Origin of the sequence: Sphingomonas spermidinifaciens (assembly GCF_002351485.1) — a bacterium.
Taxonomy (GTDB): domain Bacteria; phylum Pseudomonadota; class Alphaproteobacteria; order Sphingomonadales; family Sphingomonadaceae; genus Sphingomonas; species Sphingomonas spermidinifaciens.
Window position 1 is genome coordinate 957,294 of record NZ_NWMW01000002.1, and the last position, 111,473, is coordinate 1,068,766.

Below are 111,473 nucleotides of genomic sequence, written 5' to 3' on the forward strand. Positions count from 1 at the left end.
CAGCTTGTTCGACAGGATCGAGATGAAGATCAGGTTGTCGATGCCGAGCACCACCTCCATCACCACGAGGGTGACGAGAGCGGCCCATGCGGCGGGGTCGGCAAGAAGAGCGGAGATGTTTTCCATGACCTGTGCTTTCGCCGCGACGAAAGCCCGGCGCAATGCTTGGTTCCGGATAAACGACGTTTCTGCGACGATTTCGTTCGCGGTGGCGGCGTTTATCGGTTATGTCCTGACAAGAAGCGCGCGGTTTCCGGGCGCTGGAACACCTGCGTTATTCGTCCGGCGCTTGGGGTTAAGGGATTGCAACGGGCGAACCGGGAAGACGAACAGGGCATGAGTTTCGATCGAGGGCGCGGCGGTGGCCGCGGTGGCCGCGGCGGCAAGGACAAGCGCGACTTTTTCGGCGGCGATGAGTTCGGCGGCGGCGGTGGCGGCTTCGGCGATCGCGGCGGCTTCGGCGGCGGCGACCGCTTCGGCGGTGGCGGCGGCTATGGCGGCGGCGGCGGCGGTTTCGGCGGCGGTGGCGGCGGTTATCGCGGCGGCGGTGGCGGCTTCGGCGGCGGTGGTTTCGGCGGTGGCGGCGGCGGTGGCCGCGGCATGCCCCCGCAGGTCGTCGGCGAGGGTACGGGCGTCGTCAAGTTCTTCAACGGCCAGAAGGGCTTCGGCTTCATCGTCCGTGACGATGGCGGCGAGGACGTGTTCGTCCACATCTCCGCGGTCGAGCAGGCGGGCCTCACCGGCCTGGCCGAGGGTCAGCCGCTGGGCTTCACGCTCGTCGATCGCGGCGGCCGCATCTCGGCCACCGAACTCAAGATCGAGGGCGAGCCGCTTCCGGTCACCGGCGGCGGTGCGCCGCGCGGCGATCGCGATGCCGGGCCGCGCGGTGGCGCCGGTGGTCCGCAGCGCCAGCTGACCGGCGAGCGTTCGTCGGGCACGGTCAAGTTCTTCAACGCGATGAAGGGCTTCGGCTTCATTCAGCGCGATGACGGCCAGCCCGATGCGTTCGTCCACATCTCGGCCGTCGAGCGCGCAGGTCTACCGACGCTCAACGAGGGTGACCGGCTCGAGTTCGAGCTCGAGGTCGATCGTCGCGGCAAGTACGCCGCGGTGAACCTGAACCCCGTTCAGTAACCGGCCGGTCGAAGGGCACGCCCACGTGCGCGCCGCGACGATCCTGAATATCGCCGCGTCGGTTCTTGCCGGCGCGGCGTTTTCATGCGCGGCGTTCCTGGCCCCGTCACGGGCGCAGGAGGCGGAGCCCGCTGCCACCTGTCCCGTGCCCGCGCTCGAGCCCGTGCGCATCGTCGCGCGGATGCCGCACGACCCGCGCGCGTTTACGCAGGGGCTGATCTTCCACGAGGGAGCACTGCTCGAAACGACCGGGCAATATGGCGAGTCGGAGCTCCGGAGGATCGACCTGCGTACGGGCCGCGTGCTTGCACGGCGCGCGCTGCATCAAAGCCAGTTTGGCGAGGGGCTGGGACGCATCGGCGACGAGCTGGTCGTGCTCACCTGGACGAACGGCTATGCCCCCCGCTTCAACGCGGACACGTTCCGGCCGCTTGGCGGTTTCCGCTATGCGGGCGAGGGTTGGGGGCTGACCACTGACGGCAAACGCTGGATTCGCTCGGACGGCAGCGACAGCCTGATCTTCCACGATCCCACCACCTTCGCGGAGACGGGCCGCGTCCGCGTGACCTTGGCGGGCACGCCGCTGCCGCAGCTCAACGAGCTCGAATGGGTCGACGGGCAGGTCTTCGCCAATGTCTGGCACAGCGACGTTATCGTCGCGATCGACCCGAGGACGGGCTGCGTCGCCCGCCGCTTCGATCTCACCCCGCTGGCGCGCGAGGTCGCCGCGCCCGATCCCGAAGCGGTGCTCAACGGCATTGCATGGGACGAGAAAGGCCGGCGACTCTTCGTCACGGGCAAGGACTGGCCGCGATTGTTCGAGATCGCGCTGCCGGAGCGGAACTAGCCTGACTGCGTTAGGGACGCATGGGCAAGCTGATCGACGGCAAATGGACAAGCGGCGACGCGGTCGCGCCGACCAACGACAAGGGCGAGTTCGAACGCGCGGACAGCGGCTTTCGTGGCTGGCTGACGCGCGATGGCGAACCGGGCCCGGACGGTCAGAAGGGATGGCGGGCCGAGCCCGGCCGCTATCGCCTCTATGTCAGCCTTGCCTGTCCCTGGGCGCATCGAACGCTGGTCGTGCGCGCGCTCAAGCAGCTCGAAGACCTGATCCCCGTCACCGTCGTCGGTCCGGTTATGGGCGAGCACGGCTGGAGCTTCGCCGAAACCTATGGCGGGACCGGCGAGCCGCTCTACGGCCTCGACCATCTCCATCAGCTCTATACCCGCGCGCGACCCGAGATGACGGGCAAGGTGACGGTGCCGGTGCTGTGGGACGAGCACGAGCGGACGATCGTCAGCAACGAGTCCGCCGACATTCTGCGGATGCTCTCGACTGCGTTTGACGATCTGGGCGCGGTAGCGGGCGACTTCTATCCCGCCGAGCTTCGAGGTGAGATCGATGCGGTGAACGAACGCGTCTATCCGGGCCTCAACAACGGCGTCTATCGTGCCGGGTTCGCGACGAAGCAGGCGGCGTATGAGAAAGCTGCGCGAGAGGTCTTCGCAACCCTCGACTGGCTGGAGGCGCGGCTCAACGGGCGCGAATGGCTGGCCGGCGGTCAGTTGACCGAGGCGGATATCCGCACCTTCACGACCCTGGTGCGCTTCGATCCCGTCTATCACGGTCATTTCAAATGCAACTGGCGGCGGCTGGTCGATTATCCGCGCCTTTCAGATTTCGCCGCCCGCATTGCCGCGCTGCCCGGCGTCGCATCGACAATCGACCTCCACCACATCAAGACGCATTATTATCGCAGCCATCCCGACATCAATCCGACGGGCATCGTACCAATTGGTCCGGCCGATGGCCTTGTCGGCGCGGCGGAGGGCGGTTGAACGCGGGCGCCGGCGCCCGCATAAGGCGCGATATGTCGCGTACCGCCCTCCTCGCCGTTCTGCCGCTCCTCGCCATCTCGGGGTGCGTCGCGCCGTCCCGGCCGCTGCCCAGCCCCCCGCCGGCGCCCCGGCCAACCCCTGCGCCCGTCCCCGTGCCCGCCCCGCCGCCACCACCCCCCGCGTCGAGCGACTGGCGCGACTGGCCGCTGACGCCGGGGAACTGGCGCTATGCCGCGGTGCCCGGCGGGTCGGTGGCGCGATTCGGAGCGGGGGTCGCGACTCTCTCCTGCGACCGGACGAGCGCGAGCGTGACCCTCACCTTTCAGGGGAGCGGCACCCGCGCGGTCGTGCGGACCAGCAGCACCGCGCGCACGCTGGCGCTGACGCCGGGAACGGGGGGCGTGTCGGTGCGACTGCCCGCGCGTGATGGCCTGCTCGACGCGATGGGCTTTAGCCGCGGCCGTTTCGTGGTGGAGGGTGTTAGCCCGCGGCCGCTCGTCATTCCCGCCTGGCCGGAGATCCTGCGCGTGGCCGAGGATTGCCGGTAGGGCTTTCCTCCGAGGCCTTCACCCCGCCCGAAAGGTCAGACCCGCCTTCGCCGCCAGCCGGTCGCGCAGCCGCTCGCCCAGCAGCGCCGTCGGCGTCCAGACACCGCCCTCGCTTCCGGTCTCGCCCAGAAGGAGCGCCGTTTCCGCGATCATCTTCGACGTCGAGCCGTAGCCGGGGTCCATGTCGCCGGTCACCACTGCCTCGGCGCGATCGCCGTCACTCATCTCGGCGATGAAGAGAAGGTCGTAGAAGCCTGCCTCTCGCTCCTCGCGGGTCGGCCCTTCGCCGGGCGCCGGCCCCTTGTCGCCGCCGATCGGATTCATCTTGGTGATCGCCTCGGCCGCCGCTTTGCCGAGTTCCCCCAGGCCCGGCGCGATCATCATCTCGTCATAGACGAAGTCGGTGCCATAGGCGTGGCCGGCGAGCGCGTTGGTGCGGTGGACGTTCTTGGTGTTGATCGTCGCCATGACGAACGGCGCGACCCAGGCGCCGACCGCGGCGTCGTATTCGGGGAGCATGCCGGTGGGCTGCGACGGCCCCTCGAACCCCGGCGTCAGCGCGAAGGGGTTGAGCATCAGCTTCAGGATGCTGGGGTCGCGGGCGGCGGCGGCCATCGTCGCCTTGGCGCTGGCGAAGGTGCCGCCCGAGAAGGTGCCCTGCATCTTGCGGATGCGGCCCTTCACGCGAGGGGCGGGGCGGCCGAACTTCGCGCTGGCCGCACGCTGCGCCTCATAGACGCCAAGGTCGAAGGGGATGGAGTCAAAGCCGCAGGAGAAGACGATCCGCGCGCCCGACGCCTTCGCATCGGCATCGTATTTGTCGATCATCGCACGCATCCAGGCCGGTTCGCCGCACAGGTCGACATATCCGGTGCCGGTATGCGCGGCGGCGGCGACGAGTGGCTCGCCGTACAACTGATAGGGGCCGACGGTGGTCAGCACGACCTTCGTCCGCTCGCACATCGCCTTGAGCGCGGAAGGGTCGTCGGCGCCGGCGACGATCAGCGGGGTGTCGGCCGGCGCGCCGACCTCGGCCCGCGCCGCTTCGAGCTTGGTGAGCGAGCGGCCTGCCATTGCCCAGCGGGGAGCGGGATCGCGCTTCGCCAGATATTCGGCCACGAGCTTCCCCGTATAGCCGGTGGCGCCATAGACGATGACGTCGAACTCGCGATCCATGTTCCGCTCCCGATCAGTTTCGTTATGCAACCTCATTGAATTGCAGCGCCGCGAGCCGCGCGTAAAGCCCGCTGTTCGCGGCGAGCGCCGAATGGGTGCCGGTCTCGACGATCCGGCCGTTCTCCATAACGACGATGCGGTCGGCGTTGCGCACGGTGGCGAGGCGGTGAGCGATGACGAGCGTGGTGCGCGTCGCCATCAGCCGCTCGAGCGCGTCCTGCACCAGCCGCTCGCTCTCGGCATCGAGCGCCGAGGTCGCCTCGTCGAGGAGCAGGATCGGCGCGTCGCGCAATAGCGCGCGCGCAATCGCAATCCGCTGGCGCTGCCCGCCCGACAGTCGAGCGCCGCCCTCTCCGAGGAAGGTGTCGAGGCCCTGAGGGAGCGTGCGCAGGAACTCGGCGGCGTTGGCCGCCTCGGCGGCTTCCCAGATCGCTTCGTCGCTCGCGTCCCAGCGGCCGTAGCGCAGGTTGTCGCGGGCCGAGGCGGCAAAGATCACCGTCTCCTGCGGCACCATCGCGATGCGCGCGCGCACGTCGGCGGGATCGGCATGGGCGACGTTGATGCCGTCGATCCGCACCTCGCCCGCTTCCGGGTCGTAAAAGCGCTCGGCAAGCTGAAAGAGCGTCGACTTGCCCGCGCCGGAGGGGCCGACGACGGCGACCGTCTCGCCAGCTGCCACGTCGAGCGTGAAATCGTAGAGCGCGGCATGTTCGGGGCGCGTCGGATAGCGGAAGGTGACGCGATCGAACGACACGCGCCCCTGCGCCGGTTGCGGCAGCGGCTGCGGGTTCGCCGGCGCGGCAATGTCGGGCGTCTCGGCGAGCAGCTCGGCCAGCCGCGCGGCGGCGCCGGAGGCGCGGAGGAGATCGCCGTAGACCTCGATCAGCGCGCCGAACGCGCCGGTGACGAGGCCGGCGGTCAGTACGAACGCGGTAATCGATCCGCCGGTGCTCCGGCCCGACGCGACGTCGGCGACCGCTTCCCAGATGATGAGCGTGACCGCGCCAAAGAGGAGGAGAATAACGAGCGCAGTCATCATCGCGCGCGTGCCGAACCGCGCCTTGGCGGTGGCGAAGCCGCGATCGACCGCGGCGGCGAAGCGGTCGGCCTCGCGCCCTTCCTGCCCGAACGCCTGAACGATCTTCATAGCGCCCAGCGCTTCGTTGGCGGTTGCGCCAATGTCTGCCACCCGGTCCTGGCTCGACCGCGACAGCCGCCGGACGCGCGCGCCCAAGAGGAAGATCGGCAGCACGATCAGCGGCAGGCCGAGGATGAGATAACCGGCGATCTTGGGGCTGAGCGCAAAGAGATAAACGGTGCCACCGACGCCGACGAGGAGGTTGCGAAGCGCGACCGATACGGTCGATCCGACGATCTGCTCGACGATCGCAGTGTCGGCGGTCAGGCGGCTGGCGATCTCCGACGGCCGGTTCTCCTCGAACCAGCGCGGCGCGAGGCGAAGGAGGTTCCGCTGCACTGCCACGCGCATGTCGGCGACCGTCCGTTCGGCCAGCCAGGAAACGAACCAGAAGCGCGCGGCGGTCGCAAAGGCGAGCACCGCCACGACCATCAGCAGCCGGTGGAAATAGGGCGCGATCGCCGCCGCGTCGCCGCCCGCGAAGCCGTTGTCGACGACCAGCTGAAAGGTGCGCGGGATGTAGAGCGTCGCCGTCGCCGCGACCAGCAGCGCGAGAACCGCGCAGGCGAGCTGGAGCGGATAGCGCTGCGTGAAGCGCCAGACGACGAGGAGGTTCGAGAGTTTGCGCGGCGGGGCGGTCGGGGCGGGGGCAGCGGTGGCCATGCGCGGGGCCTAGCGCGAAGCGCGGGGCGGGGGAAGGCGGCCGATCGTCCCGGAAAGCGATGCTTGCTTGGCGGGGCGGGCGGCGGCGCCTATCTCCCGCCCATGCATATCGCCGCAGACACGATCGCGCTCATCGGTAACACTCCGCTCGTCCGGCTGAAGGGGCCGAGCGAGGCCGCGAATGCCGAGATCTTCGCCAAGTGCGAGTTCGCCAATCCGGGCGCGAGCGTGAAGGATCGCGCTGCCCGCTTCATCGTCGAGGATGCCGAGGAGAAGGGGCTGATCCGGCCCGGCGGCACCTTTGTCGAGGGGACGGCGGGGAACACCGGCATCGGCCTCGCGCTGGTCGCCAATGCCAAGGGCTATAAGACGATCATCGTCATGCCCGAGACGCAGAGCCGCGAGAAGATGGACACGCTGCGCGCGCTTGGCGCCGAGCTCGTGCTCGTGCCCGCCGCGCCCTATTCGAACCCCGGCCATTTCGTCCACACCAGCCGCCGCATCGCCGAGGAGACGCCGAACGCGGTCTGGGCCAACCAGTTCGACAATATCGCCAATCGCCGCGCCCACATCGTCGGCACCGCGCCCGAGATCTGGGAGCAGATGGAGGGGCGGGTCGACGGCTTCACCTGCGCGGTGGGGACCGGTGGTACGCTGGCGGGGGTGGGGCTCGGCCTCAAGGAGAAGGACGCGAACATCCGTATCGCGCTCAGTGACCCGCATGGCGCCGCTCTCTACGAATATTACGCGCATGGAGAACTGAAGTCGGAAGGGTCTTCGGTCGCCGAGGGGATCGGGCAGGGGCGGATCACCGCCAATCTGGAAGGCGCGCCGATCGACACACAGTATCGCATCTCCGACGCCGAGGGTTACGAGTGGGTTCGCCGCCTCCTTGACGAGGAGGGGCTGTGCCTCGGCCTGTCGTCAGGGATCAACGTCGCCGGCGCCGTGCGGCTGGCGCGCGACATCGGGCCGGGCGCGCGTGTGGCGACGATCCTGTGCGACACCGGATTCCGGTACCTCTCCACGCTCTACAATGACGAGTGGCTGAAGGCGAAGGGACTCACCTGATCCTCCCCGTCCCGGGGAGGTTTGCTTGACGTACCCTGGCGGAGGCCGGCGTCCAGTTGCGCCCCGCTGATAGGAGCGTGTCGCGCCTTACCTGACGTGCCGCAGTTGAACCCCGGCTTACGCCGGGGGTACGGCGTTGCTAGTGGACCCTCACCTCTGCCTCGCCCACGCTCGCACGAGGCAGGCCGGCCCCCTTGCAGACCGATACGCCCTCGAAGCTGGCGATGCGCCAATGATCGGTGCGGCGCATGAGAATCACGCAGTCCGCAGAGGCCACCGGATCGCCCGTCAGGCAGTCGCGGATGGTCAGGAAGGCGCGGACTTTCATCTCGCGGCCGCTCGCCGCGCGATCGACGATGATGTTGGTAAAATGGTGGCGCCAGTTGCCGTGCCCGCGCGCCTGAATGTCGTCGGGCACGCGCATGATCCCCGCGCGGCCCTCGATCGTGTCCATGCCGCATTTGGCGAAGCGCGCATCTACGGTGAACAGCTGCTCCCATTCACCCGCATCGTGATGATCGAGCGCCCAGCAATAGCGGCTCAGCACCTCGTGCAGTTCGAGCTTGGTGACGGGATCGACGCTCGACAGACCCATGACGACTCTCCAACGCTTATGGTTTGCTGTATCAAACCATGAGCGAGGGAGAGGTTGCAAGACTGGAATCTAGGTTCCGGTTCCGCGACCGGTTTTCGCCTGCAGCGCGTCAATCGCTTTCGACGCGTCGGCCTTGGTCAGCGAGTCGTCAAACGATTCGCCCGCTTCCTCGCTCAGCGTCTTCAGATAGCTCGCCTGGGCGCCGGTCATGGGCTCGTCGCCGGTCGTCCAGTCGTCGGGGTCCTTCTCGGCGTTCGAGAATGGCTCGGTCTTGGGGTTTTGCGGGTCGGCCACGGGAAATCTCCTTCGCCGTGGCCAACGCACGATGTTCTCAATGTGTTCCGGTCATGCGGTCCAGGGCTGATAGGGCAGGTCGAGATCGTCCGCGACTGCCTTGAACGCGATCTTGCCCTGGTAGACGTTGAGCCCGTTGGCGAGGTGCCGGTCAGCCTTCATCGCCGCCTCCGCGCCCAGATTTGCGAGGCGGAGCGCGAAGGGCAGCGTCGCGTTGTTGAGCGCGAAGGCGCTGGTACGCGCAACCGCGCCGGGCATGTTGGCGACGCAATAGTGGATCACGCCATCGACCTCGAACACCGGATCCTCGTGCGTAGTGGCATGGCTCGTCTCGAAGCAGCCGCCCTGGTCGATGGCGATGTCGACCATCACCGAACCGCGCTTCATCGTCTTCACCATCTCGCGCGTGACGAGCTTGGGCGCCGCCGCGCCGGGGACGAGCACCGCGCCGATGACGAGGTGCGCGTTCTTCACCGCCGCCGCGATCGCCGCCTTCGAAGCATAGGCGGTCTTGATCTGGCTGGAGAAGAACATGTCGAGTTCGGCGAGGCGATCGTTGTTGATGTCGTAGATCGTCACGTCGGCGCGCATGCCGACCGCCATCTGCGCGGCGTTCACGCCCGAAACGCCGCCGCCGAGGATCGCGACGCGCGCCGGCGCCACGCCCGGAACGCCGCCGAGCAGCACGCCGCGGCCGCCCTGTTCCTTCTCGAGATAGTGCGCGCCGACCTGCACCGACATGCGGCCCGCGACCTCGCTCATCGGCTTCAAGAGCGGCAGGCTGCGCGAGTCGCTGGTGACGGTTTCATAGGCGATGCAGGTTGCCCCCGACTTCATCAGCCCCTCGGCCTGCGGCTTGTCGGCGGCGAGGTGGAGATAGGTGAAGAGCGTGTGGCGCGGCTCAAGCAGCGCGATCTCCTGCGGCTGAGGCTCCTTGACCTTCACGATCATGTCGCTCTGCGCGAACACCTCGGCCGCGGTCGCGACGATGCGCGCGCCGGCGGCGACATAGTCCTGATCCTCGAAGTCGATGCCCCCGCCCGCCCGGGTCTCGACGGTGACCTCGTGCCCCGCGGCGACAAGCTCGGCAACCGAGGGCGGGGTCAGGCCGACGCGATATTCGTGGTTCTTGATTTCCTTGGGCACGCCAATCCGCATCGCTCATCTCCTGGTCTAGTATCGGCCGATACTAGCATCGGTGCGCAGGCTATGTCCGTGCAAAGGCACCCGTATGACCGTCCGCTTGTGCATGGATCACGCTCGCAAAGTCCTTTAGGGGCGTGATCCATGCAGATCGACCGCATCGACCGCGCCATCCTGCGCGTGCTGGCCGACGATGCTCGCGCCCCGGTGGCGCGCGTCGCCGACCAGTGTGGCCTTTCCCAATCAGCGTGCTCGCGCCGCATCGCGGCGCTCGAGGCGGCGGGCGCGATCCGCGGTTATGGCGCACGGCTAGGAGCACGGCGACTCGGCGTCCATGTGACGGCGCTGGTCGACATCACCCTGTCGACTCAGGTCGAGGAAGACCTTGCCGCCTTCGAGCGCGCGGTAGGCGCGATCCCCGGGGTCGTCGGCTGTGCGCTCGTCTCGGGGCAACAGGACTATCGCTTGACGATCCTTGCGCGCGACCTTGACGATTATGAGCGGCTGCACCGCGAGCATCTGGGTCGACTGCCCGGTGTCACCACGATCAATTCGAGCTTTGTCCTGCGCGAGGTGCCGACGCTGGGCGAGGCGGAGGCGATGCTGGGCGGGTGAAATCCTATCCCCCCCACGGCGAGGGGGAGGGCGGCGCCAGCCGGCGGTGGAGGGGAATGCCAGGGCCGCATCGCTTGCGGCGCCCCCCCCTCCACCAGCCTGCGACTGATCCCTCTTTGGGCGCCGGGGAGAAATGCCCACGTTGCGGGCTGCAGCGCACAATGCTATCGGCGCGCCGATCATGGACCGGACCGTCGCCACTGCGCTGACCTCGCCCCTGCCGGCCGCTCGGAAAGCCGCGCGCCTGTGACCCCTCCAGAAGGCGCGGCCGCCGTCGACGGCGCCCCCGCCCCCGCCCCCGCCGAACCTCTTCCCGAGGCGACCGCCGCGCACCACCACCCCGACCAGCCGATGTGGCGTCTGGTCGTCGGCGCGATCGGCATCGTGTTCGGCGACATCGGCACCAGCCCGCTCTATGCGATGAAGGAAACCTTCATCGGCCACCACCCGCTGCCGGTCGAGCCCTTCTTCATCTACGGCGTCGTCAGCCTCGTCTTCTGGACGATGGTGATGATCGTGACGATCAAATATGTCGGCTTCATCATGCGCGCCGACAATAATGGCGAGGGCGGGAGCATGTCGCTGCTCGCGCTCATCACCCGGCGGAGCGGCGGCGCCGGATGGACCGCCAGCCTCGTCATGCTCGGCGTGTTCGCGACCGCGCTGTTCTACGGCGACAGCGTCATCACCCCCGCCATTTCGGTGCTGTCGGCGGTGGAGGGGCTGACAACGGTCAACCCTGGCTTCGCGCCGTTCGTGCTGCCGATCGCGACCGCGATCCTCGTCTTCCTGTTCGTGCTCCAGGCGCGGGGCACGGAGACAATGGGCAAGCTGTTCGGCCCGATTGTGCTCGTCTATTTCGCGACGCTGGCGGTGCTGGGTGTCATACAGATCGTGACCCGGCCCGAGGTGCTGTTCGCCCTGTCGCCGCATTATGCGTTCGAGTTCTTCGCGACCCGGCCGGGCCTTGCGTTCCTCGCGCTCGGTTCGGTCGTGCTGGCCGTCACGGGAGCCGAGGCGCTTTATGCCGATATGGGGCACTTTGGGCGCAAGCCGATCTCGATCGCCTGGCTGTACCTCGTCTTCCCGGCGCTGATCCTCAATTATCTGGGCCAAGCGGCGCTGCTGCTCAACGATCCCAGCGCGGCGCAGAACCCCTTCTTCCGCATGGCCCCTGACGAATGGCGCCTGCCGCTCGTCATCCTCGCGACGATGGCGACGGTGATTGCCAGCCAGGCGGTGATCTCGGGCGCCTTCTCGATCACGCAGCAGGCGATCCAGCTCGGCTTCATCCCGCGGATGCGCATCACCCACACCAGCGCGACCACCGTCGGCCAGATCTATATCCCGACGGTCAACTGGACGCTTTTGGTCATGGTGCTGCTGCTGGTCTTCACCTTCGGCAACTCGACTGACCTCGCCGCGGCCTATGGCATCGCCGTCACGGGCACGATGTTCATCACCACCTGCATGCTCGGCGTGCTGATGTGGCGCGTGTGGCGGTTCAATCGCTTCGTCGCGGGCGGACTGTTTGCCGCCTTCCTCGTCATCGATGGCGCCTATCTCGCGTCGAACATGCTCAAGGTGACCGACGGCGGCTGGTTCCCGCTGCTGGTCGGCATCGTCATCTTCACGCTGCTGACCACCTGGTCGAAGGGGCGCAAGCTGATGATGGAGCGGCTGCGCGAGAGTGCGATGCCGATCAAGGTGTTCATCCAGTCGGCCGCCAATTCGGCAACGCGCGTACCCGGCACCGCCGTCTTCATGACCTCGACGCCCGAGGGGGTGCCGCATGCGCTGCTCCACAACCTCAAGCACAACAAGGTGCTGCACGAGCGGGTGATCCTGCTGACCGTCAAGGTCATCGACGAGCCCTATGTCGCCGAGGTCCATCGCGTGCGGCTCGAGCATCTGGAGAACGGCTTCCACCGCATGGTGCTCTGCTACGGCTTCATGGAGGAGGTGGACGTCCCCGCTGCCTTGAAGCGCATCCACAATTGCGAGGGCGAGTTCCGGATGATGGAGACGAGCTTCTTCCTCGCCCGCCAGACGCTGCTCCCCTCCGCTCGGCCCGGCATGATGATCTGGCGCGAGAAGCTGTTCGCCTGGATGCTGCGCAACGCCGAAAGCGCGATGGAGTTCTTCCGCCTGCCCACCAACCGCGTCGTCGAGCTGGGCAGCCAGGTGGAGATTTGAGCGGCGCCGACGCGCCCATCCCCCCCGCGGGAGCGCCTATCATCGTGACGGCGCTATTCGGGGCGGAGGATACGGCGTGGCTGACGGGGCTGCGCCGCGCGCACTTCCCGCCCGAGCGCAACCATCTCGACGCCCATCTGACGCTGTTCCACCACATCGCGCCGAGCCTCGCGCCCGAACTCAAGCAGCGGCTGGTGGCCGAGACGCGCGGGATTCCGGCGCCAAAGGCCCGGATCGGCGGCACCATGTCGCTGGGGCGGGGGACCGCCTTCCGGATCGAGAGCCCCGAGCTCGAGGCGATCCGCGCCCGTCTTGCCGATGCGTTCCGCGGCCTGCTGATGCCGCAGGATCAGGCCGGCTGGCGTCCGCACGTCACCATCCAGAACAAGGTCGAACCTGCCGCCGCAAAGGCGCTGAAGGCCGAGCTGGAAGCCGGGTTCAGCCCGCGGCCGCTCGCAATCGCCGGGCTGGCGGCGTGGTGGTATCGCGGCGGCCCTTGGGAAGCGTTGAGCCGCCACATGTTCGCTTGACCGGGGGGCGGGTGGCCGATATGTGGCCCGCCTCGCCGCCATGCGGCAGGCCCGTCGGGGCGGAGTAGCTCAGTTGGTTAGAGCAGCGGAATCATAATCCGCGTGTCGGGGGTTCAAGTCCCTCCTCCGCTACCACGCTTGTTCATCCGGCATCGCCTCAGCCGTGATACTCCCGGAAAACGCCCCTGATCGTCGCGCCCCGACCGCCGCACTCGCGGCAGCGTGAGCGTCGCTCCGCATCGGCGACGTGGGTCAGCGGTCCATAGACCTTCGCGATCATCTTCGGCGGCAGGATGACGGTGCGGCGACAGGTCCGGCAGCGGATCTCGGCGTGCTGACATCTGCGCTCGAAATCGAGCACCACGCGAATCGTCCGGTCGGCCATCCGCGAACGGTGAGCCGAGTTGCAGGCTGTAGGAAAGCGGCGATTAGGCCATCTCGGCTGCCCGCCGCGCCAGCATCAGCGCGCCGAGCAGGCCGGCATCGCCGTCGAGCGCGCTCGGCGCGATCACCGCATCGATCGCTTCGCCCGGCAAGAGGTAGCCGTTGTCGATCGCCCGTGCCTCGCGCCGGATGCGGTCGATCAGGCCAGGGGTGTGCAGCACCCCGCCGCCGAGCGCGATGCGGCGCGGCGACAGGGTCGCGATCAGCGTGACCGACAGGTGCGCCAGCGCCTGGGCGATGATGTCGTGGCCGACATGATCCTCGGGCAGCTCGGACAGCGAGCGGCCCCAGCGGTCGATGATCGCGGGGCCGGACGCGATCCCCTCCAGGCAGTCGCCGTGATAGGGGCAACGGCCCGCGAAGCCGAGATCGGCGGCATGGCGCGGCACGCGGAAATGGCCCATCTCGGCATGGCGCTCGCCGTCCAGCGGCACGCCGTCTACCACCACGCCGCCGCCGATGCCGGTGCCGACCGTCACATAGACGACCACGCCGCCGATGCCGCCGATCGCCGCCTCGGCCATTGCGGCCGCCGCTACGTCGGTGTCGAAGCCGATGGGGACGCGCGCCTCGCCGACGATGCCGGGGACAAGCGGCGTGCCGCTCCAGCCGGGCTTCGGCGTCTGCAGGATCTTACCCCAGCCAGGGGAGCCGCGGTCGCGGTCGATCGGGCCGAAGCTGCCGATGCCGTAAGCGGCGATCGGGCCGTGTGCGGCGGATGCCGCCGCGAAGAAGGCGCGGACCGCCGCCAGCGTCGCCTCGGGCGTCGTCGTCGGGATGCGCGCGCGCTCGCTGATCAGGCCCCAGTCGTTCCCCAGCGAGCAGACGAACTTGGTGCCGCCCGCCTCGACACAGCCATAGATACGCTCACCCATATGCGCCTCCCGGAACTGGCGCGGCTCTAGCGCACGTGGTTCTGGCAAGGTCAAGCGGGCGTGGGCTCAGTCCGGCCGGGACTGGCCGCGGTCGAGCGTGTCGCTGGGGCGGCGGGCATCCCCCTCGGCCTGATGCTCGGTCGACAGATTGGGTGCGGGCTGCGTCTTTGTGCCGCTATCGCCGGCGGTGCTCTTCTCGCCCGGCTCGGTCGAGAGGTTGGGGTCGGGCTGGGTTCGGGTATGTTCGTCGGCCATCGCGAAAGCTCCTTCGCGTTTCCAACGGCTTGGGCGGCGGGGGCGTTCCGCTCAACCCTCTGGCGGCGGGACCGGGGCGTCCGCCGGTTTCTCGAGCTGCAGGCCGTGGCGCAGCAGCATGGGCACGTTGGCGAAGGTGAAGATCAGCGTCGCGGGGATCATGCCCCAAGTTTTGAAAGTTACCCACTGATCCCAGTCGAGTGATGCGCGCGCGACCTCGTTGGCGACCGCTGACACGGCGAAGAACGCCGTCCAGTTGATCGTGAGCTGCCGCCACCCGCGCGCCGACAGGCCCGGATAGGCGCTTTCGAGAAGGCTCTGGAGCAGCGGTCGGCCGGTCGCGAGGCCGTAGGCGAGCAGCACCGCGAACATCGCATAGACGAAGGTCGGCTTGACCTGGATGAACACGCGGTCGTGAAAATAGAGCGTCAGGCTGCCGAACACGAGGACGAGCCCGCCCGACAGCCACAGCATCGGCGAGATGTGGCCCGCCTTCACCCAGGAAAAGATCAGCGCCGCGGCGATCGCGACCATGAACGCCGCCGTCGCGGCAAGGATGCGGCCGATCTCGTTGCCGGGCGCGAGCGCGTTGACCGCGAAGAAGACTGCGAGCGGGCCGTAATCCACCGCCATGCGGAGGGCGGGGGAGAGGGGGGCTTTGCTCACGAGGCTTCTCCGTTCGCTCCGAGCGAAGTCGAGGGGCATTTTCGAGTGCAGCGAGAAGCCTGCCTCGACTGCGCTCGGCGACGGCCCTCGACTTCGCTCGAACCGAACGAATGGGGTTGGGTAGTCCGGCTCACAACAATTCCTCCACCCCGGCGATGATCCGCGACACCTCATTGGCGTCGAAGGGCCGCAGGTCGTCCGCTTTTTCGCCAACCCCGATGGCGTGGATCGGCAGCCCGTATTTCTCCGCCGCCGCGACCAGCACGCCGCCGCGCGCGGTGCCGTCGAGCTTGGTCATGACGAGGCCGGTCACGCCCGCGACCTCCTTGAACACCTCGATCTGGCTGAGCGCGTTCTGCCCCGTCGTCGCGTCGAGCACGAGCACCACGTCATGCGGCGCGGCAGGGTTGAGGCGGCCGAGCACGCGGCGGATCTTGGCGAGCTCATCCATCAGCTCGCGCTTGTTCTGGAGCCGCCCGGCGGTGTCGACGATGAGCACGTCGATGCCGGTCGCGGTCGCCTGCTTCACCGCCTCATAGACGATGCCGGCCGCATCGCCGCCCTCGGCTCCCGAGACGATCGGCACGCCGATCCGCTCGGCCCAGGTACGCAGCTGGCCGATCGCGGCAGCGCGGAAGGTGTCGCCCGCCGCGAGCATGACGCCATAGTCCTGGTCGACCAAAGTCTTGGCGAGCTTGGCGATCGTCGTCGTCTTGCCCGAGCCGTTGACGCCGATGACGAGGATCACCTGCGGCCGGGGAAACGCCTCGATCTCCAGCGGCCGGGCGACCTTTGTCAGCGCCTTCTCCACCTCCTCGGCGACGACCAGGCGGATGCCCAGTTCCTCCATGTTGCGCTCGTACTGCCCCTCGGCCAGCCGCTGGCGCACGCGCGCGGCGGTTTCGGGGCCGAGGTCGGAGGCGATCAGCGCTTCCTCGATCTCGTCGAGCGTCGCGTCGTCCAGCCGCGCGAGCGACAGGCCGGCGAGGTTGCCCATCAGCCGGTCGGAGGTCTTGCGAAAGCCGCCGAGCAGTTTCTCGTGCCAGCTGGGGCCGTTCATTCGGGTTCTCCGATCAGATGGTCGTCGGCCGCGGCGACGATACGCGCGGTGCGAAGCGTGCCGGGCTCAAGGGGCGCCGCGAAGCGCACCTCGGCGAAGTTTTCGGCGTGGCCGATGTCGCCGGGGCGCTCGATCAGCACCGATTGCGTCGTGCCGACAAGGGCCGCCAGCCACGCGCGGCGCACGCGGTCGGCGGTGTCGCGCAGCCGCGCCGCGCGCTCGCGCACCAAGACCGGATCAACCTGCGGCATCCGCGCGGCGGGCGTGCCCTCACGCGGCGAAAAGGGGAAGATGTGGGCGTGGACGATGCGGCACGCCTCGATCAGCGCGCGGCTGTTCTCGAACGCCGTCTCGCTCTCGGTCGGGAAGCCGGCGATCAGGTCCGCGCCGACGGCGATCTCGGGTCGAAGCGCGGTCAGGCGTTCGACCAGCCGCACGGCCTGCTCCCGATTATGGCGGCGCTTCATCCGCTTGAGGATCAGGTCGTCGCCTGCCTGCATCGACAGATGGAGGTGCGGCATCACCCGCGGCTCATGCGCGAGGAGCGCGAAGAGGCGGTCGTCGACCTCGGCCGGGTCGATCGAGGAGAGACGGAGGCGCCGGAGGTCGGGGACGAGGCGGAGGATGCGCTCGACGAGGCGGCCGAGCGTCGGGATGCCGGGCAGGTCGGCGCCGTAACTGGTCAGGTCGACGCCGGTCAGCACGACCTCCTGGTGACCCGCCTCGACGCGCGCCGCGATCCGCTCGATCACGGCGCCCGCGGGCAGCGAGCGGCTGGGGCCGCGGCCGGCTGGGATGATGCAGAAAGTGCAGGCGTGGTCGCAGCCATTCTGCACCTCGACCAGCGCGCGGGCATGCGGCGACGGGGGCAGGGTGGCAGGCGCGTCCGAGCCCCACGCCTCGGGCGCCAGCTTTAGCGGGTTGGCGACGATGCGCGACACGCCGGGGATGGCGGCGAAGCCCGCCGGATCGATCGTCGCCGCACAGCCGGTGACGACGAGCTCGGCGTCGGGGTTTGCACGGGCAAGGCGGCGGACGGCGCGGCGCGAACGGCGCACCGCCTCGCCCGTGACCGCGCAGGAGTTGACCACCGCGACCGGACGGTCGCCCAGCAACGACCGGATCGTTTCGCTTTCGGAGAGGTTGAGGCGGCAGCCAAGCGTGACGATCTCGGCCATGTCAGCCCGGGCGCTTGGCGGCGAACATGGCGGGCACTTAGGAGCGATGGGCCGCGAAGTCCATCGCGGGGGACGAACGATGCACCGGGACGCGGCCACCATTCTCGATTTCTGGTTCACCGAGTGCGTGCCCGAGCAGCATTTCGAGAAGGACGAGGCGCTCGATGCCGAAATCGCCCACCGGTTCGGCGCGCTTCGCGAGGCTGTCGTCGCGACGGGAGCGGCGGGGTGGCAGGACGATGCCGACAGCCTGCTCGCCGCGATCATCCTTATCGACCAGTTCGGCCGCAACATGCATCGCGGGTCGGCCGAGGCGTTCGCCACCGATCCGCTGGCGCTCACGCTCGCGAGGCAAGGGGTTGCGAAGGGTTATGACGCGCAACTACCGCCCGACCGGGCGAAGTTCCTCTACATGCCGTTCATGCACGCCGAGGATGCGGGTGCGCAGGCCGAAAGCGTTCGCCTGTTCGAGGCGCTGGGAAATGCCGAGTCGATCGAGTTCGCAAAAGCGCATCGGGAGGTGATCGGGGCTTATGGCCGCTTCCCCTCGCGCAACGCAGCGTTGGGGCGGGAAAGCACACCGGCCGAACGCGCCTATCTCAGCCGGCCCGACGCCGGCTGGTGATCGGCTCGACGTTGCTCGGCGCGGGCGCGGCGCCGACGATCAGGTGCCGCTCGGCCAGCAGCGTGCGCACCCCGATTGGCGATAGGGGCTTTCCGTAATGCCAGCCCTGCGCCTTGGCGCAGCCCATTGCGGCGAGCCGCGCGGCGATCGCGCCGTCCTCCACCCCCTCGGCGGTGACGGGCAGGTTGAGGCTCTCGCCCAGCCGGATAATCGCGGTGACGATCGCGGCCGAGTCGGGTGCCTCGTTGATCGAGGTGACGAAGGACTTGTCGATCTTGATGCGGTCGAACGGCAGCGCGCGCAGGTGCGCAAGGCTCGAATAGCCGGTTCCGAAATCGTCGAGCGCCAGGCGGACGCCCTGGTTTTTCAGGCTACCCGCGATCGACTGGGCGAGCGCCAGATTGTCGAACAGCGCGCTTTCGGTGATCTCGATCTCGAGCCGGCTGGCGGGGAAGCCCGTTTCGGTCAGCGTCTTGATGATTTTCTGCGCCAGCCACGCATCGCGCAGCTGTGAGGGCGAGATGTTGACCGACAGCGTCAGGCCCGGATCCCAGTCACGCGCCGCCGCGAACGCCTGTCGCATGATCGACAGCGACAGCTCGGCGATCATGCCGGTGTCCTCGGCGATCGGGATAAAGCGGTCGGGGCCGATCAGCCCGCGGACGGGATGCTCCCAGCGCGCCAGGACCTCGAACCCCGTCAACCGGCTGGTGGCGAGGTCGATCTGCTGCTCGAAATAAGGGACGATCTGGCCGTTGGGGATGGCGACGCGCAGCCCCTGCTCAAGATCGTTGCGCGCCTTGAGTTCGCGTTCCATCGACTCGTCGAACCAGGCGAAGCGGTTGCGGCCCGATTTCTTGGCCGCGTACATCGCAATGTCGCCCGCGCGCATCAGCGCCTCGATCGAGCGGGCGCCGAAGTCCGAGCGGGCGAGACCCGCCGAACAGCTGATATGCACCTTCTGCCCCTCCGCATCGAAGGGCTGGGCGAGGCGGGCGACCAGCCGGTCGGCGACGCGCTCGACCACGTCAGGCGCGCTTGGGTCGAACACCATGGCGATCGCGAACTCGTCGCCGCCGAGGCGCGCATGTAGTGCGCTGGTGGGGGTGATCGCCATCACCTCCTGCGCGACGACGTGCAGCAGGGCGTCGCCCGTCGCATGGCCGTGCATGTCGTTGACGCTCTTGAAATGGTCGAGGTCGAGCATCAGCAGCGCCACCGCCTTGCCGCGCCGCTCGGCATCGATGATCATCGCCGCGCCCTCGTCCGCCAGACTGCGGCGATTGTGGAATCCGGTCAGCGGATCGCGCGCGGCGAGCACGCGTGCGCGCGCCTCCGCCTCGGCATGGCTGCGGATCTGGCCCGCCAGCGTCGCATGACGTCGCCAGCCGATCAGGATCAGCGCGGTGTTGAGGATGAGGGCGATGACGAGCGTCTCGTCCGCCGCCTCGCTCGTGCCGAGGAACTGGCCGAGCAACTGGGTCATGACGGTCGAGCCGATGCCGACGAACAGCAGGATCGCCGCGATGCTGATCACGCCCGTCAGCCGCCGGGCGTCGTGGCCTTCGGCGTCGCTCGTCCTCATGGCGCTTCGATCGCTCCCCATCGGACCTCGACTGCCATACTGGCGGTCAAGAAGCGGTTAATCGCCCGCGCGGCGTTGCGCGGCTCCGTATCTTCGGCTATGCGCCGCTGCTGACGTTCCATTGGGAGCGTGACGCGAGCACCCCAAGGGGTACGCCGGCCGACGAGGTTTCGTCCGCCGGCGCATTTTGCGTTACGCGCCCGGCGGCGACGGGCAACGGAGTTTGAAAGCGCATGTTCGACAGTCTCAGCGATCGGCTTGGCGGCGTCTTCGACCGCCTGCGCGGCCGCGGCGCACTGACCGAAGCCGATGTGCGCGGCGCGATGCGCGAGGTGCGGATCGCCCTGCTCGAGGCCGACGTCGCGCTGCCCGTGGCCCGCGCCTTTGTCGACAAGGTGACCGAGGCGGCGGTCGGCCAGAACGTGCTGCGCTCGGTCACGCCGGGGCAGCAGGTCGTCAAGATCGTCAATGACGCCCTTGTCGAGATGCTGGGGTCGGACAGCGCCGACCTGGATATCGACGTGACGCCGCCTGCGGTCGTGATGATGGTCGGCCTGCAGGGCTCGGGCAAGACGACGACGACCGCCAAGCTGTCGCGCCTCGTCAAGAAGCGCGGCAAGAAGGTGCTGATGGCGTCGCTCGACGTCAATCGCCCGGCCGCACAGGAGCAGCTGGCGGTGCTCGGCACCCAGGCCGAGGTCGCGACGCTGCCGATCGTCCAGGGTCAGCAGCCCGTCGACATCGCCCGCCGCGCGCTCCAGTCGGCGAAGCTCCAGGGCTTCGACGTGGTGATGCTCGACACCGCGGGCCGCCTCCACGTCGATCAGGCGCTGATGGACGAGATGAAGGCGGTCGCCGACATCGCGAAGCCCAACGAGATCCTGCTCGTCGTCGACTCGCTGACCGGCCAGGACGCGGTCAACGTCGCCACCAACTTCAGCCAGCAGGTGCCGCTGACCGGTGTGGTGCTGACGCGGATGGACGGCGATGCGCGCGGCGGCGCCGCCCTGTCGATGCGGGCGGTCACCGGCAAGCCGATCAAGTTCGCCGGCGTCGGCGAAAAGCTCGATGCGATCGAGCCCTTCCATCCCTCCCGCGTCGCCGGCCGCATCCTCGGCATGGGCGACGTCGTTTCGCTTGTCGAGCGCGCGGCGGAGGCGATCCAGGCCGACGATGCCGAGAAGATGGCCTCGCGCCTTGCCAAGGGTCAGTTCGACATGAACGACCTGCGCAGCCAGCTGGCGCAGATGCGGCGGATGGGCGGGCTCGGCGCGCTGGCCGGTATGATCCCCGGCATGAAGAAGGCGCAGGCGGCGATGGCCGCGTCGAACATGGACGACCGCATCCTCCTGCGCATGGACGCGATGATCGGGTCGATGACCGTGAAGGAGCGCGCCCGGCCCGAACTCCTCAACGCCAAGCGCAAGATCCGCGTGGCCAAGGGGTCGGGCACGACCGTGCAGGACGTCAACAAGCTCCTGAAGATGCATCAGGAAATGGCGACCGCGATGAAGCGCATCAAGAAGATGGGCGGCATCAAGGGGCTCGCCGCGATGCTCGGCAAGGGCGGTCCCGGCGGCGGCATGGGCGGCATCGGCAACGCGCTGGGCGGCCCGGCGATGGGCGATTTCATGTCGAAGGCGGGCGGGGGGCTCCCCGGCCTCGGTGGCGGGGGCGACGCGCCCAAGCTGCCGCCCGGCTTCGAGAACCTGTTGAAGAAGAAGTAAGGCCCGTCACCCCGGCGCAGGCTGGGGTCGCTGGCCATGAGTGGAACATTAACCGACCGATCCCAGCCTCGGCTGGGATGACGAATGAAGAGAGAAGGTAGGACTTAAATGGCAATCAGCATGCGTCTGTCGCGTGGCGGCTCGAAGAAGCGCCCTTATTACCGGATCGTCGTCGCCGACGCCCGCAGCCCGCGCGACGGCAAGTTCATCGAGAAGATCGGCACTTACAACCCGCTCCTCGCCAAGGATTCGGCCGAGCGCGTCAAGCTCGACACCGATCGCGCCAAGCACTGGCTGAGCGTCGGCGCGCAGCCGACCGACCGCGTCGCTCGCTTCCTCGACGCCGCCGGCGTGCGTGAGCGCGCCGCGCGCAACAACCCCAACAAGGCCAAGCCCGGCGAGAAGGCGACCGAGCGCGCCGAGGAGCGGGCCGAGAAGTTGAAGGCGCGCGAAGAGGCCGCAGCCGAGGCGGCGAATGCGCCAGCCGAGGCGCCCGCCGAAGAAAACGCCGAGGCCTGAGGCACTTGCGCGCCGTCATGCGTTCATGTCGCTCCACAGGCACAGGAGCGCATGATGGCGAGCAATCCGCCCCCCACCGACCCGGAAACCGGCGAGCGTGACGAACCCGGCGAAACCGGCACCAACCCCGCGGGGGTCTCGACCACCGAGCCCGCCGAGGGATCGGACGACACCCCCGGCGGCGGCGTCCAGTCCCCCGGACACAGCGAGCGCGACTTGCCCGCCGACCCCGACTGACCGCCCGACCCTTGCCGATCGGCAGGTCACGCTGGCGGTCGTGACCGGCGCGCACGGTGTGCGCGGCGAGGTGCGGCTGAAGATCTTCGCCGACGGCTTCGCCGCGCACCGCGCCTTCAACGGCGGCGCGCTCAAGCTGGAAAGTTTTCGAAACGGCATCGGCCGCTTTGCCGGCGTGACCGACCGTACCGCGGCCGAGGCGTTGCGCGGCACCGCGCTGACCGTGCCGCGATCAAGCCTGCCGCCGCTCGGCGAGGGCGAATATTATCATGTCGACCTGATCGGCCTGGCCGCGCGAAGCGAAGCGGGCGATGCGTTGGGGTTGACCGTCGCGGTCGAGAACTACGGCGCGAGCGACGTGGTCGAAATCGAGCGCCCCGACGGCCGCCGCTTCCTCGTGCCGCTCACGCCACAGGCGGTGCCGCACTGGGATGAGACGACTCTCACGGTCAACATGGCCTTCGTCGATTAAGCTGGCAGGTTGTTGATGGGTCAGCGGCGGTCTTTGTGCAGATCGATGACCCGCAGGCGATAGCGGCCCGGCGGCAGCATCAGGGCGATGTCTTCGCCCGGGCGTATCGCCACCCGATCGATTGGGATCGAGGCCGTGTTTTGTCCCTCCGGCCGTGCCTCGACAACGCGCCAGCCTTGCCTGGGTCGCAGATTTGCCGGGATAGTGACGGGGCGGTCGCCCGCCGAAAACCGCCACGCCGGCCTGCCGCGAACGAAGCGGGCCTTCGGATGATCGACGACGAGATCGAAAGCGCCCTGCGGCTCGCTGGCGGGGAGTTCGGCCAAGCGCGCCTGTCGACCACCACCGCGGCAGGTCGTCTGTGAGACGGTGAGGGGGTCGATGCCGGTCTTCGCCTTTAGCCTGGCCGCCATCCATCGCCCGCTGTCCAGACGTGGCACCTCTGTCGCGTGGCGATATCCCACATGGACGATGAGTTTCCGACCGGGGTTCGCGCGGAGCCATCCGGCGAGCGAGTTGGCCTGTGCTTCTTCTCTTCGCGCGATCTGTTCCGCCACCGAAAGGTTCACGTCAGAGGGATCGCGTTCTTCATATGGAAGGAACGTGTAACCCAATGCTCTCGCGGCGCGTCCAAGACGGCCGAAGCCTGCCTCGCCGAGATAAAAGCCGTCTCCATCTTCCAGATACGACAATCCCGGGTCGCGCACGAATGATGGTTGGAAGGAGGCCGGTTGGTCCGGCGCGGGATTGGCAAGGGCTTCCATCGCCAGAACCGTGTATCCGGCTTCACGCAGTCCCGGCAGCAGTCGCATGGTGAAACCGCGATGTTCAGAACGCTCGTGGCTCTCGTTGATGATGACGATCGAGGTTGCCCGAGCGCGTCGCAGGATTTCGCTTTCGGGTTGGTCGCCGCCCGGCAACTGACCACACGCGTTCGGAAGATAGTCTCGGCTTGCGCCAGCGATTATGTCTTCACGGCCGAACAGACTCAACGTTTGAGCGTCTACGCCCGCAATCGATGGTTTGACAGGATTCAAGCGCGCCAACGCGGCGAACCGGAGGGCGCTCAGGCTCGCGCCGGAGATCGTCGCGACTTCATACGGCTTGAGGAGCGTGATCGTGGCATCCTCGGCCGCACTCACCGTTGCCGGACCGATCGCAGTTAGAACCAAGAGTATCGCGGGGAGGCGGCGGATCGACATCCGACAAACATGCCGTGTCGCGTTCCCGCTGCATAGAGGCGCCACCGTCCCGCGGCGACGGCACAGCTGGCGAATTAAAGGCTTTGCATCCACAATGGTGCGGGCGGGGGGACTCGAACCCCCACGGGCCGTTCGGCCCACCGGATTTTCGTACCCGCCACGGCTTTCGCCGCCGCCCGGGCCGCGTTGGGCCGGAGCGTTTGGGGTCTGGACTATCCCTTCGCCATGCCCCGCGAAGGAGGGTTAGGCGCCGCCCGTCTAGTCTCTACACCTTCCCGCCGGCGCGGGGGCCGGGGGCTTGGCTCGGGATCGCCATCTGACAGGGTTCCCCGAATTTGAGCGGTTCTACGTCGCCGGTTTCCCGGCGCGCACTCAATCCTTGCGTCAAGTCCGTTGCGTCTACCGATTCCGCCACGCCCGCATGCCGCCCGCCCGCCATAAGGCGCGCGCGGCGCAAGGCAAGCTACTCGGCCATGTTCAGGCGCTGGCGCATTTCCTTGCCGGGCTTGAAATAGGGGACGCGCTTGGCATCGACGGGCACGACCTCGCCGGTGCGGGGATTGCGGCCGGTGCGGGCATCGCGCGCACGGGTCGAAAAGGCGCCGAAGCCGCGAAGCTCGACGCGGCCATCTTCGGAAAGGCGCTTGGTAATCTGGTCGAAGAAGATGTTGACGATACGCTCGACATCACGAACCGCGAGGTCGGGATTGTCGCGGACGAGAAGCTGCACCAGTTCCGAACGTATCATGCGAAATCAAGCCCCTGTGGATCGATCCTCCGTCGGATCGGAATGTCTCCACCGTGGCGGTACCTTAGCGCAACCGACTAATCTCCATCAATCGGAATGCTTGCCCTTATCGTCCAAATCGATGATCCATTGGGGTGAGGCGGCGGGCAAAACATCGCCCGCCGCCCCAAACCTCGTATGGATCAGCCCTTGTCGCCGCGCGCCTTCAGCGCCTCGCCTAGGATGTCGCCGAGCGACGCACCCGAGTCCGACGAGCCGTACTGCGCGACGGCCTGCTTCTCTTCGGCGATTTGCATCGCCTTGATCGAGAAGGTCGGCTTCTTCGAACGGTCGAAGCCGGTCACCATCGCGTCGAACTTCTGGCCGACCTGGAAGCGCTCCGGACGCTGCTCGTCGCGGTCGCGGCCAAGGTCGGTGCGCTTGATGAAGCCGGTGGCGCCGTCGTCGCCGGTCTGGACCTCGAGGCCCGCATCGCGGACTTCGAGCACTGTCACCGTGACGATCTCGTTCTTGCCAACACGGCCCGCGCCGCCGGTGGCGGCCGCGCCGCCTGCGACGGGGGCGCCGCGCTCGAGCTGCTTCATGCCAAGGCTGATGCGCTCCTTGTCGGCCTCGACCGCCAGGACGATCGCCTTGACGACCTCACCCTTGCGATGCAGCGCCAGCGCGTCCTCGCCCGAGATGCCCCAGGCGATGTCCGACATGTGGACCATGCCATCGACGTCGCCGTCCAGGCCGATGAAAAGGCCGAACTCGGTGGCGTTCTTGACTTCGCCCTCGACCTCGGTGCCGACCGGATGCGCCTCTGCGAAGCGCTCCCACGGGTTCTGCTGGGCCTGCTTGAGGCCGAGCGAGATGCGACGCTTGTCCTCGTCGACCTCGAGCACGACGACTTCGACTTCCTGCGAAGTCGAGACGATCTTGCCCGGGTGGACGTTCTTCTTGGTCCACGACATCTCGCTGACGTGGACGAGGCCCTCGATGCCCGGCTCGAGCTCGACGAACGCGCCGTATTCGGTGATGTTCGTGACGCGGCCCGACAGCTTCGCGCCGACCGGGTACTTGGCACCGGCGCCATCCCACGGATCGCTCTCGAGCTGCTTCATGCCGAGGCTGATGCGCTGCGTGTCGCGGTTGATGCGGATGATCTGCACCTTCACCGTGTCGCCGATGTTCAGCATCTCCGACGGATGACCGACGCGCTTGTAGCTGAGGTCGGTGACGTGGAGCAGGCCGTCGATGCCGCCGAGGTCCACGAACGCACCGTAATCGGTGATGTTCTTGACGACGCCGTCGATGATCTGGCCCTCGGCCAGGCTCTGGATCAGGCCCGAACGCTGCTCGGCGCGCGTTTCCTCAAGGACGGCGCGGCGCGACACGACGATGTTGCCGCGCTTGCGGTCCATCTTCAGGATCTGGAAGGGCTGGGGCAGGTCCATCAGCGGGGTCACGTCGCGGACCGGACGGATATCGACCTGCGAACCCGGCAGGAACGCAACGGCGCCCGACAGGTCGACGGTGAAGCCGCCCTTGACGCGGCCGAAGATCACGCCCTCGACGCGGTTGCCCTGGCTGAACTCGAGCTCGAGCTTGTCCCAGGCGGCTTCGCGGCGGGCGCGGTCGCGCGACAGCATCGCTTCGCCATTGGCGTTCTCGACGCGGTCGACATAGACCTCGACCTCGTCACCGACCTTGAGGTCGGCCTTCTGGCCAGGCGCGGCGAACTCGCGCAGCGGCACGCGGCCTTCCGACTTCAGGCCGACGTCGATGACGGCAAGGTCGTTCTCGATCGCAGTCACGGTGCCGTGAACGACACGGCCCTCAAAGCTGTCGGCGCCGCCGAACATGTCGTCGAGCATCGCGGCGAAATCGTCGCGGGTGGGGTTGGTAGCCATGGGTTGGAGTGATTCCTCGATATTGACGTTTTCCGGCCAGCCGGTTGGGTCCGGCGGTCTTTGGGCCAGAATGCCGCGGCGGCCGCATGCCGACACGGCATCCGCGCGAACGCAAAAACGGACAGGCGAAGGGGGCTCGATCGCGCAATGACTTGCGAACGGGGCCGGTCGGACATGCCGCAAGGCCGCTCCGCCGCCGAGCATGCACTCGTCGGACGGTCGCGCGCCTAACGCGAGTAGCCCAAAAAAGCAAGCGCGCGCCGCCGTTGCCGCGGCGAGCCGAGCCGCCTAGAGCCGCAGCCATGGATATCGCGCGTTCCCCCGCATGACCAGCGGCGCTGACTGGCGGACGCGCGTCGGCGATGCATGGGCCGCTGAATGGCGGCGGACCGATCGCAGCTTCGTCGCGCTCGATCCGACCCTGCTGACGGCGGCGCTGTCGGCACTGGGCGAGGGCGCGCGCGTGCTCGACATCGGCTGCGGGGCCGGGGCGACATCTTTGGCCATCGCGGCCGCCCGGCCGGATGTTGAGGTGACGGGCGTCGACCTGTCCGCGGCGCTGGTCGATGCGGCGCGTTCGCGAGCCGAGGGGCGCGCCGATTTTCGGGTCGCGGACGCGGCGGCGCTGTCGGACGATGTGCGCTACGACCGGCTCGTCTCGCGGCACGGCGTCATGTTTTTCGACGATCCGGTCGCGGCTTTCCTGGCTCTGCGCCGGGTAACGATGCCCGGCGGCCGCATCGTGTTCAGCTGCTTTCGCGAGCGCGCGCTGAACGGCTGGGCGACCGAGCCGGCGGCCGCGCTGGGAATCGAGGCGGGCGCCGCCGACGGGCAGGCGGGCGGGCCGGGGCCGTTCGCCTTTGCGCGTCGCGACGAGGTCGAGCGCCTCCTGACTGCCGCGGGATGGGGTGACGTGCGTGCGGGGCCCGTCGACTACGAATATGTCGCAGGCGACGGTCCCGATGCGGTGGGTGAGGCTGTGGCGCTGCTCCGCCGCATCGGCCCGGTCGCGCGCACCATCGCCGATTCGCCGCATGGCGCAAAACGCGACCTGATCGAACGGCTGGCAGCGCTTTGCGCGGCGAGGCGTTTTGAGGGCCGCGTCGTCTTTCCCGCCGCCGCCTGGATCTGGACCGCGCGCAATTCCGAGGAGCCGCAATGACGATCATCGTCCACCATCTCGAAAACTCGCGATCGCAGCGGGTGCTGTGGCTGCTCGAGGAACTGAGGGTGTCCTATGAGGTGAAGCGCTACGAGCGGAACAAGGTGACGATGCTCGCGCCGCCCGAACTCAAGCGCATCCACCCGCTCGGCAAGTCGCCGGTGATCGAGGACGTGGCACCGGCGGGCGGCGACCGCGTCGTCGTGGCGGAGACGGGGGCGATCATCGAATATCTGGTCGAGAAGGCCGACGGCCGGCTCGGGCCGCCGGCGCGGCGCGAGGACGTGCTGCGCTACCGCTTTTTCCTTCATTATGCCGAGGGGTCGGTGATGCCGCCGCTGCTCGTGAACCTGGTGCTGAGCAAGGTGCCGCTGCTCGGCAAGGTGGCGATGAAGCGCATCCAGCCGATGATCGACGTCCATCTCGACTTTGTCGAGGCAGAGCTCAAGAGCCGCGACTGGTTCGCCGGCGACCAGTTCACTGCCGCCGATGTGATGATGAGCTTCCCGCTGGAGGCGGCGCGGAGCCGCGGCGGGTTGGATGGGGGTCGGCCGGCGACGATCGCATGGCTCGATCGCATCCATGCGCGCACCGCTTATCAGGCGGCATTGGCAATGGGCGGTCCCTACGCTTTCGCCTGAGCCGCGAGCCAGGCGCCTCCCGCCGCGGCCGAGTCCACGCGACGCGGGATGTCCTCGGCACCTCGGCGAAGATCAGCATCGACGATGAGCCGTGAGCCGGACCGTTTCCGGCATCGACGGCAATGTTGTTCAATCCCCGTAGCTGCGCTCGACCGAATCGAGAATCCTCGCGCCCGCCATGAACACCGCGAGCGGGCAGACGGCGAACAGGAGCTTGCCGCCGACACCCGGATAATCGTGGAGGTAGTGCAAGCCGCGCTCCACCGCCCCGGTGCCGAGGCCGTAGATCACGACGAACGCCTCGAACTTGGTCTTGATGACGAACAGGCGGGATACGCGGGACCACATGGCAAAGCGCTACGCAAAACGCATACCAGCGCCGGAAAACCGCCATTCCGGCATCACCGAACAGGGTTAACTGTCAAGTAACTCGACAAGATCGAGCGCCTCCAGCAGCGCCCGCCGTGCGCCCTCGATCCGCGCGATCAGGGCCGGGTCGGCGATGTCGTCGGCGCCGATCGTCTCGGGCCAGTGCGCCTCGATCAGCGCGGCGAGGCGGTCGAGCCTGCCCTCATCGACAAGGAATCGCGGATCGATCGTCGCCGGGTCCGCGACGACGCGCAGCCGCAGACAGGCGGGACCGCCGCCATTGGCCATCGACTGTCGGACGTCGACCACCTCGACCCGTCGGATCGCACCGTTGCCGGCGAGATGGTCCTGGAGCCAGCCCCAGACCGCTTCATTGTCGCGCGCCTCGGTCGGGACGATCAGCGTCGGCTGACCGTCGGGCGGCGTCACCAGCTGCGCGTTGAACAGGTAGGAGCCGATCGCGTCTTCAAGGCTGACGCGGTCGGCGGGTACCTCGACGATCTCGACCTCAGGCATCAGGCGGGTAAGGTCGGCGTAGAAGCCCACCTTGTCGGCGAAGGCCTGCTCATGCGCGAACAGCACGCGCTCGTTCGCGACGGCGACGACGTCGTTGTGGAAGGCACCGGCCGCGATCGCCTCCTCCGACTGCTGGACGAACAGCGTGCGTTGCGGATCGAGGCCGTGGGCGCGGGCGACCGCCGCGCTCGCCTCGCGGTGCTGGCGCGCGGGGAAGGGGCCGCCCGAGACGCCGTAGACGAAGACCTCGACGCCGGGCTCGCCGTGGCGCGGGCAGAGGCGCATGTGGTTGGCCGCGCCCTCGTCGCCGAAGGGTGCGGGGACGGGGCCGTGGATGGCGAAGGCGTCGTTCGCGAAGGCAAGGCGCAGCTGCGCAAGCGTGCCCGGCCATTCGTGGCTGCGATGCGGCATCGTCACGAGATTGGCGACCGACAGGTGGCACCGGCCATCCGCCGTGTCGGGCGCGGGCGAGACGGTGGCGGCATTGGCGGCCCACATCGCCGACGCCGACAGAGCCTGTGCGCACAGATGCGGCGCGGCGCCTGCGTAATCCGTCGAGAGGCTCGCCAGCCAGCGATGGTCGGGCCGCGCATGCGGCAGCAGGATGCCCTGAGTGAGGCCGAGTCGGAGGTTGGCGCGCATCTTGGCGATGCCCTGCAGCGCCGCCGCCCGCGGTTCGGACACCGCGCCCGCGTTGCGCGTGGCGGCGAGGTTGCCGGGGCTGAGGCCCGCATAATTGTGGCTGGGGCCGATCAGGCCGTCGAAGTTGATTTCCATGAGCGGCATGTCAGCGCTCCACATGCAGGACGGTCGCGCCCGGCTCGACGCCAAGCAGCCCGGCACAGGCGGGGTCGAGCGTCACGCCGCCCTCGCTCGTCCCCACCCGACCGAAGGCGCAGCGGAACTCGGCGAGGCGGCCGGTCGCGACCAGCCGCGCCTCGCCGCCTTCGGCCAGCGCCGTGACGGAGGCGGCAGTCGCCTCGCGGATGCTCTTCACCGCGTCGGTGCGTGCGGTCATCGTGGGACCCCCGTCGAAGATGTCGACATAGCCGTCATGGCTGAACCCTTCGCCCTCGAGCATCCGCATCGCCGCGCGGCCGCTGGGATGAGGCAGGCCGATGGCCGCGCGCGCGGTTTCGGATAGCATCGCGATGTAGATGGGGTGCTTGGGCATCAGGTCGGCGATGAACTGGTTGCCGTGGGTCGCGTTGAACTCGTCCGCGGCCTGGAAATTCATGCCGAAGAAGCGGCCCGCCACCCCGTCCCAGAAGGGCGAGCCGCCCGCCTCGTCGATCACGCCGCGGAGTTCCGCGAGGATGCGGTCGGCGAACCGCGCGCGGTGCGCGGCGATGAACAGGTAGCGGCTGCGCGCGAGCAGCATGCCGAGCCCGCCCGCCCGCTCGCCGGGGTGGAGGAACAGCCCGCCCACCTCGCTTGCGCCCTCCAGATCGTTGACGAGGTTGAGGATCTCGGATCGAAAGGTGCGGGCGAGCTCCTCGCTTCGCTTGGTAATGGTGCCGATGCGATAGCTGTAGAAGGGCCAGCGCTGGCCGACCTGCGTGAAGATCTGGCAGGTGCCACGCACCTCGCCCGTGTCGGCATTTTCGAGGACGAGGACATAGAGGTCGTCACGCAGGCTATCCTCTGTCCGCGCAAACGCCTCATGGCTGCGCTCGAGCTTGGCGCGAAGCGCCGGCTTGTCGGGGGGCAGGTTGGTGAAGCCGCCGCCGGTGAGTTTCGCCATTTCGTAGAGCGGCTGGAGATCCTCGTCGCGAGCGGCGCGGATGCGGAAGGTCATGGGCGGCCCCGCTCGGCGATGCGCAGGATCGTCAGCGCCGACAGGGCGGCGCGCTCGGGCAGGCTTTCGGGAATGAGGAACTCCTCTGGCGAATGGATCGCGCCGCCGCGGGCGCCCATCGTATCGACGACGGGCACGCCGCAGGCGGCAATGTTGTTGCCGTCGCAGACCCCGCCGGAAAACTGCCAGGCGATGGGCACGCCGAGGTCGGCGCCCACGTCCTTCACCAGGTCGAACAGCCGCGCGGCGCCGGGATCGAGCGGCTTGGGCGGGCGATTGAAGCTGCCGTGAAGGTCGATGCGAACGTCATGCGCCGCTGCGACTTCGGCGATGGCGAGGTCCAGCGCGGCCTGCGCCGCTTCGATCGCGGCAGCATCGCGCGGGCGGAAATTGACGCGGAGGACGGCATGGTCGGGGACGACGTTGTTCGGCCCGCCGCCATCGATCCGCGCCGGGTTGACGCTCAGCCCCTCGCGGCCCGCCTTGGCAAGGCGGAGCGCAAGGTCGGCGGAGGCGACGATGGCATTGCGCCCCTCGTGCGGGTTGCGGCCGGCGTGAGCGCTCATGCCCGTGACGACGAGCGCGAAATTGCCCGTCCCCCCACGCGGCCCCGCCAGCGTCCCATCGGCGAGGGCGGGTTCGTAGGTGAGCGCCGCGACCTTGCCGCGTGCCGCCTGCGCCAGCAACGCGGCAGAGGCGAAGCTGCCCGTCTCCTCGTCGGAGTTGATGACGACTTCATAGCCGATCCTGGAGGCGAGCGGGCTCGCCTCGACCGCCCTGAGCGCGGCGAGCATGAGCGCGAGGCCGCCCTTCATGTCCGCCGCGCCCGGCGCGTTGATCGCGCCGTCGTCGCGAACGGTCAGCGACTGAAACGGATGATCGGCGGGATAGACGGTGTCCATGTGGCCGGTGAACAGCATCTGCACCGGCGCGTCGGGGCGGACGGTCAGGTGCAGGTGCCGGCCGTGATCGATCGCCACCACGCGGCCATCGGGCTCGACCGCCTTGACCGGCGCGGGCTCGATCATCGCGATTTCGCCGGGCAGCGCCGCGAAGGCCTCGGCGAGCACCCCACCCATTGCCGCCACGCCGGCCAGGTTGCGCGTGCCCGAATTGATCGCGCACCACGCCTCGACCTGTTCGCGCATCGGCGCCGCGGCGACATGCTCGACCGCCGCGCGCTCCACCTGGGTTAGACTCTCCATCCTCGGCTGGTAACGCGGGGGCAGCGCGGCGTCACCCCCGCACGGTGTCGCGGCGGCGGGGACGCAGACGCGCGGTGGCGCTCAGCGAAGAGCCGATTTGCAAGGCCAGTTTGTGAAGATCCTCGCTCAAACGGTCGCGATGATCGACCCACTCGCGCCTCAGAAAATCGTCTCGCATCGGCTTTCTCCTGCCAATCGAGTGCCGGATTGCGGGCGGCGGCGCCAATCAAGCCTTGCGCCCGATCAACAAGCAGGGCTTATGATTGGCCATGCGCCACCTGCCGCCCCTGTCCGCCGTCCGCGCCTTCGAGGCGGCCGGGCGCCTCGAGCATTTCACCGCTGCCGCGCGCGAGCTCGGCATGACGCAAGCGGCGGTGAGCTATCAGGTGCGACTGCTCGAAGAGCGGCTGGGCGTCGCGCTGTTCCGGCGCGAGCGGCGGCGCGTCGTCCTCACCGAAGCGGGCCGGCGCGCACTGGCCAAGGTGTCGGCGGGGTTCGACATGATCGATGCGGGCTTTGCGGGCCTGCGCGCCGAGGACGAGAGCGTGCTGACGATCTCCGCGACGCCCACCTTCGCCAGCTGCTGGCTGGCCGCGCGGCTGGGCGGCTTCCAGCTGCTGCACCCCGAGCTTGCCGTGCGGCTCGACACCACCAACCGCCTCGTCGATTTTGCGACGGAGGAGGTCGACTGCGCGTTGCGGGTCGGCCCGGGGGAATGGGCTGGGCTGTCGGCGGATTTCCTGTTCGAGGTCGATTTCACGCCGATGGCGACACCCGCCTTTCGCGAGCGCCACCGCGGCATGGATGCCGCGGCGATGGCGGCGGCGGGAGCGATCAGCCCCTATGATCCCTGGTGGGAGCCGTGGTGCCGCGCCGCCGGGATTGCCGCACTGCCCCAGTTGCCGCAGCGCGGCGGCGTGCGCCTCGATTCGCAGGCGCTGGAGGGAAGTGCGGTCAAGGCGGGGCAGGGCGTCGCGCTGTTGACGCCGATGCTGTGGCAGGAGGAGCTGGGTGACGGGCGGATGGTGCGGTTGTCCCCCATCACCGCCACTGCGGGCGAGCGCTACTGCCTCGTCTGTCCCACCGAGCGGCGGCGCGTGCCAAAGATCGCGCGCTTTCGCGATTGGCTATTGACGGAGATCGCTGCCTCGCGCGCCTCGCTGGCGTCGCTCCCACCCGTTTGCTAGGCACGCAGCCCAATGGCCACCGACCTCGACGATCCGCTCGACAACCCGCCCATCGGCATCCTGGACGCGCCCTTCGACAGTGCCCTGTCCGAGCGCTATCTCGTCTATGCGATGTCGACGATCACCGCGCGGTCGCTGCCCGACGTGCGCGACGGGTTGAAGCCGGTGCATCGCCGCCTGCTCTGGGCGATGCGGCTGCTCAAGCTCGATCCAGCGAGCGGCTACAAGAAGTGCGCGCGCGTCGTGGGCGACGTGATCGGCAAATATCATCCGCACGGCGATCAGTCGGTCTACGACGCGATGGTCCGCCTCGCGCAGACCTTTGCGCTGCGCTATCCGCTGGTCGACGGGCAGGGCAACTTCGGCAATATCGACGGCGATAACGCCGCCGCCTATCGCTATACCGAAGCGCGGCTGACGCAGGTCGCGATCGACCTGATGGCGGGCCTTGACGAGGACGCGGTCGATTATCGCCCGACCTATAATGGCGAGGAGCAGGAGCCCGAGCTGTTTCCGGGGCTGTTCCCCAACCTGCTCGCCAATGGCGCCAGCGGCATCGCCGTCGGCATGGCGACGAGCATCCCGCCGCACAACGCCGCCGAGCTGATCGACGCGGCGGTGATGCTGATCGACCGGCCCGATGCCGACGATGCCGCGATCCTCGAACACGTCACCGGGCCAGACTTTCCAACGGGCGGGATCGTCGTCGACAGCCCCGCCGCGATCGCCGAAAGCTATGCCACTGGCCGCGGTGGCTTCCGCGTGCGGGCGCGCTACACGATCGAGCGCGAGAAGGGCGGGGGGTGGCAGGCGGTCGTCACCGAAATCCCCTACGGCGTCCAGAAGGGCAAGCTGATCGAGGCGATCGCCGCGCTCATCAACGACAAGAAGTTCCCGATCCTCGCCGATGTGCGCGACGAATCGGATGCCGAAATCCGCATCGTCCTCGAACCGCGCGCGCGCACCGTCGATCCGGCGACGCTGATGGACGGGCTTTTCCGCCTGACCGATCTCGAAACGCGCGTGCCGCTCAACCTCAACGTCCTCGATCATCAGCGGACCCCGCGCGTGATGAGCCTGCGCGAGGCGCTGTCGGCATGGGTCGACCACCAGTTCGTCGTGCTCCGCCGCCGCTCGCAGCATCGGCTCGACAAGATCGCCGACCGGATCGAGCTGCTCGACGGCTACATCATCGCCTTCCTCAACCTCGACCGGGTGATCGAGATCATCCGGACTGAGGACGAGCCCAAGCCCGTCATGATGGCCGAGTTCGGCCTGACCGACCGCCAGGCCGAGGCCATCCTCAACATGCGCCTCCGCTCGCTGCGCCGGCTGGAGGAGATGGAGCTTCGGCGGGAGCGCGACACGCTCGACAAGGAGCAGGCCGAGCTGACCGCGTTGCTGGCGAGCGAGGCCAAGCAGCGTACGCGGCTGAAGCGCGACCTCCGGAAGATCGGCGAGCGTTATGGCCGCGAGACGGCGCTCGGCGCGCGCCGCACGACGATCGAGGAAGCGGCGCCCGCGCGCGACATCCCCCTTGAGGCGATGATCGAGCGCGAGCCGGTGACGGTGATCGTCTCGCAGCGAGGCTGGATCCGCGCGATGAAGGGGCATGTCGACCTCGCTTCGACCGAGGCGATGAAGTTCCGCGAGGGCGACGGCGCGCGCTTCGCCTTCCACGCTCAGACCACCGACAAGCTGATCGTCGCGACCGAGAGCGGGCGCTTCTACACATTGGGCGCCGACAAGCTGCCCGGCGGCCGCGGCTTCGGCGAACCGCTGAGCCTGATGATCGACCTCGACGGCGGCGGCGCGATCGTGTCGGTCGCGCGGAGCGGCGGGGCGGACGCGAAGCTGCTGGTGGCGGCGAGCGACGGGCGGGGCTTCGTCGTACGCGAGGGCGATGTGCTCGCCGAGACGCGCAAGGGGAAGCAGGTGGTCAGCCCGCGCGCTGGCGCAAAGCTGAAGGTCGTCCGCCGTGTCGGACCGGGCGACGACTACGTCGCCGCCTCGGGTGACAATCGCAAGCTCTGCGTCTTTCCCTTGAGCGAGGTCGCCGAGATGGCGCGCGGGCAAGGCGTTCAGCTTCAGCGTTTCCGTGAAGGCGGGCTGGCCGATGCCCGCACCTTCCGCTTCGCCGACGGTCTCTCCTGGGCGATGGGTGGCGAGGCGGGGCGGACCCGGACCGAGGCGGACATGTCGCCGTGGCGGGCCGCGCGCGGAGCGGCGGGACGGACGCCGCCGACGGGCTTCCCCCGGAACAACCGCTTCGATTGAGTCCATGCCCGCTTTTCGGCGGGCATCAGAGTTCAACTGGTCTTAACATATCGGCCCTAACGCAGGTCACGATGTACCCGGTCGAAGCCCTGACCGTTTCCGATGCGCTCGGCCGCTGGCTGGGTGTCGTCGACCCGCATGCGCATGGTCCGCAGGCGAGTGCGCTGCTGCTTGAGATGCTGCCCATCCCCGCCGCGATCCTGACGCTAGGCCAGGGGGAACTTGCGTTCGAGGCGGTCAACAGCAGCTTTCGCGACGCGGGCCTCGGCGTCGTCGCGCATCAGTCGCCGCTCGTCCGCCTGCTCGGCGCGCGGATCATCGCCTTTCTAGCCGGCCCCGCCCGCGGCGAGGAGTTCGAGTGGCAGTTCGGCGATTGCGTTGATTGCCGCTATTTCCAGGTGCGCCTCTCGCGCCCACCGGTCGATGGGTCGGACCATCGCTGCCTCGTCACGCTGCTCGACCATACCGGCCAGTTCCGCACCGAGCACAGCCTTCGCCGCGAGATGATGACCGACAGCCTCACCGGGCTGGCCAATCGCGCGGGCTTCACCGACCAGCTCGAGGCGGCGATCGCCGAGCGCTCACGCGGGACCTATGCCGTGCTGGCGGTCAATCTCGACCGGTTCAGCCGGGTCAATGCCTGCATGGGCGGGCTGGCGGGTGACGAACTGCTGATCTCGGTCGCGCGGCGGCTCAAGGGCGCGCTGCGTTCTCGCGACCTGATCGCGCGGACCGGCGGCGACGAGTTCGCGATCCTGATGACGATCGACGACGGGCCGAACGAGGTGCTGCAACTCGCACGTCGGATCGGCGACTCGCTCGCCTCGCCGTTTCGGTTGTCGGACTTCGAGATCCGCGTCGATTGCTCGATCGGCATCGCGCTGACCGACGACGAGAAGCACGACGCCGAGGAACTCGTCCGCCACGCCCAGTTTGCGGTGAAGCGGTCGAAGAAATCGGGTCGCACCGAAATCTACCAGACCCGCGCTTTCGATGCCGCGCGCCGTCAATTTGGGATCGAGACCGAACTGCGCCGCGCGATCGACGCCGGCGGGCTCGACCTCTATCTCCAGCCCATCTGTGATCTCGCGACCGGCCGGATCACGTCGTTCGAGGCGTTGGCACGCTGGACCGACGAGCGGGGGCAGAATATCCCGCCTTCGGACTTCATTCCGGTTGCCGAGGAGGCGGGGCTGATCGTGCCGCTCGGCCGCTGGGCGATCGACGAAGCGGCGCGGACGCTGGCACGCTGGGACGCGGCGCATGGCGGCAATTGCGGCGTCAATGTCGCGGTAAATCTGTCGGCCATCCAGTTGCAGCGCGATACCGTCGCCGGCGTGGTTGAGCAGGCGCTGGTCCGCCACGGTCTCGATGGTCGGCGACTGACGCTGGAGCTGACAGAGAGCGCGATCGTCGCCGACCCCGATGGCGTGTCGCAGACGATACGCGCGCTGAAGGACCTGGGCACGACGCTGGCGATGGACGATTTCGGCACGGGTTATTCGAACCTGGCCTATCTCCAGAGGTTGCCGATCGACGTGCTCAAGATCGACCGCAGCTTCGTCTCGGGCATGCTCGCCGACCGCGACAAGGTGGCGATCGTGCGCGCGATCCTGGGCCTCGCCCAGGCGCTGGGTATGCAGACCACGGCCGAGGGAATCGAGACGCCCGAGCTTGCCCAGACGCTCGCCGCTCTCGGTTGCGGCTACGGCCAGGGCTATCTCTACGCCCAGCCGCTGCCCGCCGATCAGGCGCTGCGGTTATTGTCCTCGCTCAACGCCTGATCGATCGCCTCGGCGGTCAGCGCCTCCAGCCGCATTTCGCCGGGAAAGCCCTCGGCGACCCAGCGATCCTCGATCGCCTTGAGCGTCGCGGCGACGACCGGTCCCTTGCTCAGGCCTTGTGCGATCAGCGCACCGCCCGTCAGCGGAAAGCGCGGCGGCGTCCAGCCGGCAAGCGCATCGACCGGTCGCCCCGCCAGCAGCAGGCGATCGACCGCCTCGTCATGGCCGATGCGATAGGCGAGGGCATGCGCGTCCTCCGCGACCGGAAGCACCGCGCTTTCGAGGCGCTTGCGCTGCACGTTCGAGAGCCGGAGCCGCGCGCCGATGTCGCGCGCGACTGCCGGATCGCTGGGGATCAGCGCGGCAAGGCGGCGGATCGCGTGTGGCGGCGTCTCCGTCTGGCCTTCCGCCTCGGCCAAGGCGGCGAGTCGATCGGCCCCCTCGACGGTAATCTCGGGCAGCACGGGCGCCAGGATTGCGCGCTCGATCATGAGCGCGACCACCTGCACCGCGCCGCGCGCCACCAGCAGCTTCAGCAACTCGTCGGCGATCCGTTCGCGCGAGAGCGCCATCAGGTCGCGCGCGCGCGCCGTGCACGCGGCAAGACCCTCGGCATCGGGCGTGTCGCCGAAGCGCGCGAGGAAGCGGAAGAAGCGCAGGATGCGCAGATGATCCTCGGCGATTCGCGCCAGCGGGTTGCCGATGAAGCGTACCCGGCCCGCGGCCAGGTCGTCGAGGCCGCCGAAATGGTCGTACAGCTCGCCGCTCACCGGATCGGCATAGAGCGCGTTGATCGTGAAGTCGCGGCGGGCTGCGTCCTCGCGCCAATCGTCGCTGAAGGCCACCGTCGCATGGCGGCCATCGGTGGCGACGTCGCGGCGCAGCGTCGTCACCTCGACCGGGCCGCCCGGCAGGACCGCGGTGACGGTGCCGTGCGCGATGCCGGTGGGAACGGCGCGGATATCCGCCGCCTTCAGCCGTCGAACCACTTCCTCGGGCCGATGCCGCGTCGCGACGTCCAGATCGGCGACGGGCAGCCCGAGCAGCGTGTCGCGCACGGCGCCGCCGACCACGCGCATGTCCGCTTCGCCGAGCGCCGCAACCAGCGCGTCGAAGCCCTCGCGCGCCGCCCAGGGCGTCTGGTCGGGACTCAATGCTGCCATGAGGACAGCCGGCGCGAGAGGTTGACGAGCATCGCTGCGGTCGCACCCCAGATTCGGTGCCCCTCCCAGTTGATTTCCATCACCCGCCGCGTCGTCCCCCGCCACGGCATGTCTCGCCACTCGCGGCTGGCCGGGTCGAGAAGAAAGGCGAGCGGCGGCTCGAAGATCGCCGCAACCTCCCCCGGCTGGGGGCGCAGTGGCAGATCGGCGGGAACGACCGCCAGTACGGGCATCACCTGAAATCCGGTGATCGTGCGATAGGAATCGGCCAGGCCGACAATCTCGGCCGCCTGGCGGGGCAGGGCGATTTCCTCCTCTGCCTCGCGCAGGGCCGCCGCCACCGCGTCGGCATCGCCGGTGTCGATCCGGCCGCCGGGAAAAGCGACCTGGCCGGCATGGCGTGAGAGGCTGTCGGTGCGTCGGGTGAGAAGGACGCCGGGCTCGGGCCGGTCGGTGATCGCGATCAGCACCGCGGCAGGCATCGGGTCGCCGGCGTGTTCGAGGATCGGGTCGCCGGGGATTGGCGGCTCGCCGTCGGCGGGCGCGCGGGCCAGCGCCGCCGCCAGCCGCTCGGCAAGCGTCACGCCGCGACCGCGCCGTCGCCGGCACCGACCGCGAAGAACGCGCCATCGCTCCAGACGCCGGGCTCCTGGCCGCCGTTTGCCAGCGCGAGCTCGACCAGCTCATAGTAGACCGCGCGCGCGACCAGCGCCTCCAGCCCGCCGCGCACCAGCAGGTAGGGGCGCGGTCCATCAGGCCCCTCGGTGAAGCGGAGCGGATGGTTGGGTCCGGCGGTGACGAGGTCGCCGGTGTTGAGGCGAAAGGCGATGCGCATCGCCTCGCCCGACCCTTCCGCCTTCATCTCGACGGCGACGAAGGGCGCGTCTTCCACCTCGATATCGAGCTTCTCGACGGGTGTGACGAGGACATAGTTGCCGTCGGGCTCTCGGCGCAGAATGGTCGAGAACAGACGGACCATCTCCTGTCGCCCGATCGGGCTGCCCTGGTGGGTCCAGCTGCCGTCGCGGGCGATCCGCATCTCGCTGTCGCCGCAATGCTCCGGATTCCACTTGTCGACGGGCGGCAGCTTGTCGGCTTCGGCGAGGCGGGCGATGTCCGCCAGCGACAGGCTGGCAAGGTCTGGGGGGGGCGACATTGGCATGGTTCGCAGGGCAATGGGTTCGCCAGCCGCGATTGGCAAGACGGATCGCGCCGCCTCAATCGGTGTATGGTTCGACAAATACACTTGTCTGGCGCTATGCAGGCTGACCGACTCGCGCGAATCCGGGGGGAAGACGCCAAGTGACCGTGCTCAATCTCGACGCATTTCTGCCCTATCGACTGTCGCTCGCTTCGAACACCGTGTCGAGCGCCATCGCCACCGTCTATCAGTCGCTGTTCGGCCTGCGCGTCCCCGAGTGGCGACTTGTCTGCGTATTGGCCGAAGGAAAGGGCATGACGCAGCAGGCGCTCGGCGTGCGTACGCAGATGGACAAGGTGACGGTCAGCCGCGCCGCGATCGCCCTTGCCGAGCGGGGGCTGGTAGAGCGGGTGCCCAATCCGGGGGACCAGCGCTCGCGCGTGCTCAACCTGACCGATTCGGGACGCGAACTCTACGCCGTCGTCGCGCCCAAGGCGCTGGAGATGGAGCGGGCGCTGTTTGCGGGTTTTTCCGAGGCCGAGCGGACGCAGCTTCGCGACATGCTGATCCGCGTCGAGCAGGCGGTGTCGGCGATCGCCCCGGCGGCGATGGACCATCCGGGCGGGCCGACGCCCTGACGGCTTGATCGCGGGCGCGCGACGTGCACAATCGGCGAGCCTCCCCAGGCGTTGATGTTTGACAGCCGAGGAGCCGCCCTTCGTGACCCTGATGACTTCGCGCGCCACCCTTTCCGTGGCCGATCCGCTCGCCCGCTTCATCGAGGACAAGGTGTTGCCCGGCTTGGGCATCGACCCGTCGGCGTTCTGGACCGGCGCGGCGGCGATCTTCGAACGGTTCGTGCCCGAGAACCGCGCGCTGCTCGACACGCGCGACGCGCTTCAGGACCGGCTCGACGCCTGGCACGCCGACCATGCCGGCCAGCCGATCGACCCCGCCGCATATCAGGCGTTCCTGCGCGGGATCGGCTATCTGGTGCCTGAGCCCGGCGACTTCACGATCGGGACGGCGAATGTCGATGCCGAGGTGGCGGTGCTCGCCGGGCCGCAGCTCGTCGTGCCGGTGCTCAATGCGCGTTTCCTCCTCAACGCCGCCAATGCGCGCTGGGGCAGCCTCTATGACGCACTCTACGGCACCGATGCGCTGCCGGGGCCGATCCCGACCGGCGGCTATGATCCGGCGCGGGGTGCCGGGGTCGTCGCGGCGGCGAAGGCGTTTCTCGACCAGGCAGTGCCGCTCGCCGGCAAGCGCTGGGCCGAGCACAGGGACGGCGTGCTGCCGCTCGCCGACCCGGCACAGTTCGTCGGCGCGCGGGGCGACAACCTCGTCTTCTCCCATCACGGTCTGCATATCGAGGTGGTGATCGATCGTAGGCATCCGGTCGGGCGCGACGATCCGGCGGGAATCGCCGATGTGATCCTCGAATCGGCGCTGACAACGATCGTCGACCTCGAGGACTCGGTCGCGGCGGTCGATGCCGAGGACAAGGTGGCGGCCTATGCCAATTGGCTGGGGCTGATGCAGGGCGACCTTGAGGAGACGTTCGACAAGGGCGGGCGGACGGTCACGCGGACGCTGAACCCGGACCGCGAGGTGGTCGTCGGCGACCAGCCGCTCACGCTGCCGGGGCGCAGCCTCTTGTTCGTGCGCAATGTCGGCCATCTGATGACGACGCCCGCCGTCCATCTCGCCGACGGCACCGAGGCGCCGGAAGGTATCCTCGACGCGATCGTCACCAGCCTGATCGGCCTCTACGACCTGAAGGGCCTCGGCCGTTATCGAAACAGCCGCGCGGGCTCGATCTACATCGTCAAGCCGAAGATGCATGGGCCGGACGAAGCCGCCTTCACCAACCGGCTGTTCGATGCGGTCGAGGATCTGCTCGGCCTTGCCCGCCACACGATCAAGGTGGGGGTGATGGACGAGGAGCGGCGGACATCGGCCAATCTCGCCGCGTGCATCCATGCGGTGAAGGACCGCATCGTCTTCATCAACACCGGCTTCCTCGACCGCACCGGCGACGAGATCCACTCGGCGATGGCGGGCGGCGCGGTCATCCCAAAGGGCGAGATGAAGGCGAGCGGCTGGATCCGCGCCTATGAGGATCGCAACGTCCTGATCGGCCTGCGCCACGGCCTGGGCGGGCGGGCACAGATCGGAAAGGGGATGTGGGCGGCGCCCGATCGAATGGCGGACATGCTGCGCGAGAAGGTCGCGCATCCCATGGCCGGCGCCTCCACCGCCTGGGTGCCGAGCCCGACCGCGGCGACGCTGCACGCAATGCATTATCACGAGGTCGATGTGGCGGGCCGGCAGGCGGCGCGGGCCGGGGAAGGGATACCGGGACTGGACGCGCTGCTCGACGTGCCGCTGGCGACTGGGCGCAACTGGTCGCGCGAGGAAGTGGCGCGCGAACTCGACAACAATGCGCAAGGCATCCTCGGCTATGTTGTGCGCTGGGTTGATCAGGGCGTGGGCTGTTCCAAGGTGCCGGACATCCACGACGTGGGGCTGATGGAGGACCGAGCGACGCTGCGCATCTCGTCGCAGATCCTCGCCAACTGGCTACGCCACGGGGTGACGAGCGCCGATGAGGTCGAGGCGGCGCTCCGGCGCATGGCGGCGAAGGTCGATGCGCAAAATGCGGACGATCCGGCCTATCGCCCGATGGCGGGGCGGGAGAACGAGAGCCTTGCCTTTCAGGCCGCGCGCGCGCTGGTGTTCGAGGGGGAACGGCAGCCCAACGGTTATACCGAGCCGCTGCTCCATCGCTTTCGCCGTCAGGTAAAGGCGGGGCGATATTAGCTGATCTTCTTGTCACCCCGGATGGATCAAGTCCGGGGCGACGGGAGGGGCTTCACCAGCGTCACCTGCGCCACGGTGATCCCGCCGCCGCGAAAGCCGCCTTCGCAGTACATCAGATAGTAGCGCCAAAGGTTGCGGAACGCGGCGTCGAGATCGGCGGGCAGGCGCCCCTCCGCATCGGCGCGGTCGAACGCCGCGCGCCAGCGATACAGCGTCTCGGCATAATCGAGACCGAAGGCATGACGGTCGCGCCACTCGAGGCCCGCCCGCTCGGCGATCGCGCGAAAGCGGCGTTCGGAGATCAGCATGCCGCCGGGGAACACATAGCTCTGGATGAAATCGACGTTGCGCGCATACGCCTCGAAGATCGAATCGTCGATCGCGATATACTGGATCGCCGCGCGCCCGCCCGGTTTCAGAAGCCGCGCGATCGCCGCGAGATAGTCGGGCCAGTAGCGGGTCCCCACCGCCTCGACCATTTCGATGCTGGCGATCGCATCATAGGTGCCGACCGCGTCGCGATAGTCGGTCAGCGACACCTCGACGCCGGGCAGGTCGAGCGCGCGGACATGCGCCGCCTGCTCGGTCGAGAGGGTAAGCGCGTGGACGCGGCGGCCGCCCTCGCTCGCCACTCGCGCGAACGAGCCCCAGCCGCAGCCGATTTCAAGGATACGATCGCCGGGTGCCGTCGCGGTGCGGTCGAGGATCGCGGCCAGCTTGCGCCGCTGCGCGACTTCGAGCGGTTCGGACGGATCGTCGAAGATCGCGCTTGAATAGGTCAGCGTCTCGTCGAGCCATGCGGCGTAGAAGTCGTTGCCGAGGTCGTAGTGATAGGCGACGTTCGCCCGCGCGCCCTTGCGGTCGTTGCGCCGCGCGAGATGCGCGAAGCGGCGCAGGAGCCGCGACCAGGGCCTCGCGCGGGCGGTGTCGCCCAGACCCTGGCGGTTGGCGACGAACAGCTCGAACAGCGCGGTCGGATCGGGGCTCGCCCATTCGCCCGCGACCCAAGCCTCGTACCAGCCCGACGAGCCGCCGGTCGCAAGCCGATAGAGTGCGCGCCAGTGGCGCAGATCGACCACCGCCGCCGCGCCGGGCGCACGCCCGCCCAGCCGGCGAAAGCCGCCGCCCGGCAATGTGACGTCGAGCGAACCTGTCGCAAGGCCGCGATCGATCCGGTCGAGCAGCGGCACGAACAGCTGGTCGAGCCCCGCCGGCGCCGTCCGCTTGACCTCGCCCGTTCGGCGCCCTCTGTTCCGAAGCATCCCGCTCATCCGCCGCCCCTTGGGCAGACCAGCGGATTTACGCAATCACTTCGTCTTCTTTGCCGCCTCCAGCGCGCGCTCGCGGGCCTCGCGATGGCCGATCATCTTGGGGGGATAGTCTTCGGGCCGGCAGCCCGCCTCGTCGGGGTCGTGGATTGCTTTGTCGTTCAGCTTGGCAAGCTCGGGCACCCATCGGCGGATGTACCCGGCGGCATCGAACTTCTCCGACTGGGTGAGGGGGGCCATGATTCGGACGAACATGTTCGAATCGACGCCCGACCCGGCGGTCCATTGCCAGTTGACGGCGTTCGACCCGTAATCGGCATCGACCAGGCAGTCCCAGAACCACCGCTCCCCTTCGCGCCAGTCGATCAGCAGATGTTTGATGAGAAAGCTCGCCGTGATCATCCGCACGCGGTTGTGCATCCAGCCGGTCGTCCAGAGCTGGCGCATGCCGGCATCGACGATCGGGTAGCCGGTGCGGCCCTGCTGCCAGGCGGTGAGGTCCGCCTTCGCTGCCTTGCCTGTCCGCCAAGGCAGCCTGTCGAAGTTCTCCCGCGCATTCTCGGTCGCATAAGCCGGGAATTGCAGGATGACGTTCTGCGCATAGTCGCGCCAGCCGAGCTCGGAGAGGAAGGTCTGCACAGACCCGCCGGCGTCCGCCGTCTTGTGCCATGCCTGCGCCGCCGACAGCTCGCCGAAATGAAGGTGTGGGGAAAGGCGCGAGCTGCCCTCGATCGAGGGGAAGTTGCGCTCCTCGTCATAGCGCGCAGCATGGCGGGCGAAGGCGTCGAGCCGCTTGTGCGCGCCCGCCTCGCCCGGCTGCCATTCGCCGAAACCGGTGGCCCAGTCGGGCTTGGTCGGCAGCAGCGACCAGTCGGCGAGCTTGTCGGAGGCGGGCCATTTGGACGGCGCCGGGATCGACCGCGGGCGCGGCAGCGGATCGGCGGGCGGCATATGCTGCTTCAGCGCGCGCCAGAAGGGGGTGTAGATGCGGAACGGCTTGCCGCTGCCCGTCGTGATCGAACCGGGGCGGGCGAGGTAATTGCCGTCGTGGCAGCAGAGTTCGAGCTCTTTCGCCACCGCCCGCTCGGCATTGCCCCACCACGGCTCCCAATGGCGGATGCAGTGGACGCGGGCGGCCCCGGTTTCCTCGGCAAGCTTCGCCAGCACCTCCGCCGACTTGCCGCGGCGCAGGATCAGGCGCGAGCCGTTTTCCTTGAGGTCCGCCGCCAGGCTGTCGAGGCTGTGGTGCAGCCACCAGCGCGAGGCGCCGCCCATCGCGTGGTGCTTCGGCGCATCGTCGTCGAGGATATAGACCGGGATGACCGGCCCGTCCTGACACGCCGCTGCAAGCGCGGGCTGGTCAGCAAGGCGAAGGTCGCGGCGGAACCAGAGGATAACGGGATCGGGCATGCGGGCCTTTCGTAACCTCGGTCAGCGACGCCCCGCCGCCTAAACCGTTCCCGAAGCCTCGCGATCTGGGCCAAGGACGGTATCGCCCAGCATCGCCGCGCCGAGGGTGAGGATCGACGCGACGTGGCGTGCCGCCACCTCCATCCCGTCGCTGCCATAGCCGCCGCCGAGCGCACTCGCGACCGGCAGACGGCGGGCGCGGGCGAGGCGGGCGATCAGCCGCTCGCGCCGCGCGAGGCCGTCCAGCGTCAGCGACAAGCGCCCCAGCCGGTCGCCCGCGAACGGATCGACCCCGGCTTGATAGAGGATCAGGTCAGGCGCGAAACCGTCGATCATCGGCGCGAGCGTCCCCTCCAGCGTTGCGAGATATTCGTCGTCTTCGACGCCGTCGACAAGCGGCACATCAAGTGTCGAACGCGCCTTGCGCGCAGGGAAGTTCTTCTCGGCATGGATCGAATAGGTGGCGATATCCGGCCGCCCAGCGGTCAGGGCCGCCGTCCCGTCACCCTGATGCACGTCGCAATCGACGATCAGCACGCGCCCGACCGTCCCCTCCTCGACCAGCCGGATCGCCGCGATGGCGAGGTCGTTGAACACGCAATAGCCCGCACCCGTATCGGCAAGCGCATGATGGCTGCCGCCCGCGGTGTTCGCCGCATAGCCCCGCTCGAGCGCCAACCGCGCAGCCAGGTACGTGCCGCCCGGCACCGCCTGGGACCGGCGGGCGACCGCGGGCGTGACGGGGAAGCCGATTCGTCGTTCTTTCAGCACCGGCACGCGCGCGGCGATCACTTCGTCGACGTAATCGGGGTCGTGCGCCGCCTCGATCCATCCGCGAGGCATCGGCTCGGGCACATGCCAGTCGAGCGCCGTGCCGCTTTGACCCAACAGGTCGCGGACCAGGCCGTTCTTGTTCCACTGATATCCGCTGCGCACAGGCGCGGGGGCGACATAATCGGGGTGGTGGACAATCGGGATCACGCATCCCTAGTTAGGCACCCGCTGCCCCCCGCGCCAATCCCCGGAGCCCCTATGTCCGAGCATGCAGACCTGCCCTATCGCCCCTGCGCGGGCGTGATGCTGCTCAACGCCAGGGGCGAGGTATTCGTCGGCCAGCGGCTCGATTCGGTGGTAGAAGCCTGGCAGATGCCGCAGGGTGGGATCGACCCCGGCGAGGCACCGCTCGAAGCCGCGATCCGCGAACTGGGCGAGGAGGCGGGGATCGCCCCAGAGCATGTCCAACTGGTGGCCGAAGCGCCGGACGAGCTCTATTACGACCTGCCCGAGGACCTGATCGGCAGGATCTGGAAGGGCAAGTGGCGCGGGCAGCGGCAGCGCTGGTTCCTGTTCCGCTTCCTCGGCACCGACGAGGACGTGAACATCCGCACCGCGGAGCCCGAGTTCCGCGCCTGGCGCTGGGTGGAGCCGTCGCAGCTTCCCGAGCTGATCGTACCCTTCAAGCGGGACCTTTATCGTCAATTGCTCGACATCTTCGGCGAACCGCTCCGCGCTCACGGTGGACCGGTTCGCTGATCGGGTCAGCTTGCCCTAGCGTCATCCTGTCGCCGCTTTTTGTCGGATAATTGACGACGATGCCGCTGCTCCAGTCCTTCCCCCTCGTCGCGGTCGCGATCGTCTCGAGCGACGACCCGATCCAGCAGGCGCAGCCGGTGACGATCCCGGTTGAGCTCAAGGCAATGCTCGACGCCGCGATCGCCAGCGGGAACGAGGGCGAGGTCGACACGCTCGTCAAATACGCCACCGCGGTGAAGATCCCCGCCGCCCCCGCGATGGCGCGCATCGCGCAGGCGTGGAAGAACGACCGCTATGCGAGCGCCCAGCAGCGTCTCCGCGAGGCCGATTTCCTGTCGCTGATCAAGGGCAGGGCCGAGGTCGCGGCGTTCCAGCAGGGCGGCAATTCGAACAATATCGGCGTGTCGGGCAAGCTCGAGGTCACGCGCGAGGGGCTTCGCTGGCGGCATCGTTGGATGGCGCAGGCCGACTATCAGGAAAGCTTCAACGTCGTCACGCGCGAGCGCTACGTCGTCGGCTACGAGCCCAACTACAAGGTCGACGACCGCCTCTATTTCTACGGCGCCGCGCAGTTCGAGAGCGACCGCTTCCTCGGCTATACCAGCCGCTATTCGGCCTCGGTCGGGGCGGGTTACACGCCGATCAAGCGCACGGGCATGTCGCTCGAGGTCGAACTCGGCCCGGCATTCCGGCGCACCGACTTCATCGACCAGACGCTCGAGAACAACATCGCCGCGCGCGGCTCGATCGACTTCGACTGGCAGCTTTCGCCCAGCCTGTCGTTCCGCCAGGACGCGTCGGCCTATCTCCAGTCGGCGAACAGCACGGTGTCGAGCGTGAGCGCGCTCAGCGCCCGCGTGCTGGGGCCGCTGCAGATGCAGCTGTCCTACGTGGTGCAATACGAATCGCAGCCGCCGGTGGGCCGGGTGAGCACGGATACGACGAGCCGGGCGTCGTTGGTTTATGCTTTCTAGGTGAGATTTAAGACATTAACCGAAACCAAGAACGAACCGCGAGATTTAACCGATCCTGTTCAAGCTCGTCCGTTGGATTGCAATGGGCTATTGGACCACGCAATAGGTTCAATTGATTAGACACGTTGCTTACTGCTGACTTCGAGTTAAAAACTGGTTCAAACAGCTCCCAGTTATCGGTTATAATCTGAGACAGTTCTCCGAAGGTGGTGTAATCAATCAGTTGGTCGGATCGAGGTGTAATGCCGCTATCTACCTCTTTTTTTCGCCTTGGTGCAACCTGCTCTCTTATCCGCTTATCGTCGACTCGGGCGCTATTCCACCAATCTGAGCCTTCGGCTTCAAAAAGAATTCCGGATACGAGACCTCGAATCGAGTTTTCAAGGCAATAAAAAAATTCGTAAAACTCGGTCATTCTTGACGCCTCAAGGCGAAGCTGAGATTCAAATTGTTCGTATTCAGCTGCTTTTCGTCCCTTCACGCGCTTTGGTGCCCACCCCAAATCTATGCCGCAGGCATTTTCAATACGACTCATCTCGGAGGCTATTTGCAGCCCGCTCATTCCGAAAGCATGGATCAGTCCGTCTGGACGACTAGGCATCAGCAGCGCTCAGTAAGTGTTCCTTCAAGCTTTTAAATATGGCGTTGAAAACCTCTGGATCCGACGTGGCTGGTAAGTTTAAATTAATAGTATAGCCCAAATTAAGGCCAAAATGATTAGCTTGAGGTGTCGGCTCCGGTTGCTGGTGTGCGGGAAGACTCTGTCCGAGCGGGGGCAATACCTCCTCGGCAGATGGGTCGATCTTCGTCGTAAAATCAGCAAAAGCCTTTAAGTGCTTTAATACAAGCACATATCAATTTGACCGGGTTCGAATCCTGAGCCTGCCCAGTTTCCTGAACGACAAGGCCCAAGAGTGCTTCTTCTGGAAGCTCGTGCATAAATTCGTTATGACGATACAAGGCGTGGTATGCGTTTCATATGGCTGAAGCCACAGCTTTCCCAGACTTTGCCGGGTTTCGAAATTGTTTGTAGATATCGCTTGGCGTACCATCCAGATTTGTAAACCCGATCTTTTTCAAGAACGAAGTCATTTGATCCTCGGAGCCGCCAGGTACTTTCAATATTTTTTGACGAAATCTTGACTAACCCTCTCAGGAACAGGCGCTTGCTTAATTCCAGTAAGCGGTCGGTCGGTGTTACCCGGTGAAGTAACGTAAGGAAGCGAAGCCATGCGATTCCCCGATCGCGTAGATGGGTGTTATTCATAGCATAACGATCACGAAAAACCGGATACAACCATAAAAAAAGCGGCCCGGCTCTCACCGGACCGCCCCTTCTCTACATCAGCACCCCTCAGGCGGCGAGCTTGCGCAGCACGTATTGGAGGATGCCGCCGCTCAGGAAATATTCCAGCTCGTTGGCGGTATCGATGCGGCACTTGGTCAGGAAGGTTTCCTTCGAGCCATCGGCGCGGGTCAGTTCGACCTCGACGTCCTGACGCGGCTTGAGCCCGGCGACGCCGCGGATCGTGAAGGTCTCGTCGCCGGTGAGGCCGAGCGTCTGGCGCGTCACGCCCTCGGCGAAGACCAGCGGCAGCACGCCCATGCCGACGAGGTTCGAGCGGTGGATGCGCTCGAAGCTTTCGGTGATGACCGCGCGGACGCCGAGCAGGTTGGTGCCCTTCGCCGCCCAGTCGCGCGACGAGCCAGTGCCGTATTCCTTGCCGCCGATGACAACGAGCGGGGTGCCGTCGGCCTTGTGCCGCTGCGCCGCGTCGTAGATCGGCATGACCTCCTGGCCATAGCGGGTCATGCCGCCCTCGATGCCGGGGACCATCTCGTTCTTGATACGGATGTTGGCGAAGGTGCCGCGCATCATGACTTCGTGGTGGCCACGGCGTGCGCCGTAGCTGTTGAAGTCACCCTTCGAGACCTGATGCTCCATCAGCCACTTGCCCGCCGGGCTGTCGGCCTTGATCGAGCCTGCCGGGCTGATGTGGTCGGTGGTGATCGAGTCGCCCAGGATCGCCAGCGGCTTTGCCTCGACGATGTCGCCGACCGGCGCGGGCGTCATCTCCATGCCCTCGAAATAGGGCGGGTTGGCGATGTAGGTCGAGGCGGGCGGCCAAGCGTAGGTGTCCGATCCCTCGACGGTGATCCCCGCCCAGTGCCGGTCGCCCGCATAGACGTTGGAGTAGCGCGAGCGGAACATCTCGTCGTCGATGTTCGCCTCGATCACCTCGCGAACCTCTTCGTTCGAAGGCCAGACGTCCTTGAGGAAGACCGGGCCGTCCGTGCCCTCGCCCAGCGGGGTCGAATAGATGTCCTCGGTCACGGTGCCCTTCAGGGCATAGGCGACGACGAGCGGGGGGCTGGCGAGGAAATTGGCGCGCACGTCGGGCGACACTCGCCCCTCGAAGTTGCGGTTGCCCGACAGGACCGACGCGGCGACGATGTCGTTTCCGTTGATCGCCGCCGAAATGGGCTCGGCCAGCGGCCCCGAATTGCCGATGCAGGTGGTGCAGCCATAGCCGACGAGGTTGAAGCCGACCGCGTCGAGGTCCTGGCTCAGCCCTGCCTTGTCCAGATAGTCGGTGACCACCTGGCTGCCCGGCGCGAGCGACGTCTTGACCCACGGCTTGGGCTTGATGCCCAGCGCCCGCGCCTTGCGCGCGACGAGGCCCGCGGCGACGAGGACCGAGGGGTTCGAGGTGTTGGTGCAGCTGGTGATCGCGGCGATCACCACGTCACCGTCGCCGATGTCGTGGCTCTCGCCCTCCACCGCGACGCGGGCGGGGGCGTCCTTCTTGTAGACCTTGGCGAGGTCGCCGTTGAACACGTCGTCCACGTCGGTCAGCGGCACGCGGTCCTGCGGCCGCTTCGGCCCGGCAAGGCTGGGGACGACAGTGCCCATGTCGAGCTCGAGCGTGTCGGTGAAGACAGGATCCTCGGCGTCGTCGTGCCGCCAGAAGCCGTTGGCCTTGGCATAGGCCTCGACCAGGACGACATTCTCCTCCGAGCGGGCGGTGAGGCGCATATAGTCGAGCGTGCGCTCGTCGATGGGGAAGAAGCCACACGTCGCGCCGTACTCGGGCGCCATGTTGGCGATCGTCGCGCGATCGGCGAGGCTCATCGAGGCAAGGCCGGGGCCGTAGAACTCGACGAAGCGGCCGACCACGCCCTTCGCGCGCAGCATCTGCGTGACGGTGAGGACGAGATCGGTGGCGGTGATGCCCTCGGCCAGCTTGCCGGTCAGTTTGAAGCCGACGACCTCGGGAATCAGCATCGACACGGGCTGGCCGAGCATCGCCGCCTCCGCCTCGATCCCGCCGACGCCCCAGCCGAGCACGCCAAGGCCGTTGACCATCGTGGTGTGGCTGTCGGTGCCGACCAGCGTGTCGGGATAGGCGATGGTCGAGCCGTCGGGCGCGGTCGACGACCAGATCGCCTGGCTGACATATTCAAGGTTGACCTGGTGGCAGATGCCGGTGCCCGGCGGCACCACCTTGAAATTGTCGAGCGCCTTCGAGCCCCACTTCAGGAACTCGTACCGCTCGCCGTTGCGCTGATATTCGATCTCGACATTCTGCTCGAATGCCTTGGGCGTGCCGAACTCGTCGACCATCACCGAATGGTCGATGACGAGGTGGACGGGCACCTGCGGATTGATCTTGGCGGCATCGCCGCCGAGACTGGTGATCGCGTCGCGCATCGCGGCAAGGTCGACGACGCAAGGGACGCCGGTGAAATCCTGCATCAGCACGCGCGCGGGGCGGTACTGGATCTCGCGGGTCGAGCGGCGCTCCTGCTGCCAATCGACGATCGCCTGCGCATCGTCGGGCGTAACGGTGACGCCGTCGTCGAAGCGAAGCATGTTCTCGAGCAGCACCTTCATCGAGAAGGGCAGGCGGCTCACGTCACCGAGCTTGGCCGCGGCCTTTTCGAGGCTGTAGTACTGATAGGTCTTGCCGCCGACGGTGAGCGTGTCGCGGGTGCCGAGCGTGTCGTTGCCGATGGCGGTCATTCAATGCCTTCCCGGTCGTGTCCGGTCGCGGCGGGGAGGCGGCCAGGGGACCGCGCGGGCGCAACCGGCGATGTTGCGAATGCGAAGATTCGAGCGGGGCCTTAGCAAGGGGGAGGGGCAGGGGGAAGGGGGACGCTATCGAAGCTTGGGTCGGGCGATAAGCCGTCGGCACGCCATGTTCCCGCGCCGGCGGAGACTCAGTGCCGGGCGCCAACCGCCGACTGGACGCGTGATCGCTGGACCCCGCCTGCGCGGGCGTAGGGCGCGATCAGCCGGCCGGCACCAGCTCCACCACGTCGAGCTGCGATTCGAAGCGCGGCCAGGGAAGGGTGAGGCGCCAGCGCCGCTCGCCCACGCGCTCGATCACGCCGGCCATGTCCCGGTCGGCGTCCTGACCATAATCGAGCGCGCGGCTCTCGTCGCCGAGCACGAGCGTGCCGAGAAAGACCTGCCGGGTCGGCGTGTCGGGGAAGAGGAGTCCGACGGGTCGTTGCGACCCGGTCTCCTTGAAGAGGCTCTTGAGATCACCTTCGTCGCCGACGCGGCAGTCGAAATTCGGATAGGCGACATAGGCGAGGCCCCCCGCCCCCGCCGCGCCCAGCTTGAACACGCGACAGCGATAGCGGCCGGGCGGCGGCGCGGGATCGGCAAGTGCGCGGTCGGGGTCGAACAGCGGCCCCTGTGCCGCCACCCCGGCCGCGTTAGCGCGGCGAGCGGCGGGAAGCGCCGCCATCCACGCATCGCGCCAGCGGCGGATGCGGTCGCGGTCGGTGTCGGTGGCAACGGTGCGCCAGTCGGTTGCGGCGGGCGCGGGGCGGGCGGCATTGCTGCGAACCTCGGTCCGCTCGCCGCCTCCGCCGCACCCGGCGATCAGGAGAGGGAAGCCGCACAGGGCCGCGAACTTCGAAAAGCTGGTACGCACGGTCGCCATCATGACGCCCGCTGCTCGCCCGTCAATCGCGCATTTCGGATGAGCGGTCGGGGTGCACCTAGACCGAGGTCGCGATTGGCCTTTGGAGAGGCTTTCCCGCGCCTTTGCACTTCCTGGGTGGGCAGGCATAGCGGCGAGAAGCTTCGATCGCTAGCAGCCGGTCCGCTACCGGGCCCCGGGCTTCACCGGGATGCGAAGGAGTGGCTCTACGCCGTCCAGCCGCCGTCGATCGACAGGTTCGCGCCAGTGATCTGCGCCGCTTCGTCGCGGCATAGGAAGAGCGCGAGGGCGGCGACCTGTTCGGCGGTGACAAACTCCTTGGTCGGCTGGGCTTCCAGGAGCACGTCATTGATGACCTGTTCGCGGGTCAGGCCGCGCGTCGCCATCGTATCGGGGATCTGCTTTTCGACGAGCGGCGTCCAGACATAGCCGGGCGAGATCGCGTTGACGGTGATGCCGAAGGTCGCGGTTTCGAGCGCCGCGGTCTTGGTGAGGCCCACTATCCCGTGCTTGGCGGCGACATATGCCGCCTTGCCAGGGCTCGCGACCTTGGAATGGGCCGAGGCGGTCGAGATGATCCGGCCCCACTTCCGCTCCTTCATGAACGGCACTGCGGCGCGAATGATGTGGAAGGCGGAGGTCAGATTGATCGCGATGATCGCGTCCCACTTGTCGATCGGGAAATCCTCGATCTTGGAGACATGCTGAATGCCGGCATTGTTGATGACGATGTCGGGCCCGCCGAGCTCATCATGCGCACGCTGGACCATCGCGGCAATCGCGTCCGGCTTTGTCATGTCGGCGGCGTCGTAGAGCGCCTTGGCCCCGCTCGCGGCCTCGAGCGCGGCGCGCTCCTTCTCGATCGCGTCGGCCTCGCCGAAGCCACTGATGACGACGCTCGCCCCTTCGGCCGCCAGCGCCTTGGCATAGGCAAGGCCGATGCCCGAGGTCGAGCCGGTGACGATGGCGGTCTTGCCCTTCAGGAACATGGCGGCGCTTCCTTATGCATGGGGATGGCGGGGCGTGAGGTCGAAGGCCGCGGTGCGGCCATCGACGATGTTCTGGGCGAGGACGCGGCTCTGCGCCATCGTGTCGGCGACGGCATCGCGGCCCGCCTGCCAATGCTCGCGCATCGTCCGCTGCGAGAACTCGTAGTCGCGGCTGCCGCCCTCCCACGCGTTGGCGCGGTGGATCAGCTGGACGAGCGAGAGCGGATGCTCGGTGGCGAGCGCCGCCAGTGCCTCGACATCCGGATCGTCGGCCATCTCGTCGGGCAGCTTGCCCAGAACGCGGCGAATCGCGTCGCGGACGCTGCGGCGACGGACGGCTTCAGCGGACACCCAGCGCGTGCGGCTCGAGTAGCGGATCTCCTTCTCGCGCGCCATCACGTCCATCAGCGTGCGCGGCGCGTCGGCGGTCGAGGAGAAGAGGTCGCACTGGAACACCAGCATCGCCTCTTCCTGATGATCGAGCACGTGCGTGAGCGGCGTATTCGAGACGAGGCCGCCGTCCCAGTAGAGATAGCCGTCGATTTCGACCGGCGCGAACCCTGGCGGCAGTGCGCCCGAGGCCATGATGTGCCGCGCGTCGATCCGGCAGCCGAGGCGGTTGTCGAAATAATGGAAGTTGCCCGACTTGATCTCGACCGCGCCGACCGACACGCGCACCGGCCCGTCGTTCAAGAGATTCCAGTCGACCAGCGCGTCGAGCGTCGCGCGCAGTGGTTCGGTGTCGTAGAAGCTTAGCGCCCCGCAACTGCCAGGCACTGCCAGCGCCGGTGGCCAGGCGCGCGGGCGGAAGAAACCGGGGACGCCGAAGCTCGCCACCGCCAGCGCCGACCATTCGTGCACGGCCTCACGGATGCGCTCGTCCTCATAGATGGGAAAGCTCGGCAATGCGCCCGTGACCGTGTCCCAGAAGGTGCGCAGCCGCTCGACGCGCCGCTCCGGCGGGTTGCCCGCGACGATCGCGGCGTTGATCGCGCCGATCGAGATGCCCGCGACCCAGTCGATCTCGACCTCGCTTGCGGCCAAAGCCTCGATCACCCCGGCCTGGAAGCTGCCCAGTGCACCGCCGCCCTGGAGCACCAGCGCCACGCAATCGGGCAGCGGCATCGCCGCACAGCGATTACGGCGGGACTTTGCGGGCGGGGGCGCTTCGGAGTCGGCCATGATCGAGGTTATGGGTTCGATGCTGCGTCGCGGCAATGGGGGCGGCAGATCAAATATCGGTCATTCGGCTTGCAACGGCGGGGGGCGCTCGAGCATTTGTGAGCGTAACGATCCAAGCAGCAAAGGGCGGGCCGATGCGCCTCGACGATTTTGATCCCAGCGACAATGTCCGTGACCTGGGCTCCGGCGGCGGCGGGGGCGGCGGGTTTCCGCTGCTCGGGCTGCTGCCGCTGTTCCTCGGGCGCGGTATGGGCTGCGGCGGCATCGGGTTGCTGCTGGTCGTCGGGTTCATCTTCCTGTCGATGGGTGGCCTCGGCGGCCTGACCGGCGGCGGGCAGGCGCCGACGACGCGAGAGGGCGCGCCGACCAGCGGCGCCGGCGTCTGCAACACCGCCGAGCGGCGCTTCACCTGTCAGGTGCTCGCCTCGACCGAGCAAACCTGGGGCGCGCTGTTCCGCCAGCAGGGACAGACCTATCGCGAGCCGACGCTCAACTTCTATCAGCGCGGGGTGTCGTCGGGTTGCGGGTCGGCGACGTCGGCGGCGGGGCCGTTCTACTGCCCGCCCGATCAGGGCATCTATCTCGACACGAGCTTCTTCGATGAGCTCCAGAACCGCTTCGGCGCGGCGGGCGACTTCGCCCAGGCCTATGTCATCGCGCATGAGGTCGGCCACCATATTCAGAACCTGACCGGCGAGGCGCAGCGCGTGACCCAGGCGCAGCGCACGCTGCCCGAGGCGCAGGGCAATGCGCTGTCGGTTCGGCTTGAGCTGCAGGCCGATTGCTATGCCGGCGTCTGGGCGGCGCAGAACCGCAACCGGCTCGAGCCCGGCGACATCGAGGAGGGGCTGCGCGCCGCCAACGCGATCGGCGACGACACGCTGCAACGCCAGTCGGGCGGGACGGTGGTACCCGACAGCTTCACCCATGGGTCGTCGGCGCAGCGGGTGAAGTGGCTGCGCGTGGGGCTCCAGACCGGCAATCCCGCCGCCTGCGATACCTTCAACCAGCCGATATGAGCGTCGCTTTTCGCCGCGAGGACGACGATGCGCATCGCGAGCCGACCTTCGAACTACCGCTGCCGCCGGGCCCCAACCTTGTCACCTCGCGCGGGCTGAAGCTGATCGAGGCGCGGGTGGCCGAGCTAGAAGCGGCCGTCGAGGCGGCGTCGGGCGACGAGGAGAAAGCGCTCCGCCGCGACCTGCGCTACTGGCTGGCACGCGCGAGCACGGCCGAGGTGCAGCCGGTACCCGCGGGCGATGCCGTGGCGTTCGGCACGCGCGTCACGTACCGGCTGGGCGGCCAGACGCGCACGGTGACGCTGGTCGGCAGCGACGAGGCCGACGTGACCGACGGCGCCATCCCCTTCACCGCCCCGATCGCGCAGGCGATGATGGACGCCGAACCGGGCGAGGCGGTGGACTATCAGGGGCGCGAGGGCGCGATCGAGGTGGTGGCGGTGAAGGTGGTTTAGCGGGCGGAGTCCGCTTTGGGCAGGAAAGCGGCCTGCCCGCTTTTGAGCGCAGAATCGATGTCCCGGACGTTCGTTCACGCATAGGGTGCCGCAATACGGTCGCAAGCAATGCTCAGCCGAAAGTTAGCAAGCCGGCAATACCACCATGCGAATGGACATATAGCGATGCAGCGCCATAGGCCTTGAGGATGAAGTCGGCCCTTTCGACAGCGTCCTTGGCGAACCCGACCCGCTCATAGATGCCTTTAAGGCCAGCGCCCACCTTCCGCACGATTGCGTCAGCTTGTGGGGCCGAGCCATCGTTCGGCAAGCCGCGCTCTAGGGCGAGGTAAGCCCCAATAACGTCTCTTAGAGAAGCAACAGTGTAGCCCCATCCCAACCACTCCACGCGCTCGAGTCTGAAAGAGAACTGTCTCAGTCCGTCGATAAGCGCTTGGCGGATGAAGTCATTCTCCGCAATTTGTATATCTTCAAGCCAAGTTAGCAACTCGTCTACCAAGCCAATAACGTCAGCGCGCTCCGCATCAGAAAGAGCCGGATAGGAGACGTGCATTCGAAGAAAGGCTGAAAGGATTTTTATTGGCTGGATGTTCTTCGCATTTACGTGTTGTGCTCCAACGTGGCCCCATACCTTCTGCATGGCTAGCGGCTTAAAACCTTGCAGCAGATCGTCGATGTGCGCGATAGCATCAGGAGCTATGTGAGCCGCTTCGGGAATCGTCTCCATCAATTGCTTGATGAGATTTGCTCGCTCGATGATGCAGAACAGTATCTGGTAAAACTCAAGCGACCACTCTTCTACGTTGAACATACTGGCGAGGTGGTCGCTTCCGCGTGCGTCGACTGCGGGAGCTAGTTTGTCACAGAGTGCGGCAAACTCGCTTGCCGGGTCGGTCTTGGCAGGCATAAAATTCCCAAGCTAAAAAGGAGGCATGATCTTCGGCCAGCGTTGTTTTTAGTCAACTGATTCCGTGCGCGCTTTACAATGTTTGAATTAGCCAGCCCGAAGCTTGGCTTGGAGGTGATCCGAAGGCTCGCGGTGCTCGGCTTGATCGTCGCGCGGCCTGAGGCAGCGACCGACCGACAGCTGCATTTCGCTTTCGGTCCGATGTGGCTGCGACCTTTTGCCTGACCGAACATTCGCTTCCGGCTAGCCGCCACGCGGTCCTGGAGCGTCCTGAACGTCCGCAATTGGGCGTAAGCGGCCATTGCAAGCTTGGGTAGCGCTTGCCACCACGCCCGCACTCGGGAACAACCCCGCCGTCCGCACCGCGTGTAACCGCGGGCGATTTCGGGGAGTGCCACCATGCCGTTGTTCCTGCCGCTCGCGTTACAGGTCGCGCCGCCCGCCGCGGCGCCCGCGCCCGCGCCCGCCACGATCACCATCCTCGCCGGCCGGGTCATCGACAGGCCGGGCAGGCCGCCGCGGGGGGCGACGACGATCGTGGTGCGCGATGGCCGCATCGTCGAGCTGATCGACGGGCACCGCCCGCCTGCCGACGGCAGAGGCGTCATCGACCTGTCGGACCAGACCGTCCTCCCGGGCCTGATCGACGCGCATGTCCACCTTTCGTCCGACCGGGCGGGGCAGGAGGGGCTGCTCGCCGACTTTACCGAGGGGCCACAGATGCATGCCTTTGAGGCGCAGTGGAACGGGATGAAGACGTTGCGCGCGGGCTTCACCACCGTGCGCAACCTGGGCGACGAGGGCGCGACGCTGGCGCTGCGCGACGCGATCGCGCGGGGGTGGACGACGGGGCCGCGGATCGTCGATGCGGGGCGGTCGATCTCGACCACCTCGGGGCATATGGACGCGCGGCTCGGCCTGAACGACGACCTGCGCGACCATCCGCATACCGACAATCTGTGCGACGGGCCGGAGGAATGCCGCAAGGCGGTGCGCACCCAGATCGGCCGCGGCGCCGACGTCATCAAGATCGCCACGACCGGCGGCGTCAACAGCCGCATCGGCGCAGGGCTCGGCGCGCAGATGTTCAACGACGAGGCGAACGCGATCGTCCAGACTGCGCACCTTTATGGCAAGAAGGTCGCGGTCCACGCGCACGGCGCCGACGGGATCAAGGTGGCGATGGCGGCAGGCGCCGACTCGATCGAGCACGGCACGCTGATGGACGATGAGGCGATCGCGATGATGAAGAAGGCTGGCGCCTTCTACATCCCCACGCTGTCGACCGTGAACGGGTACAAGGAGCGGATCGCGCGCGACCCCAACGCCTATCCGCCCGAGGTGCGCAAGAAGATCGACTGGCGCATCTCGATCACCGGCAAGGCACTGGAAAAGGCGGTGCCCGCGGGCGTGCGCATCGCCTTCGGCACCGATGCCGGCGTGTCGAAGCACGGCCGCAACGCCGATGAGTTCGAGCTGATGATCCAGCATGGCATGACCCCGGTCCAGGCGGTCCAGGCGGCGACGGTGAACGCGGCCGAGCTGCTGGGCCTGGCAAGCGAGATCGGCACGCTGGAGCCGGGCAAGGCCGCCGACCTGATCGCGGTGGCCGGCGATCCCTTGAGCGATGTGCGCGTGCTCAAGTCGGTGGCGTTCGTGATGAAGGGCGGGGCGGTGGTGCCGCTTCAGCCGTGAGCCACGCCGAAGCGGCGATCCGCACCGCGCGGCTCCACTGGAATGCTGCGATCGCGGCGGGCGATGCCGTGGGCGCGGTGGGGCCTATCACGCGAGACTGCGTGCTGGTGCCCGCGGGCGGCGTGCCGCTGGCGGGGCGGCCGGCGATCGCGCGGGCGTGGCGGCGGCTTCTGGCGGCAGGAACGGCGGCGGTCGCCCTCAGCTGGTCTGCCATCATTTTGCACAGATCGATCCGGTCGATCCCGTTCGCACCAGCGTCGAGCGGACCTATGCTCAATTGACGCCCATCTTCGCTGCGCTGGGCCTCGAATTCGCTGCGGATCGGCTCGAGGCATGGGAGCATGCACAACCGGCGAGCGGCTGGATCACGGCGCGGATTCCGCCGCTCATCGAAGCCGCAGCGTCGAACGGTTTGCGGTACGAAGGCTGGAGCTGGGAGCCGAGCGGTCGGCAGCCGGTCTGCGCGACGACGTTCGAGATCATCAACAATCGAACCGATTGATCCCCGATCAGAAGAAGAAGCGGGATCCCGGATCAAGTTCGGGATGATGGGCGGGGGAGAGGCTCCTGTCGATCAACTATCGTCATCCGCGGTTGGGGCCGGGGCCCCGCTCCCCCTTACTTCCCCGGCTTGCGAAACCGGATCGTCATCCGGTCGCTCTCGCCGATCGCGACGTACTTCGCGCGGTCAACGTCGCCCTTGCGCAGCACCGGGGGCAGCGTCCACACGCCATCGGGATAGTCCGCCGTGTCCTTGGGATTGGCATTGACCTCGCTCTGGCCGACGACCTCGAACCCGGCCTTCTTCGCGAATGCGATCACCGAGGAGGTCTTCATGTAACCGCTCTTCTCCTCGGCGGCGGCGTCGCGCGCCTCGGGCAGGCGGTGCTCGACGACGCCGAGCGTGCCGCCGGGTTTGAGCATCGCGAAGGCCGAGTTGAACACCTGCTGCGCCGCGTCCTGGCCGCCGAAGCGCCAGTTGTGGACGTTGCGGAAGGTAAGCACGACGTCGGCACTGCCCGCAGGCACAGCGGCGAGGCCGTCGGCGACCTTGACCTTGCCATAGGTCGTCGCGTCCTTGGCGATCAGTGTCTGCACGCCCTTCAGCCCGTTGGTCGGCGCCGCCACCCAGAGCTGGCCTTTGGCCGACAGGTAGGGTGCGAGGATCTCGGTATACCAGCCGCCGCCGGGGTAGAGCTCGACCACGGTGTGGTTCGGCTGCACGCCGAAGAAGGACAGCGTCTCAAGCGGATGGCGATAGCGGTCGCGGGCGGTATTGGCGGGGGTGCGCGTCGGCGCTGCGACTGCCGCCTTCAGCGCGGCGCGCTGGCTTTGCGGCGCGCCCGTGGCGACGCTGGCGACGGCGACCGCCGTCGTGGCGATGGCGAGGACGGCGATGGTCTGGCGCATGATCTTCCCCTCAAAAGTCGAATATCGTTCGTGGGCCGACAGGTAGCAGCCGGCCGGCGGACGCTCAATGGACCTTTGGCGCGGCATGACGACACACGCATCAACCTGAACATTTCACAACGGGAACAATCGTTTCCGCGCGCGGTTGTTTCGCGCATCATCAACGGAGGGAAACCGTCACATGATCGAGGAACGCACTACCTATAGCGACCAGCCGCACACCACCACCGTCGTCGAGCGCCGGAGCGGCGGCGGCGGCACGATCCTGATCGGCGTCGTCCTCTTGATCGCGGTCATCATCGGCGCCTTCTTCCTCATGAACCAGAACCGCAACGAGACGATCCAGACCAAGGCGATCTCGGGCGCGGCCGAAAGCGTGAGCGAAGGCGCGCAAAAGGTCGGGGACGCCGCGCAAAAGGCGGTCGAGTAAGGCAAAACGGAACCAGTGTTTCGACGGACTCAGCGCGGACGGCCAATTGCATGCATTGCATGCCAACCGTTCGCGCTGAGCTAGTCGAAGCGCAGTCCTGTTGCTTGCGTTACCTAATGCACGCATCCAGTCGCTCGCGCCGGACGACGCCGATTCGCCGGGCGATCGTGTTGCCATAGCGGCGGGTGAAGCCCTGCGGGGCGATGCCCGCCCTTTTCTTGGGCAGTGGAAGGACCGCGGCGATCCGCGCTGCCTCGCGCTCGGTAAGACGGCTTGCGCCGTGACCGAAATAGCGCCGCGCTCCCGCCTCGACGCCATAGGTGCCGATCCCCGTCTCGGCGACGTTGAGATAGACTTCCATGATCCGGCGCTTGCCCCAGATCGCCTCGATGAGGACCGTGAACCACGCCTCCGCGGCCTTGCGCGCATAGCCGCCGCCCTGCCACAGGAAGACGTTCTTGGCGGTCTGCTGGCTGATCGTCGAGCCGCCGCGGATCTTGCCGCCGCTGGCATTGCGGATCGCCGCGGCCGCGATCGCGGTATAGTCGAAGCCGTGGTGCGAGCAGAAGGCGCTGTCCTCGCCCGCGATTACCGCCCGCGCCATGTCGGGATCGATCGTGTCAAGCGATCGCCAGTCCTTGGTGACGCTCCGCCCGGACAAGATGTCGCCCGCCATCGTCAGCGTGAAGGGCGGCGGCACGAAGCGATACAGCGCGACGAACGCGAGGCTGAGGAGGACGAAGGCGATCGCCGCCTTGGCCAGCCAGCGGGCGATCCGCCGACCCCAGCCGCTGCTCGTCCGTTTCGCCGCACCCTTTGCCATGGCGCGGTTCGTTAGCGCGCGAGGGGCTCGGCGCAAACGCCGAATTGCGGGCCGCGGCGATCCGCTTTAGCAGAAAGCCCATGGCCCGCTTCGCAAGCCCGCGCGCATGACCGCCTATGCCTATCGCGCCGCGACGCGCGAGGGGGGCTCGCGCAAGGGCATCATCGAGGCGTCGTCGCCCGCCGCCGCGCGCGCGCTGCTGCGCGAGCAGGCGCTGCTGCCGCTCTCCGTCGAGCCCGCCAATGATGCGGGGCCTGCGGTCGGCGGGCTCAAGCTGCCGAGCTTGCGTCGCCGCGGCCTGTCCGCGCGGCAGCTGGCGACGGTGACGCGCCAGATCTCGACCCTGGTGGGCTCAGACATCACGATCGAGGAATCGCTGCGGCTCGTGGCGCAACAGTCGGAAGTGCCCGCTGTCAACGCGCTGCTCACCGATGTGCGCGGCGCGATCCTTGATGGGCGCAGCTTCGCGGCGGCGCTGGGCCTGCACCCGCGCGCCTTCCCCGAATTCTACCGCGCGTCGGTCGCGGCGGGCGAGCAGTCGGGCCGACTGGCCAGCGTCCTCGACCACCTCGCCGAGTTCGTCGAGAACCGGCAGGCCAACGGGCAGAAGCTGCAACTGGCGCTCCTCTATCCTGCGCTGCTGGCGTGCGTCAGCTTCGGCATGATGGTGCTGCTGATGGTCTATGTCGTGCCCGACATTGTCCGCGTGTTCGTCTCGCGCGGGGCCGAGCTGCCTTTCCTGACCCGCGCGCTCATTGCGGTGAGTGCGTTCATCCAGAATTATGGCCTTTACGTGCTGATCGTCGGTGCGATCGCTTTCCTGCTCTACGGCCGCTGGGCGCGCCGGCCGACTAACCGGTTGCGTGTCCATCGTTTCTTCAACGAAACCCGGCCGTTCGCGCGGTTCAGCCGCCAGTTCAACGCCGCGCGCTTCGCCGGCAGCCTGGCGACCCTCGTCGAGAGCGCGGTGCCGCTGGTCGAGGCGTTGCAGGCCGCCGCGGCGGTGACGCCCAACCTGTTCGTGCGGGAAAAGGCGCTGGCGATCGCCGCGCGCGTGCGGGAGGGGATCAGCCTGCGCGCGGCGATGGCGGAAAGCGGGGTCTTCCCCTCGATGCTCGTCGCGATCGTCGCGTCTGGCGAATCAAGCGGACGGCTGGCCCCCGCGCTCGGCCGTGCGTCGGGCGAGCTGGAGCGCGAGCTCGATGCGCTGGTGGCGACGCTCGTCGCACTGGTCGAGCCCTTGGTGCTGCTCCTGATGGGCGGGCTGGTGCTGATGATGGTGCTGGCGATCCTGCTGCCGATCATCAACCTCAACAATCTGGTGCAGATCTAGCTTCTAGAGCTCCCTCTTTCCGAGAAGGGGAGAGGTCCTAGACCCGCCGCTCGACCACCACGCAGCTGGCATTGTCGCTGCCGTCGCGGGCCACTGCGTTTGCCACCAGCCGCGTGGCGCAGTCGTGGACGCTTAGCGACAAAGGCGCATCGCCCGGCGCCAGCGAGCGGTAGCAACCGTCGCTCGCGAGCATCAGCCGGTCGCCGGGCGCGAAGGCGATGCGCACGCGCTCGACGGGTGCCGGATCGCCGGCGCCGATTGCCCGGGTGACGACGTTGGCCTGTGGGTGATGTTCGGCCGCAACTGGGTCTAGTGCACCGGCCGCCACCAGTTCGGCGACAAGGCTGTGATCGCGCGTCAGAGGCACCGCCCGCGCTGCCGTCAGTCGATAGGCGCGGCTGTCGCCGGCCCAGAACAACGTCGCGCCGTGAGTATCGGCGAGCAGCGCGACGATCGTCGTGCCGCCGCCGCGCGCCTCGGGATCGGCGCGCAGCCGGCGGTCGGCATCGGCCAGCGCATCGACCACCGCATCGGCATCGAGCGGGCCGCCGGCATCGGCAAGCGCGGCCAGCGCCGCGATCGCGGTCTCGGCGGCCAGGTCGCCGCGCGACAGGCCGCCCATCCCGTCGGCCACCGCCCAGAGGCCGCGGTCGGGACGGTCGAGCGTGCGATCCTCGTTCACCCGGCGCACGCGTCCGACATGGCTGGCAGCGGCGGAGGCAAAGGCGCCGAGGATTGCAGCGGGCGGAGCGGATCGGCGCGTGCGGCCGAAGATCGCCATCACGAACGGTGCCGTCCCAGTTCGCGCTCGGTGCGGTCATAGCCCTCGACGAAGGCGCGATCGAGGGTGCCGGGCTCACCGCCGCCGATCTCCTGCGACAGCGCCGCATGGCGTTCGGCCACCGCCTCCCGCAGGCCTGCGCCGCGGCCGAACAGGCCGATCTTTCGGCCATCTTCCAGCTTGGCCGGCTCGAAGCCGTCGATCGCGGCGCGCAGGCTGGCCTGCAGGCCCGCAAAGGTCGCGGCGAGGTGGCGCTTCACATCCTCGAAGGACGCCTTGAGCGCTGCCGGCCCCGAGAGAAAGCCGCGGGGGCCGGCGAGCAGCAGGTCGATCGCCAGCCGCTGCGACGGCGCCCATTTGAAGGGGTTGTTGCCTTCGCCGCCGATCGTCGTGTGGGTCAGGCTGTAGCGCGCGCGGGCACGGTCGCGCTCGGACATGAGGTCGCCGACGCCGAGCAGCATCTGGCGGTAGAGGGCGCCTGCGCGGCGCATGATCTCCTCGGGCTCCTCGCTCGACAGCAATGAGGCATCGAGCCCGGCACCCTCGCAGAATGCCTCGAGCAGTGAGCCTTCGGCATAGGCCGGGACAGGCGCCGCGTCCTGCCAGTCGGCGGGCACAGGCAGCGTCGCGTCCATCGGCGGCAGCGACACGAGCGTCCGGTTGGCGTCGAGCCCGGCGTCGCCCATCGGCGCGCGCGTCGCGACGAGCCGGAAGCGGCCGAGCCGCCACGCGGCGGGCGTCACCACGGAAACCGCACGGTCCTGTGCCACGCGCTCGCCCGTCGCCTCGTCGATCATGCCGTTGGCACCGAACACCTCGAGCGTCAGCGCGCCGCCCTCGACCGCCACCCGGCAATGCCGCCGCGACAGCGCGCAGTCGGGATCGGCGATCGTCCAGTCGGCCTCGCCGTCGCGGCCGAGCATCAGGCCGCCTTGGGCGAGGAGCCGCGCCTCGACCGGGTCGGGGGAGGCGGCGTCGTCGTAGAGCTGGAGAAGGAACATGGGCGGGCTCAGGCAGCGCGCGCGGCGGCGATGCGCGTCGCGGCGAGGTCGGGCGCGGGCAGCGCGGGCGCTGCCGACAGGCGCGTCTCCATCGCCTCGGCGGTCCGGTTGAAGGCGTCGAAGGCGGCGCCGAACTCGTCGCGGCGACGGTGCGAGATGCGCAGCGCGAAGCCGTTCTCCGCCGCTTCGGCCAGCGCGCCGCGCAGTCGGCGCAGCGGCCGCGCGACCAGCGCGCCGCTCAGATAGCCGACGCCGAGCACCGCGAGCATGACGACCGCGGCGAGCACCGCCAGCAGCGTCCGCGCCTGCGCCACCGCGCCGTCGAGCGCGGTGCGCTTGAGGACGAGATCGACGCGGCCGAACTCGATCCCCGCATAGTCGATCGGCCGGACGAAGCGGATGCCCGGCCCCCGTCCCTGGTCGGCCGCCTGCGTTGCGCCGTGGCCGAACGTCCCCTCGCCGCCGGGCGCGGCATAGCGGGTGCCGACCCGTACCGGGTCGGTCGCGGCGCGGACGGTGCCCCCTGCATCAGCGACGACGATCTCGCGCACATTGGCGTCGCGCGCCGCGGCGGCGACGAACGCCTGCAGGGGTGCCCAGTCCTGCTCGGCGGCGGGCAATCCGGCATTGTCGGCGGCGAGGACGGCAGCGTTGCTGGTGACGAAGGAGGCGATCGTCTCGCCCGACACCACCGCCATGCGATTGAGCGCTCGTTCCTGACGGTCGAGGATCGAGGCGATGCTGCCGCCCAGCGCCAGCGCGGTAACGGCGGCGAGCGCGAGCGGCAGCTTGATGCGGAGCGGAATGCCGCGGCGGGCGGGCTCGGCTTCCTGCGCATGGCCGATCTCGCGGTCGAGCGCGGCGACGAGCGCCCCGCCGTCCTGGAACCGCGCCTCGGGCTTCTTGGCGAGCAGCTTGTCGATGATGAAGGAAAGGCCCGGCGGACAGTCGCCGACGATGCGGCCGACGGGCTCGACCCGCTCCTGCGCGATCTGGATGGCGATGGTGGCGAGACCGGTGCCGGGAAAGGCGACCTTGCCGGTCATCATCTCGTAGAGAACGACGCCCAATGAGAACAGGTCGGCGCGGTGGTCGACCGGCAGGCCCAGCGCCTGTTCGGGGCTCATGTAGCGCGGCGTGCCAACGAGCTGGCCGGCATGGGTGCGGCCGAGCTGGCCCGCATCGCCCTCGCCCAGCCGCGCGACGCCGAAATCGACGAGCTTGACCTGCCGCCCGTCGGGGGAGACGAGGATGTTCGAGGGCTTGACGTCGCGGTGGACGATGCCCGCGCGGTGCGCATAGGCGAGCGCATCGGCGAGCTGTCGGCCGATCGACAGCACCCGCTCGTAGGGGAGGCGACCCTGCGCGTCGAGCAGCGCGTCGAGCGGCTGCCCCTCGACCAGCTCCATCGCGATATAGGCGATGCCCTGCGCCTGGCCCGCGTCGTAGATGGTGGCGATGTTCTGGTGGCTGAGCGCCCCGGCCGCGCGCGCCTCGCGCAGGAAGCGCGCCTCGAGATCGGCATCGCGCGCGAAATCGGGCTTCAGCACCTTGATCGCGACGGCGCGGCCGATGTCGGGATCGTGTGCGCGATAGACCTCCGCCATCGCGCCTTCGCCGAGAAGCGCCTCGATCCTGTAGCGTCCGAGCGTCTGCATGCCTCTCCCCCCGGAGCCGGTACGCGCTCCTGCCGAAGGGACGGCATTAACAACGCCTTGTTTACATCGTCTTACCGACGCGCGCGGACGGCGGCGGCGATCCGTTCGGCACGGCCGAGATCGCGGGTGATGGCGGGATTGCCCGGATCGAGCGCGTCGGCGCGGCGGAGCAGCATTACCGCCTGGTTCGCCTTGCCCGCATTGAGCGCGGCAAGGCCGGCGGCGCGCGCGCGAGCAGCGGCGGCAGGATTGCGGGCAGGTGCGGCAGGTGCGGGTTTGGGCCGGGCCGCCGGGGCGGGGGCGGGGCGCGGCGCGGCATCGGGGCGTCGCACCGGCGCGGGCGGGCGCGGCGGCTGTCCGGGAATGCGCAGCGTGGTCCCCGCCGCAAGCGACGCGGGCACCTCGATCCCGTTGTACCGCGCCAGCTGATACGCCTTCAGCCGGTTGCCGAGCAGGCGCGTGGCGATCCCGGCCATCGTGTCGCCGGGCCTGGTCACATAGGAATAGCTTTGCGGGCCGAGCAGCTCGACCGGATCGCGCTCGATCGAATCGCGCAGCAGCAGGAGGCCCGCGTTCATCGGGTCGCGCTTCAGCGCGGCGGCGATCCGCTTGCGCGCGAATCTCGCTTCGCCGCGGTCGAGCATCGCGGCGATGGCGTCGATCTCTGCCGCGGGGTTCGCGGCGGGCGGGGGCGGGGCAGGGGCCGCGACGCGCGGTCCGCCGCCGCATGCCGCCAGCGCGAGCGCCATCGACGCCGCGCCTGTCGTCCGCCACTTCATGCCCATATCCGTTCCTCACCCACAACCGAATCGATCGCCGCCGATACCTTCGCCGAAACGGCATCGCGGTCGCGCACGTAGGCCGCAAAGCTTGCCGGATCGAGCGGCGCGGCGAAATAATAACCCTGGAAGTGGCGGCAGCCGTGGCGGTGGAGCCAGGCGACCTCCTCGGCCCGTTCCACCCCTTCGGCCAGCACGCGAATGCCGAGGCCGCGGCCGAGCGCGAGGATGCTCTGGCAGATCGCCTGGCGCTCGCGGCTCGCCTCGACCCCGCTGACGAACTCGCGGTCGATCTTGATCTTGTCGAAGGCGAGCGTGCGCAGCGTGCTGAAGCTCGAATAGCCGGTCCCGAAATCGTCGATGGCGACGCGCACGCCCATCGCGCGGAGCGCGTCGAACGTGGCGCGTCCGCCGACGGCGTCGCCGAGCGCGACGCTTTCGGTCAGCTCGATCTCGATCGCATCGGGTCCGATGCCGTGGCGGGCGAGCGTGCGTGCGACCAGCCGGTCGAGGTCGTGCGCCTCAAGCTGGCGGCCCGACACGTTGACCGCAATGCGCAGGCGGCCCAGCCCCTCGCGTCGCCAGATCGCGGCGTGGCGCACCGCGGTGTTGAGCGCCCAGGTCCCGATCTCGGGGGCAAGCCCGCTCGCCTCCATGATCGGCACGAACTGGCCGGGCGAAACGAGACCGCGCACTGGGTGCCGCCAGCGGATCAGCGCCTCGGCCCCCATCACGCACGCGGTGGCGCTGTCGATCAGTGGCTGGAAATCGAGCCGCATCTCGCCGCGCTGGACCGCGAGGCGCAGATCCTGTTCGAGGCGGTAGCGCTCGCGCGCGATCGCCTGAAGGTCGATCGGCGCGGCATCGGCCGGCGCCGCCGGCGCCGAGAAGGCGGCGAGCGTGCGGGTCAGGACCAGCTCGGGTGCCGATCCGTCGTCGGCAACGACCGCGCGGCGCAGCCCGATATCGGGCACGATCTCGCGCTCGCCCGCGGTCAGCCGGTCGCCCATCGCATAGCAAAGCGCGTCGATCTCCGCCGCCGCGCCTTCGGCAGCGCCGCCAATCCACAGCGCCAGGTGGCTGCGATCGACCTGCGCGAGCAGGCGGCGCGTTCCGATCATCGCCACCATCCGGTGCGCGAGCAGCCGCAATACCGTGTCGCCCAGTTCGGGGTCGAAGGCGCTCAGCCGGTTGACGTCGTAGAGCGCGAAGATCGCCAGCGTGCCCTGCCCGTCGGCGCTCATGCGCGCGATCAGCGGCTCGCGCGTTGGCAGGCCGGTCAGCCCATGCACCTGTGCCGCTCGCCCACGCAGATCGGCCAGCTCGCCGATCCGCTGTAGCAGCGCTTGCGGCGTCCGGACGGGGCGCTCGTCGCCGATAAGCGCCGCTGCGGCCTCGATCAGGCGGCGCATTCGCCGGCGCTGCAGATTCCAGAGCGCGAGGGCCGCCAACGCGCAGCAGAGCAGCGCAGCGCTGATCGCCGCGATGCTCGCGCCGTTCCCGGTGATCTCGCCCCCGCTCATCCGGCCCGGCATATCGTCGGAGCGTTGCCAAAGGCTTAGCGGCGTCAGACCGGCTGCTTTCGGTCGCAACCGTCGCGATGCAGCTTGCGTTCAAGTGGCGGCGCGTATCAAAGCGTCGTCAAACCGGTCGAACGAGCGAAAGGAAGTTGCGGATGCGTGGATGGACGATGGTGATGCTGGGTCTGGGTGTGTCGGCGGCGAGCCCCGCGCTGGCGGGACAGGCGGCGCCCGATCCGGGCAAGCAGGCGTTCGCGCCCTGTTCGGCCTGCCACGCGGTGACACCCAATACCAAGCGCATGGGTCCGTCGCTGCACGGCGTCGTCGGCCGCAAGGTCGCAGGCGCGCCGGGCTTCGCCTATTCGCCCGCGCTCAAGGCCAAGGGCGGTGCCTGGACGCCGGCGGCGCTCGACGCCTTTCTTGCCGATCCGCGCGGCTGGGCGCCGGGCAATCGCATGAGCTATCCGGGTGTCAAGGATCCGGCCAAGCGCGCGGCGATCATCGCCTATCTCAAGACGCTGAAGTGATTTCAGCCCGGCGGCGTGCGGATGCGCGCCGCCGGTGCCGCGGCCGGGTTCGGTCGAGCCGGGAGAGCTTCGGTGCTGTGCGAGTGTGAAAACATGCTCTAGCACGTTAGAATGAGGAGCGGATCGGCGATCGGTTTCGGCGGTGCGGGGGCCGCGCGATGAAGGCTGCGTCTCCGCTCGACTATCGGGTACTCGCGCGGCGACGGCTGCCGCATTTCCTGTTCGAATATATGGACGGGGGTTCCTATGGCGAGGTGACGTTGCGCCGCAACGTCTCCGACCTTGAGGCGATCGCGCTGCGACAGCGCGTGCTGACCGACGTGTCGCGGGTCGATCTTTCCACCGAGTTGCTCGGGCGACGCATCGACCTGCCTGTAGCGCTCGCACCGATCGGGCTGGCCGGCTTGAACGCGCGCCGCGGCGAGGTACAGGCGGTGCGTGCCGCCGAGGATGCCGGTATCCCTTTCTGCCTCTCCACCGTCTCCGCTTGCCCGATCGGCGAGGTTGCGGCGGCGGCCACACGGCCCTTCTGGTTTCAGCTCTACATGATCCGCGACCGCGGCTTCATGCGCGATCTGATGGCCGAGGCACGTGCGGCGGGTTGCTCGGTGCTGGTCTTCACTGTCGACATGCCGATGCCGGGATCGCGGTATCGCGACTATCGCTCGGGATTGGCCGGAGCGCCGGGCGTGAGCGGATCGGCACGGCGGCTGATGCAGGCGGCGCTGCGTCCGCGCTGGGCCTGGGACGTCGGATTGCGCGGGCGGCCGCACCAGCTCGGCAACGTGGCGCGCGTACTGGGCAGGAACAGCGGGCTTGAGGATTTCCTCGGCTGGATGCGCGACAATTTCGACGCCGGTGTCACCTGGCGCGACCTCGACTTCATCCGCGAAGGCTGGGACGGACCGCTGGTCCTCAAGGGTATCCTCGACCGCGAGGACGCGGTCGCCGCGGCCGATCTAGGCGCCGATGGGATCGTCGTCTCCAACCATGGCGGCCGCCAGCTCGACGGCGTGCTCTCGACCGCCCAGGCGCTGCCGCCGATCGCCGAGGCGGTTGGCGATCGGCTGACGGTGCTGGCCGACGGCGGCGTGCGTTCGGGGCTCGACGTCGTGCGGCTGCTGGCGCTGGGCGCGAAGGGCGTACTCCTCGGCCGGGTCTGGGCCTATGCGCTCGCCGCGGCGGGCGAGGCGGGAGTCGCGCACATGCTGCGCCTGATCGAGGCCGAGATGCGCGTCGCGATGGCGCTGACCGGCTGCACCCGTGTCGATCACGTCAACTCCGACGTCCTGTCAAAAGCGCCGCGCGACTGACGTCGATCTGAAAGGCCGGATGTCAGTGTGGTGCCGCCTACAGGACTCGAACCTGTGACCCCCGCATTACGAATGCGATGCTCTACCAACTGAGCTAAGGCGGCGCGGGCGCCGAGGCGCCGTCGTGGCGGGGCGCTTAGCAGGCGGCTGGGGGGCTGACAAGCGGCGTTGATGCGGTCCGTAAGCCGCCAACCGCTTTACGCATCGTTTACCACGGAGGGTGCAAGAGTCGCATCGACGACGAAGGGGCAACCGTGCCCGAACGAGGATGGCCGCATGAACATGGTGCAGGGCGCTGGCGAGAACGCGACCGGCGCAGCGACAGGCGGCGCGGGCAATCCGCTGGACATCGGCAGCGATGAGCGCCGGATGCATGTGCGCGCCTATAATTACTGGGTGTCGCTGCTCGGCGGGCGCGCCTATCCCTCGATCGAGGACCTCGACCCCGCCAACATCGCCGATTTCGGCGCCAACAGCGTGCTGCTCGACTTCTCGATGGGGATCGAGGATCCTTCGATTCAGTATCTCGGCCGGTCGCTGCGCGAGGAATGCGGCGTTGAGGCGAGCATCCGCAAGATCAGCGAGGTGCCGAGCCGCTCGCTTCTCTCGCGCCTGACCGACCATTATCTCCAGATCATCGCCAACCGCGCGCCGATCGGTTTCGAGGCCGAATTCGTCGGGCAGAAGGGGCACAACACCCTCTATCGCGGCATCCTGATGCCCTTCTCGTCCGACGACGACACGATCGACTTCATCTACGGCGTCATCAACTGGAAGGTGATGGTTGACGCCGAGACGCAGGCGCGTCTCGCCGCCGAGGTCGAGGCCGCCCGCCGCGACTTGCCGCGGACCCAGGTCGCCGCCCCTGCCGCCTGGGCCGACGGGCCGTCGTCGGGTTTCTCCGATACGCCGGTGGATGAGTCGCCGCTCGCGGCCGACCTGCTCGATGCCGAGGCGGGGCTTGCCGATCTGCTCGATCATGCCCGCGCCTGTGCCGCCGATGTCGGCCAGGCCGACCAGCGCACCCGCGCCGCGCTCTATCGCGCGCTCGACCGTGCCTATGCCTTTGCCGAGGCCGCGGCGCGCAACCCGCAGGGCTATGCCGAGCTGCTCGAAGATGCCGGAATCAAGCCGCAGGCGCGCGCGCCGATGACCCCGGTCGTCAAGCTCGTCTTCGGTACCGATCACGACAAGACGCGGCTCACCGAATATGCCGCGGTACTCACGCATGCCCGCCGTCAGGGTGTGCCCGCCGAAGGCTTCGCCGCTTTCCTTTCGGCTGCGTCGGGCGGGATCAAGGGCATCGTCGCCGCCGAGCGCGCCGCGCGCCGGCCCGAGCCGCGCCCCGACACGCTCGCCGCTGCCGCGACCAGCCTGCGTGCGCGTGCGCCGATCGCCTCGCTGCCGATCGCCGCGGGCGACGAAGAGTTCGTCCTGTTGCTCGCCCGCGCGGGCCTGGACGGGATGCTCGAGGTGGTGGCTCGCGTCGAGGGCGAGGCGGGTCTCACCGAAAAGGCGATCCGCCGCGCCGGGGCCTGATCGCCCCTCCTAATCGTATGGGTTGAGACTATCCTGCATTGGGCGCATAGCCGCGGCCATGCTGAGCAAAAAAGGCACGACGCCGGCCAAGGCGATCGCAGCGCGCTTCTTCGACGGAGCGCTTCCGGGGGAGACTGAAGGCCTCGACAAGGCCGAGCGCGCTGACGCGGCGGGCTTCGTGACGGCGGCGGCGGCGACGCGCCCGCCCGGTCGCCCGGCAATCGCGATCGACACCTTTGCGCGCGGCGACCGGCGGCGGATGCGCCTCGCGGTCATCAACGACGATATGCCGTTCCTCGTCGATTCGATCGCCGCCACCATCGGCGCGGTCGGGGCGCCGATCGAGCGGCTGGTTCACCCGGTGCTGCGCGTCACCCGCGATAAGGGCGGCGCGCTGGTCAACATCGACGATGACGGCACGCCCGAATCGATGGTCTATATCGAGATGGACCGCCTCGACGCGAAGGAGCGGCGCGAGCTGGTCGAGGACCTCGAACGCAATCTCGCGCATGTCCGCCGCGCCGTCGCCGACTGGCCCAAGCTGCAGCAGGCGCTCGCCGCCGATGCCGATCGGACTGAGGATGACGAGGGCGCGGCGCTGCTGCGCTGGTTCCTCGACGGCAACATGACGCTGCTCGGGCATGAATGCTGGGACGTCGAGGGCAAGGTCCGCGACGCGATCGGCATCGCCGCCGAGACGCTCGAGACGCCGCTCCTCGCCGAGGCGTCGCGCGGGCTTGCCGCCGAGTATTTCGCCAAGGGGGGGCGCGCGCCGCTGCTCCTCAAGTCGAACTGCATCTCGACCGTCCATCGCCGCGTGCCGCTCGACCTCATCCTGCTGCCGATCTTTAGGGGCGAGCAGGTCACCGGCCTCTCGATCCATGCGGGCCTGTGGACGAGTGCGGCGCTGCATTCGCCGCCGCATGAGGTGCCGCTGCTTCGCCGCAGCCTGAAGGCGCTGACGGGCAAGTTCGGCTTCGATCCGCGCGGCCATACCGGCAAGGCGATGGCGCATGCGCTGACAGAGCTGCCGCACGACCTGACGGCCGCGTTCGACCAGGATGCGCTGGAGACGCTGGTCCTGACCGCGATGTCGATCGCCGACCGGCCGCGGCCCAAGCTGGTGCTCGTCCGTTCGACGCTGGGGCGGCATCTGTTCGGCTTCGTCTGGCTGCCGCGCGACGAGCTGACCACCGGGCGGCGCGAGGCGATCGGCGTCATGCTGGCGGAGGCGGCGAACGCCTCGCTGCTCAGCTGGTCGATCAGCCTTGAGGACGGGGAGGTGGCGCTGATCCGCTACACCCTCGATCTGCGCGGGTCGGGGCGGATGCCCGACGCGGCGGCGCTCGACGACCGCTTGGTGCGGATGATGCGCGGCTGGTCGGCGGCGGTCGAGGCGGCGCTGGTCGATCTGGTCGGTAGCGGCCGCGCAGCGCGGCTGGCGCTGCGGCATGCAGGCACCTTCCCGGTCAACTACCGCAACGCCTTCAGCCCCGAAGAGGCCGCGCAGGACGTGCTGCGCATCGCCGAGCTGGAGCAGGACGAAGACCGGCAGGTCCGAATCCTTGCCGACGACAACCCCGATGACGGCCGCTTCCGCATCAAGATCTATCGCCGCGGCGGCGCGCTGCCTTTGTCGGATGCGGTGCCGGTGCTCGAGAATTTCGGTTTCCGCGTGATCGCCGAGCTGCCGACGCTGCTCGACGGCGAGGGTGAGATCGTCATCCACGACTTCTATGTCGAGGTGCCCGGCGCCCCGCAGGCCGAAAAGCAGCTCGACCATCCGATGGTCGAGGGCGCGATCCAGGCGGTGCTGGAGAACCGGGCCGAGAACGATGCCTTCAACCGGCTGGTGGTCGAGAGCGGCATCTCGCCACTGTCGGTCGTCCTCTATCGCGCGTGGTTCCGATATCTGCGCCAGACCGGCCTCGCTTACGGGCTCGGCACCGTGGTCGATGCGCTGCGGCGTGCGCCCAAGGTTGCGGCCGGCCTGATCGCGCACTTCTCTGCCGCGCACGATCCCTCGCGCGCCGAGGGGCGCGAGGCGGCGATCGAGAAGGCAGCGAAGACGATCGAGAGCGGCCTCGACGCCGTCTCGGCGATCGACGACGACCGCATCCTGCGCGCGCTCCGCGGCGTCGTCGCCGCGACGCTTCGTACCAACGCCTTCGCACCGGCGGCGGACGAGGCGCTGGCGTTCAAGCTCGATTCGGCCAAGGTGCCGGGCCTGCCGCTGCCGCTCCCCTGGCGCGAGATCTTCGTCTACAGCCCGCGTGTCGAGGGCATCCACCTGCGCGCCGGCCCCGTCGCGCGCGGTGGCCTTCGCTGGTCGGATCGGCGCGACGACTTCCGCACCGAGATCCTCGGGCTGATGAAGGCGCAGCGCGTCAAGAACGCCGTCATCGTGCCGACCGGCGCCAAGGGTGGCTTCTACCCCAAGCAGCTGCCCCCCGCGTCGGATCGTGAGGCGTGGCTGGCCGAGGGGACGGAGAGCTATCGCATCTTCATCCGCTCGCTCCTGTCGATCACCGACAATATCGTCGAGGGCCGCGTCGTCCATCCCGACAGCGTCGTGATCCATGACGGCGAGGACCCCTATTTCGTCGTCGCCGCCGACAAGGGCACGGCAAGCTTCAGCGACGTCGCCAACGCGATCGCGCAGGAGCGCGGCTTCTGGCTTGGCGATGCCTTCGCCAGCGGCGGGTCGAAGGGCTATGACCACAAGGCGATGGGCATCACCGCCAAGGGCGGCTGGGTGTCGGTGCAGCGCCACTTCCTTGAAATGGGCGTCGACGTGCAGACGCAGTCGATCGACGTCGTCGGCTGCGGCGACATGTCGGGCGACGTGTTCGGCAACGGGATGCTTCTGTCGAAGGCGATCCGCCTGCGCGCGGCGTTCGACCATCGCCACATCTTCCTCGATCCCGACCCCGACCCGGCGGCCAGCTGGGCCGAGCGCGACCGGCTGTTCCAGCTGCCGCGGTCAAGCTGGGCGGACTATGACCCTTCGCTCATTTCCAAGGGCGGCGGCGTCTTCGCGCGGACCGAAAAGTCGATCAAGCTGTCGAAGCAGGTCCGCGAGCTGCTGGGCATCGACGACGCCGAACTTGACCCCACCAGCCTGATCGGCGCGATCCTGAAGGCGCCCGTCGACCTCATCTGGTTCGGCGGCATCGGCACTTACATCAAGGCAGGGCACGAGAATAATGCAGAGGTCGGCGACCCCGCCAACGACCGGCTTCGCGTCAATGCCGAACAGGTGCGCGCCAAGGCGATCGGCGAGGGCGCGAACCTTGGCGTGACCCAGGCCGCGCGGATCGCGTTCGCAGCGAAGGGCGGGCGGATCAACACCGACTTCATCGACAATTCGGCGGGCGTCGATTGTTCAGACAACGAGGTCAACATCAAGATCGCGCTCAACCGCGAAGTGACCGAGGGCCGGCTGAAGCTCGCGAAGCGCGACGACCTGCTCGTGTCGATGACCGACGAGGTGTCGGACCTGGTGCTGGAGGACAACCGGCTCCAGACGCTCGCGCTCTCCTTCATGGAGAATGACGGGTCGGTGGCGGTGCCGAGCTATGTCCGCGTAATCGAGATCCTGGAGGCGAGTGGCCGGCTCGATCGCGCGGTCGAGGGTCTGGGCACCAACGAGGACATGCTTCGCGTCGCCCAGGAAGGTCGCGGCCTCACCCGGCCCGAGCTGGCCGTGTTGCTGGCGAGCGCCAAGCTCGCGCTGCAGGACGCGATCGAGCAGGCCGAGCTGGGGCAGGACCCCGAGCTCGAACCCGACCTGATGGCCGCCTTCCCCCGGCCGATGCAGAAGAAGTTCGCTGACGCGATCCGCCAGCATCGCCTGCGGAACGAGATCGTCGCGACCAAGCTCGCCAACCGCGTCGTCAATCGCCTCGGCGTCCTCCACCCCTTCGAGCTGGCCGAGGAGGAAGGCGCGGGGATGGCCGACATTGCCGGAATGTTCGTCGTCGCCGAGCGGTTGTTCGGCCTGCCCGCGCTCTGGGAAGCGATCGAAACGACCGACATGCCCGAGGGCGCGCGGCTTGCGCTACTCGAGGAAGTGGCGGTCGCGACCCGGTCGCAGATCGCCGACCTGCTCCGCATCGCCGCCCCCGGCACGCAGCCGGGCGAGGTGATCGCGCGGCTGAAGCCCGGCATCGCCAGCCTCGACCGGCAGACGCGCGAACTGTTGCTCGAAGAGGCCAGCGCGCAATCGGCACGCATCTCCGATCGGCTGGAGGCTGCGGGGGCGCCCGCCGCGCTGGTCAGGAAGGTCGTGCGCATCTTCGAGCTCGACGGTGCGGTGGGCCTCGCCGACCTCAGCCAGCGGCTGGGGACCGAGGAGGCGGTGCTGACGCGCGCCTTCACGCATCTGGGGCATGCGCTCGGGCTCGACTGGGCACAGGCCAATGCCGCGCGCGTCGCGTCGGGGGATCCGTGGGAGCGGCTGTTGATCGCCGGCCTCGCGCGCGATTTCCAGCAGCTTCGCCTCGACTTCCTGTCGCGGCAGGACGCCTGCGATCCGCAGGCGGCGGTGGAAGCGTGGCTCGCGGCGAACCGCGCACGGGTCGATCAGTTCGCCGCGCTCGTGGCGCGTGCTCGCCGGGCGCCGAGCCCCAGCGCCGCGATGCTGGCGCAGATCGCGGGGCAGGCGCGCGTGCTGTTGGGACGATAGGCGCGGTCAAGCTCCAACCGGTCGTAACATCCTGTCGATCTAACCTGCATCAGAAATAATTTGTTGCGTTGCGGTACGAGTATCGCAACGCAGCACTTCTTAGCTTCCCCCGTGACGCTGGCGCTGCCGTAGCGTCGGGTGGGCGCCGCGCGGCGTCCGCCTTCATCTAGGGGAAGGCTCAACGTGTTCGACTTCATCGACTTTACGACCATGCTGACGCAGTTCGGACCATCGTGGAACGACGCCGCAAGTGTGCTCGTCGTTGCGCTCGCGCTGGGGCTCGGCGTCGCCGTCGAGCTCTTGCGGCCGCGTTGAGCTCTCCCCCGGCTCAAGGAGAAATGGCGGATGCGGATGACGATGCTGATGGGGGTGATGACGGGGGCGTTGATGCTGAGCGCGTGCGGGACGAGCGACGCATCGAGTTACGACGGCGGCACGGTGGTGCTGCGCAACCTGGCCGAGACCGAGGTGGCGGCGCCCAAACCGGCGCGGCTCGACATCGTCGGCGATCTCATTCCCACACCATCGGACACGCGATCCGATTATTATCTGCTCCGTCACCGCACGACGCTGGCCGGCACCAGCATCGCGATCATCCGGCAGGAGCATGACGACCGTGTCGCCTACGCCCGAACCGAGGTGGATTGCGGGCGGCGGCTGTTCCACGTCGTCGGAGTCGCCTCGACCCGCGGCCGGGTGGAGAGCGACGTCGCGCATGACGGTCCGCTCCGCTCGATCAGCGGCTTGCCCCTCCGCGAGGAGCTGGCGCGGTATGTGTGCGATCGGTCGGGCACGCCGCTGGCGGGGGCTTAGGAACACCAGCACCGTTCGTGCCCAGTAGCGCCCGTCAGGGCGCATATCGAAAGCTCGTATCGAGGTATTTGGCACTCGCGGCGGGCGATCCCTCGATACGCCGGCTCGCGCCGGCTACTCGGGACGAACGGGAGGGATCGGGAGTCAGCCCTTCTTCAGCACGTCGAGCGCCGCCGCGGTCATCGCTTCCGCGGCCGTCGCGATCACCTTCTCGGCATCGGGCGCCCAATTCGGGCTGTGGAGGGAGGGGAGCGCCGCGCCGCCCGCCTGTGCCGCATCCCACTTGGCCTGCGGCACGCCGCCGACCCAGAAGAGCAGGCTCTGCACCCCCGCCTTGTCGGCGAGATAGTAGCGGCTGAAATCCTCGCCCACCATCGCCGCGGGCACGCCGGCGACGCGGCCCTTGCCGAAGCGAGCCTCGAACAACCCGCGCATGCGGCCGCTCAGCGGATCGGTGTTGAAGGTCGCGGGCGTCGCATTGGGGCGGACCGTCATCACCGGCATCCGGTCCTCGGGCACGCCGCTCGCAATCGCCTCGCCTCGAGCGATGCGGGCGATGCCGTCGAGAAGGAGCTTGCGCGTCTTTTCCTCGTAACTGCGCACGGTGATGAGCAGCGTCGCCTCGTCGCCGATGACATTGTGACTGGTGCCCGCGCGAAAGCTGCCGACCGTCACCACCGCGGGCGATTGCGGGTCGCTCTCGCGGCTGACCAGCGTCTGGAGCGCCATGACGATCTTGGCGCCGAGCACGACGGGATCGCGCGTGCCGCTGGGATAGGCGCCGTGCCCGCCGACGCCGCGCACGGTGAGATCGACCGAATCGACCGTCGCGAGCGCGAAGCCAGGCCGCACCCCGATCGTGCCCGCGGGCAGCGAGGCGCTGTCGTGGAAGGCGAGCGCGACGTCGGGCTTGGGGAAGCGCGTATAGAGCCCGTCGTCGAGCATCGCCTTGGCGCCGAGCCCGCGCTCCTCGGCGGGCTGCGCGATCATGACGAGCGTGCCCGACCAGCGATCCTTCATCCGCGCGAGGTTGTTGAGCGTCCCCACCCAGCCCGCCATGTGCGTGTCGTGGCCGCAGGCATGCATGACCGCGGTCTCGGTACCCTCGGCCGTCGTCGCCCGCGCCTTCGAGGCGAAGGGCAGGCCCGTGGCCTCCGCGACCGGCAGCCCGTCCATGTCGGTGCGGATGAGGAGCGTCGGGCCGGGGCCGTTCTTCATCACCGCAACGACGCCGGTCTGGCCGACCCCGTCGGTCACGGTGAACCCCGCCTTTCGCGCCGCATCCGCCATCAGCTTGGCCGAGCGCTTCTCCTGAAAGGCGAGTTCGGGATTGGCGTGGAGGTCGCGATAGAGCGCGGTAAGCGCGGGCATCTGCGCCGCGGTGGCGTCACGCACGGGTTCCTGCGCGGCGGCGGGCATGGCGACGAGCGCGGCGAGCGGGATCAGCGAGCGGATCATGCAGGACCTTCGGGACGGAGCGCGGCGGCGAGGCTGGCGGTGGCGCTGCCGCGGCGCGCGGGCTTGGGCTGGCTGGGATCGGGCGCCCAGCCGGTCAGGAAGACGATCTGGAACCGCTCGGTCACGCGGCCATCGGCATCGGCGCGCGCCGCGAACGCCTCGGCCGCGCGGGCGAGTGCAGTCCGGGTCAGCGGCGGCGTCTCCTTGAGGAGGTTGGTCGCCGCTATGCCGCGCAGATCCTCGATCAGCCGGCCGAGGCCCGCATAGCGCACCGCCAGCGGCTCGATATCGGCGACGGGCAGCGTCAGCCCGGCGCGCGACAGCAGGTCGCCCGCCGACCGCACGTCGATCTGCGGATGGAGCCGCGCCACCGCCCGCGGCGCCTCCCCCTCGAGCAGCGCGGCGCGCAGCACCGGCAGGCTCCCCGCGCCGACGAACGCGCCGAGGAACAGGCCGTCGGGCCTGAGCACCCGCCGCGCGAGCGCGAGCAGGCCGGGCACGTCGTTGACCTGATCGATCACCCCCGCCGACACCACGCAGTCGAAGCTGGCATCGGCGAAGGGGATCCGGTCCTCGTCGCCCTGAACGCCGCCGGTGGCCTTTGCAAAGGCGAAGCCCGCATCGAGACGCGCCACCCGCGCCCCGGGCGGAGGCATGAACGCCCCGTCGAAACTGCCGAGGTCGAGGAAATCGCGAAGCGGCCGCTGCACCGCCGCCAGCCGCTCCTCGATCCCCTCCAGCATCGCCGCGCGCAGGAAGTCGTGCGCGGCATAGCCGGGCACGGCGCGATCGCGGCGAGCCCGGCGCGCCGAGCGCGAGAAGAGTTCGGGGGGCGGAACGCTCGCCATCGCCGGCGCTTGTGCGCCGCGGCGGCGGGTCGCACAAGGGGGCGATGCGGGGGATCGTCACTGCCGCCGGTCGCCTGGCGATCGACTTCGCGCTGCCGCCGCGCTGCCCGGCGTGCGCGGCGGTGACGGGCGAGGCGCATCGCTTCTGCGCCGCGTGCTGGCAGGGCCTCGACTTTCTGCCGGACGGGGGCGGGCCGGTGCGCGCGGCCGTCGCCTATGGCCCGGTCGCGCGCGAGGTGCTGCTCAAGCTCAAATATGCGCGGCGGCTGGGCCATGCCGAACCGATCGCCGCGGCGATGCAGCGGCTGCTGCCCGCCGATGCCCACCTCATCGTGCCCGTGCCGCTCGCGCGCTGGCGGCTCTGGTCGCGCGGCTATAACCAGGCGGGCCTCATCGCGGCGTCGCTGTCGCGGACGAGCGGCGTGTCGGCGCGCTACGACCTGCTCGTCCGCACGCGCTCGACGCCGGTGCTGCGCGGCCTCGGCCCGGCGGCGCGGCGGCGCGCGGTGGCGGGGGCGTTCGCGGTGCGCGAGGCGCTTGGCGATCGGCACGTGGTGCTCGTCGACGATGTCCATACCACCGGCGCGACCACCGACGGATGCGCCGCGGTGCTCGAGGCGGCGGGCGCGCGCGTCACGACGCTGGTCTTCGCGAGGGTGCTTGCCGGACCGGACGATTGACAAGCGCGCCCTCGCTTTCCACGTCAGCGGCATGGCAGCGGTCGAAATCTATACCAAGGCGTGGTGTCCCTATTGCACGCGCGCCAAGCGACTCCTCGCGCAGAAGGGCGCGGCGTTCGAGGAGATCGACATCACCATGGGCGGGCCCCGGCGCGCCGAGATGATCGATCGCGCGAACGGCAGGACGACGGTGCCGCAGATCTTCATCGACGGGGCGCATGTCGGCGGCTCGGACGACTTGGCCGCGCTCGATCGCGAAGGGCGGCTCGACGCGCTCCTCGCCGCGTGAGGGTCGCGCTGCTCCAGATGAACGGCGGGATCGACCCCGCCGCCAATGCGCGCACCATCGTCGAGGCGGTGGCCGAGGCGAAGGCCGGCGGCGCGGCGATGCTGTTCACGCCCGAGATGTCGAACCTGATCGACCGTGACCGCGAACGGGCGGCGGCGAGCATCGTCGCCGAGGCGGACGATCCCGTGCTGGTGCTAGTGCGCACAGCGGCGAGGGCGGAGGGCCTATGGGTCCATCTCGGCTCGCTCGCGGTACGGCGCGCCGATGGACGCTTCGCTAATCGCAGCTTCGTCATCGACGCGGGCGGCGAGGTGCGGGCGCGCTACGACAAACTCCACCTGTTCGACGTCGATGTCGGCGGCGGCGATCGCTGGCGCGAGTCGGCGGTCTATGCGCCGGGCGAGGGGGCGGTGGTGGTCGGGACGCCGGTGGGGCCGCTCGGCCCGACCATCTGCTACGATCTGCGCTTCGCCGAGCTCTATCATGCGCTTGCAGTGGCCGGAGCGCATGTGCTGGCCGTGCCGGCGGCGTTCACCCGGCCGACCGGCGCGGCGCACTGGCACCTGCTCTTGCGCGCCCGCGCGGCCGAGACGGGGTGCTTCGTCATCGCCGCCGCGCAGACGGGCGAGCATGAGGACGGCCGCGCGACCTATGGCCATTCGCTCGTCGTCGATCCCTGGGGCGAGGTGCTGCTCGACATGGGTGAGGCGCCGGGCCTCGGCTTCGCCGAGATCGAGGCCGAGCGCGTGGCCGAGGTGCGTGCGCGCATTCCCGTGCTCGACCATGCCCGCGCGATCCCGCCGGTCGAGGTCGCGCAATGATCGTCTTCGACCTGCGCTGCGGGCACGGCCATGTGTTCGAGGCATGGTTCGGCAGCAGTGCCGCCTATGAGGAACAGCGCGCCGGCGGGCTGGTCGAGTGCCCGATGTGCGGCTCGGCCGAGATCGAGAAGGCCGTGATGGCCCCCAATGTGGGCGCCAAGGGAAACCAGCGCGCTGCCGTTCCTGCCAAGGGCGACGAAGCGCCGTCGCCCGAGGCCATCAAGGCCGCCCTCGCCGCCATGGCCGCGGCCCAGGCCAAGGCGCTTGAGAAGTCGCAATGGGTCGGCACCGCTTTCGCCGATCAGGCGCGCGCGATGCACGTCGGTGACGCCCCCGAGGCGCCGATCCACGGCCAGGCGAGCCTCGCCGAAGCGAAGGCGCTCGCCGAGGAAGGTGTGCCGATCGCGCCGCTCCTCTTCCCCGTGGTGCCGCCCGAGACGCGCAATTGATTCCACCGCGCCGCTGCCATAGGGCAGGGCCCGTGCCCCGATAGCTCAGCAGGACAGAGCAACGGTTTCCTAAACCGCAGGTCGGGAGTTCGAGTCTCTCTCGGGGCACCACTGTCTTTACAATGGAACGCCCAAGCGATTGATTCGCTTTGCCTTTCGCAACCTTTTCTAGGAGACGGCGAATGGCGTTGGCGGTCATCACGGGCGCATCAAGCGGGATCGGGCGCGAACTGGCGAAGATCGCCGCAAGCGAGGGATATGAACTGATCCTCATAGCGGACGAGCCGCAGGTCGATGCGGCGGCCGGCGAACTGCGCGGCAGCGGCGCCCGCGTCGAGGCGGTCGAGGCGGACCTTGCGACCTTCGAGGGCAATGACCGGCTGCTGGAAGCGGTCGGCGTGCGGCCGATCGACATCCTCGTCGCCAATGCGGGACGTGGGCTGGGCCACGCCTTTGTCGAGCAGTCGCCCGAGGACTGGCGGCGAGTGATCGACACCAACGTCACTGGCACCACCTATCTCCTCCAGAAGGTCGCGCAGGCGATGGCGGCGCGCGGCGAGGGACGCATCCTCATCACCGGGTCGATCGCGGGGCTGATCCCCGGCAGCTATCAGGCGGTCTATAACGGGACCAAGGCGTATCTCGACAGCTTCGCCTATGCGCTGCGCGAGGAACTGAGCGAGACGGGCGTCACCGTGACGGTTCTGATGCCGGGGCCGACCGACACGCGCTTCTTCGAGCGGGCTAACATGCTCGACACCCCCGTCGGTCGGGACGACGGCAAGGAAGACCCCGCTGTCACCGCGCGCAACGGGTGGAAGGCGATGATGGACGGGTCGGCGCACATCGTCTCTGGCGCGAAGAACAAAGTCGAGGCGGCGCTTTCGCACGTCATCCCCGACAGCGTGCTCGCGCGGCGCCACACCGCGATGGCCAAGCCCGAGGACTGAGCACCCTCTTGCCGCCGGGCGGCGGCGCGGCCACATGGGTCGGATGGAAACGCATCCGGTCGGCGTCGCCGTGCCGCTCGGCCCGCTGGTGACGCGGGTGCTGGCGGGCAATGCCTCGCCCTATACGCACACGGGGACGCAGACGCATCTGGTCGGGCAAAGCGCGCTGGCGGTGATCGATCCGGGGCCGGACGACGCGGCGCATCTGGAAGCGCTGCATCGGGCGATTGCCGGCCGGCCGGTGGCGGCGATCCTCGTCACCCACACGCACCGCGACCACAGCCCACTCGCCGCGCGGCTGCGCCAGGCAACGGGCGCGCCGGTGATCGGCTGCGCGCCGCTGACGATGGCCGACGAGGGGCCGCGCGCCGATGCCGCGTTCGATATCGATTACGCCCCCGATCGCGTGCTCGCCGATGGCGAGCGGATCGCCGGCGACGGCTGGACGATCGAGGCGGTGGCGACGCCCGGCCATACTTCCAACCACCTCGCCTTCGCCCTGCCCGAGGCGAATGCGCTGTTCAGCGGCGACCATGTGATGGGCTGGTCGACGAGTATCGTGTCGCCGCCCGACGGCGACATGGGCGACTATATGGCAAGCCTCGAGAAGCTGCTGGGACGCGAAGAGGCCGTCTATTACCCGGCGCATGGCGAAGTGGTGGACAATCCGCAGCGGCTGGTGCGCGGAATGCTCGGCCACAGGAAGCAGCGCGAGGGGCAGATCGTCCGGCTGCTCGGGCGGGGCACGCATGCGGTCGAGGGGATGGTGGAGGCGATGTATGTCGGCCTCGACGCGCGGCTGAAGCCGGCGGCGGCACGGTCGGTGCTGGCGCATCTGATCGACCTCCAGAAGCGCGGCCTTGCGATCGCGGGGGAGGGGGGCGCGTGGCACGCCGCGTGAGGCGGAACGAGCCGTGGCGGCTGATCGTCGCCGGGGCACTGCTGCTCGCGGTGGTCGGCGGCCTGCTGCTCGCGTGGAGCGACTATCGCGACCGCCATGTCGTCACCAAGCCGGCGGATGCGCCCGAGGGACCTGCCGTCACGCAGATCGTCACCGCACGGATCGCGGGGATGAGCCAGCTGCGCGTCGCGCGCCTGTCGGGCATCGTGCAGGCCGCGGCGAACGACACGCGCTGGGGCGGCTTCCTGAAGTCGGGGCGCGTCGCCAAGATGCCGTATTCGGTCGATTACACCGTCGACCTGTCGGGCCTGTCGCCGCGCGACATGGCTTGGGACCCCGACACCCGAACGCTGATCGTCGACGCGCCCGATGTCGCCGCCGACGCACCCAATATCGACGAGGGCGAGGGTGTCGTCGTCGAGCGCAGCGGCCTGCTGGTCACGCGCGAGGCGGGCGAGGCGCTGGGCACGCGCGTGTCGCGCGCCGCCCGCCGTGCCGCGACGCGCGAGGCCACGAGTCCCGAGCGACTGGCGCAGGCGCGCGAGCTTGCCCGCGGGGCGATCGCGCGCACGCTCGCCGCCCCGCTCGAGGCGGCGGGGCAGACGGGCGCTCGCGTCATCGTCACCTTTCCCGCCGAGCGCGGGCGCAGCCGCGAGCGCTGGGACCAGTCGCGCACCCCCGCACAGGTGCTGGAGAACGCACGGTAGGCTCCGGCCATTTGGCATGCCGAAGCCGGGATAACGTCCGCGGTGACGTTTTAGGGTCGGCGGTCGGGGCACGATCGGCGCCGACGCCTTCAGGACAAGCCAGAAAGCCATCAGAGCGGATATAATGCTAGTCACTCCGGATTTGCGCCCGGGCGCCGATTCTTCTGTTAAGTCTGACAGTTTCCAAGCAGAACTTCTTGTCGTCATGGCTTCATCGTTGTGATACTATCCGGCCGCAGCGGGGCGCGGGGGCGGCACCATGGCGACGATATTGGGCATTGGCGGTACGGCGTCGATCGGTCGTGACGATCGTTTCTTTGCCGTAAGTTCGCTGGTCATGGCCTCGGTGGTCGTGGCGGGCTTCGGTACGCAGTTTGCGATGGGGCGGTCGAGCTTCGCCGCGCCGCCCATCGTCCATCTTCATGCCGTGGTGTTCATGGGCTGGGTCGCGATCTATGTGACGCAGAACTGGTTGGCGGCGGCCGGGCGCCTCGACCTGCATCGCCGGCTGGGCTGGATCGCTGCGGTCTGGGCCGCTGCGATGGTAGTGCTTGGTACTCTCTTGACGGTGATGATGGTGCGGCGCGGGGCCGTGCCCTTTTTCTTTCAGCCGGTCTAATTCCTCGTGATGAATCCACTCGGCGTGCTGACCTTTGCCGGTCTGACCGCCGCAGGGATTGCGGCGCGGCGGCGCACGGCATGGCACCGGCGGCTGCATTATTGCGCGATGGCTGTGCTGATCGGACCCGCATTCGGCCGGCTGCTGCCGATGCCGCTGCTGATCCCTTATGCTGGCGAAGTCGTCTTCGCGGCGCTGATGCTGTTCCCGCTCGCAGGGTGCATTGCCGACCTGCGGCGCGCGGGCCGGGTCCACCCCGCCTTCGTCGCGGCGATCGGCGTGATGCTGACGATGCAGGTGGCGATCAACCTCGTGACCTTCAGCCCCGCAGGCGCTGCGATCTACCGCGCTGTCACCGCTGGAAGTCCTGGCGGGACGGTGGATCCCTATGCCTTCGCGCCGTCGCCCCCGCCGGTCCCTTGATTACCGGGCGCGAGGGGGCCATGTGACCCGCGGTTTTCCAGCGGGGATCAGATCGAAACATGGACGCACGCAACGGCATCGGCGGATCGCTTCAAGGCGTCGACCTCCTCGCCGAGATCGACCGGCTGAAGCGCGAGCGCAACGCCGTCATCCTCGCGCATTATTACCAGAAGCCCGAAATCCAGGACCTCGCCGATTTCGTCGGCGACAGCCTTGAGCTGAGCCGCAAGGCGGCGGAGACCGACGCCGACGTCATCGCGTTCTGCGGCGTCCGCTTCATGGCGGAGACGGCAAAGATCCTGAGCCCGCAGAAGACGGTGATCCTGCCCGACATGGATGCCGGTTGCAGCCTGGAGGACAGCTGCCCGCCCGACCAGTTCGCCGCTTTCCGGGCCCAGCATCCCGACCATATCGCGCTCACCTACATCAACAGCTCGATGGAGGTGAAGGCGCTCAGCGACATCATCGTCACCTCGTCGTCGGCCGAGAAGATCATCGCGCAGATCCCGGAGAGCCAGAAGATCATCTTCGGCCCCGACAAGCATCTGGGCGGCTATCTCTCTCGCAAGTTCAGGCGTGACATGCTGCTGTGGCCGGGCGTCTGCATCGTGCATGAGGCGTTCAGCGAGACCGAGCTCCTGAAATTGAAGGCCGAGTATCCAGAAGCCCCGGTCGCCGCGCACCCCGAATGCCCGGCGCACATCGTCGATCATGCGGACTATGTCGGCTCGACCAGCGGCATCCTCGACTATGCCAAGACGATGCCCGGCGACACGCTGATCGTCGCGACCGAGCCGCACATCATCCACCAGATGCAGAAGGCGGTGCCGCACAAGCTGTTCATCGGCGCGCCGGGCGCCGACGGGAACTGCAACTGCAATATCTGCCCCTACATGGCGATGAACACGCTCGAGAAGCTCTACGTCGCCTTGCGCGACCTCAGCCCGCGGATCGAGGTGGACGAGGAACTGCGGCTCAAGGCCAAGGCAAGCCTCGACCGAATGCTGGAAATGGCGTCGGCGAGCGTTGGGCAGGGCGATCTGGGACCCGTGAAGGTCACGGGCGACTGATTGCGCTCGTATCCCGGCAGGGGCCGGGTCCAGTCATGGAACGTCGCGACAGAAGCGGAAGGCAAGCCCAACTGGACCCCGGTCTTCGCCGGGGTACGGCACTGGCTTAATCCCCCACTCGCACCAACTGCCTGATCCGCGACGCCAGCGCGTCGATCGCGAAGGGCTTGGTCAGTACCTGCATACCGGGTTCGAGCTGGCCATTGTTGAGCAGCGCGTTCTCGGCAAAGCCGGTGATGAAGAGGACGTGGAGGCCGGGCCGGCGCGCTCGCGCCGCGTCGGCGAGCTGGCGGCCATTCATGCCCCCGGGCAACCCGACATCGGTGACGAGCAGGTCGATCCGCGCCCCCGATTCGAGGATGCGCAGCCCGCTCGCGCCGTCCGCCGCCTCGATCGCGGCATAGCCCAGCTCGTGAAGCACATCGACGATCAGCAGCCGTACCGAGGGCTCGTCGTCGACCACCAGCACCGTCTCGCCCGCACCCGGCGGCGCCGTGATGGCGGGCTCGATCGTCGGCAGTTCGGGCTCGTCGTCGCCCAGGTGGCGGGGCAGGTAGATGCACACCATCGTGCCCTCGCCCGGCTCCGAATAGATGCGTACCTGTCCGCCCGATTGCTTGGCGAAGCCGTAGATCATCGACAGGCCGAGGCCCGTCCCCTCGCCGATCGGCTTGGTGGTGAAGAAGGGGTCGAAGGCGCGCGCGCGCACCTCAGGCGTCATGCCGGTGCCGGTGTCGCTGACGCAAAGCGACAGATACTGTCCCTCGGGCATGTCGAGCTGGCGGCTGCCCGCAGCGTCGATCCAGCGGTTGCAAGTCTCGATGGTGATGCGCCCGCCCTCGGGCATCGCGTCACGCGCATTGATGCACAGGTTGAGAAGGGCGTTCTCGAGCTGAGAGGCATCGACCATTGCGGTCCATAGCCCCGTCGCTGCGACATTCTCGATTGCCACCGATGGGCCGACGGTGCGCTGGATCAGCTCGATCATACCCGCCACCAGCCGGTTGACGTTGACCGGCCGCGGCAACAGCGTCTGGCGGCGCGCAAAGGCGAGCAGGCGGTGGGTAAGCGCAGCGGCGCGCCGCGTCGCGCCTTGCGCGGTGAGCAGATACTTCTCGACCTCGGCAACGCGGCCCTGGCTGATCCGCATCTGAGCAAGCTCGAGCGAGCCCGAAATGCCGGCCAGCAGGTTGTTGAAATCATGGGCAAGGCCGCCCGTCAGCTGGCCCACCGCTTCCATCTTCTGGCTCTGGCGCAGCGCCTCTTCGATCGTGGCGCGTTCCTCGACTGCGGCTGCGACCCGCGCCTCGAGCGTCTCGTTCAGGCGGCGAAGCTCGGCCTCGGCGCGGGCACGGTCGCTGACGTCCTTGAACAGCACCGCCACCTGACGAAGCGTCGCGGGCTCGAGGCGGAAGGACGAGACCTCGAGGAAGCGACCCGTTGCGACCAGCTCGCGCTGGAAACGGATCGGCTGACCGGTGCTGAGCACGGTGCCGTACAGCTCGACCCACCCATCGGCCTCATCGGGCACCATCTCGCGCAGCTTCTGGCCGACGACGTTCGGGATGCCGGCGTTGCGCTCATAGGCAGGGTTGGCGAGGACATGGACATAGTCGCTGTTGGGTCCGTGCGGCCCGTCGAAAAATTCGATGACGCAGAAGCCCTCGTCCATCGTCTCGAACAGCGCACGGTACCGCTCGAGCTCGGCGGTCGGCTGCGGTTGCGGCTGGGGGTTCATACGCGCGGTTCCTGATGCGGCATTGCCGAACTCTTATCCTGCATCAATCCTACGCGGTGGCGACGCGAAAGGTTTCGCCTTCGCGGCGAAATAGTTAGACATGGTCGACATCGCGCACCGGCTGCACCTCGGCATAGGGCATGACGAGGCGGCCGTCGGGCGCGGCGGTGAAGGTCGTCTGCGTCGGATAGGCGATTTCGATTCCCTCGGCATTGAAGCGGCGCAGGATCGCGATGCCGATCGCGGTGCGCGCATCGTAGAAGGCGACGTAATCGGGACCGGGCGAATCGAACTCGACCTCGAAGTCGAGGCTCGACGCGCCGAAATTGACGAATCCGGCGCGCACGAACAGGCGGTCGTGCGCCTCGACGATCTCCTTTAGAATGTCGGGGATGCGGGCGCAGGTCTCGGGTGCGGTCTGATAGGTCACGCCGATCGCGAACTTGGCGCGGCGATGGACACGCTGTGTGTTGTTCTGGATTTCCTTGTCGAGCAGGTTCTTGTTCGAGATGATCCGTTCTTCCCCCTGAAAGCTGCGGATTCGCGTCGATTTAAGGCCGATCGCCTCGATATTCCCCTGCGTCTGGTCATAGGTGATGCTGTCGCCCTTGCGAAACGGCTTGTCGAAGATGATCGACAGCGCGGCGAACAGATCGGCAAAAATGCCCTGCGCGGCGAGACCGATGGCGATGCCCCCGACGCCGAGACCGGCGACAAGGCCGGTCACGTTGACGCCCAGATTGTCGAGCACGACGATCAGCGCGATCGCGAAAACGGCAAAGGTGACGAGCAGGCGGATAAGGCCCAATGCGGTGCCCAGCGCCTCGCTGCCGCGATGATCGGTCTGTGTCCGCGCCTCGACCAGCCCCAGGATCACCTCGCGAACCCAGACCGCCGCCTGGAACACCGCGGCGACGGTGAAGAGGAAGTTGATCGCGGTGACCACCCCGGTGGGGGCATCGGCGACGCCGACCACCAGCTTGGCGGCGATCATCGTCATGAAAAAACGATTGGTGCGTGCGATCGCCCGGCCGAAGATGCCCGCCCAGCCGGTGACGACGGGCTGGCGCTCGCAATAGCGCTTGCCCCAGCGCTTCACCCAATCGAGCGCGAGCACGATCAGCGCGGCGAAGCCGATCGCGATGCCGATCTGGATCCAGTGGTCGCCGATCCAGGCGACGCCGTCGCGGACGAGCAGATTGACCTGGCGCTGGGCGCCCTCCGGATCGAAGTCGAGGATCGCGGCGCTGTTGGCCGCGGTGCTGTTGCTCATGCCGGCTCCGTCGTTATGCCGCGCGGGCGGGGGCGCCGCTCTGGCCGCATTCGCCGAGGAAGGCGATCAGCCCCCGCTCGGCGCGCGTCAGATGACGCGCCGCGCGCGGTAGCTTGAGCCGCTGGCGGAGCGCAAGCTGTGCAGCCTTGTCCTTGCCCAATTCGACGAGCGCGGGGTGGACATAGCTCTTGCGTGCGATCGCGGGGGTGTTGCCCAGCGCCTCGACCACGGGTTCCAGCATCGTCTTGAGCCCGATCGGCTCGGGCGCGGTCATGATCGCCTCGAACGCGATCGCGCTCGCGCCCCAGGTGCGGAAATGCTTGGCGGTGAAGGGCGCGCCCATCGCCTCGCGGATATAGTCGTTGACGTCGCCGGAGGTGACGGGACGCGCCTCGCCCGCGTCGTCGAGCCAGCCGAACAAGTGCTGGCCGGGCAGGTCCTGGCACTTCTTGACGAAGCGGATCAGCGAATTGTCGGTGATGGTGAGGACGCGCAGCTTGCCCGACTTGGCAGTGTATTGGAGGCGCAGGCGCGTCCCGGTCAGCTTTGCGTGGCGTCGGCGCAGCGTCGTCGCGCCGAAGCTCTTGTTCGCCTTCGCATAGCTTTCATTGCCCACCCGGATGCGGCCGAGGTCGAGCAGGCGGACGACCGCCGCCACCGCGCGTTCGCGCGTCAGCTTGCGCGCGCGCAGGTCCTTTTCGACGCGCTTGCGCAGTCGCGGCAACCGCTCCCCGAACTCACCGCAGCGCGAATATTTCGCCGCCTCCTGCGCCTCGCGGAACTCGGCGTGGTAGCGATATTGCTTACGTCCCTTTTCGTCCCAGCCGACCGCCTGGATATGGCCGTCGGGATCGGGACAGAACCAGGCGTCGCGATAGGCGGGGGGCAGGCCGATGCGGTTGAGCCGGTCGATCTCGTCACGGTCGGTGATCCGCTCGCCCGACGGCAGCCAATAGCCCCAGCCGTGGCGCATCTTGCGCCTGGTGATGCCAGGCCGGCTGTCGTCGGAATAGCGGATGCGGTCGGACATGGTGCCAAGTCGTTGTGGAAAGGCCGCTTCAATGCGTCTCTACGGGCTTTCGTTCCGGCGCCGGGCGGCGGAACAACGGGGGGCGGGGGCGTGTTCAGGACGGTGATCCCCCAAGCCGATGGAGTGCCCCAAATGGCCGACCTCAACGCTGCCCGCGTGCTCATCCTCGCGACCGACGGCTTCGAGCATGACGAACTGTTCGCGCCGCGTCAGGCGCTGCTCGATGCCGGTGCCGAAGTGACCCTCGCCTCGATCGGGACCGACCCGATCCAGGGCGTCAAGAACGACAGCGACCCGACCGAGACGATCACCCCCGACCTGACGCTCGATCAGGTCGATCCCGACGATTATCACGCGCTCCTCCTGCCCGGCGGCGTCGGCAATCCCGACAAGATGCGGATGGAGGAGAAGGCCGTCGACATCGTCGAGGCGTTCATGGACGACGATAAGATTGTCGCCGCCATCTGTCACGCACCGTGGTTGTTGGTCGAGGCTGACGTGGTCGACGGTCGCCGCGTGACGAGCTGGCCCTCGGTACGCACCGACCTCGAGAACGCCGGGGCCGAGGTGGTGGACGAGGAGGTCGTCGTCGACGGCAACCTCATCACCAGCCGCAAGCCCGACGACATCCCCGCCTTCAACAAGGCGCTGATCGAGGCGCTGGAGAAGGTGGGCGAGGACGCCTAACGCAGCGCGGGGGCGCCCTTTGGCGTCCCCGTCCGCCGCGGCCGGTTGATCCAGGCCTGTGCCGGCAATTCGACGAAGTGATAGAGCAGCGCGGAGGCCAAGAGCACCATCGCTGCATAGAGCGCGATCAGCGGCCACTCGACCGGGCCGGGTGCGTGAACGAAGGCGAGCTTGAACGCCTTCCACATAAGGAAATGCGCGAGATAGGTGGCGTAGCTCCACTCGCCGAGGCGGTGGAGGACCGCCGTTTCTAACGGGTTGTTCCGGCGACCGGCCGTCAGCGCGAGCAGCAGCACCAGCGCGGCGAAGCCGGTCGGCGCGACCAGCGTCTCGGCCAGCCCGGCGAACCCGAGCGCCAGCGTCGCGGCGACCACCGCCGTGGCTGAGCCTGCGAGCGCCGGATGTCGGCCACGCCGGGCGAACAGTCTGAACACCAGCATTCCGAGCGTGAACCCGGTTACGCAGCGGATCAGTCCAAGCTGGGGGATAAACTGCCCGAGGGTCCAGACCCCGCGTACCGCGAACACGCCCGCCTGCAGCGCGATCAATCCGCCGCTTAGCAACAGCAGAGTGGCAGTGCGCCGTCGCTCCAGCCGGAGGGCGAAGACCAGTGCCGGGAACATGAGGTAGGCGAAGCTCTCGGCCGAGATCGACCAGGCGGGCTCGTTCCAGGCGAGGTAGGCGAAGCCCCAGTTCTGGATCAGCAGATAATGAATTGGCAGGTCGACGAACGGGTAGGTCACCGGATCATGCCGGCCCGTGACCCAGAGCAGCAGCGCCAGGCCCACCCCGCCGGTCAGCACCACTGCATGAAGCGGCCAGACCCGCGCAAAACGACGCCTGAGGAATAGAGGTGCCGCCTGCCATCGCTCACGATCGAACCGCGCCCCCCACGAAAGAGCGATGACGAAGCCCGACAGCACGAAGAAGAAATCGACCGCCAGATAGCCTTTGTCGAGCACTGCCATGACCCACGCGGGAACGGGGGGCAGGGACTGGCGCAGATGGTAGAAGACCACGAGCCACGCCGCGATCCCCCGCGCGCCGGTCAGCGCGCGAAGCTCCCCGGTGCGGATCACGGCTTGCGCCGCGCGGCGAAGCCCTTGTCCGCGCCGCCGTCCTCGCGGTCGAGATCGGGGCGCGACAGCATCCGCCATGCCGCCAGCAGCATCAGCCCGTGGGTGAGAAGGATCGAAAAGCCGTCGATCATGATGCGGCCCGGCTTAGCGGGCTGGGGTTGCCGCCGGGTTAAACCCGCGATCGCGGTTGACCGGGTGTTAAAGCCTGTCGTGCCATGCCCCTCTCATGCGCATCCTCCACGTCCTCGACCACGGCCTGCCGCTTCACAGCGGCTACAGCTTTCGTACCCGCGCGATCCTGAAGGCGCAGGTGGCGCGCGGCTGGGCCGTCGCAGGGGTGACTGGCCCGCGCTACAACGTCGTCGATGCGCCGGTCGAAACCTTCGACGGCCTCGACTTTCATCGCAGTTCGATGCGCCCCGCCGGGCCGCCGCCGCTCGGCGAGTGGCGCGAGATCGGTGTGTTTGCCCGCGCGATCGAGCGGGCGGTCGATGCCTTCCGTCCCGACATCCTCCACGCGCATTCGCCGGTGATGGGCGCGCTCGCCGCGCTGCGCGTGGCGAAGAAGCGGGGCTTGCCGCTCCTTTACGAAATCCGCGCCTTCTGGGAGGATGCGGCGGTCGGCAACGGGACGGGGCGCGAGGGATCGGCCAAGTACCGGCTGACCCGCGCGCTCGAAACCTGGGCATGCCGCCGCGTCGATGCGGTGAGTGTGATCTGCGAGGGACTGCGCGGGGACCTGATCGCGCGCGGCATTCCGGGGCAGAAGATCATGGTTAGCCCCAACGGCGTCGACCTGTCGCTGTTCGGCGAGCCGCTGGCGCGCGACGAGGCGCTGGCCGCCGAGCTGGGCATGGGGCACGAGGTCGCCGGCTATGTCGGCAGCTTCTACGACTATGAGGGTCTCGACGACCTGATCGCGGCGATGCCCGCGCTGGTGGCGAAGCGCCCGCAGGCGCAACTGCTGATGGTCGGCGGCGGGCCGATGGAGCCTCAGCTGCGCGCCGCGGCGGCCGCGTCGCCGGTCGCGAGCCGCATCCGTTTCGTCGGTCGCGTGCCGCATAACGAGGTCGAGCGCTATTACAGTCTGATCGACGTTCTCGCCTATCCGCGCAAGCATATGCGCCTCACCGATCTCGTCACGCCGCTGAAGCCGCTCGAAGCGATGGCGCAGCGCCGGCTGGTCGCCGCCTCTAATGTCGGCGGGCATCGCGAGCTGGTCGAGGACGGGGTGACGGGCACGCTGTTCGCGCCCGATAATCCCGCGGCGCTCGCCGATTCGCTCGCCGCCCTGTTCGCCGATCGCGCCGGCTGGGACGCTCGGCGTGCGCGGGCGCGCGCCTTCGTCGAACGCGAGCGTAACTGGTCGTCAAATATTTCGCGCTACCAACCTGTTTACCAACGGCTTTCAAACGCCGCAGCAATGGACGAATCATGGTCGCGCTTACCGCCAGTCAACGCATGAACTTCGATCCCCGGCTGATTGCCGCGGCCATCGTCGCCGCTGCCGCTGGGGCCGTCGCGGCCCTCCTGCCCAGCTGGCGTATCGAGTCGCTGGTGATCGAGACGGGGCTGCCCGCACTGCTGCCCGCCGCCGCGCCGCCGCTTGGGACCACCTTTCGCGGCGCGCTGATCGTGTTCGCGATGCTGGGGGCGGGCGGGGCGACCTTTGCCGCTGTCCAGCGCCTCGCCCCTGCGCGCCGCGTCGTCCGCACCGTGGTGCGCCGCGCCGACCGCCATCCCGACGCGCCCGTGCGCGAGCCGGTGAAGGCGATGCGCGACCTCGGCACGCCGTTCCTCGACGTCGGTGGCGCCCCGCCGCCGGAACGCGACATCCCCCGCGACCTCGATCAGCCGCTCGCCGCGTTCGATCCGGCCGCCATCCCCGCTGAGCCGCTGACGCCGAGCGAGCCCGTCAAGCCACTTTTCCGCGCCGAGCCCGCACGCGAGCCCGACCCGGTGGTCGAGCATGTCCGCATCGAGACCTTCGAGGTGACGCCGACCCAGCGTGGCGCTTCGCTCGCGCCGGTGCCCGACTGGAGCGCCGATCGTCCGATCGCCGCACCCGAGACCGAGGCGACGATCCATGCGTTGCTCGACCGGCTCGAGCGCGGCGTGCGTCGGCGCGGCGGCGGGCCGGCACTGGTCGAGCGCGCCCATTCGGGCGACCTTGACGAGGCGCTGGCGATGCTCCGCCGCTTCGCCGCCGCGCGCTAAGCGGTCTCGACCGTCAGCGCCTCAACGCGGGCGCAGACCGACCGCTCGCCGACTCGCGTGGCGACCACGGTGCAATCGGCCATCAATTGTCCCCGCATCGGCAACTCGGCCTCGCCCAGCGCGCCGAGCCAGGCGCGCGAGGCGCGGTCGCCGCCCACCTCCAGATCGAGCACGTGACGCGCGCCGGCAAAGGTCGCGCTCGCCCAGCGCGTGGCGCTCGCCTCGACGATGCGCATCGGCACGCCGGCAGCGGCGGCCGACAGGTTGAGCGCGCGCTCGACCAGCGCGCCGGCATCGGGTCCGCGCGCCATCAGCGGGCCTCCCCCGCCAGATAGGCCTCGATCCGCTCGCGCATCGACGGTCCAGGTTCGCGTCCGCGGCGCATGTCGAGGACGAGGCGCGGGTCGCGCGCCACCCGTCGCCCGAACAATGTGACCGGCGTGCCCGTCGCCTTCAGATGTGCCTCGATTCGCGGCAGCAACTCCATCTCGCATCTCCCGTTCGCGACTCCGTTGTTCTATTTCTGTTCTCGCATTCCCAACTTGTCTAGGAAAAATCCTATGGCTATGACTGGATCATGCTGGTCGAGGATCCGAGGGCGGCGCTGGCCAGGCTCGCTGCCGAGCGAGGAGTCAGCCTGTCGCGGCTGTCGCGGCTGATCGGCCGCAACCCTGCCTATGTGCAGCAGCACGTGACGCGCGGGTCGCCGCGCCGGCTGGGCGAGGAGGATCGCGAGACGATCGCGGCGTTCCTGGGCGTGGACGAGGCGGTGCTGGGCGGCCGTGCGACACGGGCGGTGCCGGTCGCCCGCTTCGACCTTGCCGCCTCGGCGGGGCCGGGCGGGCTGGCCGAGATCGAGGAGCCGCGCGCCGCGCTGATGCTGCCGCCCGAAATGCTGGCGGGGCTTGGCGTGCGCGCCGCCGACGCCTCGATGATCCGCGTCGCGGGCGACTCGATGGTGCCGACGCTCTGGCCGGGCGACGACATCCTCGTCGATGCGGCGCAAACGGCCGTGAGCGCAAAGGGCGGCGTCTATGTGCTGCGGCTGGACGAGGTGCTGATGGTCAAGCGCGTCGTGCGCGGCGCGGGGGGGCTCGTCGTCACCAGCGACAATGCCGATGCGCCGTCGCCCGGCAGCGTCGCGGCCGACCGGGTGGCGATCGTCGGCCGCGTCGTCTGGGTCAGCCGGGCCCTATGAGCGGCGATCGCGCCGCCAGATCAGGATCGAGATCACCGTCCCGACGGCGATCCCGCCGAGCAGGCCGATCGACGGCTGCCGCAGCGCGACGCCGACCACGACACCGGCCATGATCGTCAGCGCAAGGATGGCGCCGCCCGCAACGGGGCCGCGCGAGGGGCGGGGATCAGCCATGCACGCCGCCTTGCCACGTCCCGCCGCGGGACGCCAGCCGTCCCGCCGTGGCACGGCGGTCCCGGCGGGGGACAGAGCCGGAACGCGCGTTAACTTTCGTGCGTCGCACTGGACCGTCGTGCGGCCGGATTGGCACGCGCCTTGGAACACCGCGCGCATGACGAGCTTCTACCTGCCCGACGCGGCTGCGCTGCGCGATGCCGAACAACTGATCGCGAGCCTGGGCGGGGATGCCGAGAACGAGGCCAATGCGCGCGCGGTGCGCAGCCGCGACATCGGGAATCATGTCGCCTTCTGCCGCTGGCGCCAGATCGGCAGGCTGATCGCCTTCCTCGGCAATGACGTCGCCGAGCGCCCGACGCTTCACTGACGCGGCGGGCGGTCGAGATAGGCCGCCACCCAGACCAGCGGCGCATTCCAGTTGATCGCCACCTCGTTCCAGGCGAACGCACCGACGTCGTCGGCGTAGCAGCGCTGCGCCGCGCACTTGCCCTCGCTGCGCTTCGCGACGGGATCGGCGAAGGCAGTGTTGTTGGCACCGCCCGACAGCGTGCCCGGCGGCGGGCCGGGCAGGCTGGGATCGAGGCTGGGCGCCCAGAAGCGGTGGTGCGGGTTGGCGAGCGGCTTCCACCCGAATCCGGCGACATAGGACTGGTCGATCGGGTTGCGGCCGAGCACGTAGTCGGCCGCGTCGATCATGCCCTCGCGATACTTGGCCGCGCCGGTCAGCCGGTGCGCGACGCCGAGCACCATGCCGCGATTGAGGATCGCGCCGTTCGATCCCCAGGGATAGCGCGTGCCGCCATAGGGCAGGCGATAGCCCGCCCGGTCGCGTTCGGCGAGGAAGCGGTCGGCAAGCGCAACGATGCGCGCGCGCTCGTGGGTCGCGATCGCGGGGTCGATACCGGGCGCGGTGGCGAGGCTGATCGTGCCGAGCAGCGCCACGTCGCTCCAGCTCGGCTCGCGCGTCGCGGCGTCGGCCCAGCGGCCCGAGCGGGTAAGGACGGCGCGATAGGCGGGGTCGCCGGTCGTGGCGAACAGCTCGGATGCCGCCCAGAAGAACTCGTCCGCGACCTCGCCGTCGCCATAGCCGCCGCTGCCGGTGAAGGCGGTCGCGGCATAGACGTTCGGGTTGCGCTCGGCGGCGGCGAAGGCGCGCTTGGCGGCCTCCAGACACCTGGCGGCGAAGGCGGGGTCGGTCGTCCGCCACAGCCGCGCGCCCTGTGCCGCGACGGCCGCGAGGTTGAGCGTCGCCGCGGTGCTCGGCGGATAGAGGAGGCGCGCCTCGCGATCGTCAGCCGGCCGCATTGGCAGGCGCGTCCAGTTGGCGTCGGCGATCTTGTGATGCGCCATGCCGCCCGCGTCGAGCATCGTCAGATTCATCGCCCCGCCGCCGCGCTGATGGCCGACGGGCAGCGGCGTCCGCGTCCCCTCCGGCACCTGCATCTTCAGCATGAACTCGAGCTGGTAGCGCGCCTCGTCGAGCAAGTCGGGGACGCCGTTCCCCGCCTCGGGCAGCGCGGCGCTCCGGTCGGGAAAGGGGGCGGCGACCTCGTGCAGGTTGAGGAGCGTCCACAGCGCGATGCCGCCGTTGACGACATACTTGCCGTGGTCGCCCGCATCGTACCAGCCGCCGGTCACGTCGATCGTATAGGCGCAGCCCGGCCAGTCGGTGCCGCGCGGGTCCTTGCCCTTGAAGCAGGCGGCGACCTCTCTGGGATGGCCGGCGGGGCGTGCCCAGCGGTCGCCCCCGGCGAAGCGCGCCTCGATCGGCACGCCCGCGCGCTGCTGATAGAAAAAGTTGAGCGCCCCCTTGGCAAGCGGCGCAAAGAGGCCGGCGCGCACGGCGAAGGGCCGGCTCTCCGCCCCGGCGATGGCGAGGCGATATTCGCCCGGCGCCGTGACCGCGCCGAAGTCGACGATCTGCAAGCGGTCGCCCGATGCCTCGTCAAAGCCGCCGGGCTGCGTCCGCCCGCTCGCCACCACCTTGCCCGCAGCGTCGAGTACGCGCCATTCGAGCGGCGCATCGCCGTTGGTGGCGACGATCGCGCGCTTGGGACCATCGGGCAGGAAGCCGAGCTGGCTCAGATGGATGGCCGGCGGCGGGGTCTGGGCCGCTACCGCTAACAGCGCGACGGGCGCGAGCATCTTCATGGGTCAGCGTTCCTTAGGTGGATTGAGCAAGCTGGTGGAGCAGCGTCGCGCGGATGCGCCCCGCTTTTTCGGCATCGATCTCGCCCAGCACGCCGCGGACCTCGGCGGGCAGATGCTCGGCGGGCTGGCCGCCCGTGCGAAAGACGAGATGGTCGAACATCGTCCGCCACGCCGCGCGCTGGTCGGCAGGCAACGAGCCGAGCGCCAGCAGCGCGAAGAGGAGCGCGTCATAGGCGCCCGCCTCGGGCGCGGCGGCGGGGCTCCACCACCAGTTCATCAGGATGTTGATCGGGCCGAGCGAATCGACCGCGTGCCACCAGTGAAAGGGGATATAGATCGCGTCGCCGGGCTCTAGCGTCGCTGTACGCGCGGTCTTCGCCGCGTCGGCAAAGCGCGGAAAGCGGGCGAGGTCGGGGTCGGCGGGATCGACCAGGCTGATCGGCGTGCCCGCAGGCGTCAGCTCGAGCGGCCCCATATAGAGGTTCGCGACCTGGTCGGGCGGAAACAGCGTGAAGCGCCGGCGGCCGGCCACCACGACCCCGACATTTTCCTGAAGGTCGTAATGCGTCGCCACACGGATCGCATTGCCCAGCCACAGCCGCGGCACGACGCTGGCGTCGACAAGGTCGTGCCCGTTCTCCTGCTCGAACCCGGGGACGAGCTCGCCCGCGGGGATCGACTGGACCGCCATCGCATAGGGGCGCGCCGCGCCTCGATCGCGCAGCAGCCGGTCGAGGAACGGGTCGAGCGGCGACTGGCCGCGGGTGAAATTGAGCGCGGTCAGGTCGTCGGTATAGCCGAAGCGCCCTTCGATCTCGGGCGCGCCGACGATCGCGTTGACGGGATTGGGGTGGCTGAAGCGCTTGAGATAGGCGACCAGCGCCTCGTCGCTCTCACGTGCGGCGCGCACCACCGGCCAGTCGCGCCCAAGGCCGCGGATGACGACGGGCTCGGCTCCGGGCCGGATCTCCGCATCGAAGGCGGCGCGGGTCAGCCCCTCGACCTCGCGGATCGGGGCGGGCGGGGGAAGCGCGGTCACGACGCGCGCTTGAGCGGCGTGAGGTCGCAGCCGATGCGACGCAAAAAGCCCTCATGGTCGGGCATCGCCGCCGCGGTCTGTGCCACCACCTCGCGGATATGCGCCACGCGGCGCAGCGTCTCCTCGTCGGGCAGCAGGTCGGCGACGGGGTGATAGCCGCCCGCCTCGATCCCTTGCCCGACCATCACCGACAGCCAGCTCGTCTCGGTGAACAGTTCCTCATGCTCGCGAAAGATGCGGCCGTTGCGGCGGAACATGTCGAGCTTGTAGGCCAGCCCCTCGGGCGGGGTCAGAGTGCGGCAATAGTCCCAGAACGGCGTGTCGTCGCGCTCGGTCGCGGTATAGTGGAGGATCAGGAAGTCGCGGATGTCGACATATTCCTGCTCGGTCTCCGCATTGAACCGCGCAATCTCGAGCGGGTCGAGCCCGCGCGCGGGGAACAGCGTCATCAGTCGCGCGATACCCGACTGGACGAGGTGTATGCTGGTCGACTCGAGCGGTTCGAGAAAGCCGCCGGCCAGCCCCAGCGACACGACGTTGCCCTTCCACGCCTCGCGCCGGTGCCCCGCCTTGAAGCGCAGAGGGCGCGGCTCGGCGAGCGCGGCGCCGTCGAGATTGGCGAGCAGCGTCGCCGCCGCCTCGTCATCCGAGATATGCGCGCTCGAATAGACATAGCCGTTGCCGATCCGGTGCTGGAGCGGGATGCGCCATTGCCAGCCCGCTGGCCTGGCGGTGGCGCGGGTGAGCGGCAGACGGTCGCCGCCCGTCTCACACGGCACCGCGAGCGCGCGGTCGCAGGGGAGCCAGCTCGACCAATCCTCGAACGCCGCGCCCATCGCGCCCTCGATCAGCAGGCCGCGAAAGCCCGAGCAATCGACGAACAGCTCGCCCTCGACGCGGCGTCCGTCGGCGAGGACGACGGCGGTGACATGACCGCTCTCGCCATCCTTGAGCACGTCGACGATCCGTCCCTCGGTGCGCTTCACCCCCCAGCGCTCGGCAAGCTTGCGCAGGTAGCGGGCATAGAGCGCCGCATCGAACTGGAAGGCATAGCCGATCTTCGACAAGGGCGAATTGGGCTGGTCGGGGCGGGGGTGCGCGAACTTGCCCGCGAGCCCGCCGACGCAGCTCAGCGAATAGGCGTCGAGCGGGGTGCGGTCGCCCAGCATCCTGGCTTTCAGCCAATGATGGTGGAACTGGATGCCGCCCATGTCGATGCCGTAGAAGCCGAACGGGTGGACATATCGGTGGCCGATCCGCGTCCAGTCGACGAACTCGATGCCGAGCTTGTAGGTGGCGTGCGTCTCGCGCACGAACTCGGCCTCGTCGAAGCCGAGCATCGCGTTGTAGAGGCAGATTTGCGGGATCGTCGCCTCTCCGACGCCGACGGTGCCGATCTCCTCCGATTCGACGAGCTCGATCTCTAGCCCCGGCAGCTCGCCCGCGACGCGCGAGATGCCCGCTGCCGCCATCCAGCCGGCGGTGCCGCCGCCGACGATCACCAGCTTGCGAAGCGCGTCGTCCCTCACAGGCTGAAGCTCCGGTCGGCAAAGGGCGACTCGTTCTCGAACGAGAAGGTGGGAAGCGCCGGCTCGGCCGCGGGTGGCGCGGCGAGCGGGGAGCGTGCGCCCGAGCGTTCGATGAACTCGGCATGGGTGGGCAGGCGTTCGGCGACCGCCTGATACTCCTCGTACATCTGCGCGAGTGCGGCGGCGACCTTCTCTTCGTCGAGGGCGTCGGCCGCGGGTTCGTGGCGCTCGGGGACGATGTGCTGGCCCAAGCACACGGCGACCCAGCTGGTCGTGCCGAACAGCTCCTGCCCCTCGCGGAACACCCGGCCCTTGCCGCGGAACAGGTCGATCTTGCGCGTCAGGCTCTCGGGCACCTCCATCGTCCGGCAATGGTTCCAGAAGGGCGTGTCGCTGCGCCGCGTCGCCTTGTAATGAAGGACGACGAAATCGCGCACGTCCTCATAGAGGTCGCGCATCTGGCGGTTGTACTCGTCCCGCTCGACGGGGTCGAAACGCTGGTCGGGGAACAGTGCGATCAGCCGTGCGATCCCCGACTGGATGAAGTGGATGGACGTCGATTCGAGGGGCTCGATGAACCCGCTCGACAGGCCCAGTGCGACGACGTTGCGGTTCCAGCAATGGCGCCGCCGCCCGGTGGTGAAGCGGATGCGGCGCGGGTCGGCGAGCGGCTCGCCCTCCAGATTGGCGAGCAGTTCCGCCTCCGCCGCGTCGTCGTCCAGGAACTGGCTCGAATAGACGAGGCCGTTGCCCATCCGGTGCTGGAGCGGGATGCGCCATTGCCAGCCCGAGCCGCGGGCGGTCGCGCGGGTAAACGGATCGGGCTCGCCCGGCAGCGCGCAGGGGACCGCGACGGCGCGGTCGGCGGGCAGCCAGCGCGTCCAGTCGTCATAGCCGGTCTGGAGCGCCTCCTCGATCAGCAGGCCGCGAAAGCCCGAGCAGTCGATGAACAGGTCGCCCTCGACCCGCTGGCCGTCGGCGAGCTTCACCGCGGCGACATGGTCATCGCCCGGGCGGGTCTCGACGGCTTCGATCTTGCCCTCGACCCGCGTGACGCCGCCGCGCTCGGCATAGCGGCGGAGGAACGCCGCATAGCGGCCCGCGTCGAAGTGGAAGGCGTAGAGCAGGTCCTTGACCGCCGACTTGGCGTCGGGCGCGGGGCGGCCGAACCGGCCCGCGGCGGCGGCGACCGCGCTCATCGACCAGGACGAGATGTCGGGGATCGCGCGCCGCGCCCGCTCGCGCAGCCACAACTGGTGGAAATGGACGCCCTGAAGGTCGCGGCCATGGAAGCCGAAGGGATGGAAGTAACGCTCGCCAGGCCCGCCCCAGTCGACGAACTCGATGCCCAGCTTGAAGGTGCCCGCGGTCTCGCGCAGGAACTCGCCCTCGTCGATGCCGAGCATCCGGTTGAAGGTGAGGATCGGCGGGATCGTCGCCTCGCCCACGCCCACCGTGCCGATCTCGTCCGATTCGACGAGGGTGACGCGCGTGACGCCGTTGGCGAGGAAACGCGAAAAGGCCGCGGCCGCCATCCAGCCGGCGGTGCCACCGCCGACGATGACGACGTTGCGGATCGTGTGCTCGTTCATCTCAAAGCCTGTCGGTGAAGCGCCTGAAGGAAGGCGGCATGGGTGGGCGCGCGCGCGGCCGCGGCGGCGATCGCGTCGCGGTGGCGCGCCATGCCCGCCGCGATCGGCGCGGGGTCGATCGCCTCGACCAGCGGATCGAGGCGGCGCGGGCGGACGCCCTGGCCGAACAGCACCGCCAGCCATGAATCGCGCGCGAACGTCTCCTCCTCGTAGAAGGGCAGGCGCCCGCGCTCGGCGAATTGCGTCAGCGTGTGGGCGAGCGTGTCGGGCAGCTCGGCCGCCGCCATCTCGCGCCAGAACGGCTCCGGCCGGCGCGCGGTGACGTAGTGAAGCATCAAGAAGTCGCGCACCCGCACCGCCTCGGCCGCGGCCTGACGGTTGAACTCGGCAATCTCGACGGGGGCGCAATCGCGGCCGGGCATCATCGTCACCAGCCGGTCGATGCCGCTCAGCGCCAGATGGAGGTTGGTCCATTCGAGCGGCTCGACCACCGTCGCCGCGTCGCCGATCGCGACGACGTTGCGCAGCCAGGGTTCGGCGAAGCTGCCCGCCTCGAATGCAATCCCCTCGCGAGCGTCATGCGCGCTTGACCAGCAGGCGCCGGTGGTGGTCTCATTCAACCCTTCGATGCGGAAGCGCCAGCCCGTGGGTTGCGCTTCGACCGTGTCGAGCGAGCCGGGCGGCGCCGCGGCGGCTTCGGCCGCGATGACAAAGCGGTCGCAGGACAGCCAGCGCCGCCAATCATCGCGCGCGCCGCCCATGGCCGAGCGCAGCTGCGCCGCTGGTCCAGTCGCGTCGACGAACAGGTCGGCGGCAAGCGGCCCTGCGTTGGTATCGATCGCACGCGCGAAGCCGCTATCTTCGAGGGTCAGGGTGCGGAACGCGCCTGCGGCCTCGCGCACGCCGAGATGCAGGGCGAACGCGCGCAGCATTGCCGTCTGCGCAGGGAGGTCGAGGACCAGGCCATATTCATAGCCGTCGATCGGCGCTTCGCCAGCTGGGACGAACCGCCCCTCACGGCCGAGCATTGCGGCCGGCGCATGGCGGTCGAACGGTGCGGCATCGCGGGCGCGCAGCCAGTGCTGGTGGAACGCCGTTCCCTCGATCGCCGGGCCGTGCGTGCCATAGCTGTGGACGTAATCAGGCAATCCCTCGCCCCAGCCGACGAAGCGGCTGCCGAGCCGAAACCCGGCCCGCGTACGCACGATCGCATCGGCCTCCGACAGGCCGAGATCGCCGTGAAAGGCGAGGATCGAGGGCAGGGTGGCGGGGAAGCGGTCGGCGAGCGCGTCCGCGGGCGGGGCGATCGGCAGCACCGTCACCTCGAGCATCGGCAGCCGCCGCTTGAGCGCCGCCGCCGCCGCCCAGCCGGTAATGCCGCCGCCTGCGACGACGACCGATCGCATCGCGCCGCTGCTCACGCCGCCTCGGCCATGGGACAATAACGATGGATGAAGTCGAGATGCGCCGGCATCGCTGCGGCAGTCTCGGCGACCTCCTGATGCAGTGCCTTCATGCTGCGCAGCAAATCAGCCGACGCGGGCAGGTCGGCACGCGGATCGAAGCCCTTTGGGATCACCCGCTGGCCGAGATAGACCGCCACCCAGCTGGCATCGAGGAACACGCCCTCGCGATACTTCACGATCCTGCCCCGGCGGCGGAACAGCTCGATTTTCTCGGCCAGGCTGTCGGGGATCGGCATCGTCCGGACGTAGTTCCAGAACGCCGAATCATCGCGCTCGGTCGCGTGATAATGGAGGATCAGGAAGTCGCGGATGCGATCATATTCGAGGTCGATGATCCGGTTGAACTCGTCCCGGTCGGCATCGGCAATGTCGCGTTCGGGCCACAGCTCGACCAGCGCGGTGATCGCCTGCTGGACGAGGTAGATGCTCGTCGATTCGAGCGGCTCGAGGAACCCGCTCGCCAGCCCGACCGCAACGCAGTTGCGCACCCAGCTGCGCTCGCGCCGTCCCGCCCTGAAGCGCAGCAGTCGGGGGGAAGCCATCGGCTCGCCCTCGACCGCCGCCTCGATCGCGCTCGCCGCCTCGTCATCGGAAACGAAGGCGCTCGAATAGACATAGCCATTGCCCGTGCGGTGCTGGAGCGGGATGCGCCAGCGCCAGCCCGCGGGCATCGCGATCGCGCTGGTATAGGGGGTGACGTCGGTGCGCGTCCGGCACGGCATCGCCGCGGCACGATCGGCGGGCAGCCAGCGCGACCAGTCCTGGAACGGCTCGCCCAGCGCCTCACCCAAGAGGAGCGAGCGGAAGCCCGAGCAATCGACGAACAGGTCGCCCTCGATGCGGAGCCCGCCGTCGAGCACGATCGCGCGGATGTCGCCGCGCTCGCCGTCGAGTTCCACATCGACAACCCGGCCCTCGGTCCGGCGCACGCCCAGCCCCTCGGCCAGCGCACGGAGATAGGGCGCGAACAGCACCGCGTCGAACTGATAGGCATAACCGAAGGTGCCGGCGAGGCTCTGCGGATCGCCGGGCGTCGTGAACTTCCCCAGCCGGGCCATCATGCACGCGATCGAGAATTGCTCGAGCGGCGGCACGTCATGCCCGGCGAGGCGCGCTCGCGTCCAGTAATGGTGGAAATCGACGTCGCCCTGGCCGCGTCCGAACGTGCCGAAGGGATGGACGTAGCTGTCGCCGATCCGCCCCCAGTTGCGGAATTCGATCCCCAGTTTGAAGGTCGCGCGGGTCCAGCGCATGAAGTCGGCCTCTGCGATGCCCAGTCGCTCGTTGAAGTGGCGGATATGCGGCAGCGTCGCTTCGCCGACCCCGACGATGCCGATCGCTTCCGACTCGACGAGGTGGATCGAACAGCGTCTGGGCAGAAGGCGCGCCAGTGCCGCCGCGGCCATCCATCCCGATGTGCCGCCCCCCACGATCACGACCCGCTGTGCGTGCCCGTCCGTCATTGCCGGTGCCTTCGCCGCCCTCTCCCGATGCTCTGGCTCGACCATCATGCCGCGACCGTCAAGCCGGCGCATCGGCCGGATTGTTGCCCGGATGCAACAGTCGCGCGCTGACTTCGTATGCATCAAGAAGGGGATGTTACCGCAAACAAAATCGCTTGATCATCACCCGAAAGCACGATTACGTTCGATGATAAGACATGGCCAACATGTCAGGTGCAAATGGGGGGAGAGGATCATGGCCTTTAATGGCTCTGGCACGCTGCGCGTCGAGAACACGCGAGATTTCGGTAAATTGTTGAAGTGTGGCGTCTCGATCGGGGCGGTGTGCAGCTTTGCGCTCGCCGCGCCCGCATTGGCGCAGACCGGCGCTGCCTCCGGGCAGGGCAGTGCGGGCAGCGCGACTCCGTCCGCGCAGCCGCAGGACGGCGCGACGACGCAGCCCACCGCCGACGCACCGCTGGGCCAGTCGGCGACCACCGTCCCGGCCGACGAGGCGGGCGTCGACGACATCGTCGTGACCGGCATCCGCCAGAGCCTTGCCAATGCGCAGGCGATCAAGCGCAACGCCGACACCGTCGTCGATGCGATCACCGCGCAGGACATCGGCGCGCTGCCCGATCGTTCGGTGACCGAGGCGCTGCAGCGCGTGCCCGGCGTCTCGATCAACCGCTTCGCCGGGTCGAACGACCCCGACCACTTCTCGGTCGAGGGTTCGGGCGTCGTCGTGCGCGGTCTCAACTTCGTCCGGTCGGAGTTCAACGGCCGCAGCGCGTTTGCAGCCGGCATCGGCGGCCAGGCGCTCAACTTCGCCGACGTGCCGGCCGAACTGCTCGGCTCGGTCGAGATCTACAAGAACGCGACCGCCGACCTGATCGAGGGTGGCCTCGCCGGCACCGTCAACCTCAACACGCGCAAGCCGTTCGACAATCGGGGCTTCCATATCGGCGGCGGCGTCGAGGCCAATTATGGCGACTTCCGCAAGGAATGGACGCCGACCGCCTCGCTGCTCGTCAGCGACACGTTCGAGACGGGGATCGGCACCTTCGGCATCCTCGCCAACCTGTCCTATTCGCGCATCAAGAGCCGCGCCGACGGCATCCAGATCACCAACATCCAGACACGCGACGGAGGCAGCGCCGAAGGGGCGAACGGCGGCGGCATCCAATGCCGCAATCCGCTCCCCGGCACGGGCGACACGCAGACGCTGCCCCCGGCCGGCACCTGTGGCTTTGGCGGCACGACGCCGGGCGCCGACGGGTTCCTCGATCTGGCGGCCGGCCCGCTCTACGCGCCGATCGGCGGGCAATTCCGCACGCAGGACTTCGATCGCAAGCGCGACGGCCAGGCGCTCGCGCTCCAGTGGGAGAGCACGGACAAGCGCACGCAGATTGCCGCGCAGTTCCTTCGCTCGCACTCGACCAACGCCTGGGGCGAGCGGACGTTCGAGAGCGCGCCCGACCTTTCCGAATACAATACCTATCCCTATGGCTGCCTTCAGAACACCAACGGCCCGAACGGCGGCACGCGGGCCGAATGCCCCACGGGTACGACGCAGAATTACCAGTTCGGCGACGACGGCCTGTTCCAGAAGGGCTACATCACCCTGCCGGGTACCGGCTGGCGTACCGCGTCGAGCGGGTCGGCCACCACGACCGTCCCGACCGGCGGTATCCAGCAGTCGCTGTCGCGTCGTCAGATTTTTGAGGAGAACGAGGTCCGTGACTTGGGCTTCAACCTCAAGCACGAGCTCAATGACCGCTGGTCGATGAATCTCGATGTCGACTATACCTATGCGCGGCGCGAAAACCTCGACCTCAGTGTGTTCGGGTCGACTTTCGCCGACCAGGAGCTCGACCTAACCGGCAAAACGCCGGTCGTGATCCCGCACAAGCCCCTGACGCTCGCGGCGGACTGGGCGACGCCGAACCCGGCGATGGTCGCTGCGACCGACGAGCAGTATTTCCAGAATCGTGATTTCCAGTTCTGGCGTGCCGCGATGGACCACCTCGAAGACTCGCGGGGTTCCGAATACCAGATCAAGGGCGACTTCTCGTACAAGTTCGACGAGGGATCGTTTCTCAACCGCGTGAAGTTCGGCGCGCGCTATTCTGAGCGCAATCAAACGGTTAAGTATACGGCATACAATTGGGGTGCGATCAGCGAAGTGTGGTCGGGTGCGCCGGTGACGTTCAACCAGGGTGACACCTCGCGGTCGGACTTCTTCGCGTTCCCGGACTTCTTCCGCGGCGCGACGCCGGGTCCGGTGGGCGGCTATTACTATAATGGCGACCTGATCAACGACTATCAGGGCTCCGCGACCTACTTTAAGTCGCTGAACGACATCTGGCGGGCCCCGAACGGCGCAACCGCGACCAATCGCTGGGTGCCGGCGGCCGAGCGTCCGAACGCCATCGCCGGGTCGGCGTACCTGCCCGAAGAAATCCAGCCGGTGAACCAGCAGGACAGCGCCGCCTATGTGATGCTGAACTTCGGCTCGGACGACCCGGTTTTCGCGGGCGTCCGCGTGTCGGGCAATATTGGCGTCCGCTACGTTTCGACGAACATCCGTTCGGAAGGCCGGATCGGCGTGCCGACGCGTGAGGCGCTGGGCATCGTCGATCCGTTCAGCCGGACCGAGATCGATCCGGCCACGGGCCAGACGATCTTCACCGGTCGCTGCGATCCCCGCGTGCCCGATGGCGCACCGCCGGGAACGCCGCCGTCCCGGCCAGGCGGCATCTGTAACCTGGGCGCCGCGGGCTATGCCCAGCTCCAGCAGTTCGCCAATGGCCAGACCGTCACCGATGTCGCGCGGAACGAGTACGATTATTTCCTGCCCAGCTTCAACCTGAAGCTCGGCCTGTCGCGCGACCTGGTTGCCCGGTTCGCGGTGTCGAAGGTGCTGACGCGCCCCGACCTCGCCAACATCCGCAACTTCATCGGCGTGACGACCGATCCGAACTCGGGTGCGGCGACGGCCACGGCGGGCAATCCGTTCCTGAAGCCGGCAACCGCCTGGCAGTTCGACGCCACGCTCGAATGGTATTTCGCGCGTGTCGGCTCGCTGACGGTCAACGGCTTCTACAAGGCGGTGGACAACTTCTTCTTCTCGTCGCTGATCACCCGCGACATCACCAGCAACGGTGTCACCATTCCGGTGCTGATCCGCGGTCCGGCCAATTTCGACGGAACGGGCAAGATCAAGGGCGTCGAGGTTTCGTACCAGCAGACTTTCGACTTCCTGCCGGGCTTGCTGAGCGGCCTCGGCTTCAACGGCAACTATTCGTATATCGACAGCTCGGGCCTGCCCAACTCATTCCTCAACGGCGGCACGCCGTCGGCTGAGTCGCCGATCCCGCCGGGCAATCTGCCGCTTGAGGGGCTGTCGAAGCACAACGTCAATGCGACGGTGTTCTACGAAAAGGGGCCGGTGTCGCTGCGCGCCGCATACAACTGGCGCTCGCGCTTCCTGTTGACGGCGGCGGACGTGATCTTCCCCTTCACGTCGATCTACAATGACGAGACGGGACAACTCGACGCGTCGGCGTTCATCAATGTCAACAAGTGGATCAAGGTCGGCGTCCAGGGCGTCAACCTGACCAACGAATCGACGCGTACGCTGCAGGCGTACACGGGCGATCCGGACCGGCTGGCGCCGCGGTCCTATTTCATCAACGACCGCCGCTTCTCGTTCATCCTGCGCGGCAATTTCTAAGGGGGCGGGTGCGGTCCCGGAAGGGGCTGCACCCGAAGTGCGAAAAGGGGCGCGTCCGGTTGTCGGACGCGCCCCTTTTTTGCGTCGTCACCCCGGAAAGTCCGGGGTGACGAACCGTTCAGTTCGGACAGACGGCGCCTTCGGGATCGGTCACGAGCCGCGCATCTGCGATCGCGACCGCGAACGGCCCCGTTGCCGAAAGCGCAACCGGCACATCGACCTTGGCCATGTCGCCGCCCGCCGCCGCAAAGCATTTGAGCGGCACGCGCGCCGTCTTCCATCCGCCGCCCGCCGCGAACAGGCTCTGCGCGTTCACGCTGCCGCTGCCGAGTGACAGACGGACCGCGCCGGCGGGAGCGGTCTGGACCCGGTACTGGATCTGGAGGAGCACATCGGCATTGGTCTCGCGCGTCAGGTCGAGCTGCGGCCCGGCGATCCGCGCGGTCCCCTGCCGCCCGGCCGTCCAGGTGAGCAGCGACGCGCCTTCCTGTGTTCGCGCCGAATCTACCGCCGCTGCGGTCACGCCGTCGAGCTTCCACGCGAAGGGCGCAGGCGTGCGGCCGAGCGTGTAGAAGAGGCTGGTGTTGGCGAGGCTCGCATCGACCCCCGCGACCTCCGCAAGCTTCGGCACACGACCGGGCTTGGCGTAGGTCAGGCCGTAGCCGAGCGCGAACAGCGGGTCGTAGCCGGGCGCGCCCTTGTTGAGCGTGAACTGGTCCGCGGTCTTGGGCCAGCTATAGGACAGCCGCCCGGTGAAGTCCGTCCGCGGCCTGCCGTTGGCATCGCCAACCAGCACGTCGGCGATCCCGCCGCCCTCCGAGCCGGGCAGGAAGGCGGCGACGAACGCGTCGGACTGGTTGAGCTCGGGATTCACCCAGAGCGGACGGCCCGACAGGAACACCGATATGACGGGGATGCCCGCCGCCTTCAGCCGCTTGAGCGTCGCCAGCGCCTGCTTGTCGCCCGCCTGGAACTCGAGCGTGCGGGTGTCGCCGCGCATCTCGGCATAGGGCATCTCGCCGAACACGACGACGGCGACGTCGGGCTTCGTCGTGAACTTGCCCTCGACGTTCAGCTCCGCGCTGCCGCCGCCCTGGCGCATCGCTTCGGCAATGCCGGCATAGATCGACTGGGCATTTGGGAAGTCGGCGGGCTTGTTGCCGTCGCCTTGCCAGCTCAGCGTCCAGCCGCCCGCCTGCAGGCCCACATCGTCGGCGTGGGTGCCCGCCACAAGGATGCGCGCGCTTGCCTTCAACGGCAGTACGCCGTCGTTCTTGAGGAGCACCAGCGACTTTCGTACCGCCTCGCGCGCGATCGCGCGGTGGGCGGCGCTGCCGATCACGCCGGCGCGGTCCTCATAGGGGCGGGCGGCGTCGAACAGGCCGAGCTTGAACTTGACGCGCAGGATGCGGCGCACTGCATCGTCGATCCGCGCCATCGGGATCGTGCCGGCTCGCGCCTGCTTCACCGTGTTGTCGAACAGGCCCTTCCAGCTGTCGGGCGCCATCGCCATGTCGAGGCCGGCGTTGAAGGTCTGCGCGCAGTCCTCCTTGGTACAGCCGGGAATCTGCCCATGGCCGTTCCAGTCGCCGACGACGAAGCCGGCAAAGCCCATCCGCTCCTTGAGCACGTCGGTCAGCAGGCTCTTGTTGCCATGCATCTTGCGGCCCTGCCACGAGCTGTACGAGGCCATGACCGTCATCGTGCCCGCGTCGATCGCGGAGGGATAGCCGGCATTGTGGATGCGGATCAGCGTCGGCTCGTCGATCTGGTCGTCGCCCTGGTCGATGCCGTCCTTGGTGCCGCCGTCGCCGAGAAAATGCTTGGCGCTTGCCGCCACGCGCCCCTGCTGGATCGTACCCTGGCCGGGCGCGCCCTGAAGCCCCGCGATCATCGGCGCGGCATAGCTGCGCACCAGCGCCGGATCCTCCGAATAGCCCTCGTACGTCCGGCCCCAGCGGTCGTCCTGCGGCACCGCCAGCGTCGGGCCGAACGCCCAGGTGATGCCCGCGGCGGCGGTCTCCTTCGCCGTCGCTTCGCCGATGCGGCGGATCAGGTCGGGATCGTGCGCCGCGCCGAGGCCGATATTGTGCGGAAAGAGCGTCGCGCCGACGACGTTGTTGTTGCCGTGGACGGCATCGACGCCGAAGATCAGCGGGATCGGCGTGTGGCCCGCGCGCCGCTCCATCGCCACCGCCTCGAAGGCGCGGCTGGTCGCGGTCCAGTCGGGACCGGGCGAGCGGTCGGGCTTGCCGAGCGGCGGCGAACTGCCCCCAGCCAGTATGGAGCCGAGCGGATATCGCCGCAGATCCTCGGGCTTGATCGCGCCGATATCGGCCTGGATCATCTGCCCGACCTTTTCCTCCAGCGTCATTTTCGCCATCAGCGCGGTGATCTTCGCCTC

The 111,473-nt window shown here is 68.4% G+C and carries 107 protein-coding genes, 3 tRNA genes and 1 pseudogene (2 of these 111 cut by a window edge); 52 read left to right on the forward strand and 59 right to left on the reverse strand.

The window, feature by feature from the left end; translation table 11 throughout:
• Positions 1–126 carry the 5' portion of a TerC family protein gene (locus tag COC42_RS14560; RefSeq protein ID WP_096343993.1) on the reverse strand. It extends 666 nt beyond the left edge of the window, so 126 of the gene's 792 nt are visible here — the first part of the coding sequence; its start codon is at positions 124–126; its stop codon lies beyond the left edge, outside the window.
• A 210-nt stretch (positions 127–336) separates the two neighbouring features.
• Here COC42_RS14560 and COC42_RS18120 point away from each other — a divergent pair, with 210 nt between their 5' ends.
• Genes COC42_RS18120 through COC42_RS14580 form a run of 4 tightly spaced genes read left to right on the forward strand, consistent with a single transcriptional unit; the run spans position 337 to position 3,524 of the window.
• A complete protein-coding gene (locus tag COC42_RS18120) occupies positions 337–1,134 on the forward strand; it encodes a cold-shock protein (protein ID WP_096343994.1) in 798 nt (265 codons plus the stop codon).
• A gap of 25 nt (positions 1,135–1,159) precedes the next feature.
• Positions 1,160–1,981, forward strand: a complete 822-nt coding sequence (locus COC42_RS14570) for a glutaminyl-peptide cyclotransferase (protein WP_245844170.1) — start codon at positions 1,160–1,162, stop codon at positions 1,979–1,981.
• Between the two features lie 20 nt (positions 1,982–2,001).
• Positions 2,002–2,976 carry a glutathione S-transferase family protein gene (locus COC42_RS14575; RefSeq protein WP_096343995.1) on the forward strand — a complete coding sequence of 325 codons (975 nt, stop codon included), beginning with the start codon at positions 2,002–2,004 and terminating at the stop codon, positions 2,974–2,976.
• 32 nt (positions 2,977–3,008) lie between these two features.
• The gene (locus COC42_RS14580; protein WP_096343996.1) at positions 3,009–3,524 is read left to right on the forward strand and encodes a hypothetical protein; all 516 of its coding nucleotides are present in this window, start codon (positions 3,009–3,011) and stop codon (positions 3,522–3,524) included.
• 18 nt (positions 3,525–3,542) lie between these two features.
• On the opposite strand, the gene COC42_RS14585 is transcribed toward COC42_RS14580, so the two are convergent.
• Both COC42_RS14585 and COC42_RS14590 read right to left on the reverse strand, forming a co-directional pair.
• The gene (locus COC42_RS14585; protein ID WP_096343997.1) at positions 3,543–4,700 is read right to left on the reverse strand and encodes a saccharopine dehydrogenase family protein; all 1,158 of its coding nucleotides are present in this window, start codon (positions 4,698–4,700) and stop codon (positions 3,543–3,545) included.
• Positions 4,701–4,722: 22 nt separating this feature from the next.
• A complete protein-coding gene (locus COC42_RS14590) occupies positions 4,723–6,501 on the reverse strand; it encodes an ABC transporter transmembrane domain-containing protein (protein WP_096343998.1) in 1,779 nt (592 codons plus the stop codon).
• Positions 6,502–6,603: 102 nt separating this feature from the next.
• Between COC42_RS14590 and COC42_RS14595 the strand changes: the two genes are divergently transcribed.
• Positions 6,604–7,572: a cysteine synthase A gene (locus COC42_RS14595; protein WP_096344237.1), complete on the forward strand. Its 969-nt coding sequence runs from the start codon at positions 6,604–6,606 to the stop codon at positions 7,570–7,572.
• A 139-nt stretch (positions 7,573–7,711) separates the two neighbouring features.
• Here the strand turns inward: COC42_RS14595 and COC42_RS14600 are convergent, their stop codons facing one another.
• The 3 genes from COC42_RS14600 to ald form a co-directional block, all read right to left on the reverse strand.
• Positions 7,712–8,167: a nuclear transport factor 2 family protein gene (locus COC42_RS14600; protein ID WP_096343999.1), complete on the reverse strand. Its 456-nt coding sequence runs from the start codon at positions 8,165–8,167 to the stop codon at positions 7,712–7,714.
• Positions 8,168–8,236: 69 nt separating this feature from the next.
• Entirely contained in the window at positions 8,237–8,461 is a 225-nt protein-coding gene (locus tag COC42_RS14605) for a DUF3072 domain-containing protein (protein ID WP_096344000.1), read from the reverse strand.
• Positions 8,462–8,512: 51 nt separating this feature from the next.
• Positions 8,513–9,619: an alanine dehydrogenase gene (gene ald / locus COC42_RS14610; protein ID WP_096344001.1), complete on the reverse strand. Its 1,107-nt coding sequence runs from the start codon at positions 9,617–9,619 to the stop codon at positions 8,513–8,515.
• 129 nt (positions 9,620–9,748) lie between these two features.
• Here ald and COC42_RS14615 point away from each other — a divergent pair, with 129 nt between their 5' ends.
• From COC42_RS14615 to COC42_RS14630, 4 genes are all read left to right on the forward strand, one after another.
• Positions 9,749–10,219 carry an Lrp/AsnC family transcriptional regulator gene (locus COC42_RS14615; RefSeq protein ID WP_176484697.1) on the forward strand — a complete coding sequence of 157 codons (471 nt, stop codon included), beginning with the start codon at positions 9,749–9,751 and terminating at the stop codon, positions 10,217–10,219.
• A 351-nt stretch (positions 10,220–10,570) separates the two neighbouring features.
• A complete protein-coding gene (locus COC42_RS14620) occupies positions 10,571–12,415 on the forward strand; it encodes a potassium transporter Kup (protein WP_096344240.1) in 1,845 nt (614 codons plus the stop codon).
• Between the two features lie 17 nt (positions 12,416–12,432).
• A complete protein-coding gene (locus COC42_RS14625; RefSeq protein WP_096344239.1) occupies positions 12,433–12,945 on the forward strand; it encodes a 2'-5' RNA ligase family protein in 513 nt (170 codons plus the stop codon).
• Between the two features lie 58 nt (positions 12,946–13,003).
• Positions 13,004–13,080 (forward strand) — tRNA-Met (locus COC42_RS14630).
• Positions 13,081–13,102: 22 nt separating this feature from the next.
• Here COC42_RS14630 and COC42_RS14635 read toward each other — a convergent pair.
• From COC42_RS14635 to COC42_RS14660, 6 genes are all read right to left on the reverse strand, one after another.
• A complete protein-coding gene (locus COC42_RS14635; protein WP_096344002.1) occupies positions 13,103–13,330 on the reverse strand; it encodes a hypothetical protein in 228 nt (75 codons plus the stop codon).
• A 43-nt stretch (positions 13,331–13,373) separates the two neighbouring features.
• Complete coding sequence (locus COC42_RS14640; RefSeq protein WP_096344003.1) at positions 13,374–14,264, reverse strand: ROK family protein; 891 nt, start codon at positions 14,262–14,264, stop codon at positions 13,374–13,376.
• Positions 14,265–14,330: 66 nt separating this feature from the next.
• Positions 14,331–14,519: a hypothetical protein gene (locus COC42_RS14645; RefSeq protein ID WP_096344004.1), complete on the reverse strand. Its 189-nt coding sequence runs from the start codon at positions 14,517–14,519 to the stop codon at positions 14,331–14,333.
• 51 nt (positions 14,520–14,570) lie between these two features.
• Positions 14,571–15,152 (reverse strand): inner membrane-spanning protein YciB, encoded by a 582-nt coding sequence (locus tag COC42_RS14650; RefSeq protein ID WP_096344005.1) that lies wholly within the window; start codon positions 15,150–15,152, stop codon positions 14,571–14,573.
• Between the two features lie 163 nt (positions 15,153–15,315).
• Entirely contained in the window at positions 15,316–16,245 is a 930-nt protein-coding gene (ftsY, locus tag COC42_RS14655) for a signal recognition particle-docking protein FtsY (protein WP_096344006.1), read from the reverse strand.
• Positions 16,242–17,423, reverse strand: coding sequence for a MiaB/RimO family radical SAM methylthiotransferase (locus COC42_RS14660; RefSeq protein ID WP_096344007.1), 1,182 nt, complete (start codon positions 17,421–17,423; stop codon positions 16,242–16,244). Before COC42_RS14660 ends, ftsY begins: the two co-directional genes overlap by 4 nt.
• Positions 17,424–17,502: 79 nt before the next feature.
• On the opposite strand from COC42_RS14660, the gene COC42_RS14665 reads away from it, so the two are divergent.
• The gene (locus tag COC42_RS14665; protein ID WP_096344008.1) at positions 17,503–18,048 is read left to right on the forward strand and encodes a DUF924 family protein; all 546 of its coding nucleotides are present in this window, start codon (positions 17,503–17,505) and stop codon (positions 18,046–18,048) included.
• Here COC42_RS14665 and COC42_RS14670 read toward each other — a convergent pair.
• Entirely contained in the window at positions 18,023–19,633 is a 1,611-nt protein-coding gene (locus tag COC42_RS14670) for a putative bifunctional diguanylate cyclase/phosphodiesterase (RefSeq protein ID WP_176484698.1), read from the reverse strand. The two genes, COC42_RS14665 and COC42_RS14670, sit on opposite strands and share 26 nt — an antisense overlap.
• Positions 19,634–19,866: 233 nt before the next feature.
• On the opposite strand from COC42_RS14670, the gene ffh reads away from it, so the two are divergent.
• From ffh to rimM, 4 genes are all read left to right on the forward strand, one after another.
• Positions 19,867–21,360, forward strand: a complete 1,494-nt coding sequence (ffh, locus tag COC42_RS14675) for a signal recognition particle protein (protein ID WP_096344010.1) — start codon at positions 19,867–19,869, stop codon at positions 21,358–21,360.
• A 108-nt stretch (positions 21,361–21,468) separates the two neighbouring features.
• Positions 21,469–21,879: a 30S ribosomal protein S16 gene (rpsP, locus tag COC42_RS14680; RefSeq protein WP_176484699.1), complete on the forward strand. Its 411-nt coding sequence runs from the start codon at positions 21,469–21,471 to the stop codon at positions 21,877–21,879.
• A gap of 54 nt (positions 21,880–21,933) precedes the next feature.
• A complete protein-coding gene (locus COC42_RS17750; RefSeq protein ID WP_176484630.1) occupies positions 21,934–22,116 on the forward strand; it encodes a hypothetical protein in 183 nt (60 codons plus the stop codon).
• A gap of 31 nt (positions 22,117–22,147) precedes the next feature.
• Positions 22,148–22,588 (forward strand): ribosome maturation factor RimM, encoded by a 441-nt coding sequence (gene rimM / locus COC42_RS14685; RefSeq protein ID WP_096344242.1) that lies wholly within the window; start codon positions 22,148–22,150, stop codon positions 22,586–22,588.
• A 20-nt stretch (positions 22,589–22,608) separates the two neighbouring features.
• Here the strand turns inward: rimM and COC42_RS14690 are convergent, their stop codons facing one another.
• The 3 genes from COC42_RS14690 to rpsA form a co-directional block, all read right to left on the reverse strand.
• Complete coding sequence (locus COC42_RS14690) at positions 22,609–23,790, reverse strand: hypothetical protein (protein WP_096344011.1); 1,182 nt, start codon at positions 23,788–23,790, stop codon at positions 22,609–22,611.
• 463 nt (positions 23,791–24,253) lie between these two features.
• Positions 24,254–24,538 carry an integration host factor subunit beta gene (locus COC42_RS14695; RefSeq protein ID WP_096344012.1) on the reverse strand — a complete coding sequence of 95 codons (285 nt, stop codon included), beginning with the start codon at positions 24,536–24,538 and terminating at the stop codon, positions 24,254–24,256.
• A 182-nt stretch (positions 24,539–24,720) separates the two neighbouring features.
• Complete coding sequence (gene rpsA, locus COC42_RS14700) at positions 24,721–26,433, reverse strand: 30S ribosomal protein S1 (protein WP_096344013.1); 1,713 nt, start codon at positions 26,431–26,433, stop codon at positions 24,721–24,723.
• A 325-nt stretch (positions 26,434–26,758) separates the two neighbouring features.
• Between rpsA and COC42_RS14705 the strand changes: the two genes are divergently transcribed.
• The gene (locus COC42_RS14705; RefSeq protein WP_096344014.1) at positions 26,759–27,595 is read left to right on the forward strand and encodes a class I SAM-dependent methyltransferase; all 837 of its coding nucleotides are present in this window, start codon (positions 26,759–26,761) and stop codon (positions 27,593–27,595) included.
• Positions 27,592–28,236 (forward strand): glutathione S-transferase family protein, encoded by a 645-nt coding sequence (locus COC42_RS14710; RefSeq protein WP_096344015.1) that lies wholly within the window; start codon positions 27,592–27,594, stop codon positions 28,234–28,236. The genes COC42_RS14705 and COC42_RS14710 overlap by 4 nt, the downstream gene beginning before the upstream one ends.
• A gap of 129 nt (positions 28,237–28,365) precedes the next feature.
• Here COC42_RS14710 and COC42_RS14715 read toward each other — a convergent pair whose 3' ends face one another.
• The 5 genes from COC42_RS14715 to COC42_RS17755 all read right to left on the reverse strand — a co-directional run bounded on the left by COC42_RS14715 (position 28,366) and on the right by COC42_RS17755 (position 32,302).
• Positions 28,366–28,584 (reverse strand): hypothetical protein, encoded by a 219-nt coding sequence (locus COC42_RS14715; protein ID WP_096344016.1) that lies wholly within the window; start codon positions 28,582–28,584, stop codon positions 28,366–28,368.
• A 66-nt stretch (positions 28,585–28,650) separates the two neighbouring features.
• On the reverse strand, positions 28,651–29,907 hold the full coding sequence (locus COC42_RS14720; protein WP_096344243.1) for an N-succinylarginine dihydrolase: 1,257 nt from the start codon (positions 29,905–29,907) through the stop codon (positions 28,651–28,653).
• A 1-nt stretch (position 29,908) separates the two neighbouring features.
• Complete coding sequence (locus COC42_RS14725; protein WP_096344017.1) at positions 29,909–30,919, reverse strand: arginine N-succinyltransferase; 1,011 nt, start codon at positions 30,917–30,919, stop codon at positions 29,909–29,911.
• Complete coding sequence (locus COC42_RS14730; RefSeq protein ID WP_096344018.1) at positions 30,916–32,124, reverse strand: hydrolase; 1,209 nt, start codon at positions 32,122–32,124, stop codon at positions 30,916–30,918. The genes COC42_RS14725 and COC42_RS14730 overlap by 4 nt, the downstream gene beginning before the upstream one ends.
• 31 nt (positions 32,125–32,155) lie before the next feature.
• Positions 32,156–32,302 (reverse strand): hypothetical protein, encoded by a 147-nt coding sequence (locus tag COC42_RS17755; RefSeq protein WP_176484700.1) that lies wholly within the window; start codon positions 32,300–32,302, stop codon positions 32,156–32,158.
• A 91-nt stretch (positions 32,303–32,393) separates the two neighbouring features.
• On the opposite strand from COC42_RS17755, the gene COC42_RS14735 reads away from it, so the two are divergent.
• From COC42_RS14735 to COC42_RS14745, 3 genes are all read left to right on the forward strand, one after another.
• A complete protein-coding gene (locus COC42_RS14735) occupies positions 32,394–33,311 on the forward strand; it encodes a LysR substrate-binding domain-containing protein (protein ID WP_096344019.1) in 918 nt (305 codons plus the stop codon).
• A 12-nt stretch (positions 33,312–33,323) separates the two neighbouring features.
• On the forward strand, positions 33,324–35,588 hold the full coding sequence (parC, locus tag COC42_RS14740) for a DNA topoisomerase IV subunit A (protein ID WP_096344020.1): 2,265 nt from the start codon (positions 33,324–33,326) through the stop codon (positions 35,586–35,588).
• A 71-nt stretch (positions 35,589–35,659) separates the two neighbouring features.
• Entirely contained in the window at positions 35,660–37,372 is a 1,713-nt protein-coding gene (locus COC42_RS14745; protein ID WP_096344021.1) for a putative bifunctional diguanylate cyclase/phosphodiesterase, read from the forward strand.
• Here COC42_RS14745 and COC42_RS14750 read toward each other — a convergent pair.
• Genes COC42_RS14750 through COC42_RS14760 form a run of 3 tightly spaced genes read right to left on the reverse strand, consistent with a single transcriptional unit; the run spans position 37,336 to position 39,697 of the window.
• Positions 37,336–38,535 carry a CCA tRNA nucleotidyltransferase gene (locus tag COC42_RS14750; protein WP_096344022.1) on the reverse strand — a complete coding sequence of 400 codons (1,200 nt, stop codon included), beginning with the start codon at positions 38,533–38,535 and terminating at the stop codon, positions 37,336–37,338. The genes COC42_RS14745 and COC42_RS14750 overlap by 37 nt on opposite strands.
• Complete coding sequence (locus COC42_RS14755; protein ID WP_096344023.1) at positions 38,523–39,119, reverse strand: CoA pyrophosphatase; 597 nt, start codon at positions 39,117–39,119, stop codon at positions 38,523–38,525. The genes COC42_RS14750 and COC42_RS14755 overlap by 13 nt, the downstream gene beginning before the upstream one ends.
• A complete protein-coding gene (locus COC42_RS14760; RefSeq protein ID WP_096344024.1) occupies positions 39,116–39,697 on the reverse strand; it encodes a DUF1285 domain-containing protein in 582 nt (193 codons plus the stop codon). The genes COC42_RS14755 and COC42_RS14760 overlap by 4 nt, the downstream gene beginning before the upstream one ends.
• Before the next feature lie 140 nt (positions 39,698–39,837).
• On the opposite strand from COC42_RS14760, the gene COC42_RS14765 reads away from it, so the two are divergent.
• Positions 39,838–40,314: a MarR family winged helix-turn-helix transcriptional regulator gene (locus tag COC42_RS14765; RefSeq protein WP_096344025.1), complete on the forward strand. Its 477-nt coding sequence runs from the start codon at positions 39,838–39,840 to the stop codon at positions 40,312–40,314.
• A 91-nt stretch (positions 40,315–40,405) separates the two neighbouring features.
• Positions 40,406–42,499, forward strand: a complete 2,094-nt coding sequence (locus COC42_RS14770) for a malate synthase G (protein WP_096344026.1) — start codon at positions 40,406–40,408, stop codon at positions 42,497–42,499.
• Positions 42,500–42,525: 26 nt separating this feature from the next.
• On the opposite strand, the gene COC42_RS14775 is transcribed toward COC42_RS14770, so the two are convergent.
• The 3 genes from COC42_RS14775 to COC42_RS14785 are packed head-to-tail and all read right to left on the reverse strand — an operon-like array spanning position 42,526 to position 46,158.
• Positions 42,526–43,770, reverse strand: a complete 1,245-nt coding sequence (locus COC42_RS14775) for an SAM-dependent methyltransferase (RefSeq protein ID WP_096344027.1) — start codon at positions 43,768–43,770, stop codon at positions 42,526–42,528.
• Between the two features lie 36 nt (positions 43,771–43,806).
• Positions 43,807–45,177: a cryptochrome/photolyase family protein gene (locus COC42_RS14780; RefSeq protein ID WP_096344028.1), complete on the reverse strand. Its 1,371-nt coding sequence runs from the start codon at positions 45,175–45,177 to the stop codon at positions 43,807–43,809.
• A 39-nt stretch (positions 45,178–45,216) separates the two neighbouring features.
• Positions 45,217–46,158 (reverse strand): histone deacetylase family protein, encoded by a 942-nt coding sequence (locus tag COC42_RS14785; protein ID WP_096344029.1) that lies wholly within the window; start codon positions 46,156–46,158, stop codon positions 45,217–45,219.
• A gap of 51 nt (positions 46,159–46,209) precedes the next feature.
• On the opposite strand from COC42_RS14785, the gene COC42_RS14790 reads away from it, so the two are divergent.
• Positions 46,210–46,710, forward strand: a complete 501-nt coding sequence (locus tag COC42_RS14790) for an RNA pyrophosphohydrolase (protein WP_096344030.1) — start codon at positions 46,210–46,212, stop codon at positions 46,708–46,710.
• Between the two features lie 59 nt (positions 46,711–46,769).
• Positions 46,770–47,684, forward strand: a complete 915-nt coding sequence (locus tag COC42_RS14795) for a DUF481 domain-containing protein (protein WP_096344031.1) — start codon at positions 46,770–46,772, stop codon at positions 47,682–47,684.
• A gap of 7 nt (positions 47,685–47,691) precedes the next feature.
• Here COC42_RS14795 and COC42_RS14800 read toward each other — a convergent pair whose 3' ends face one another.
• From COC42_RS14800 to COC42_RS14820, 6 genes and pseudogenes are all read right to left on the reverse strand, one after another.
• Positions 47,692–48,219 (reverse strand): Swt1 family HEPN domain-containing protein, encoded by a 528-nt coding sequence (locus tag COC42_RS14800; protein WP_217991296.1) that lies wholly within the window; start codon positions 48,217–48,219, stop codon positions 47,692–47,694.
• A 440-nt stretch (positions 48,220–48,659) separates the two neighbouring features.
• Positions 48,660–48,812: pseudogene (locus COC42_RS18240) on the reverse strand (DUF5343 domain-containing protein); the annotation flags it as partial.
• A 226-nt stretch (positions 48,813–49,038) separates the two neighbouring features.
• On the reverse strand, positions 49,039–51,708 hold the full coding sequence (acnA, locus tag COC42_RS14805; protein ID WP_096344033.1) for an aconitate hydratase AcnA: 2,670 nt from the start codon (positions 51,706–51,708) through the stop codon (positions 49,039–49,041).
• A 268-nt stretch (positions 51,709–51,976) separates the two neighbouring features.
• Positions 51,977–52,639 (reverse strand): DUF4893 domain-containing protein, encoded by a 663-nt coding sequence (locus COC42_RS14810; protein WP_176484702.1) that lies wholly within the window; start codon positions 52,637–52,639, stop codon positions 51,977–51,979.
• A 206-nt stretch (positions 52,640–52,845) separates the two neighbouring features.
• Complete coding sequence (locus COC42_RS14815; protein WP_096344035.1) at positions 52,846–53,628, reverse strand: 3-hydroxybutyrate dehydrogenase; 783 nt, start codon at positions 53,626–53,628, stop codon at positions 52,846–52,848.
• 12 nt (positions 53,629–53,640) lie between these two features.
• On the reverse strand, positions 53,641–54,810 hold the full coding sequence (locus COC42_RS14820) for a patatin-like phospholipase family protein (RefSeq protein ID WP_096344036.1): 1,170 nt from the start codon (positions 54,808–54,810) through the stop codon (positions 53,641–53,643).
• Between the two features lie 134 nt (positions 54,811–54,944).
• Here COC42_RS14820 and ypfJ point away from each other — a divergent pair, with 134 nt between their 5' ends.
• Both ypfJ and COC42_RS14830 read left to right on the forward strand, forming a co-directional pair.
• Positions 54,945–55,829, forward strand: a complete 885-nt coding sequence (gene ypfJ / locus COC42_RS14825; protein ID WP_096344037.1) for a KPN_02809 family neutral zinc metallopeptidase — start codon at positions 54,945–54,947, stop codon at positions 55,827–55,829.
• On the forward strand, positions 55,826–56,284 hold the full coding sequence (locus tag COC42_RS14830) for a GreA/GreB family elongation factor (protein WP_096344038.1): 459 nt from the start codon (positions 55,826–55,828) through the stop codon (positions 56,282–56,284). The genes ypfJ and COC42_RS14830 overlap by 4 nt, the downstream gene beginning before the upstream one ends.
• Before the next feature lie 112 nt (positions 56,285–56,396).
• On the opposite strand, the gene COC42_RS14835 is transcribed toward COC42_RS14830, so the two are convergent.
• Positions 56,397–57,191 carry a hypothetical protein gene (locus COC42_RS14835; RefSeq protein ID WP_096344039.1) on the reverse strand — a complete coding sequence of 265 codons (795 nt, stop codon included), beginning with the start codon at positions 57,189–57,191 and terminating at the stop codon, positions 56,397–56,399.
• A gap of 399 nt (positions 57,192–57,590) precedes the next feature.
• On the opposite strand from COC42_RS14835, the gene COC42_RS14840 reads away from it, so the two are divergent.
• Both COC42_RS14840 and COC42_RS14850 read left to right on the forward strand, forming a co-directional pair.
• On the forward strand, positions 57,591–58,886 hold the full coding sequence (locus COC42_RS14840) for a metal-dependent hydrolase family protein (RefSeq protein WP_096344040.1): 1,296 nt from the start codon (positions 57,591–57,593) through the stop codon (positions 58,884–58,886).
• A gap of 157 nt (positions 58,887–59,043) precedes the next feature.
• Positions 59,044–59,388 carry a hypothetical protein gene (locus tag COC42_RS14850; protein ID WP_141395859.1) on the forward strand — a complete coding sequence of 115 codons (345 nt, stop codon included), beginning with the start codon at positions 59,044–59,046 and terminating at the stop codon, positions 59,386–59,388.
• 116 nt (positions 59,389–59,504) lie between these two features.
• Here the strand turns inward: COC42_RS14850 and COC42_RS14855 are convergent, their stop codons facing one another.
• Positions 59,505–60,296, reverse strand: a complete 792-nt coding sequence (locus tag COC42_RS14855) for a class I SAM-dependent methyltransferase (RefSeq protein WP_096344043.1) — start codon at positions 60,294–60,296, stop codon at positions 59,505–59,507.
• 181 nt (positions 60,297–60,477) lie between these two features.
• Between COC42_RS14855 and COC42_RS14860 the strand changes: the two genes are divergently transcribed.
• Positions 60,478–60,726 (forward strand): hypothetical protein, encoded by a 249-nt coding sequence (locus tag COC42_RS14860; protein ID WP_245844176.1) that lies wholly within the window; start codon positions 60,478–60,480, stop codon positions 60,724–60,726.
• A 109-nt stretch (positions 60,727–60,835) separates the two neighbouring features.
• Here the strand turns inward: COC42_RS14860 and mtgA are convergent, their stop codons facing one another.
• Entirely contained in the window at positions 60,836–61,549 is a 714-nt protein-coding gene (gene mtgA, locus COC42_RS14865; protein ID WP_096344044.1) for a monofunctional biosynthetic peptidoglycan transglycosylase, read from the reverse strand.
• 106 nt (positions 61,550–61,655) lie between these two features.
• Between mtgA and COC42_RS14870 the strand changes: the two genes are divergently transcribed.
• Complete coding sequence (locus COC42_RS14870) at positions 61,656–62,882, forward strand: type II secretion system F family protein (protein ID WP_096344045.1); 1,227 nt, start codon at positions 61,656–61,658, stop codon at positions 62,880–62,882.
• A 37-nt stretch (positions 62,883–62,919) separates the two neighbouring features.
• Here COC42_RS14870 and COC42_RS14875 read toward each other — a convergent pair whose 3' ends face one another.
• The 5 genes from COC42_RS14875 to COC42_RS14895 form a co-directional block, all read right to left on the reverse strand.
• Positions 62,920–63,663, reverse strand: coding sequence for a PP2C family protein-serine/threonine phosphatase (locus COC42_RS14875; protein WP_096344046.1), 744 nt, complete (start codon positions 63,661–63,663; stop codon positions 62,920–62,922).
• A complete protein-coding gene (locus COC42_RS14880) occupies positions 63,663–64,664 on the reverse strand; it encodes a type VI secretion system-associated FHA domain protein (protein WP_096344047.1) in 1,002 nt (333 codons plus the stop codon). Before COC42_RS14880 ends, COC42_RS14875 begins: the two co-directional genes overlap by 1 nt.
• Positions 64,665–64,672: 8 nt before the next feature.
• Complete coding sequence (locus COC42_RS14885) at positions 64,673–66,322, reverse strand: serine/threonine-protein kinase (RefSeq protein WP_096344048.1); 1,650 nt, start codon at positions 66,320–66,322, stop codon at positions 64,673–64,675.
• A gap of 71 nt (positions 66,323–66,393) precedes the next feature.
• Positions 66,394–67,101, reverse strand: coding sequence for a LysM peptidoglycan-binding domain-containing protein (locus tag COC42_RS14890; protein ID WP_245844178.1), 708 nt, complete (start codon positions 67,099–67,101; stop codon positions 66,394–66,396).
• Entirely contained in the window at positions 67,098–68,624 is a 1,527-nt protein-coding gene (locus COC42_RS14895; protein ID WP_176484704.1) for a putative bifunctional diguanylate cyclase/phosphodiesterase, read from the reverse strand. The genes COC42_RS14890 and COC42_RS14895 overlap by 4 nt, the downstream gene beginning before the upstream one ends.
• Positions 68,625–68,776: 152 nt before the next feature.
• Between COC42_RS14895 and COC42_RS14900 the strand changes: the two genes are divergently transcribed.
• Both COC42_RS14900 and lldD read left to right on the forward strand, forming a co-directional pair.
• The gene (locus COC42_RS14900) at positions 68,777–69,148 is read left to right on the forward strand and encodes a c-type cytochrome (protein WP_096344051.1); all 372 of its coding nucleotides are present in this window, start codon (positions 68,777–68,779) and stop codon (positions 69,146–69,148) included.
• Positions 69,149–69,306: 158 nt separating this feature from the next.
• Complete coding sequence (gene lldD, locus COC42_RS14905; RefSeq protein ID WP_096344052.1) at positions 69,307–70,461, forward strand: FMN-dependent L-lactate dehydrogenase LldD; 1,155 nt, start codon at positions 69,307–69,309, stop codon at positions 70,459–70,461.
• Positions 70,462–70,489: 28 nt separating this feature from the next.
• On the opposite strand, the gene COC42_RS14910 is transcribed toward lldD, so the two are convergent.
• Positions 70,490–70,565: transfer RNA gene (locus COC42_RS14910), tRNA-Thr, on the reverse strand.
• Between the two features lie 172 nt (positions 70,566–70,737).
• Here COC42_RS14910 and COC42_RS14915 point away from each other — a divergent pair.
• The 4 genes from COC42_RS14915 to COC42_RS14925 all read left to right on the forward strand — a co-directional run bounded on the left by COC42_RS14915 (position 70,738) and on the right by COC42_RS14925 (position 77,500).
• A complete protein-coding gene (locus tag COC42_RS14915) occupies positions 70,738–72,000 on the forward strand; it encodes a PAS domain-containing protein (protein WP_342747317.1) in 1,263 nt (420 codons plus the stop codon).
• Positions 72,001–72,058: 58 nt separating this feature from the next.
• On the forward strand, positions 72,059–76,687 hold the full coding sequence (locus COC42_RS14920) for an NAD-glutamate dehydrogenase (protein WP_096344053.1): 4,629 nt from the start codon (positions 72,059–72,061) through the stop codon (positions 76,685–76,687).
• 183 nt (positions 76,688–76,870) lie between these two features.
• A complete protein-coding gene (locus COC42_RS18125; protein ID WP_281253107.1) occupies positions 76,871–77,002 on the forward strand; it encodes a hypothetical protein in 132 nt (43 codons plus the stop codon).
• A 30-nt stretch (positions 77,003–77,032) separates the two neighbouring features.
• A complete protein-coding gene (locus COC42_RS14925) occupies positions 77,033–77,500 on the forward strand; it encodes a hypothetical protein (RefSeq protein WP_096344054.1) in 468 nt (155 codons plus the stop codon).
• Positions 77,501–77,644: 144 nt separating this feature from the next.
• Here COC42_RS14925 and COC42_RS14930 read toward each other — a convergent pair whose 3' ends face one another.
• Together COC42_RS14930 and COC42_RS14935 are read right to left on the reverse strand one after the other, a co-directional pair.
• The gene (locus COC42_RS14930; RefSeq protein WP_096344055.1) at positions 77,645–78,958 is read right to left on the reverse strand and encodes an amidohydrolase; all 1,314 of its coding nucleotides are present in this window, start codon (positions 78,956–78,958) and stop codon (positions 77,645–77,647) included.
• Entirely contained in the window at positions 78,955–79,806 is an 852-nt protein-coding gene (locus tag COC42_RS14935) for a class I SAM-dependent methyltransferase (RefSeq protein WP_096344056.1), read from the reverse strand. The genes COC42_RS14930 and COC42_RS14935 overlap by 4 nt, the downstream gene beginning before the upstream one ends.
• Positions 79,807–79,850: 44 nt before the next feature.
• Here COC42_RS14935 and COC42_RS14940 point away from each other — a divergent pair, with 44 nt between their 5' ends.
• From COC42_RS14940 to nadA, 11 genes are all read left to right on the forward strand, one after another.
• Positions 79,851–80,486, forward strand: coding sequence for a ComF family protein (locus COC42_RS14940; RefSeq protein ID WP_096344246.1), 636 nt, complete (start codon positions 79,851–79,853; stop codon positions 80,484–80,486).
• A gap of 31 nt (positions 80,487–80,517) precedes the next feature.
• Positions 80,518–80,775 (forward strand): glutaredoxin 3, encoded by a 258-nt coding sequence (gene grxC, locus COC42_RS14945; RefSeq protein WP_096344057.1) that lies wholly within the window; start codon positions 80,518–80,520, stop codon positions 80,773–80,775.
• Positions 80,772–81,596, forward strand: a complete 825-nt coding sequence (locus COC42_RS14950; protein WP_096344058.1) for a carbon-nitrogen hydrolase family protein — start codon at positions 80,772–80,774, stop codon at positions 81,594–81,596. Before grxC ends, COC42_RS14950 begins: the two co-directional genes overlap by 4 nt.
• On the forward strand, positions 81,593–82,045 hold the full coding sequence (locus COC42_RS14955; RefSeq protein ID WP_096344059.1) for a DUF1178 family protein: 453 nt from the start codon (positions 81,593–81,595) through the stop codon (positions 82,043–82,045). Before COC42_RS14950 ends, COC42_RS14955 begins: the two co-directional genes overlap by 4 nt.
• A 34-nt stretch (positions 82,046–82,079) precedes the next feature.
• Positions 82,080–82,156 (forward strand) — tRNA-Arg (locus COC42_RS14960).
• 71 nt (positions 82,157–82,227) lie between these two features.
• Positions 82,228–82,995 (forward strand): SDR family NAD(P)-dependent oxidoreductase, encoded by a 768-nt coding sequence (locus COC42_RS14965; RefSeq protein WP_096344060.1) that lies wholly within the window; start codon positions 82,228–82,230, stop codon positions 82,993–82,995.
• Positions 82,996–83,029: 34 nt separating this feature from the next.
• On the forward strand, positions 83,030–83,896 hold the full coding sequence (locus COC42_RS14970; protein ID WP_096344061.1) for an MBL fold metallo-hydrolase: 867 nt from the start codon (positions 83,030–83,032) through the stop codon (positions 83,894–83,896).
• Positions 83,881–84,603 (forward strand): DUF4230 domain-containing protein, encoded by a 723-nt coding sequence (locus COC42_RS14975; RefSeq protein WP_245844180.1) that lies wholly within the window; start codon positions 83,881–83,883, stop codon positions 84,601–84,603. Before COC42_RS14970 ends, COC42_RS14975 begins: the two co-directional genes overlap by 16 nt.
• A gap of 259 nt (positions 84,604–84,862) precedes the next feature.
• The gene (locus COC42_RS18010; protein WP_245844183.1) at positions 84,863–85,222 is read left to right on the forward strand and encodes a hypothetical protein; all 360 of its coding nucleotides are present in this window, start codon (positions 84,863–84,865) and stop codon (positions 85,220–85,222) included.
• 6 nt (positions 85,223–85,228) lie between these two features.
• Entirely contained in the window at positions 85,229–85,645 is a 417-nt protein-coding gene (locus COC42_RS18015) for a hypothetical protein (protein WP_245844186.1), read from the forward strand.
• A 59-nt stretch (positions 85,646–85,704) separates the two neighbouring features.
• Entirely contained in the window at positions 85,705–86,715 is a 1,011-nt protein-coding gene (gene nadA, locus COC42_RS14985) for a quinolinate synthase NadA (protein ID WP_096344062.1), read from the forward strand.
• A 106-nt stretch (positions 86,716–86,821) separates the two neighbouring features.
• Here the strand turns inward: nadA and COC42_RS14990 are convergent, their stop codons facing one another.
• From COC42_RS14990 to COC42_RS15000, 3 genes are all read right to left on the reverse strand, one after another.
• The gene (locus COC42_RS14990; RefSeq protein WP_096344063.1) at positions 86,822–88,453 is read right to left on the reverse strand and encodes an ATP-binding protein; all 1,632 of its coding nucleotides are present in this window, start codon (positions 88,451–88,453) and stop codon (positions 86,822–86,824) included.
• A gap of 94 nt (positions 88,454–88,547) precedes the next feature.
• A complete protein-coding gene (locus COC42_RS14995; protein WP_096344064.1) occupies positions 88,548–89,726 on the reverse strand; it encodes a mechanosensitive ion channel family protein in 1,179 nt (392 codons plus the stop codon).
• Between the two features lie 13 nt (positions 89,727–89,739).
• On the reverse strand, positions 89,740–90,756 hold the full coding sequence (locus COC42_RS15000) for a DNA topoisomerase IB (protein ID WP_096344065.1): 1,017 nt from the start codon (positions 90,754–90,756) through the stop codon (positions 89,740–89,742).
• A 132-nt stretch (positions 90,757–90,888) separates the two neighbouring features.
• On the opposite strand from COC42_RS15000, the gene COC42_RS15005 reads away from it, so the two are divergent.
• Entirely contained in the window at positions 90,889–91,443 is a 555-nt protein-coding gene (locus COC42_RS15005; RefSeq protein ID WP_096344066.1) for a type 1 glutamine amidotransferase domain-containing protein, read from the forward strand.
• Here the strand turns inward: COC42_RS15005 and COC42_RS15010 are convergent.
• Positions 91,440–92,522: an acyltransferase family protein gene (locus COC42_RS15010; protein WP_245844189.1), complete on the reverse strand. Its 1,083-nt coding sequence runs from the start codon at positions 92,520–92,522 to the stop codon at positions 91,440–91,442. The genes COC42_RS15005 and COC42_RS15010 overlap by 4 nt on opposite strands.
• Positions 92,519–92,653: a hypothetical protein gene (locus COC42_RS18130; RefSeq protein WP_281253109.1), complete on the reverse strand. Its 135-nt coding sequence runs from the start codon at positions 92,651–92,653 to the stop codon at positions 92,519–92,521. The genes COC42_RS15010 and COC42_RS18130 overlap by 4 nt, the downstream gene beginning before the upstream one ends.
• Before the next feature lie 95 nt (positions 92,654–92,748).
• On the opposite strand from COC42_RS18130, the gene COC42_RS15015 reads away from it, so the two are divergent.
• Positions 92,749–93,987 carry a TIGR04063 family PEP-CTERM/XrtA system glycosyltransferase gene (locus COC42_RS15015; RefSeq protein WP_096344068.1) on the forward strand — a complete coding sequence of 413 codons (1,239 nt, stop codon included), beginning with the start codon at positions 92,749–92,751 and terminating at the stop codon, positions 93,985–93,987.
• Entirely contained in the window at positions 93,984–94,739 is a 756-nt protein-coding gene (locus COC42_RS15020; protein WP_096344069.1) for a hypothetical protein, read from the forward strand. Before COC42_RS15015 ends, COC42_RS15020 begins: the two co-directional genes overlap by 4 nt.
• On the opposite strand, the gene COC42_RS15025 is transcribed toward COC42_RS15020, so the two are convergent.
• Entirely contained in the window at positions 94,736–95,050 is a 315-nt protein-coding gene (locus COC42_RS15025; RefSeq protein ID WP_096344070.1) for a hypothetical protein, read from the reverse strand. The genes COC42_RS15020 and COC42_RS15025 overlap by 4 nt on opposite strands.
• The gene (locus COC42_RS17765; RefSeq protein WP_176484705.1) at positions 95,050–95,226 is read right to left on the reverse strand and encodes a hypothetical protein; all 177 of its coding nucleotides are present in this window, start codon (positions 95,224–95,226) and stop codon (positions 95,050–95,052) included. Before COC42_RS17765 ends, COC42_RS15025 begins: the two co-directional genes overlap by 1 nt.
• Before the next feature lie 90 nt (positions 95,227–95,316).
• Here COC42_RS17765 and COC42_RS15030 point away from each other — a divergent pair, with 90 nt between their 5' ends.
• Complete coding sequence (locus tag COC42_RS15030; RefSeq protein ID WP_096344071.1) at positions 95,317–95,937, forward strand: S24 family peptidase; 621 nt, start codon at positions 95,317–95,319, stop codon at positions 95,935–95,937.
• Here the strand turns inward: COC42_RS15030 and COC42_RS15035 are convergent.
• The gene (locus COC42_RS15035; protein ID WP_096344072.1) at positions 95,932–96,111 is read right to left on the reverse strand and encodes a hypothetical protein; all 180 of its coding nucleotides are present in this window, start codon (positions 96,109–96,111) and stop codon (positions 95,932–95,934) included. The genes COC42_RS15030 and COC42_RS15035 overlap by 6 nt on opposite strands.
• A gap of 157 nt (positions 96,112–96,268) precedes the next feature.
• On the opposite strand from COC42_RS15035, the gene COC42_RS15040 reads away from it, so the two are divergent.
• The gene (locus COC42_RS15040) at positions 96,269–96,481 is read left to right on the forward strand and encodes a hypothetical protein (protein WP_096344073.1); all 213 of its coding nucleotides are present in this window, start codon (positions 96,269–96,271) and stop codon (positions 96,479–96,481) included.
• Here COC42_RS15040 and COC42_RS15045 read toward each other — a convergent pair.
• The 6 genes from COC42_RS15045 to COC42_RS15070 are packed head-to-tail and all read right to left on the reverse strand — an operon-like array spanning position 96,475 to position 105,354.
• Positions 96,475–98,265: a glycoside hydrolase family 9 protein gene (locus COC42_RS15045; RefSeq protein ID WP_096344074.1), complete on the reverse strand. Its 1,791-nt coding sequence runs from the start codon at positions 98,263–98,265 to the stop codon at positions 96,475–96,477. The two genes, COC42_RS15040 and COC42_RS15045, sit on opposite strands and share 7 nt — an antisense overlap.
• Before the next feature lie 13 nt (positions 98,266–98,278).
• Complete coding sequence (locus tag COC42_RS15050; protein ID WP_096344075.1) at positions 98,279–99,304, reverse strand: cupin-like domain-containing protein; 1,026 nt, start codon at positions 99,302–99,304, stop codon at positions 98,279–98,281.
• The gene (locus COC42_RS15055) at positions 99,301–100,833 is read right to left on the reverse strand and encodes a tryptophan halogenase family protein (protein WP_096344076.1); all 1,533 of its coding nucleotides are present in this window, start codon (positions 100,831–100,833) and stop codon (positions 99,301–99,303) included. Before COC42_RS15055 ends, COC42_RS15050 begins: the two co-directional genes overlap by 4 nt.
• The gene (locus COC42_RS15060; RefSeq protein WP_096344077.1) at positions 100,830–102,425 is read right to left on the reverse strand and encodes a tryptophan halogenase family protein; all 1,596 of its coding nucleotides are present in this window, start codon (positions 102,423–102,425) and stop codon (positions 100,830–100,832) included. Before COC42_RS15060 ends, COC42_RS15055 begins: the two co-directional genes overlap by 4 nt.
• The gene (locus tag COC42_RS15065; protein WP_096344248.1) at positions 102,422–103,831 is read right to left on the reverse strand and encodes a tryptophan 7-halogenase; all 1,410 of its coding nucleotides are present in this window, start codon (positions 103,829–103,831) and stop codon (positions 102,422–102,424) included. The genes COC42_RS15060 and COC42_RS15065 overlap by 4 nt, the downstream gene beginning before the upstream one ends.
• Before the next feature lie 11 nt (positions 103,832–103,842).
• Positions 103,843–105,354 (reverse strand): tryptophan halogenase family protein, encoded by a 1,512-nt coding sequence (locus tag COC42_RS15070; protein ID WP_096344078.1) that lies wholly within the window; start codon positions 105,352–105,354, stop codon positions 103,843–103,845.
• Between the two features lie 235 nt (positions 105,355–105,589).
• On the opposite strand from COC42_RS15070, the gene COC42_RS15075 reads away from it, so the two are divergent.
• Positions 105,590–109,069, forward strand: a complete 3,480-nt coding sequence (locus COC42_RS15075; protein WP_096344079.1) for a TonB-dependent receptor — start codon at positions 105,590–105,592, stop codon at positions 109,067–109,069.
• A gap of 118 nt (positions 109,070–109,187) precedes the next feature.
• On the opposite strand, the gene COC42_RS15080 is transcribed toward COC42_RS15075, so the two are convergent.
• Positions 109,188–111,473: the 3' portion of a glycoside hydrolase family 3 protein gene (locus COC42_RS15080; protein WP_425442859.1), read on the reverse strand. It continues 138 nt past the right edge of the window; 2,286 of the gene's 2,424 nt are visible here — the last part of the coding sequence; its start codon lies off the right edge, out of view; it ends in the stop codon at positions 109,188–109,190.

Excerpts from the sequence above, each read along its gene's own strand:
- COC42_RS18120 (WP_096343994.1), top strand. The coding sequence starts at position 337 with ATGAGTTTCGATCGAGGGCGCGGCGGTGGCCGCGGTGGCCGCGGCGGC.
- COC42_RS14575 (WP_096343995.1), top strand. The coding sequence starts at position 2,002 with ATGGGCAAGCTGATCGACGGCAAATGGACAAGCGGCGACGCGGTCGCG.
- COC42_RS14580 (WP_096343996.1), top strand. The coding sequence starts at position 3,009 with ATGTCGCGTACCGCCCTCCTCGCCGTTCTGCCGCTCCTCGCCATCTCG.
- COC42_RS14585 (WP_096343997.1), bottom strand. The coding sequence starts at position 4,700 with ATGGATCGCGAGTTCGACGTCATCGTCTATGGCGCCACCGGCTATACG.
- COC42_RS14590 (WP_096343998.1), bottom strand. The coding sequence starts at position 6,501 with ATGGCCACCGCTGCCCCCGCCCCGACCGCCCCGCCGCGCAAACTCTCG.
- COC42_RS14595 (WP_096344237.1), top strand. The coding sequence starts at position 6,604 with ATGCATATCGCCGCAGACACGATCGCGCTCATCGGTAACACTCCGCTC.
- COC42_RS14600 (WP_096343999.1), bottom strand. The coding sequence starts at position 8,167 with ATGGGTCTGTCGAGCGTCGATCCCGTCACCAAGCTCGAACTGCACGAG.
- ald (WP_096344001.1), bottom strand. The coding sequence starts at position 9,619 with ATGCGGATTGGCGTGCCCAAGGAAATCAAGAACCACGAATATCGCGTC.
- COC42_RS14615 (WP_176484697.1), top strand. The coding sequence starts at position 9,749 with ATGCAGATCGACCGCATCGACCGCGCCATCCTGCGCGTGCTGGCCGAC.
- COC42_RS14620 (WP_096344240.1), top strand. The coding sequence starts at position 10,571 with ATGTGGCGTCTGGTCGTCGGCGCGATCGGCATCGTGTTCGGCGACATC.
- COC42_RS14635 (WP_096344002.1), bottom strand. The coding sequence starts at position 13,330 with ATGGCCGACCGGACGATTCGCGTGGTGCTCGATTTCGAGCGCAGATGT.
- COC42_RS14640 (WP_096344003.1), bottom strand. The coding sequence starts at position 14,264 with ATGGGTGAGCGTATCTATGGCTGTGTCGAGGCGGGCGGCACCAAGTTC.
- COC42_RS14645 (WP_096344004.1), bottom strand. The coding sequence starts at position 14,519 with ATGGCCGACGAACATACCCGAACCCAGCCCGACCCCAACCTCTCGACC.
- COC42_RS14650 (WP_096344005.1), bottom strand. The coding sequence starts at position 15,152 with ATGGCGGTGGATTACGGCCCGCTCGCAGTCTTCTTCGCGGTCAACGCG.
- ftsY (WP_096344006.1), bottom strand. The coding sequence starts at position 16,245 with ATGAACGGCCCCAGCTGGCACGAGAAACTGCTCGGCGGCTTTCGCAAG.
- COC42_RS14660 (WP_096344007.1), bottom strand. The coding sequence starts at position 17,423 with ATGGCCGAGATCGTCACGCTTGGCTGCCGCCTCAACCTCTCCGAAAGC.
- COC42_RS14665 (WP_096344008.1), top strand. The coding sequence starts at position 17,503 with ATGCACCGGGACGCGGCCACCATTCTCGATTTCTGGTTCACCGAGTGC.
- COC42_RS14670 (WP_176484698.1), bottom strand. The coding sequence starts at position 19,633 with ATGAGGACGAGCGACGCCGAAGGCCACGACGCCCGGCGGCTGACGGGC.
- ffh (WP_096344010.1), top strand. The coding sequence starts at position 19,867 with ATGTTCGACAGTCTCAGCGATCGGCTTGGCGGCGTCTTCGACCGCCTG.
- rpsP (WP_176484699.1), top strand. The coding sequence starts at position 21,469 with ATGGCAATCAGCATGCGTCTGTCGCGTGGCGGCTCGAAGAAGCGCCCT.
- COC42_RS17750 (WP_176484630.1), top strand. The coding sequence starts at position 21,934 with ATGGCGAGCAATCCGCCCCCCACCGACCCGGAAACCGGCGAGCGTGAC.
- COC42_RS14690 (WP_096344011.1), bottom strand. The coding sequence starts at position 23,790 with ATGTCGATCCGCCGCCTCCCCGCGATACTCTTGGTTCTAACTGCGATC.
- COC42_RS14695 (WP_096344012.1), bottom strand. The coding sequence starts at position 24,538 with ATGATACGTTCGGAACTGGTGCAGCTTCTCGTCCGCGACAATCCCGAC.
- rpsA (WP_096344013.1), bottom strand. The coding sequence starts at position 26,433 with ATGGCTACCAACCCCACCCGCGACGATTTCGCCGCGATGCTCGACGAC.
- COC42_RS14705 (WP_096344014.1), top strand. The coding sequence starts at position 26,759 with ATGACCAGCGGCGCTGACTGGCGGACGCGCGTCGGCGATGCATGGGCC.
- COC42_RS14710 (WP_096344015.1), top strand. The coding sequence starts at position 27,592 with ATGACGATCATCGTCCACCATCTCGAAAACTCGCGATCGCAGCGGGTG.
- COC42_RS14715 (WP_096344016.1), bottom strand. The coding sequence starts at position 28,584 with ATGTGGTCCCGCGTATCCCGCCTGTTCGTCATCAAGACCAAGTTCGAG.
- COC42_RS14720 (WP_096344243.1), bottom strand. The coding sequence starts at position 29,907 with ATGCCGCTCATGGAAATCAACTTCGACGGCCTGATCGGCCCCAGCCAC.
- COC42_RS14725 (WP_096344017.1), bottom strand. The coding sequence starts at position 30,919 with ATGACCTTCCGCATCCGCGCCGCTCGCGACGAGGATCTCCAGCCGCTC.
- COC42_RS14730 (WP_096344018.1), bottom strand. The coding sequence starts at position 32,124 with ATGGAGAGTCTAACCCAGGTGGAGCGCGCGGCGGTCGAGCATGTCGCC.
- COC42_RS17755 (WP_176484700.1), bottom strand. The coding sequence starts at position 32,302 with ATGCGAGACGATTTTCTGAGGCGCGAGTGGGTCGATCATCGCGACCGT.
- COC42_RS14735 (WP_096344019.1), top strand. The coding sequence starts at position 32,394 with ATGCGCCACCTGCCGCCCCTGTCCGCCGTCCGCGCCTTCGAGGCGGCC.
- parC (WP_096344020.1), top strand. The coding sequence starts at position 33,324 with ATGGCCACCGACCTCGACGATCCGCTCGACAACCCGCCCATCGGCATC.
- COC42_RS14745 (WP_096344021.1), top strand. The coding sequence starts at position 35,660 with ATGTACCCGGTCGAAGCCCTGACCGTTTCCGATGCGCTCGGCCGCTGG.
- COC42_RS14750 (WP_096344022.1), bottom strand. The coding sequence starts at position 38,535 with ATGGCAGCATTGAGTCCCGACCAGACGCCCTGGGCGGCGCGCGAGGGC.
- COC42_RS14760 (WP_096344024.1), bottom strand. The coding sequence starts at position 39,697 with ATGCCAATGTCGCCCCCCCCAGACCTTGCCAGCCTGTCGCTGGCGGAC.
- COC42_RS14770 (WP_096344026.1), top strand. The coding sequence starts at position 40,406 with ATGACTTCGCGCGCCACCCTTTCCGTGGCCGATCCGCTCGCCCGCTTC.
- COC42_RS14775 (WP_096344027.1), bottom strand. The coding sequence starts at position 43,770 with ATGAGCGGGATGCTTCGGAACAGAGGGCGCCGAACGGGCGAGGTCAAG.
- COC42_RS14780 (WP_096344028.1), bottom strand. The coding sequence starts at position 45,177 with ATGCCCGATCCCGTTATCCTCTGGTTCCGCCGCGACCTTCGCCTTGCT.
- COC42_RS14790 (WP_096344030.1), top strand. The coding sequence starts at position 46,210 with ATGTCCGAGCATGCAGACCTGCCCTATCGCCCCTGCGCGGGCGTGATG.
- COC42_RS14795 (WP_096344031.1), top strand. The coding sequence starts at position 46,770 with ATGCCGCTGCTCCAGTCCTTCCCCCTCGTCGCGGTCGCGATCGTCTCG.
- COC42_RS14800 (WP_217991296.1), bottom strand. The coding sequence starts at position 48,219 with ATGAGTCGTATTGAAAATGCCTGCGGCATAGATTTGGGGTGGGCACCA.
- acnA (WP_096344033.1), bottom strand. The coding sequence starts at position 51,708 with ATGACCGCCATCGGCAACGACACGCTCGGCACCCGCGACACGCTCACC.
- COC42_RS14810 (WP_176484702.1), bottom strand. The coding sequence starts at position 52,639 with ATGGCGACCGTGCGTACCAGCTTTTCGAAGTTCGCGGCCCTGTGCGGC.
- COC42_RS14815 (WP_096344035.1), bottom strand. The coding sequence starts at position 53,628 with ATGTTCCTGAAGGGCAAGACCGCCATCGTCACCGGCTCGACCTCGGGC.
- COC42_RS14820 (WP_096344036.1), bottom strand. The coding sequence starts at position 54,810 with ATGGCCGACTCCGAAGCGCCCCCGCCCGCAAAGTCCCGCCGTAATCGC.
- ypfJ (WP_096344037.1), top strand. The coding sequence starts at position 54,945 with ATGCGCCTCGACGATTTTGATCCCAGCGACAATGTCCGTGACCTGGGC.
- COC42_RS14830 (WP_096344038.1), top strand. The coding sequence starts at position 55,826 with ATGAGCGTCGCTTTTCGCCGCGAGGACGACGATGCGCATCGCGAGCCG.
- COC42_RS14835 (WP_096344039.1), bottom strand. The coding sequence starts at position 57,191 with ATGCCTGCCAAGACCGACCCGGCAAGCGAGTTTGCCGCACTCTGTGAC.
- COC42_RS14840 (WP_096344040.1), top strand. The coding sequence starts at position 57,591 with ATGCCGTTGTTCCTGCCGCTCGCGTTACAGGTCGCGCCGCCCGCCGCG.
- COC42_RS14855 (WP_096344043.1), bottom strand. The coding sequence starts at position 60,296 with ATGCGCCAGACCATCGCCGTCCTCGCCATCGCCACGACGGCGGTCGCC.
- COC42_RS14860 (WP_245844176.1), top strand. The coding sequence starts at position 60,478 with ATGATCGAGGAACGCACTACCTATAGCGACCAGCCGCACACCACCACC.
- mtgA (WP_096344044.1), bottom strand. The coding sequence starts at position 61,549 with ATGGCAAAGGGTGCGGCGAAACGGACGAGCAGCGGCTGGGGTCGGCGG.
- COC42_RS14870 (WP_096344045.1), top strand. The coding sequence starts at position 61,656 with ATGACCGCCTATGCCTATCGCGCCGCGACGCGCGAGGGGGGCTCGCGC.
- COC42_RS14875 (WP_096344046.1), bottom strand. The coding sequence starts at position 63,663 with ATGGCGATCTTCGGCCGCACGCGCCGATCCGCTCCGCCCGCTGCAATC.
- COC42_RS14880 (WP_096344047.1), bottom strand. The coding sequence starts at position 64,664 with ATGTTCCTTCTCCAGCTCTACGACGACGCCGCCTCCCCCGACCCGGTC.
- COC42_RS14885 (WP_096344048.1), bottom strand. The coding sequence starts at position 66,322 with ATGCAGACGCTCGGACGCTACAGGATCGAGGCGCTTCTCGGCGAAGGC.
- COC42_RS14890 (WP_245844178.1), bottom strand. The coding sequence starts at position 67,101 with ATGAAGTGGCGGACGACAGGCGCGGCGTCGATGGCGCTCGCGCTGGCG.
- COC42_RS14895 (WP_176484704.1), bottom strand. The coding sequence starts at position 68,624 with ATGAGCGGGGGCGAGATCACCGGGAACGGCGCGAGCATCGCGGCGATC.
- COC42_RS14900 (WP_096344051.1), top strand. The coding sequence starts at position 68,777 with ATGCGTGGATGGACGATGGTGATGCTGGGTCTGGGTGTGTCGGCGGCG.
- lldD (WP_096344052.1), top strand. The coding sequence starts at position 69,307 with ATGAAGGCTGCGTCTCCGCTCGACTATCGGGTACTCGCGCGGCGACGG.
- COC42_RS14915 (WP_342747317.1), top strand. The coding sequence starts at position 70,738 with ATGAACATGGTGCAGGGCGCTGGCGAGAACGCGACCGGCGCAGCGACA.
- COC42_RS14920 (WP_096344053.1), top strand. The coding sequence starts at position 72,059 with ATGCTGAGCAAAAAAGGCACGACGCCGGCCAAGGCGATCGCAGCGCGC.
- COC42_RS14925 (WP_096344054.1), top strand. The coding sequence starts at position 77,033 with ATGCGGATGACGATGCTGATGGGGGTGATGACGGGGGCGTTGATGCTG.
- COC42_RS14930 (WP_096344055.1), bottom strand. The coding sequence starts at position 78,958 with ATGATCCGCTCGCTGATCCCGCTCGCCGCGCTCGTCGCCATGCCCGCC.
- COC42_RS14935 (WP_096344056.1), bottom strand. The coding sequence starts at position 79,806 with ATGGCGAGCGTTCCGCCCCCCGAACTCTTCTCGCGCTCGGCGCGCCGG.
- COC42_RS14940 (WP_096344246.1), top strand. The coding sequence starts at position 79,851 with ATGCGGGGGATCGTCACTGCCGCCGGTCGCCTGGCGATCGACTTCGCG.
- grxC (WP_096344057.1), top strand. The coding sequence starts at position 80,518 with ATGGCAGCGGTCGAAATCTATACCAAGGCGTGGTGTCCCTATTGCACG.
- COC42_RS14955 (WP_096344059.1), top strand. The coding sequence starts at position 81,593 with ATGATCGTCTTCGACCTGCGCTGCGGGCACGGCCATGTGTTCGAGGCA.
- COC42_RS14965 (WP_096344060.1), top strand. The coding sequence starts at position 82,228 with ATGGCGTTGGCGGTCATCACGGGCGCATCAAGCGGGATCGGGCGCGAA.
- COC42_RS14970 (WP_096344061.1), top strand. The coding sequence starts at position 83,030 with ATGGGTCGGATGGAAACGCATCCGGTCGGCGTCGCCGTGCCGCTCGGC.
- COC42_RS18010 (WP_245844183.1), top strand. The coding sequence starts at position 84,863 with ATGGCGACGATATTGGGCATTGGCGGTACGGCGTCGATCGGTCGTGAC.
- nadA (WP_096344062.1), top strand. The coding sequence starts at position 85,705 with ATGGACGCACGCAACGGCATCGGCGGATCGCTTCAAGGCGTCGACCTC.
- COC42_RS14990 (WP_096344063.1), bottom strand. The coding sequence starts at position 88,453 with ATGAACCCCCAGCCGCAACCGCAGCCGACCGCCGAGCTCGAGCGGTAC.
- COC42_RS14995 (WP_096344064.1), bottom strand. The coding sequence starts at position 89,726 with ATGAGCAACAGCACCGCGGCCAACAGCGCCGCGATCCTCGACTTCGAT.
- COC42_RS15000 (WP_096344065.1), bottom strand. The coding sequence starts at position 90,756 with ATGTCCGACCGCATCCGCTATTCCGACGACAGCCGGCCTGGCATCACC.
- COC42_RS15005 (WP_096344066.1), top strand. The coding sequence starts at position 90,889 with ATGGCCGACCTCAACGCTGCCCGCGTGCTCATCCTCGCGACCGACGGC.
- COC42_RS18130 (WP_281253109.1), bottom strand. The coding sequence starts at position 92,653 with ATGATCGACGGCTTTTCGATCCTTCTCACCCACGGGCTGATGCTGCTG.
- COC42_RS15015 (WP_096344068.1), top strand. The coding sequence starts at position 92,749 with ATGCGCATCCTCCACGTCCTCGACCACGGCCTGCCGCTTCACAGCGGC.
- COC42_RS15020 (WP_096344069.1), top strand. The coding sequence starts at position 93,984 with ATGAACTTCGATCCCCGGCTGATTGCCGCGGCCATCGTCGCCGCTGCC.
- COC42_RS15025 (WP_096344070.1), bottom strand. The coding sequence starts at position 95,050 with ATGGCGCGCGGACCCGATGCCGGCGCGCTGGTCGAGCGCGCGCTCAAC.
- COC42_RS17765 (WP_176484705.1), bottom strand. The coding sequence starts at position 95,226 with ATGGAGTTGCTGCCGCGAATCGAGGCACATCTGAAGGCGACGGGCACG.
- COC42_RS15030 (WP_096344071.1), top strand. The coding sequence starts at position 95,317 with ATGCTGGTCGAGGATCCGAGGGCGGCGCTGGCCAGGCTCGCTGCCGAG.
- COC42_RS15035 (WP_096344072.1), bottom strand. The coding sequence starts at position 96,111 with ATGGCTGATCCCCGCCCCTCGCGCGGCCCCGTTGCGGGCGGCGCCATC.
- COC42_RS15040 (WP_096344073.1), top strand. The coding sequence starts at position 96,269 with ATGACGAGCTTCTACCTGCCCGACGCGGCTGCGCTGCGCGATGCCGAA.
- COC42_RS15045 (WP_096344074.1), bottom strand. The coding sequence starts at position 98,265 with ATGAAGATGCTCGCGCCCGTCGCGCTGTTAGCGGTAGCGGCCCAGACC.
- COC42_RS15060 (WP_096344077.1), bottom strand. The coding sequence starts at position 102,425 with ATGAACGAGCACACGATCCGCAACGTCGTCATCGTCGGCGGTGGCACC.
- COC42_RS15065 (WP_096344248.1), bottom strand. The coding sequence starts at position 103,831 with ATGCGATCGGTCGTCGTCGCAGGCGGCGGCATTACCGGCTGGGCGGCG.
- COC42_RS15070 (WP_096344078.1), bottom strand. The coding sequence starts at position 105,354 with ATGACGGACGGGCACGCACAGCGGGTCGTGATCGTGGGGGGCGGCACA.
- COC42_RS15075 (WP_096344079.1), top strand. The coding sequence starts at position 105,590 with ATGGCCTTTAATGGCTCTGGCACGCTGCGCGTCGAGAACACGCGAGAT.